Here is a 115,343-nt window from a genome sequence, read left to right on the forward strand (position 1 = left end):
GCCGGGAACATCCGTTCCCCATCTCACCGCCACGGCCCGCCCGGTCCGGCTCCGCCGGAACGACACTGCGACGCTCCGCGCCGCAATCACGAGATTCGCTTCACCACCGGGCTGAAGCCCGACGCACTGCGAATGAAACTCGGTAGCCGGGATTTTGGTCGGTGCCGAGTGGGAACCCCGGCGGGTCGAGCGGTGTACCAGAAGTGACACACGGCGTGCGGGCGGGCCGCACGTGGATCGACCGGCTGGTTGGGGGTTCGGATGCGCAGACTTCGTGAACTGCTCACGGTGACGGGGGCGTTGGCGGTGGCCTTCGCGGCGGTGCTGTTGGGGGCACCGTCCGCGATGGCCGGCGGACCGACGAGCGTGTTGGTGGTCTCGCCGGAGAGCGCGGAGACCACGGCGTTGTACTACTCGGACAAGGAGTACGGGCAGTTGATGAGCCTGCTGGGCGAGCCCGGCTCGGGCACGCGCGAGGAGCCGCCTGGGCAGGGAAGCGCCGGCGGACATCAGCTCAACGTCACATGGCTGGCCCATGACGTGTCGCCGTGGAGGGTCGACCGCGTTTATCCCGACTCGCCGCGGAGCAAGGACGTCTGGATACACACGACGACAGAACTGCCGAGCATGAACGGCTACTGGCACAAGGCCGAGGACCCGGCCCAGGTGCGGGCGCTGTTCAAGAAGCTCGGCGTAATGGGCAAGCCGTCGCCCGAGGGCGGCGGGGGAATCTTCCCGGCTCCCCGGCAGATGCCGGAGGACTCCGGCACCGCATCCGCACCCGCCGAAGAGGCCCGCACCACGACCGCCGCGGATGCCACGACCGGCGACGGCACCGACTGGTGGTGGGCGATACCGGGGGCGGCGGCCGGAGCCGTGCTGACCCTGGTGCTGCGGCCGCTGGTCGCCGGGGTGCCGGGAGCTCGGCCTCTGGGCAGGCGGGAGCGCGAGACGGAGCCTCGGCAGGAGCTCCGGGACGTATGAGAGGTGCGGATCGCGCGAGGGGATGCGGGACGCACGAGGGACGAAGGGCGAGGGGGACGAATGAGGGGGAGCAGGGGTGGAAGGGGCCGGATGAGGTTCCGGGTCGAAAGGGCGAGTGCGAGGTTATGGCTCCTGTCTCTGGCTTCCGTGGCGCTGGCCACGCTCGGTGGACCGGCGGCCCACGCCTCGACGGAAACCGCTCCGTACGCGAAGGCCGACACCCCGGATCTGGCCCTGGTCATCGCCGGCGACACGGGGCGGACGACCGCCCTGCGCGCCGGGGAGCGGGACTTCGTACGGCTCTGGCGGCTGCTGTCGCCCAGGTACACGGGGACGGAGCGGGTGCCCGAGGCCTGGGTGCAGGGCCGCTTCCCGAAGGTGCGGGCCACGGTGATCTGGGGGCTGACCGGGGTCGGGGGCTGGCCTCAGACCAGCAGGGCGCCCGGCGGCGATGTCGCCATCGAGCGCCAGGACCAGGTGTTCGTGGCGGCGGACGGGACGCCGTGGGTGCGGTCGGATCCCTCGCCCGATGTGGAGGACGACGACATCCGCTGGCATCGGGCACCGCGCTCGGTGTTCGAGCAGTTGGCGGAGCAAGGAATGCTGTTCGGCTCCGGAAGCGCATCGGTGGCGGTCTCGGACTCGCATGCGGTGGAGCATGCGGGGTGGGCGATACCCGGGCTGGCGGCCGGCCTGGCGATCGGAGTCGGCGGCACCCTTCTGATACGCCGCGCGGCGGCCGGGCATGAAATTGCCGGACCGCCGCGGGAACCACGACAGGAGCTGATCGACTTGTAGCCCCGGTGAAGTGCCGGGTGCGTCAGCCGAGGTCGATCTCCGGGTAGAGCGGGAAGCCGGCGAGCAGGTCGGTGGCGCGGTGGGCGATCTCGTCGGAGATCTTCGGGTCCAGGACGTGCTGGGCCTTGGACGGGCTGCCCTTGGCGGTGGTGCCGGGCTCTGCGGCTGCGAGGACGCGGTCGATCAGACCGGCGATCTCGTCCATCTCGGCCGTACCCAGACCACGGGTGGTCAGCGCGGGCGTGCCGATGCGGATGCCGGAGGTGTACCAGGCGCCGTTCGGGTCGGCGGGGATGGCGTTGCGGTTGGTGACGATGCCCGAGTCGAGCAGTGCGGACTCGGCCTGGCGGCCGGTGAGGCCGTAGGAGGAGGCGACATCGATCAGGTTGAGGTGGTTGTCCGTGCCGCCGGTGACCAGGGTGGCGCCGCGGCGCGTCAGGCCTTCGGCGAGGGCGCGGGAGTTGTCGACGACAGCCTGGGCGTAGTCGCGGAACTCGGGGCGCCGGGCCTCGGCGAGTGCGACGGCCTTGGCGGCCATGACATGGGGAAGGGGGCCACCGAGGACCATCGGGCAGCCGCGGTCGACCTGCTCGGCGAGCGTCTCGTCGCACAGCACCATGCCGCCGCGCGGGCCGCGCAGTGACTTGTGCGTGGTGGTGGTGACGATCTGGGCGTGCGGGATCGGGTCGAAGTCTCCGGTGAGGACCTTGCCCGCGACGAGACCGGCGAAGTGCGCCATGTCGACCATCAGGGTCGCGCCGACCTCGTCGGCGATCTCCCGCATGATGCGGAAGTTCACCAGGCGGGGGTAGGCGGAGTAGCCGGCGACGATGATCAGCGGCTTGAAGTCACGGGCGGAGGTGCGCAGGGCCTCGTAGTCGATGAGGCCGGTGGCGGGGTCGGTGCCGTAGGAACGCTGGTCGAACATCTTGCCGGAGATGTTCGGGCGGAAGCCGTGGGTGAGGTGGCCTCCGGCGTCCAGGGACATGCCGAGCATGCGCTGGTTGCCGAAGGCCTGGCGCAGCTCGGCCCAGTCGGCCTCGGAGAGGTCGTTGACGTTGCGGACGCCGGCCCGCTCCAGGGCGGGGGCCTCGACGCGGGCGGCGAGGACGGCCCAGAAGGCGACGAGGTTGGCGTCGATGCCGGAGTGCGGCTGGGCGTAGGCGTGCTCGGCGCCGAAGAGTTCGCGGGCGTGCTCGGCGGCGAGGGCCTCGACGGTGTCGACGTTGCGACAGCCGGCGTAGAAGCGGCGGCCGATGGTGCCCTCGGCGTACTTGTCGCTGAACCAGTTGCCCATGGCCAGGAGGGTGGCCGGGGACGCGTAGTTCTCGGACGCGATCAGCTTGAGCATGTCGCGCTGGTCGGCGACTTCCTGGCCGATGGCGTCGGCGACCCGGGGCTCCACGGCCCGGATCACGTCGAGAGCGCTGCGGAAGGCGGTCGACTCGGTGGAAAGGGGCTCTGGCATGACGGCCTCCGGACGTGGCGTTCAGCGTTCACGGGTCGGCCCAGGCGCACGGCACACAGTTGATGGGGTCGCTCCCCGATGGTCGGTCCCATCCCAGCGCGCCAGTCACGGCCCCGTTGGCCAGCCTACCGGGCGCGCCGGACGGCCGGGTTCCCGAGTCCACCATGCGAGCGACGATAGGAAATAGGCCACAAACCACCCGCCACTCGCGGGCACCACTCCCCCGTGCTCGGGGACGCGCCCCTCGTGCCGCACGTCAAGAAACGGAGATCCCGTGACCGCTACGGAGACGACGGAGGCGTTCATCGCCTCGGCCGACGCGCACAGCGCGCACAACTACCACCCGCTGCCGGTCGTCGTGGCGACGGCGGACGGGGCCTGGATGACGGATGTCGAGGGGCGCCGCTTCCTCGACCTGCTGGCCGGATACTCGGCGCTGAATTTCGGACATGGCAACCGACGGCTGCTCGACGCGGCGAAGGCGCAGCTGGAGCGGGTGACGCTGACGTCGCGGGCGTTCCATCACGACCGGTTCGCGGACTTCTGCCGGGAGCTGGCGGCACTGTGCGGCATGGAGATGGTGCTGCCGATGAACACGGGCGCGGAGGCGGTGGAGACCGCGGTGAAGACGGCCCGGAAGTGGGGGTACCGGGTCAAGGGCGTCCCGGACGGCAGGGCGAGGATCGTCGTGGCGAGCGACAACTTCCACGGCCGTACGACGACGATCATCAGCTTCTCCACGGACGCCGAGGCGCGGGCGGACTTCGGCCCGTTCACGCCGGGCTTCGACATCGTGCCGTACGGGGATCTGGCGGCGCTGCGCGAGGCGGTCACCGAGGACACGGTCGCCGTGCTCTTGGAGCCGATTCAGGGCGAGGCGGGGGTGCTGGTGCCGCCGTCCGGTTATCTCCAGGGGGTGCGGGAGGTGACGCGGGAGCGGAATGTCCTGTTCATCGCGGATGAGATCCAGTCGGGCCTCGGCAGGACCGGGCGTACGTTCGCCTGCGAGCACGAGGGTGTGGTGCCCGACATGTATGTGCTCGGCAAGGCGCTCGGCGGTGGGGTCGTCCCCGTCTCGGCCGTGGTGTCGTCGAGTGAGGTGCTCGGGGTGTTCAGGCCCGGGGAGCACGGGTCGACGTTCGGGGGGAATCCGCTGGCCTGTGCGGTGGCGCTGGAGGTGATCGCGATGCTGCGGTCGGGCGAGTTCCAGCGGCGGGCCGCCGAGCTCGGCGAGCATCTGCACCACGAGCTGGGCCTGCTGACGGACACCGGCCATGTCACACAGGTGCGCGGGCGCGGTCTGTGGGCGGGCATCGACATCGCCCCGGCCTACGGCACGGGGCGGGAGATCTCCGAGAAGCTGATGGACCGGGGCGTCCTCGTCAAGGACACCCACGGCGTCACGATCCGGATCGCCCCGCCCCTGGTCATCAGCAAGGAGGACCTGGACTGGGGGCTCGCCCAACTCCGCGGCGTACTGGGGGTGTAGAGCTTCGCGCTCTTAGCGCCCCTCGCACCGTCGCGCCCGCGCACCCGCGCACCCGCGCGCTAGAGGATGACGTGCGGCAGGAAGCGGGCGTACTCGTCGGTGATCAGGCCGGAGGACTCACGGATGCCGAGGCCCGCCGACTCGTCCTCGACGACCCAGGCGCCGAGGACGACACGATTGCCGTCGAAGTCGGGCAGGGGCGCCAGTTCCTGGTAGCAACAGGGCTCTTCGACGCGTAGGACGGGGGCGGCGCCCGGCTCGTGCACCGACACGCCCGCGCCCTCACGGCCGAGGAGGGGCTTGGCGACGTAGCCCTTGGTGCGCGCCAGTTCGCGTGGGCCGTCGAGGTAGGCCGGGAGCAGGTTCGGGTGGTCCGGGTAGAGCTCCCAGAGGATGGCGAGGAGGGCCTTGTTGGAGAGGAGCATCTTCCAGGCGGGCTCGATCCACAGGGTGCTGCCCGTGCCGCCGCCGTTGTCGAGGGTGTCCAGGACGTGCCCGGCGAAACGGTCGGCGGTGAGCCACTCCCAGGGGTAGAGCTTGAAGCAGCTGCGGATGAAGCGGAGTTGATTGTCGACGAAGCGGCCGGAGAGGGGGTCCCAGCCGATCTCCTCCATGGAGATCCAGTCGGTGTCGAGGCCGGCCTGCTCCGCGGTCTCCTTCAGATAGGCGACCGTCATCAGGTCCTCGCCGAGTTCGTCGGCGGCGGAGTGCGCGAAATAGAGGGGGCTGCCGGGTGGCAGGAGGGCGCCCTGTTTCTTCCAGGCGGCGACCAGACGCTCGTGGAGGGAGTTCCACTGGTCGGCGCCCGGGAAGCGGTCCTCCATCCAGAACCACTGGGGGCTCGCGGCCTCGACGAGGGAGGTCGGGGTGTCGGCGTTGTACTCCAGGAGCTTCGCGGGGCCCGTGCCGTCGTAGCAGAGGTCGAAACGGCCGTAGACGGACGGGAGTTCGGCGCGGCGATGCCAGGCCTCGGCGACGAGTTCGGCGACGCGCGGTTCGGTGATGCCGAGGTCGGCGAAGCGGTCCGCGGTGACGATGTGGTCGGCCGCCACCAGGCACATGCGGTGCAGTTCCTCGACGACCTCCTCCAGAGCCTCGACCTCGGGGAGCGAGAAGACGTAGTACGCGCTCTCGTCCCAGTAGGGGCGCAGGGAGTCGTCCGGGTAGCGGGTGAGCGGGTAGATGAGACCCTGCTCCTCGACGGTCTGCTGCCAGCCGGGGCGCGGGTCGATGGTGCGGCGTTCCATGGCGTGCGGGTCCGATCGGGTCCTTGAGCGCGTACGGGTACGAAGACGTCGTACGCGCTCAGCCGCCGGAGCTGCCCTTGCCGCTGCCGAAGCCGCCGCGGTGGACGCCGCTGCCACCGCTCGAACTGCCGGACCCCTTGCTGGGCTTGATGAAGGAGCCTCCGTCGACCCAGCCGCTCTTCTTCTTGCCGCCGTAGTACCAGGAGCCGTTGGCCGACGTCTTGGTGGACTTGCAGTTCTTGTCGGCGACGACCTTGTAGCCCTTGGTGAGGTTGTAGCTGTCTCGGTCGACACAGCGCTTGTCGGGGTCCGAGGAGCAGGCGGTGAGCGCCGCCGCGAGGAGTCCCATGCCGCCGAGCACGACCGTGCCCGAGCGCAGTTGCCGTCCACTGTCTGCCATGTTCGTTCCCCCGTTGTCACCGCTGTTGCTGAGCGGTACGTGTTCGCCGCCGCTTCTGAGCGGTGCGCGTGTTGTGTTCAGATCATTCGCATGCTGGAGGTGATCAGATTAGAGATCGCTTGCGGGAAGCATGCGATGACCCCCTGCGATTCACCGTCCCCTACAGTCACTTCGTGCTCTTTGGAATGATGTGCGCCCTCGGTGCGTCGGTCTGCTTCGGTACGGCGACGGTGTTGCAGGCGATGGCGGCGCGCGCGGCGGCCGAGAGCGGGCCGGGCGGCGACACGGCGCTGCTGCTGCGGGCGCTGCGGCAGTGGCGGTATCTCGCGGGGCTCGCGCTCGACGGGGTCGGGTTCCTGTTGCAGATCGCCGCGCTGCGGTCGATTCCGATCTACGCGGTGGGGGCGGCGCTCGCCGCGAGTCTCGCCGTGACGGCGGTGGTGGCCTCGTGGCTGCTGCGGGTGCGGTTGAGCCGGGTCGAGTGGGGCGCGGTGGGGGTGGTGTGCGCGGGGCTCGCGATGCTGGGGCTTGCGTCCGGAACGGAGGGGGAGGTCGCGGGGTCCACTGCGTTGAAGTACGCCATGTTGGGCACGGCCGTCGCCGTACTGCTGCTGGGCCTCGTGGGCGGGCGGTTGCCCGAGCGGGTACGGCCGCTCGCCCTCGGGTTGGGCGCCGGGTTCGGGTTCGGAGTGGTCGAGGTGGCGGTGCGGCTCATCGACGACCTCGATCCGGGGGCGTTGCTGAGCAATCCGGCGACGTATGCGCTGCTGATGGGCGGAGGGGCGGCGTTTCTGCTGCTCACCTCGGCCTTGCAGCGGGGTTCGGTGACGACAGCCACCGCCGGGCTGGTCATCGGGGAGACCATCGGGCCCGCGGTGGTGGGGGTGGTGTGGCTGGGGGACCGTACGCGGGAGGGGCTGTCGTGGCTGGCGGTGCTCGGGTTCGCGGTGGCTGTGGTGGGGGCGTTGGCGCTGGCGCGGTTCGGGGAGGCGCCGGGTGAGGAGGCGTAGGGGTCTCTCGCCCCCTCCGCCCCCGCCCTCCCCCAAGCTCTCGGCTTCGCTCGAGCAGGGGGACCCCATCGTCCCTGGGGACTGCGCCCCCAGCCCCCCGCTCAAAGAGTGCAAGCCTCAAGGCAGCGCCCGGCACAGCGCGTCCAGTGCGCCCGACCATGCGTGGTCCGGTGGTGTGCCGTAGCCCACGACCAGCGCGTCCAGGGGCTCGGGGGCCGCGTCGGGGTGACGGTAGCGCGACAGGCTGTGGACGGCGAGGCCCTGCCAGGCGGCGGCCTGGACCACTGACTGTTCGGTGCCCTGCGGGAGGCGGAGCACCGCATGGAGGCCGGCGGCGATGCCGGTGGCGTGGACGGCGGGGGCCCGGGTCGCGAGGGCGGCGACAAGGGCGTCCCGGCGGCGCCGATAGCGGAGCCGGGCGGCGCGGACGTGTCGGTCGTACGCGCCGGAGGTGATGAACTCGGCGAGGGTCAGCTGGTCCAGGGCTCCGGTGGACCAGCCCCCGCCGCCCTTCAGCGAGACGACCTCGTCCGCGAGCGACGCGGGCAGCACCAGCCAGCCCAGGCGCAGCGCGGGAGCCAGCGACTTGCTGGCGGTGCCCAGGTAGACCACGTGGTCGGGGTCGAGGCCCTGCAGCGCGCCGACCGGCCCCCGGTCGTAGCGGAACTCGCCGTCGTAGTCGTCCTCCAGGATCAGCCCGCCGATGCGGCGGGCCCAGTCCACCACCGCGGCCCGGCGGTCCGGATGGAGCGGCAGGCCCATGGGGAACTGGTGGGCGGGGGTGAGCAGGACGGCCCGTACGCCCGTCAAGTCGCTTGCAAGCGTGCCCAGTTCGTCGAAAGGGAGCGGCGTCGTGCGCAGGCCCGAGCGGTGCAGAAGGTTCCAGTGGACGTCCAGGCCGTACGACTCCACGGCGAGGGAGCGCAGGCCCCGCTGCCGCAGCACCGCTCCCAGCAGGGTCAGGCCGTCCGAGAAACCGGAACAGATCACGATGCGCTCCGGGTCTGCCCGTACCCCCCGGGCACGGGAGAGGTAGCCCGCGAGGGCGGTGCGCAGTTCGGGGCGGCCGCGCGGATCGCCGTAGCCGAGGGCGTCGTGCGGCGCGGCGGTCAGCGCGCGGCGGGCCGCCTTGAGCCATGCGGTGCGCGGGAAGGAGGCGAGGTCGGGGCTGCCGGGGACCAGGTCGTAGGTGGGGCGCCCCTGCTCTCGTCTGCGGGGCGCCGGCTCCGGCGCCGGTCGCACCACCGTCCGCTCGGCCACCCTCGTGCCCGAGCCCTGGCGTGCGGTGAGCCAGCCCTCCGCGACCAGATCGGCGTACGCGTCGGCGACCGTGTTGCGCGCGATGGCGAGATCGGCGGCGAGCGAGCGGGAGGACGGGAGGCGGGTTCCGGGGGCCAGACGGCCACTGCGGACCGCCTCGCGCAGCGCGTCCGTCAGGCCCTTGCGGACGCCGGATCCGGTCGGCTCGACATGGAGATCTACCCCGTCGGCCCCCAAAGTGGCCCGTGTTTTTGCCATGTAAATGGACCATACTCCTGGGCTACTCCACTCATAGGGTCGATCACATGATGACCCACACGGACGAGACCACGAAGAGCACGACGACCGAGACGACCGCCGCGACCGTGCGGTACGCCCCCGAGCACAGCCCGCGTCTGAACTGGGCCCAGCTCGCCCCCGACGTCTACAAGGCCATGATCAAGCTCGATGCGGCGGCCCGGCGGGGTGTGGACCCCGTACTCCTGGAACTGGTGAAGATCCGCGCCTCGCAGCTCAACCACTGCGCCTTCTGCCTCGACATGCACACCAAGGACGCGCTCGCGGCGGGCGAGAGCGTCGAGCGGATCGTGCAGCTGAGCGCGTGGGAGGAGTCGGAGCACTTCTACACGGAGCAGGAGCTCGCGGCGATCGCACTGACCGAGGCGGTCACGGTCCTGACGGACGGCTTTGTGCCGGACGAGGTGTACGAGCGCGCCGCCGCGCACTTCGACGAGGCCGAGCTGGCCCAGCTGATCGCCGCGATCACGGTGATCAACGCGTGGAACCGGTTCGGCGTGACCTGCCGCCTCGTTCCCGGGCACTACCAGGCCGGACAGTACAAGTGACGGCAGCCCCCGGGACGGCGCGCACGACCCGCCTCGACGTCGGCGTCCGTACCGCGATGCAGGCGCTCAGTGCGGCGGCGAAGAAGGGCACCTCCCGGACGAAGTCCGGGGGAGGCCTTGTGCCGGACGAGGTGTACGAGCGGGCGGCCAAGCATTTCGACGAGGGCCGACTGGCTCATCTCATCGGGTTGATCACTGCCATCAACGGGTGGAACCGGCTGATGGTCAGCCGTCGTATCCCGGCGGGCGGCACGGAATGGTGAGCGAGGTGGTGAGCAAGGCCGAGAGGTTCCGAGCGCTGCATCATGGCCGTGTCCCGGGCGAGCCGCTGGTCCTGCCCGGCCCCTGGGACGCCGCGAGCGCGCGGGTGTTCGTGGACGCCGGGTTCCCGGCGCTCGCCACGCCCAGCGCCGGGGTCGCCGCGTCGCTCGGGTACGAGGACGGGGCCACGCCCGCCGACGAGATGTTCGCGGCGGTCGCGCGGATCGTACGGGCCGTCGACGTGCCCGTGTCCGCGGATGTCGAGGGCGGGTACGGGATCGCGCCCAAGGAGTTGGTGGAGCGGTTGCTGGAAGCGGGTGCGGTCGGCTGCAATCTCGAGGACTCCGACGGGGGTGTTCTCAAGGATGCGGCGCGGCATGCCGATTGGCTCGCCGAGGTGCGGGGCGCCGCGGGTGGGCAGCTCTTCGTCAACGCTCGCGTCGATGTCTTCATCCATGGGGACTCGGATCCGGAGCGGGCGATCGAGCGGGCCGCGCTGTACGTGGCGGCCGGGGCCGACTGTGTGTATCCGATCGGGGCGCCCTCCGACGTACTTCCGCTGCTGCGGGCGGGGATTCAGGGGCCGGTGAACGTGCTCGCTCGGCTGGACGGGCCCTCGATGTCCGAGCTGGGGGAGCTCGGGGCTACGCGGGTCACGTTCGGGCCGGGGTTGCAGCGGCGCTCGGCCGAGGCAGTGCGGGAGACCGCGGTGGGCCTGCGATAGGTCCGTGCCGGGCGCCTCTTCGCGAGGCGCCCGGCACGGGACCACGCCCACGCCCACGCCCACGGCTACGGGGCTACGGGGCTACGGGGCTACGGGAGCCATGTCCTCCACGTCGACTCGTGTTCCCGCACCCACTTCTTCGCCGCCTCCTGAGCCGACAGCTTGTCGTTGGCGATCATCAGGGAGACCTCGTTCTGGTCCTCGGTCGTCCACGTGAAGTTCTTCAGGAACTGGGCCGCCTTGCCGCCGGTCTTCGCGAAGTCCGCGTTGAGGTACTTCTGGAGCGGGGTGTGCGGGTACGCGCAGGCGACCTTCTGCGGGTCAGCGTCGCAGCCCTCCTGGTAGGCCGGGAGCTTCACCTCGGTCATGGGGACCTTCTTGAAGAGCCACTGCGGGGAGTACCAGTAGGTGAGGAAGGGCTTCTTGTCCTTGGCGAACTGCTTGATCTGGGTGATCTGCGCGGCCTCCGAACCGGCGAACACCACCTGGTAGTTCAGCTTCAGGTTGTTGACCAGGGCCTTGTCATTGGTGACGTAGGACGGGGAGCCGTCGAGGAGCTGGCCCTTGCCGCCGCTCTCCGCGGTGCGGAGCTGGTCGGCGTACTTGTTGAGGTTCTTCCAGTCCGTCACGTCCGGGTGCTGCTGGGCGAAGTACGTGGGGACGTACCAGCCGATGTGGCCGGTGACACCCAGGTCGCCGCCGCGCGCGATGGTCTTCTTGTCCTCGACGTAGCGCTTCTCCTGGTCGGGGTGGCCCCAGTCCTCCAGGATCGCGTCGACCCGGCCCTGGCTGAGCGCGTCCCAGGCGGGGACCTCGTCGACCTGGACCGTGTCGACGCGGTAGCCGAGCTCGTGCTCCAGCAGGTACTGGGCCACGGCCTCGTTGGACTGGGCGCCGACCCACGACTGCACGGACAGGGTCACGGTCTTGGCGCCCTGGGCGTTCGCGAAGGGCGAGGCCTGCTTGGTCATGTCGGCGGCGCCGCAGCCGGTCAGCAGCATCAGGGCCGAGGCACCGGCCACCACATGAGTCGTACGCAGTCGCATGTCAGGCTCCCTTCTTCGCGCGGCGTTCGGTCGGCTGGGTCACCCGGTCGAGCATCAGGCCGAGACAGACGATGGCGGCGCCGGCGACCAGGCCGGTCGCCAGGTCGCCCTGGGCGAGGCCGAAGACGACGTCGTAGCCGAGCGCCCCGCCGCCGACGAGACCGCCGATGATGACGACGGCGAGGACGAGGACGACGCCCTGGTTGACGGCGAGGAGCAGTGCGGGGCGGGCCAGCGGCAGCTGGACCTGGCGCAGTTGCTGCCCGCTGGTCGCGCCGAGCGAGCGGGCCGACTCCAGCGCGGCCGGATCGACGGCACGCAGGCCCTGGGTGGTGATGCGGACGACGGCCGGCAGGGCGTAGACGACCGCAGCGGCCACGGCGGGCGCGCGGCCCACGCCGAACAGCGCCACCACCGGGATCAGATACACGAACTGCGGCATGGTCTGGAAGACGTCAAGCACCGGACGCAGCAGGCGCTCGACGCGCTCACTGCGCGCGGCGGCGATGCCGATCGCGAAGCCGAGCACGAGGGTCACGGCGACCGCCGCGAGCACCTGCGAGAGCGTGTCGAGCGACGGCTTCCAGACACCCAGCACACCGATCGCGGCCATCGCGAGGACGGCGGTGAGCGCGGTGCGCCAGGTGCCGATCAGCCAGGCGAGGGCGGCGACGATCAGGAGGACCGACCACCAGGGCAGCCACTGGAGGCCGTCCCGGAGCGGGTCCAGGATCCAGGTCGTGAAATGGCCCGCCCAGTCGGCGGTGCCGCCGATGTAGGGGACGCCGGAGTAGAGGTGGTCGGTCATCCAGTCGACGGCGCGGTTCACCGGCTCGGCGATGTGGACGGCCCAGGCGTCGGGCCAGTCGAGGAGGTCCGTGAGACGTCCGGCGAGCGCGACGGCGACGGCCACGACGGCGGCGTACGCCCATGCCCTCGGGTTCCCCCGCGAGTCGCCCCCGAGCCGCTCCCCCGCCGCTCCCGTCACCCGGTCCAGGACGACCGCGAGCAGCACGATCGGGATTCCCGCGGCCAGCGCGGCGCCGACGTCGACGGAGGCCAGCGCCTGGTAGACGCGGTCTCCCAGGCCGCCCGCGCCGATCACGGAGGCGATCACGGCCATGGACAGCGCCATCATGATCGTCTGGTTGAGGCCGAGCAGGAGTTCCTTGCGGGCCAGGGGCAGACGTGCGGTGAGCAGCCGCTGGCGGGCCGTGGCGCCGAGCGAGGCGACGGCCTCCATCACCCCGGTGTCCGCGCCGCGCAGACCCAGCGCGGTGAGGCGGGCCATGGGCGGGGCGGCGTACACGACGGTCGCGAGTACGGCCGCGGGGACGCCGATGCCGAAGACCAGCACGACGGGGAGGAGGTACGCGAACGCCGGGAGCACCTGCATGGTGTCCAGCACGGGCCGCAGTGCGCGGTACGTGCGGTCGGACAGGCCCGCGGCGAGGCCGAGCAGCGTGCCCAGTGCCACGGAGGCGAGCACGGCGACCACCATGAGCGCCAGCGTCTGCATGGTGGGGACCCACATGCCGAGCAGGCCGCAGGTGAGGAACGCGGCGGCGGTGCCGAGGGCCAGCCGTACGCCCGCCGTTCGCCAGGCGACGAGGGCCGCCACGGCTGTCACGCCTGCCCAGCCCGCTGCGAGCAGCACGAGGTAGACGGCGCGTACGGACAGGACGACGGCGTTGCTGATGTAGCCGAAGAAGTACAGGAACAGAGGGTGGCTGTCCCTGTTGTCGATGATCCAGGTGCTGACCTTGCCGAGCGGGTCGGTGAGGTCGACGGTGAGCGCGTGCGGCCAGGTTCCGCTGGCCCAACGGGCGTTGAGGAAGGGCACGATCACGGCTGCCGCCAGGGCCAGCAGGAGGAGCTTGCCTGCGGCACGGTGGCGGACCAGGGCTCTGGCTCGGTCCGCCAACCCGGTATGGCCGATGGGGGCGGTGGCTGTAGCCATCAGGCCACCTCCCCCTCGCCGGAGGCGACAGGGACACCCGCGTCGGGCGTGCCCGGGGCCCGGGTGTCGCGGGCCGGAGCTTGCCGGGTGCCGCTCTCTTCGGGACGGGGGCCGCTCTCTTCGGGACGGGTGCCGCCCCTGGCGGCACGATGGCCCGCAGCCGGAGCGACTGCCTCAGCGGCACGATGGCCCGCAGCCGGAGCGACTGCCTCAGCGGCACGGTCGTCCGTGGGCACACCAGTCCCTGCGACCACTCCGAGCAGGCGCTCGTGGTCGACCACCCCGACGCAGCGGCCCCCGTCCATGACCCGGGCCGGGGAGCCGGTGCGTGCCACCGCTTCGATCGCCTCCGACACCGTCGCCTCCGGCGACACGGCCGGTCCCCGGCCCGCCTCCTCCGCGGACGCGGCCCGCATCGCCGTACGCACCGTCATCACCTGCTCGCGCGGCACGTCGCGGACGAACTCGCGGACGTAGTCGTCGGCGGGTGAGCCGACGATCTCCTCAGGGGTGCCGAGCTGGACGATGCGGCCGTCGCGCATGAGGGCGATGCGGTCGCCCAGGCGCAGGGCCTCGTTCAGGTCGTGGGTGATGAAGACCATCGTGCGCCCCTCCTCGCGGTGGAGCCGGATGACCTCCTCCTGCATGTCGCGCCGGATCAGCGGGTCGAGCGCGCTGAACGGTTCGTCGAAGAGAAGGACCTCGGGGTCGACGGCGAGCGCCCGGGCCAGGCCCACGCGCTGCTGCTGACCGCCGGACAGCTGACCCGGCCTGCGCTGCTCCATGCCCTCGAGGCCGACCTTGGTGACGATGGCGGCCGCCTTCGCGCGGCGCTCCGCACGCGAGACGCCCTGGATCTCCAGGCCGTACGCGACGTTGTCGAGGACCGTGCGGTGCGGCAGCAGGCCGAAGTGCTGGAAGACCATCGCGGCGCGGTGGCGGCGCAGTTCGCGCAGCCGGGCCTTGTCCATGGCCAGAACGTCCTCGCCGTCGATCGCGAGGCCGCCGGAGGTGGGCTCGATCAGCCGGGTGAGGCAGCGCACGAGCGTGGACTTGCCCGAGCCGGACAGGCCCATCACCACAAACACCTCGCCCTTGCGCACGTCGAAGCTGACGTCGTGGACGGCGGCCGTGCAGCCGGTGCGGGAGCGCAGTTCGGCGGGGCTGAGCGCGGCGAGTTCGGGGTCGGCGGGGACGCGCTCGGCCTTGGGACCGAAGACCTTCCACAGGTTGTGCACGGAGAAGACGGGCTCGGTGCCCTTGTCCTGACGCGGGGTCGCGGTACTCATCACGCAGCACCCCCGATCAGGTCGGCGCACTTCTCCCCGACCATGAGCACCCCGATCATCGGGTTCACGGCCGGCATCGTCGGGAAGACGGACGCGTCGGCGATCCGGATGCCGTCGAGACCGAGGATTCGCAACTCGGGGTCGACGACCGCGAGTTCGTCCGACGGCGCGCCCATACGGCAGGTGCCCGCCGGGTGGTACACGGTGTGCGCCACGTGGCGCGCGTACGCGCTGAGCTCCTCGTCGTCCGTGACGGCGGGGCCGGGGCACACCTCGCGCTTGAGCCATCCCGCGAGCGGCTCGGCCTTGGCTATCTCGCGGGCGATCTTGATGCCGTCGACGAGGGTACGGCCGTCGTAGTCGTCCTCGTCCGTGAAGTAGCGGAAGTCGAGGGCGGGCTTCACGGCCGGGTCGGGGCTGGTCAGGTACAGGCGCCCGCGGCTGCGTGGCTTGGGGATGTTGGGGGTCATCGACACGCCGTGCGCCGGGCGCACGTAGCCGAGCCGCTCCGGATTGTCCGTGAAGGGGACCTGGTAGAAGTGGAACATCAGGTCTGGCCCCGGGTGCTCCGGATCGCGGCGCACGAACAGGCCCGCGTCGGAGTCCATGGCCGAGTTCTCGGGGATGGGCCCGTCGGTCTCCCAGACGATGACGGACTCGGGGTGGTCGAGCAGGTTCTCGCCGACACCGGGGAGGTCGAGCGCGACCGGGATGCCGAGCGCCTCCAGTTCGGCACGCGGCCCGATGCCGGAGTGCAGCAGCAGTCGCGGCGAGTCCACGGCGCCCGCGCACAGCAGGACCTCGGTGCGAGCCCGTACGAGGATCTCCTCGCCGTCCTTGGTGCGGACGTGCACGCCCGTCGCCCGCGTCCCGTCCAGCTCCAGCTTGTACGCCCAGGTCTCCAGCAGCAGCGTCAGGTTGGCGCGCTGGTCCATCACCGGATGCAGGTACGCCACCGACGCGCTCGACCGCTTGTTGTTCTCCGGGTGGTACGCCAGGTCGAAGAAGCCGACGCCCTCGGTGAACGGCTTCTTGTTGAAGCCTTCGACACGCGGTACGCCGAGCGCCTGCTGCGCCGCGTCGACGAAGTCGCGGGCGATGGCGTTCCGGTCCTTCTCGTCGACCGCGACGATGTTGTTGAGGAGCCGTGCGTAGTACGCCTCCATCGGCACCGCGCCCCAGCCCTTGGCGCCCGCCGCCTCCCACTCGTCCCAGTCGGACGGCAGCGGCTTGAACGCGATCAGCGTGTTGTGGGACGAGCAGCCACCGAGCACCCGGGCGCGGCTGTGCCGGATGTGCGAGTTGCCGCGCGGCTGCTCGGTCGTCGGGTAGTCGTAGTCCAACTCTCCGCCGAGCAGGCCCATCCAGCGGCGCAGGGTGAGGACGTCCTCGCGGTCGACGTCACTGGGGCCGCCCTCGATGACGGCGACGGTGACGTCCGGGTTCTCGGTGAGGCGGGATGCGATGACGGAGCCCGCCGTGCCGCCGCCGATGACGACGTAGTCGTACGTGTTCTCGTGCTGGGACATGAAGTGGTGCTCCTCCGGGGCGTGCAAGGTACGGCGCGTAGTGGTGATGAGGGGACGGGGCGCGGGGGGACGGGGCGGGGACGGCGGGCTTCAGCCGGCGAACCGGCGGCTCGGGATCAGCCGGCGAAAGAGCGGCTCGGGATCAGCCCGTGAACCAGCGGACCGGGATCAGCCCGTGAACCAGCGGACCGGCTTCGGCGCGAGGTTCTGGTACACGTGCTTCGTCTCGCGGTACTCGGCGAGACCGGCCGGGCCGAGCTCGCGCCCCACCCCGCTCTTGCCGAAGCCGCCCCACTCCGCCTGCGGAAGGTAGGGGTGGAAGTCGTTGATCCAGACGGTGCCGTGCCGCAGCCGTCCGGCCACGCGGCGGGCGCGGCCCGCGTCGGCGGTCCAGACGGCGCCGGCGAGCCCGTACTCGGTGTCGTTGGCGAGCGCGACGGCCTCGTCCTCGGTGCGGAAGGTCTCCACCGTGAGGACCGGCCCGAAGACCTCCTCACGGACGACCCTCATCTCGCGGTGACACTGGTCGAGAACGGTCGGCTCGTAGAAGTACCCGGTGGCGGGCCGGACGTCGGACGGCTCGGGCCGCTTGCCGCCCGCCCGCAGCACCGCGCCCTCGGCCAGCGCGGAGGCGACGTACGCCTCGGTCTTCTCGCGCTGCTGCTCGGAGACGAGCGGACCGCACTCCACACCCTTCTCGGTACCGCGCCCGAGCCTGATCCGCCCGGCCCTTCGGGCGAGTTCGGCGACGAAGCGCTCGCGCACGGACTCCTCGACGATGAGGCGCGACCCGGCGGAACACACCTGACCGCTGTGGATGAAGGCGGCGTTCAGGGCCTGGTCGACGGCGGTGTCGAAGCCTTCCTCGGTCGCGCAGGCATCGGCGAAGACGACGTTCGGGTTCTTGCCGCCGAGTTCGAGGGCGACCTTCTTGACGCTCACGGCGGCGGCCTGCGCGACCTTCGTCCCGCTGATGAGGCCGCCCGTGAACGAGACGAGGTCGACGTCGGGGTGTTCGGCGAGCCGTGCGCCGACCGTGTGCCCCGGCCCGGTCACGATGTTGGCGACCCCGGCGGGCAGCCCGGCCTCGACCAGCAGCTCGATCAGTGCGACGGTCGTCAGCGGAGTGATCTCGCTGGGCTTGACGACGAAGGTGTTCCCGGCAGCCAGCGCGGGTGCGATCTTCCAGCTTGCCTGCAGGAGCGGGTAGTTCCAGGGCGTGATCATCGCGCAGACGCCGACGGGCTCGTGCACCACGACGCTGTGGATGTCGTCGGAGCCCGCGTCCACGACCCGTCCGCCGCCCTCGCCCACGACGAGCTCGGCGAAGTACCGGAACGCGTCGGCGACACAGTCGATGTCGACGCGCCCCTCCTCAAGGGTCTTGCCCGCGTCGCGGCTCTCCAGGAGTCCGAGCCGCTCGCGATCGCGTACGAGGAGATCGGCGACGCGACGCAGGAGGGCGGCACGTTCGACCACCGGGGTGTGCGGCCACGGGCCCGCGTCGAAGGCGCGGCGGGCGGCCTCGACGGCCACGTCCGTGTCCTTCTCATCACCCTCCGCGACCAGGGCGAACGGCTCGGCATCGGCGGGATCGAGGATCTCGCGGGTGGCGCGGGAGAGGGCTTCGCGCCACTCGCCGCCCACATGAATGGTCTGTTGTGCCTGCTGTCCGGCCATGATCGGTGTTGCCTTCCGTTCCTGTTCAGTGCCCCTGCGCCACACGCGTGTCACCTCGGGGGCCGGGAGCACCTGCCCCCCGCCCCCGGATGCATGCACAACCCGTGACCAAAAGTGCGCCGGGTCACTGAAAAAGTGTGGGAAATGCCGCCAAATCGCCCGAACTGAATGCCGAGAGTGATCGCCCCGTCGACTTCATGGCCCTCGGCGCTCCCTCCGGCTCATGGACACCGGCACGCCCTCCCCCTATGGACGCCCATATTTTCTTTGACTAAAGTCAAAGAAATATGGAGCCAGTGTCAGCGAACCATGTGAAGGCGCTGCGGCGGTTCAACCGCTATTTCACGCGCCGCATCGGCGTGCTCGACGATCACTACCTCGGCCAGGACCGGCCTCTCGGCGAGGCACGGCTGCTCTTCGAGATCGGACCCGACGGAGCCTCGTTGCGAGAGCTCAGGGGCCGACTCGGCCTGGACGCCGGGTACTTGAGCCGGATGATCCGGGCGCTGGAGGCGCAGGGTCTCGTACGGGTGAGCGTGCATCCCACGGACAGCCGACTGCGGATGGCGGAACTCACGTCGGCCGGTCTCGTCGAAGTCAAGGAGCAGAACCGGCGGGCCAACGGGCTGGCCGAAGGACTGCTGAGCGGTCTCGACACACGGCAGCGCGACGAACTCACCACCGCCGTGGCCGTCGCCGAGCGGCTGCTGCGGCTGGCCGCGATCACCGTGGAGCTCGTCGACGGCGCCTCCCGCGACGCCCGGGACTGCCTCGCCGCGTACGCCGCCGACATCGACGAACGGTTCCCGGAGGGTTTCGACCCCGCCGCCCTCGTACAGCCCCATGAAGCGTCGGGGGACTCGGGCGCCTTCCTGATCGCGTACGAGGAAGGGCGGCCCGTGGGCTGCGGGGTGCTGCGTCGGATCGAACCCGGGGTGGGCGAGATCCGGCATGTCTGGGTGCACCCCGCGGCCCGGCGGCTCGGCCTCGCTCGCCGGATCCTCCTCGGCCTGGAGCGGCAGGCCGTCGAGCGCGGGTACGAGGCCGTACGGCTCGACACGCACGCGGCGCTCACGGAGGCGCAGGCCATGTACCGGGCGTGCGGGTACACGGAGATCCCGCGCTACGACGAGAACGTGTATGCCGCCCACTGGTTCGAGAAGCGCCTGCCCCACACCTCGGACTAGGAACTGCTCGCGGTCGTACGCCTGTACACCGGTGTCAACTGCTCGCGCAGTCGACACCGGTGGGGCAGAAGGAGTTCAGGGCCGTGGTGAGCGCGCCGGTCATGTCCTCGCCCTCGGGACCACTCGCGTTGATCGCGTACAGCGTGCCGTCGGCTGCCGCGAAGCGGTGGTCGAGGACCTGAGTGGCTCCGTTCTGCTCGCTGTCGTAGCGGTAGGTGACCTCGGTCCAGTCGGGGCCCGTCTGCCGGTTCAGGAGCCGGTAGCCCGAGAGCTGCTGCCAGATGGCCTCGGCCTGGTCCAACGACTCGGTCAGGGAGTTCTCCTTGACCTCGAACAGCATGAGCCTGCTGCTGCCACCGGGGGCCGTGTACGTGACGACCGGCGCCAGCTTGCCCTGGACCTCCTTGCGCGCCCACCCTTCCGGCACGTCCACGGTGTAACCGACCGGATCGACCGCCCTGCTGTACCCGGGCGACGGCCCCGGGGCAGTGGACTCCACCGGATCGGCGTAGGTGTCCTGGCTCCCGGACGCGTCACCGTTGTCCGGCGAGGGAGGGGTCTGCGTGGCCGTGACGGTCACCGCCGGACGTGTTACGCCGGAGTCGGCATGCCCCGCCGAGTCCTTCCTGGTCAGCGCCCACACCCCGCCTCCCACACCGCCCGCGAGGAGCGCCACGGCCACGATCACCACGAGGAGCCGGCGCGAGTCCGCGGTCCCCCGCCCGGACCCGGGCGGTCGCTGCGGCGGTGGCGGTACGGGTGCCGGAGCCGGATACCAGTCCGGTCGAACGAGCCCCGACTGGGTCGGCACGGACGCCCACCACTGCTGCTCCGGGCCGGGCGGCGTCCCGCCGACGTCGGCGGCATCCCGAGCCCCGCCGCTGTCGCCCCCACCGGCACCGTCGTCGACCCACCGCTGACGGTCCGCGTCCCACCGTTGCGCCATCTCGTCGCCCCCGTTCCCACTCCGGTCCCGCTAGCCCGCGAGCTGCGCGATCACCTGCACCACGGCCGCGAGTTCGCCGTCGAGCCCGGTCGTGGCGTCCGTCTCCGTGAGCAGCCGCAGATGCTCCCGCAGGGTGCGGACGGCGTCCAGTTGCGCCGCGCTCGTCTCGTCGGCGGCGGCCGCACGCGGTGCTTCGTGGCCGTCTCTCCGATCCCGCCATGGGGACCCACCCCCGCCGTGCTCCCCCGGCCACGCCCCCGTTCCCCTGGCGGACCGTACGTCCCGACGATAGCGAGGGTTACTCCCGCTGCACCCCGTTATATGGCGACAAAGCACGTACGTTCGATACGTACTTTCCGTACGCACGCGTCAGCCCCCACCCGGCTTCCCGGGCAGGGGCTGATGTGGTGCGAAGCGGCTCAGATCATCAGATCAGGCCGAGTGCGCGGACCGCCTCGCGCTCCTCCTCGAGCTCCTTCACCGACGTGTCGATGCGGGCGCGGGAGAACTCGTTGATGTCCAGGCCCTGGACGATCTCGTACCGGCCGTCCTTCGTGGTGACCGGGAAGGAGGAGATGAGACCCTCCGGGACGCCGTACGAACCGTCCGACGGGATACCCATGGAGGTCCAGTCGCCGTCGGCGGTGCCGTTGACCCAGGTGTAGACGTGGTCGATGGCGGCGTTGGCGGCGGAAGCGGCGGAGGACGCGCCCCGGGCCTCGATGATCGCCGCACCGCGCTTGGCGACGGTCGGGATGAAGTCCTCGGCCAGCCACTTCTCGTCGTTGACGACCTCGGCGGCGTTCTTGCCGGCGACCGAGGCGTGGAAGATGTCCGGGTACTGGGTGGCGGAGTGGTTGCCCCAGATGGTGAGGCGCTTGATGTCCGCGACCGTCGTGCCGGTCTTCTTCGCGAGCTGGGTCAGCGCGCGGTTGTGGTCCAGGCGGGTCATGGCCGTGAAGCGGTCGGCCGGTACGTCCGGGGCGGCGGCCTGGGCGATCAGCGCGTTGGTGTTCGCCGGGTTGCCGACGACCAGGATCTTGACGTCGTCCGCGGCGTGGTCGTTGATGGCCTTGCCCTGCGGCTTGAAGATGCCGCCGTTGGCCTCCAGGAGGTCGCCGCGCTCCATGCCCTTGGTACGGGGGCGGGCGCCCACGAGCAGACCGACGTTCGTGCCGTCGAAGGCGACGTTCGGGTCGTCCGTGATGTCGATGCCCTGAAGGAGCGGGAAGGCGCAGTCGTCGAGCTCCATGGCGGTGCCCTCGGCGGCCTTCAGCGCCGGCGTGATTTCCAGGAGGCGCAGCTTGACCGGCACGTCCGCGCCGAGCAGCTGGCCGGAGGCGATGCGGAAGAGCAGGGCGTAACCGATCTGGCCGGCCGCGCCGGTGACGGTGACGTTCACGGGAGTGCGGGTCATGGCGTTCTCCGTATGACAGCTGGCGGTGGGGCGTCCCTGCCCCGGGTGCAGGATCTTCCCTGCGTCCGCCGCGATGATCGATCAGGGGTACCGATGATCGATCTCTTGGCGTCAAGAGAGATCCGCCGTCAGGCTATCGCGCATCCGGGACCCCCGACGTCCGGGTCCGTGTGGCCCACCCCACAGAACCGCCCAAGAGGCGGCCGCCCGGCCCGGGAGAGTGGGCAGGGCGACCGCCATTGGGGTACCGGGGGGTCCGGCCCGGAAGGGGGTGACTCCTCCCGGACGGCTCCGGATCCCGTGGGGGTACGGTGCGCCTGCCCCGGAGGAGGGTGGGCAATCCTCGCCGGGAGATGGTTTTTTCGCCCCCTCCGCCCCTACCCGTCCCACACCTGGGGGCTGCCGCCCCCAGACCCCCGCATCGGCCTGAACGGCATCGTCCTCAAACGCCGGACGGGCTGAAAGGTCAAGCACCGGCACCCGCAGCCGCGACGCGCGCCCCTCACCCGCCCCCTGGCCGGAAGAGGCCGCAGTCCCCACGCACCCGCAGTCGCCAGACGACGGAAGGGGCCGTGCCGGTACATCACATGCCCCGTCGCTTACGTGGTTGCCAACAGGCAGGACCCTGCAGCCCAAGCGATCTGCCACCGGCGACGGGGCGGATGTACCGGCACGGCCCCGACCCACCCACCGGCGGCAGGCGCGGACGGCGCGACCCCGACCCGCCCACCAAACGCGGGCGCAGACGGCGCGACCCCGACCCGCCCACCAAGCGCGGGCGCAGACGGCGCGCCGCTACTTCGTGCAGCCCTTCTGCCCCGACTTCAGCGTCGCGCACGCCGTCGCATCGCCGGCGTCCTTGACCGCGACCATCGGGGTATACGCGTCGGTGTCCGCGATGACCGACCCGGTCTGCTTGGCGGCGCTTCCCGAGGACACCTCGACCCGGTCGCCGACCGCGGCCTGGGTGATCCGGGCCCAGGCGGCACCACAGGTCTCGCTGTAGCGCACCTCGACGAGGGTCGTACCGACGGTGACGCTGGTGGTGGTCTTGGCCAACTCACCGCCGCAGCCCATGTTCTCCGGGTCCTTGCCGGTGCAGCCCGCCCCGGTGCACTTCACCCCGGCCGGCAGGTCGGAATTGACGCTCGCCGAGGTCGAGGGCGTCTTGGGCGTGTCGCCCGCGTTCTTCTTGTCCCCGCCACTGGTGAGGTAGACGGCCACCGCGATCACCACGAGCGCGCCGACGATCCCCGCGAGGAACATCGTGAGCCGCCGCCCCCGGCGCGCCCCGCCCCCCGCCACCGCGGCGCCGGGCCGCGCGTCCTGCGGCGGCCCCCCGGCCGACCGGGCCGGTCCGGCCGGCGCCGAGGGACCGAACTGCCCGCCCCCGTCGGACGGCGAGGCGACAGCCCCCCAACTGCCGCCGCGCCCCGCACCACCGGACGAGGACCCCCCGGACGAGGACCCGCCGTACCCGGCACCGCCGCGCGAGCCGCCCCCGTACGCCGAATCCCCGTACGAAGACGACTCCCCCGCGTCCGGACCGGACGGTTGCGACGGCACCGACGGCGGCGCCGTCGGCGAGACCCCCGCGGGCCCGGCGATCCCGGGCGTCGCGGTCGCGCTGCCGCCCTTGCGCGCGGCCTGCCGGCCGTTGCTCCCCTTCGCCGGAGTCGGCCCGAACTCCCCGAGCGCGGCACGCGCCTGGGAGATCCGGATCGCCTCCATGGTCATGTCGTGGCGCATCTCCGAGCGGCTCCAGGCGCGCTCGGCCAGCTCCCACATGGTCGTCAGATGGATGGGACTGGTCCCCGTGACCTCGGCCAGCGCGACGATCGCGCCCTTGGGCGCGAGCAGCCGCCCGTTGAGGTAACGCTCCCAGGACGTCTTGCTGTAGCCCGTACGGTCGGCCACCGCGGCAATGCTCAGCCCGCTCCGGTCGACGAGCCGACGCAACTGGCTGGCGAACTCCCTGACCTGCGGATCGAGTTCATCCGGCAAGGCCCTCCAACGAGGCATTGCTTTCCCCCTCTTTCCCCCCGTACGTGCACGACTGTTCTCCCCGCGCGTGGCGCCCCTCCGCCGAGTCCCCGTTCTGGCTACCCACAGGGATGCGCTCGGTCAGGATCTCAGTTCCCGGGGTGGGGGCGCACGGGAGCATTCGGGCTCCGGGGCATGCACCGTTGCACGCCCGTTGGGCTGCGGTCCAGTGTCCCACCGGCATCATGTGCGGCCGGTCGAACCCCTGGCTTCCGCACGGGACGTCCCGGACCGTCCCGATTGCCCACGTTAACCCGGCTGTTGTCATGGATCAGTACAAATCCTTGAACTTGTCAAGACATCGACACAACGACAACACAGGCGTGACCTCAGGGACCCCGGGAGCCCTCAGCTCACCCGAGGGTGACGGCCCCGACGAGGGCGACGAGAAGGAGAACGAGGAGAAACAGGGCGGCGTAGAGCGGCAGGCGGCCCATGGCGGCCCCGGACGACGATGCGTCGGACGGCGGCGCGTCCCACCACGGAAGCGTGGGGTCGTCCTCGTACCCGCCGGAAACGGACCCACCCGCAGACGAACCGTCGAGCGCGATCCCACCCACAGCCGATCCACCGGACACCGAACCGCCAGACACCGAACCACCGGCAACCGGACCACCGGACACCGAACCGCCAGACACCGAACCACCGGACACCGAACCACCGGACACCGAACCACCGGACACCGAACCACCGGACACCGAACCACCGGCAGCCGAACCGTCAGACACCCAACCCCCGGCAACCGGACCTCCGGTCACCGAGCCGGCGTCCACCGGCACCCGGGGCCAGACCTCCACCGCCAGCTCCCAGCGCACGCCGAAGCGTTCCGCGTCCTCGGACACGAGGCCCGCGACCCGGCACAGCGCGACAACGGCCTGCCGGGGTGGCGGCTGACTCGCGTTGAGGTAGCGCTGCCAGGAGGACTTGCTGTACGCGGTGCGCGCGCCCAGGGCGACCAGGCTGAGGCCGGTGCGGTCCTTGAGCTGCCGCAGCTGCTCGACGAAGTGGCGCACCTCCGGCGGAAGTTGCTCCGGCAGCGGCTGCCAGGAACCCATCGCTGACCTCCCTCGGCGTTCCCTGAGCGAGGGACGACACCGGGGCGGCGGACGGTTCCCGCGAACGTCGTCGACGCCGCCCGGCGGACGGTTCCCGGCACTCGGCACGGACCCCGTAGCGGAATGGTCACTTCCGTGCCACAGCGAACTGCCAGGTGTTGAACAGCCTGTTCCTGTGCACAAGTGTTGACCCCGGGCGGAACACCCGCCCGATCGCGGCCCGTCCTTACTCGGGGGAGAGGATGGGCCGCAGTCATGTCCGGCGGCCTCGGCCACGCTCGGGGAAGAGCCTCGGCCATGTCGGGGAAGAGCCTCGGCCATGTCGGGGACGGGCCCCGGGGCATCTCCGGGCACCGGCACGACTACGCCGCCCCCTCGACCGCACCTCACCCGCGAGGCCTGACAAGCCCCGTCTCGTACGCGACCACCACCGCCTGCGCCCTGCTGTCCAGGTCGAGCTTGGTCATCGTGCGGTTGAGGTGGGTCTTGACGGTGGCCTCGCTGATGTAGAGGCGGTCGGCGATCTCCGGATTGGACAGGCCGGCGGCGATCAGCTTGAGGACCTCGACCTCGCGCGAGGTCAGCGCGCCCAGGTCGGGCGGCGGTTCGGCGCCGGACGCGGAGCCGGCCTGCCGGGCGAACGCCTCGACCAGGCGGCGGGTGACACTGGGCGCGAAGAGCGCGTCGCCACCGCCGACCGCGGCCACCGCGGCGAGCAGCCGCTCGGGCCCCGAGTCCTTGAGCAGAAACCCGGAGGCACCGGCCCGCAGCGCCCCGTACACGTACTCGTCGAGGTCGAAGGTGGTCAGCACGAGGATGTGCGGGGCGGGCTCGACCGCCTCGGCGAGGATGCGCTCGGTGGCCTGGATGCCGTTCGTGCCGGGCATCCGGATGTCCATCAGGATCACGTCGGGCCGGGTCTCCGCGGCGAGCCGCACCGCCTCGTCGCCGTCCCCCGCCTCCCCGACGACCTCGATACCGTGCGCCGCGTTCAACAGCCCCACGAGACCGGCCCGGATCAGGTACTGGTCGTCGACGACGAGCACTGTGGTCATGCCGTGGTCTCGTCCCCCCGCCCCGCGGTCCGCGCTGAGGTGGGGAGGGTCAGCCGCACGGCGAAACCCCCCTCGCTCCGCGGGCCGATGCTGATCGTCCCGCCGTAGAGCTTGGCCCGCTCGCGCATGCCAATCAAGCCGTGCCCGCCGCCCGCCGGGACTCTGTCCGGAATCACCCCCTCTCCGTCGTCCGTGACGCCGACGGTCACATGGTGCGCCCGGTAGTGGAGTTCGACGGTCGCACGGGCGTGCCGAGCGTGCTTCAGGATGTTGGTGAGGGCTTCCTGAACGACGCGGTAGGCACAGAGCTCGACGCCGGGGGCGAGGGGGCGCGGGGTGCCCTCGACGCGCAGTTCGACGGGCACGCCGCCGGCGCGTACGCGCTCGACGAGGTCGCCGAGGCGGGCGAGGCCCGGCATCGGAGCCGCGGGCGTGCCGTCCGTGTCCCTGAGGTCCTCCTCGCGCAGCACCTGGAGCATCCGGCGCAGTTCGTCGAGGGCCTCCGCGCTGGTGTCCGCGATGGTGCCCAGCGCGCCACGGGCGGTCGCCGGGTCGGAGTCGAAGACGAAGCGGGCGAGGCCCGCCTGCACCGAGATCACCGACATGTGATGGGCCACGACGTCGTGCAGCTCCCGCGCCATCCGCCCGCGCTCCTCGGCGACCTCGCGGCGCGCCCGCTCGGCCTGCTCGGCGCGCAGCTCGCGGGCAAGTTCGGCGGAGCGCCGGGCCAGATAACCGAAGCGCCACAGCACAGCGGAGAAGAGCAGCGCCTGTGCCACGACGGACGCCATGGCGTCGCTCTCGCTGACGAACCCGGCGTAGACCCACACCGCGACAAGCAGTCCCGCGCAGAGGGCGGTCGTACGGGCCTGCCGCACCGACGCCACCGTGTAGAGGGCGAGCATGGGACCGAATGTGCACACCACCGGCCAGTAGCCCGCGGTGATGTACACGACGCTCGCCGCCTGCACCGCGCCGAAGACGACGAGCGGTGCCCTGCCGCGAAAGGCGACGGGCAGATGCGCGCAGACCACCAACGCGTAGGCGGGGCCGTCGAGTTCGGGCCACCCCTGTGTCACCGACTCCTGCCCGAGCAGGACGGCCACGCACACCATGGCGAGCGCGATCAGCGTGTCAACGGCGAACGGGCGGGGCGGCCACAAGCGCATCGGCGCAGCGTAACGCCGCCTCGGCCGCCCCGCGTCAACCTTTGGCGGTACCACGGAAGTTGCAGGAGCGATGCGCCTACCGCGCTCGGTGGGGCGGGAGTTCAAACCGCCGCGGGACGCGGGGCCTGCGGGGCGGCCCGTACGTTCTGGGACCAGGACGGAGCCGGCCGACCACCGGCACCGCGTCCAGAAACGGGCCGGCCGACCACCGGCACCGCATCCGAAGAGGGGAATCGGACCCATGACCGCAAGCACCAGCACAAGTACGAGCACGAGCACCGGCACCCGCATCCGCACCCGCATGAGTGCGCGCAAGCGCATCGCGGTCGGCCTGGCCACCACCGCCCTCCTGGGCGGAGGCCTGGCCCTCGCCCCCGCGGCGACCGCCGCTGCCAAGGCTCCGACGGCCGACTCCTGCACCAACAACTGGTCGATCTCCAGCGGCGAGGGCTACGCCAACGGCAAGTGGTGCAACTACGACAGGAAGGTCACCGGGACGGTCCACGACACCAAGTCCGACGGCCGCTGCCCGTTCGTCCGCGGCCTGCTGCGCGGCGGCGGTTACGTCGACAGCGACTGGGCGGGCCCGAAGGGCGACTCCTCACCGGTACGGCTCTACGCCCCCAGCGGCAAGTCCTTCTACCAGCTCCAGATGAAGTACATCAACTGCTGAGCGACCGCCCGAAAAGCCCGGTGGCCCGCGTCCTCCGGGGGAGGCGCGGGCCATCGTCGAGCGCGAGAGACCGGAGCGCGGAGCCGAAGGCTCGGCGCTCAGCGAACCGTGAAGTGCAGGGTGTCGTCCAGGAACGGGATCTCCAGCAACGGGTTGGGCTGAGCCATCATCGCGAGCAGCACGATGGCCACGCCCAGCACGCCGTACGTGAGCATGTCGGTGAAGCGGGAGCGGACCGCCAGCATGCCCACGCTCGGCAGCGTCCAGCGCATCACCGCTCCCGCAAGGAGCGCGGCGCCGATGAGAATCGTCCCGAACCGGAACACGTCGAGCGCGACCAGTAGCAGGCCGAGCCCGACCGCCGACAGCACCGCGAGGATCGGCCACTGACGCGCGGGCGCCGGAGCGTCCCCGGGCGCCGCCCGGCCGCCGCCCTCGGGCCGCGCGGTGTCCCGGGTGATCCGCGGGAAGCGCCGCGTGGTGCGCCGCGGCTTCCCCTCGGCGTCGGGCGCGCTGACGGCGTCCGTGACGGTCGGCTCGTCACCGGCGTTCACTGCGTGCCGCACGGCCGCCTCCGCATCCCGTACCGCCGACTCGGCGCCGTCGTCGCACGCGCCCCGCGCCTCGCTGTTCTCGGACCGTCCCTCAGCCGACACTGCGCTCCGCCGCTTCCACCACATTGACGAGCAGCTGGGCTCGGGTCATCGGGCCCACACCGCCCGGGTTCGGGGAGATCCAGGCGGCGACCTCGGCGACGTCCGGGTGGACGTCACCGACGATCTTGCCCTCGGCGCTGCGCGAGACACCGACGTCGAGGACGGCGGCGCCCGGCTTCACGTCCTCGGCCCGGACGAGGTGCGCGGAGCCCGCCGCGGCGACGATGATGTCGGCGCGCTTCAGGTGCGCGGAGAGGTCACGGGTGCCGGTGTGACACTGGGTGACCGTGGCGTTCTCGCTGCGTCGCGTCAGCAGCAGCGGCATCGGGCGCCCGATGGTCACACCACGGCCGACGACGACCACCTCGGCGCCCTTGATCTCCACGCCGTAGCGTCGGAGCAGGGTGAGGACACCGTTGGGGGTGCAGGGCAGCGGGGCCGGCTCGTTCAGCACGAGTCGCCCGAGGTTCATCGGGTGCAGGCCGTCCGCGTCCTTGCCCGGGTCCATCAGCTCAAGGATGCGGTTCTCGTCGATGCCCTTGGGGAGCGGCAGCTGGACGATGTAGCCGGTGCAGGCGGGGTCCTCGTTCAGCTCGCGGACCACCGCCTCGATCTCCTCCTGCGTGGCGGTCGCGGGCAGTTCACGCTGGATGGAGGCGATGCCGACCTCGGCGCAGTCGCGGTGCTTGCCCGCGACGTACTTCTGGCTGCCGGGGTCGTCCCCGACCAGGATCGTCCCAAGGCCGGGCGTGACGCCCTTCTCCTTCAGGGCCGCCACGCGGACGGTCAGATCGGACTTGATCGCGGCTGCGGTGGCCTTGCCATCGAGAATCTGGGCGGTCATGACCCCATCCTCCCGGATGACCGGGTCCTGGTTCCAATCCGGGCTCCCGGCAGCCGTCCCGCGCCCCCTCGGGGGCCCCACCGCACCGCTTCGGCCGGCGTCAGGCGCCCGTTTCGACCGTATCCGGCCATGATCACCGTGTTGCACTTGCACAACACATAAGGAATGCGGCTGGACAAGTAAGAGTCGGCTAAAGAACGATGAGCAGACAGTGCCGCGGGCAGTACCGGGGGGACGAACCGCTCTGTAGAAATTCCTCCGAACCGTGCCGCGTCGTCCCCGTACCAGGCAACGGAGGAAAACCCGCCATGAGTTTCGGCGACCCGAACAACCCTTACGGGCAGCCGCCCCAGCAGCCCCCGGCCGCTCCGCCGACCCCTCCCGGCTACGGCTACCCCCAGGCCCCACCCGGCGTACCCCCGCAGGGCTACGGCTACCCGCAGCAGCCGGCGTACCCCGGCTACCCGGGCGGCAACCAGATGCTTCCGCAGACGATGCCGGGGCTTCTGGTCACGGCCCGCGTGTTCCTGTTCATCATCTCCGCGGTGCAGATCATCGCGGCTCTCGCCTGGTTCTACATCGCTGCCTTCGCGAACGACATCTCGAACGCGGCGGACAGCTACAGCTCGTCGTCGGACGATCCGTTCAGCGCGTTCAGTGACGGTGCCGACATCGCCACGGGCCTTCTGGTGGTCATCGGCCTGATCGCGGCGGCCCTCGCGACCCTCTCGATCACGCTCGGCGTGAAGTTCGGCAAGGGCGGCCAGGGCATCCGCATCACCACCGTCATCTACGGTGCGCTCGGCGGGATCGTCGGTCTGATCCTGCTCTTCGGCGGCCTCGACTCCGGCATGGCCTCCGCCGTGATCCTCCCGCTGATCTGGGTCGTCTTCGCCGCCATCATCACGGCGGCGCCGGTCGTACCCAGCGGCACCGCCTGGTTCGCACGCCCGCGCTACTGAACTGCCCGGCGTTACTGAACAGTTCACGCCATTCGCTCCAAGGGCCGTGTCTCACCCTGCACAAGGGGGGACACGGCCCTGGTGCGTCTGTCTACCCTGATTCCCGTAGCCGCGCGTGCACGGGGAGACGGACCTTGTACAGCATCATCGTGGTACCTCCGCCGACCACGGAGGCCGAGCGCAACGCCCCCCAGTTCCACCTCGCTCCCGGAGAGCGCCTCACCTTCGGCCGGTCCGCCGCGGACAACGACCTCGCGATCGCCCACGAGGGCGTCTCCCGCGCGGCCGGCGTGATCACCGCGCAGAGCGCCTTCTGGGTGCTGAGCAACCTCTCGTCGAGCCAGACCTACGTCGTGGAGAACCCGGAGGGCGCCGGCGAGCACATCAAGGTCGGCCCCGGGCGCCTCGACGCGCCCGTCCCCTTCGAGTTCTCCCGGATCGTGCTGCCCGCGGCGGGCGACCTGCTGCCCATCGAGGTGTGGGCGCCCCGCCACGACTATCTGCGCTCCCCCGGCTCCCTCGACGGCGCGACGACCGCGCCCGCCTTCTCCGTCGACCGCACCAAGCGGTACTTCGCGGTCCTCGCCGCCCTGTGCGAACCCCGCCTGCGGGGCGAACCGCACGCCCCGATCCCCACGGTCGACCAGGTCGTGGACCGGCTGCGCCCCCTCTGGCCGTCCGCCGGCCGCACCACCGTGCAGTGGAACATCGACTACCTGGCGGTGAAGCTGCGCCTCAAGCCCGGCCCCGACACGGCGGACGCGGGCCCACGCCTGAACGGCAAGAAGGAGTCCCTGGTCTCCCTGGCGCTCCGCTTCGACCTCGTACGCGAGGACGATCTGGTCATCCTGACAGCACCGCCGACCCGGTCCGGCCGGTGAGCGATCCGTACGCCGTGCAGGTGCCCAAGGGGTATCGGGTGGGCAGTTGGGAGGTACGCGAGCCGATCGCCACGGGGGCCTTCGGGAGCGTGTACGCGGCACGGCGGACCGGCCCGTCCGACAACCTCCCGTCCGACGACCTCCCGTCCGACGACCTCCCCTCCACCGCCGCCCTCAAGTTCCTGCCGACCGGCACCCACACGCCCCGCCAACTGACCCATCTGCGCGAACTGGCAGAGCGCGAGCTGGAGTTGCTCAGCAGGTTGCGCTCCGCGCCCCGTCTGATCCGGCTGTACGAGACCCTGACCGTCGACGATCCGGCGCACCCCGAACTCGACGGCGCCACCGTCCTCGTACTGGAGAAGGCGGACGGCTCCCTGGCCGCGCTGCTGTCCCGGGCCCCGCGCCCCGCCGCCGGTCCGGCGCTGCTCGCACAGATCTGCGAGGGGCTGGCCCAGCTGCACCGGGCGGGCTGGGTGCACGGAGACCTGAAACCGGCCAACGTGCTGCTGATGGAGGACGGTTCGGCCCGGCTCGCCGACTTCAACATGGCCGCCGAGCTGGACGGCACCCACGCCTACACGCCCGCCTTCTCGACGCCCGACTACACCCCGCCCGAGCTGCTGTGGGCCGAGATCGGCGAACGGGGCCGCCGCATCAGACCGTCGGCCGACATCTGGGCCTTCGGCGTCCTGGCCCATCTCGTGCTCACCGATTCCTATCCCCTGCCCGGCGGCACCCCGTCGGCCCGCAGGGACGCGGCGGTCGCCTATGCGCGTGGCACCGACGAGCTGCGTCTTTCTCCTCGGCTGCCGGACATCTGGCGGGAGATCGTGCGGGACTGTCTGGCCCGTACGCACCAGGAGCGGATCACCGGAGAGGCGCTGCTGCGACGGGTGGAGTCGGCGGCCGGAACGGCCCGTTCGGCGCGCGTGCCACGACGGCCGGTTCGCGGTGGCCGGGCGGTCCTGGGCGCTGCGGCAGGGGTGGTCGCGGTGGCCGCGCTCGCGTACGGGATCAGTGCGATCGCGAACGACGGAGGGGACGCGCAGGAGCCCGGCGCGAAGCGGACGGCCAAGGTGAGCGCGGCGCGCTACGGCGCCTCCGAACTCCGTACGGACAAGGGCGTTCCCGTCGCGTACCGCGCCCTGATCGTCGACTCGGCGCACGACTGCGTGCAGGCGCCGGTCACACCGGGGCTGATCGCCGCGATGCTGAAGTCCGAGAGCAACTTCGATGCCCAGCTCTCCGATCCCGCCATGGACGAGTACGGAATCGCCCGCTGGACTCCGCGCGTACTGCGCTACTACCTGCGCTCCGACGGAAAGCCGACGGCCAAGGTCCCCGAACCCCCCTTCACCCCCGCCCAGTCCATCCCGGCCATGAGCCGCTATCTGTGCGCGATCGTGCCGCGGCTCAGGTCGGGCCTGGACGGCGACGAGAAGGTGCTGGTCGCCGCCGCGTATCGGACCTCGTACCGGAAAGTGAACGACGCGGGCGGAGTTCCCCCGAAGGTCCGCGCCTACGCCGACCGCGTCGCTCACTACCTCAAGGAGTACACCCCGCCGGGCAAGAAGTGACCCTGAGAGTTCTGAGGTACCGCTCGGCGGCCTCCGTCGCCACCATGGCCGTGTCACCCATCGGCCGGGGACGCCCGATCGCCTGCCGACGCGCCGCGGCCTCCGGCTCCCGCGGGGGAGGGCCGGAGGCCGCGGCGTCGCTGGGCGGGCTCAGTGGAAGAAGTGGCGCGTCCCCGTGAAGTACATCGTGATACCGGCCTTCTTCGCGGCCTCCACGACCAGCTCGTCACGGACCGAACCGCCGGGCTGGACCACGGCCTTCACGCCCGCCTCGGCGAGGATCTCCAGGCCGTCGGGGAACGGGAAGAACGCGTCCGAGGCGGCGTACGAGTCGCGGGCACGCTCGGCGCCCGCCCGCTCCACGGCGAGCTTCGCCGAGTCGACGCGGTTGACCTGGCCCATGCCGACGCCGACCGAGGCGCCGTCCTTGGCGAGCAGGATCGCGTTGGACTTCACCGCGCGGCAGGCCCGCCAGGCGAAGGCCAGTTCGTCGAGCTCGCCCTCGTTCAGGGCTTCGCCGGTGGCGAGGGTCCAGCTCCGCGGGTTGTCGCCGTCGGCCTGGAGGCGGTCGGTGACCTGGAGCAGCGCGCCTCCGTCGATCTGCTTGACCTCGGTCGGGTTCGCGGGCGCCTTGTGGGCGCGCAGCACGCGGATGTTCTTCTTCTTGGTGAGGGCTTCGAGGGCGCCGTCCTCGTACTCGGGCGCCACGATCACCTCGGTGAAGATCTCCGCGACCTGCTCCGCCATCTCCTTCGTCACCGGCCGGTTGACCGCGATGACACCGCCGAACGCCGACAGCGGGTCACAGGCGTGCGCCTTGCGGTGCGCCTCGGCGACGTTGGAGGCGACCGCGATACCGCACGGGTTGGCGTGCTTGATGATCGCGACGCAGGGGTCCGCGTGGTCGTACGCGGCACGGCGCGCGGCGTCCGTGTCCGTGTAGTTGTTGTACGACATCTCCTTGCCGTGCAGCTGCTCGGCCTCGGCGAGACCGCCCGTGCCGTCGACATACAGCGCGGCGCCCTGGTGCGGGTTCTCGCCGTAGCGGAGGGTGTTCTTGCGCTCGTAGGTGTGACCGAGGAAGTCCGGGAAGCCGCTGGCGTCGGCCGCGGCGTAGTCGTCCGCGAACCAGCTCGCCACCGCCACGTCGTACGAGGCGGTGTGCTGGAAGGCCTCGGCGGCAAGCCGCTTGCGGGTACGGAGGTCGAAGCCACCGGACTTGACGGCGGAGAGTACGTCCCCGTACCGCGCCGGGCTGGTCACCACGGCAACGGAGGGATGGTTCTTGGCCGCGGCCCGGACCATCGAAGGACCGCCGATGTCGATCTGCTCGACACACTCGTCGGGCGTCGCGCCCGAGGCGACGGTCTCGCGGAACGGGTAGAGGTTGACGACGACGAGGTCGAACGGCTCGACACCGAGCTCTTCGAGCTGGCGACGGTGATCGGGGAGCCGCAGGTCGGCGAGGATGCCCGCGTGGACCTTCGGGTGCAGGGTCTTGACGCGGCCGTCCAGGCACTCGGGGAAGCCGGTCAGCTCCTCGACCTTGGTGACGGGGACGCCGGCGGAGGCGATACGGGCGGCGGTGGAGCCGGTGGAGACAAGCTCGACGCCGGCTTCGTGCAGCCCGCGAGCCAGCTCCTCGAGCCCGGTCTTGTCGTAGACGCTGACGAGCGCCCGGCGAAGGGGCCGCTTGTTGCTCTCGGCGGTCACTGGATAACTACCTTTCGTCCCTCAATGCGATAGCCGTTGCGGGCGAGCCGCCCCACGACATCGACGAGCAGCCTTCGCTCGACTTCCTTGATGCGCTCGTGCAGAGCGCTCTCGTCGTCCTCGTCCCGGACCTCCACCACGCCCTGAGCGATGATCGGTCCGGTGTCGACGCCGTCGTCGACGAAGTGGACGGTGCATCCGGCGACCTTCGCGCCGTATGCGAGCGCGTCGCGCACGCCGTGGGTCCCCGGGAAACTGGGCAGCAGTGCGGGATGCGTGTTGACGAAGCGCCCACCGAACCGAGCCAGGAATTCCTTCCCCACGATCTTCATGAACCCCGCGGAGATGACGAGGTCGGGCTCATGGGCGGAGACGGCCTCGGCGAGAGCCTCGTCCCACGCGTCCCGGCTGTCGTAGTCCTTGACCCGGCGGACGAAGGTGGGGATGCCGGCCCGCTCGGCACGCGCGAGCCCCTCGATACCGTCCCGATCGGCCCCGACGGCCACGATCTCGGCTCCATAGGCCTCGGCGCCGTGGGTCGCGATGGCATCGAGCAGTGCCTGCAGATTCGTACCTGATCCGGAGACCAGCACGACGAGGCGCTTGGCCTTGGCCACGACGGGGCCCTTTCTCGGGGGAGCGTTTGTACGGTCGTACGAATGCTTCGCGCCCCGGGATACGGGGAAGTCTACAAAGCGGCCGACCGTCAGCAACGATACCGGCACACCGGGCAGCCCCCCACGGGACGGGGGCGTGGCCGGAAGGTAGCGTCTGGGGAGGATCCACTCGGGAACACCGTCCACCACGGGGGAACGCCCTGCGCACGCGGGACGTTGACCTGGGAGGGGCACGAACGCTCGGGGCGCGGGCCCCGGGCACGATCGTCCGGGGGTACGAGCCTTGGACGGGAGTCATGCTGGGGGCGTGGACCGCGGGGTGAACACCTGCGGTGCGAGCCCTGAGGACGAACAGCCAGGGCACGGGCCGGGGGCGGAAGCTCCGGGCGCGAGCCCGGGGTCCGACGCTCTGGGCCTGCCCGGGGTGCGGCACTCTGGGAGTGAGCCCGGGGTCCTACGCTCGGCGCAAGTCCTGACGGACGAGCATCTTGGGTGCGAGCCCAGGCACAGAACACCCTGGGTGCGAGCCCAGGCACAGAACACCCTGGGCGCAAGCCCAGGCACAGAACACCCTGGGCGCGAGCCCAGGCGTAGAAAGCTCTGGGTGCGAGCCCAGGGGCAAGGAGCTCGGGGCGTCAGCCCGGGGCTCGACACCTGGGGCGTGAGTCCCGGGTGAAGAAGCTCGGGGCGCGCGTCGCGAGCACGATGCTGTGTGGACACGCCGCCCACCAGAACCACCAAGGGGAAGACGCACACCTGATGCCGGACCGCAGTCTCCGACTCCCTCCGCTCCTGCTGCGCGAGCAGCGTCCTTCGCCCACTCCGCCGCGGTCGAGCGGGGACGTGCCCGCGGACGGGAACGGCTCCTCGGACGGACGCGGCCCGGCGGGCGGGAACGGCTCCTCGGACGGACGGGGTCCCGACGCTCCTGCCACTCCCCCCTCGAACTCCGACGACAATCCGTTCGCTCCGCCCCCGGAGGGCACGCCCGACCGGCCGTGGCAGCCGAGGCGGCCCGCGAGCGGTCAGGGAGCGGACGGCAACGGCGGGGCCGACCAGAGCGGACACTCCCCGTGGGGCAGCCAGTGGAGCGACCGGCAGCCCGGGCCGTCGAACGGTGGCGGTTTCGGGGACCGGCCAGGGGCGCCGCAGGGGCAGGGCGGTCCGGAAGGACCCGGCGGTGGTCCGGGCGGCGGTATGCGCTGGGACCCGACGGATCCGGCTCAGCGCCGCGCGCGCTATGCCCTGCTCTCCGGGATGTGGGCGTTCTTCTTCGCCCTCTTCAGCTGGCCGTACGTAGCGCTGTTGCTCGGCGCGCTCGCCCTGTACTGGGGCGGCAGCGCGCTGCGCGCCAAGCCCCGTACTCCGGATCCGGACGCTTCGGCGCCCGATCCGAACGTCCGTCCGCAGACGACGGCCGCGGTGAGCGGGCTCGTCACCGCCTCACTCGCCATCCTCATGGTCGCGGCGACCTTCACCGCGCAGCTCGTCTACAGCGACTACTACTCCTGCACGAACGACGCCCTCACCAACGCGGCGAAGCAGTCCTGCAACGACCTGCTCCCGAAGGACCTCCGGGGTCTCCTGGGAACACACGGCTGACGGCCGTCACCGGGCGTGGTTCCCGGCACCGGGCGTGGTTTCGCCCTCCGACGCCCGTGCCCGTCCCGTACCCGTGCCCGTCCCGTACCTGGGGGCTGCGTCCCCAGCCCCTGCATCGGCCCGAACCTAGGCGGGGTCCGGGGCGGAGCCCCAGGGGTCGGAATGGGTAGGGGCGGAGGGGGCGAGAACCTACCCCCGAGTGGACCTCAGGCGGAGTCCGGTGGCTCCGGAGGTGTGGACGCCTCCTTGAGCGCCGCCCAGCGGTCCTCGCGCGACAAGCCCTCGTGCCAGGGGGAACCCGTGGCGTCGTCGTTCGGAAGGAAGTCGTACGGCTCGTAGGACTCGAGCGCGGAGTCCCGTACGCCCGGTCGGGGCTGAGCGGCAGCGGGCGGCACCGTCGCCGTCGACACATCGCCCGCCGAACGCCGAGCCCGCGACGACCACGACAACCACGACGGAAACGGCGGCAACGACGGCCACCAGGACCGCGGCACCCGAAGCACCCGTCCAGCAGACGCACCCACCCGGGCCACCCGAAGCCGCCACCCCCGCACCCCCACCGCCACAGGAACCCCCACCACCCCGGTCCACACCACCGCCACAGGCCCCACCTGCCACCACACCGGCCCGAAGTGGGCGAGCGCCGCCACCCCGAGCGGCCCCCCGGCCAGCCCGGCAAGCACCGCGAGCGCGACACCGCACAGCCCGGCGGCCAGCGCGACCGCGGCAACCGTCCGCCCCGGGGACCAGTCCGCATCCCCCGCCCCGGCCCCGGGCACGGCCGCCGCCACCACGAACCACGCCACCGTCACCCCCGCGGCCACCGGCACCACCCCACTCGCCCAGCTCAACGGGCCCCCCGCCCCCGGCACCGCCGCCAACAGCGGAAACGCGGGCAGCAGCGACCCCGGCGCAGCCTCCGACAGCGGCCCCGCCACATGCCCCGCGCCGAGGACGACCCCGGGCCCGAGCCCGTACGCCGCCCCCCACACCGCCGCGTTCGGCACGAGGGCGAGGCAGAGCAGCAGCACGGCGAACCGCCCCGACCACACCTCGGTGAGCTGCAGGAACGAGTCGCGAGCCGTCCCCCCGTGCCACACCAGCGACGCCGCCACCAGCAACGCCCCGCCCCCGACAAGCACCGCCACCCCGGCCCCGGCCGCCCGCACCACGCCCCCGAGGAAGCGGGAACCCCCCGGCGCCACGGAATCGGGCGTGCCGTCGGAACGGCGTACGCCGGAAAGACGTACGCCGACAAGCGGCAGCGCCGCCAGGGCGCGTCGCGCCCATGACGGCATCGGCCCCCGCGGACGCCCGTACGCCGTCCACACCCCCGCTCCAGCGGCCCCCAGCGCAAGCAGCGGCAGGCACGCCGCGGTCCACACCCAGGACGGTCGCAACGCACCGCCCGAGGCATACAGCGCGGCAGCCGCGCCGACGGACAGATAACCCATGACGACCCCGACCCACGCCGTACGCGGCCCCGCCTCGGACTCGCCGTCGGACGCGTCGCGCCCCGCCCGGTGCAGCAGCCACACCGGCAGCACGAGAAGCAGCAGCGGTGTCACCCCCACCGGCATGGGCAGACCCGACAAGGTGTCGGTGCGGATCAACTCCACACCGTGGGCGAGGAGCCAGAGCGCAGCGGCCACGTGCACCGCCCCGCCCGGCCCGCTGTCCGGGTACGGCGAGGTGATCCACAGCAGCATGGCGAGGACGGCGAACGAGCCGAGCCCGAGCCCCGCCGCCAGGGCGCCATCCACGAGGCTGGCGCCCAGTCCGGGGGACCGGTCACGCATCCGGGTGAGCAGGGGCGACAACGAGAGCCTGCGGTCGGTCATTTGGGTCACGACTCTCATGCTCCCAACGACACGCGCTTTCTCGTCGTAACAGGCGAACCCCGGATGTGTCGCTCAATATGCATCTATGTACTTTTTCGTACGAAGGGGCACCCTGTGGAGTCCGGCATGACACGGAGCCCTGCCACCCCGCTGCCGGCCCCCGAGGAGCGCCGCCGTCTGCGCGAGGCCAAGTCGCTGACCCAGGCCGAGGTCGCCTCCAGACTGGGTGTCACCCGTAAGACGGTGCGTTCTTGGGAGGCCGGCCGTACGACGCCGCGCGGCCGCGAAGGGGATGCGTACGCACAGCTGCTGACCGAGGCGGCGCCCGCGGAGTCCGAGGTGACCGTCCGTCATGAGCAGGCCGTTCCCGCATCGGTGGGCGCCGGCGCGCCACCCTCCGAGGAGGAGAAGGCCTCCGAGGACGCGGAATCCGTGCTGCCCGCTGCCGCGCTGACGCCCGCTCAGGCCTTCGACGCCCTCTACGCGTTCTGCGCCCCCGCCCTCGTACGGCAGACCTATCTGCTCACCGGGCGGCGCGAGCTGGCGCGCGAGTCCGTGGAGCGGGCCTTCCAACTGGCCTGGCACCGCTGGCCCGAGGTGGCCATGGACCGGGATCCGGCCGGGTGGGTACGGGCGGCCGCGTACGAGTACGGGCTCTCCCCCTGGCACCGGATGCGCCTGCGCCACCGGCAACCGGAGGCACCGCCCGCCGATGCCCGCGACCGCACGCTGCTCGACGTACTCCTGAAGCTGCCGCCGGTGTACCGGCGCACGCTCCTGCTGTACGACGGTGTGGGGCTCGACCTGCCGGAGACCGCCGCCGAGACGGAGGCGAGCACGCCCGCCGCGGCCAACCGGCTGCTGCACGCGCGCAAAGCCGTCGCGGCGCGCCTGCCGGAGCTGGCGGTGCCGGAGGAACTGCACCAGCGGCTCGCCGAACTCGCGAGCGCGGAGGGGCTGCGGGCGGCGAAGCCCCCCACCGTCCGCTGGTACGGCGAACGGCGCGCCCGTCGCTGGACCCGCGCGGCCATCGCCTTCACGGTCCTCCTCATCGGCACCACGACCCTGACCCTGCGCTCGGCCCCGGACCACTACGAGGCCCCCCTGTCCCCGGCCGAAGCGGTCCACGGACTACCGCCCCGCACCGCCCAGGGCCCCCTCTCCCCGATTCAGCTGCAGCTTCGAGCCAAGCTCAAGTCGGAATCGGCAAGTGGCCCGGAGAGGCTCGTGCCGGAAGACCGTTGACAGAGGTCCAGGAAACGCCGGTGGGCCCGCACCCCAGCAAGGGGTGCGGGCCCACCGGACATTCAGCCGAGCAGAGCGTCAGCCGGCAAGAAGCTCGCGCGCGAGCTTCGCCGTCTCGGTCGGCGTCTTGCCGACCTTGACGCCGGCGGCCTCGAGGGCCTCCTTCTTGGCGGCGGCCGTACCGGAGGACCCGGAGACGATGGCGCCGGCGTGGCCCATGGTCTTGCCCTCGGGCGCGGTGAAGCCGGCGACGTAGCCGACGACCGGCTTCGTCACGTTGGCCTTGATGAAGTCGGCCGCGCGCTCCTCGGCGTCGCCACCGATCTCACCGATCATCACGATCAGGTCGGTGTCGGGGTCGGCCTCGAACGCGGCGAGCGCGTCGATGTGCGTCGTACCGATGACCGGGTCGCCACCGATGCCGACGGCGGACGAGAAGCCGATGTCACGGAGCTCGTACATCATCTGGTACGTCAGCGTGCCGGACTTCGAGACCAGGCCGATGCGGCCCGGCTTCGTGATGTCGCCCGGGATGATGCCGGCGTTCGACTGGCCCGGGGTGATGAGACCGGGGCAGTTCGGACCGATGATGCGGGTCTTGTTGCCCTTCGCCTTCGCGTACGCCCAGAAGGCGGCGGAGTCGTGGACGGCGATGCCCTCGGTGATGACGACCGCGAGGGGGATCTCCGCGTCGATCGCCTCGACGACGGCGGCCTTGGCGAAGGCCGGCGGCACGAAGAGGACGGACACGTTGGCGCCGGTCTTCTCCATGGCCTCGGCGACCGTGCCGAAGACGGGGATCTCGGTGCCGTCGATGTCGACGGACGTGCCCGCCTTGCGCGGGTTCACGCCACCGACGATGTTCGTGCCGTCGGCCAGCATGAGCTTGGTGTGCTTCATGCCCGTGGCACCGGTCATGCCCTGGACGATGACCTTGCTGTCCTTGTTGAGGAAGATAGCCATGGCTGTGGTTTTCCCTCGTCCCTTACTTGGCCGCGGCCAGCTCGGCGGCCTTGTCGGCCGCGCCGTCCATGGTGTCCACGCGCTGCACGAGCGGGTGGTTGGCGTCCGACAGGATCCTGCGACCCAGCTCGGCGTTGTTGCCGTCCAGACGGACGACCAGCGGCTTGGTGACTTCCTCGCCCTTGTCGGCGAGCAGCTGCAGCGCCTGGACGATGCCGTTGGCGACCTCGTCACAGGCGGTGATGCCACCGAAGACGTTGACGAAGACGGACTTGACGTCCGGGTCGCCGAGGATGATCTCCAGGCCGTTCGCCATGACGGCCGCGGAGGCGCCGCCGCCGATGTCGAGGAAGTTGGCGGGCTTCACGCCGCCGTGGTTCTCACCGGCGTACGCGACGACGTCCAGGGTGCTCATGACGAGACCCGCGCCGTTGCCGATGATGCCGACCTCGCCGTCGAGCTTGACGTAGTTGAGGTTCTTGGCCTTGGCGGCGGCCTCGAGCGGGTTGGCCGCCGCGTGGTCGATCAGCGCCTCGTGCTCCGGCTGACGGAACTCGGCGTTCTCGTCCAGCGACACCTTGCCGTCGAGCGCGATCACGCGGCCGTCGGCAACCTTGGCGAGCGGGTTCACCTCGACGAGGAGGGCGTCCTCCTTGATGAAGGTGTCCCACAGCGTCACCAGGATCTCGGCGACCTGCTCGGCCACCTCGGCCGGGAACTTCGCCTGGGCGACGATCTCGCGGGCCTTCTCGATCGAGACGCCCTCGTTGGCGTCGACCGGCACCTTCGCGAGGGCGTCGGGGTTCTCCTCCGCGACGACCTCGATCTCCACGCCGCCCTGGACCGACGCCATGGCGAGGAAGGTGCGGTTGGTGCGGTCGAGGAGGTACGAGACGTAGTACTCCTCGGCGATCTCCGGAGCGGTCTCGGCGATCATCACCTTGTGGACCGTGTGGCCCTTGATGTCCATGCCGAGGATGTCCGTCGCGCGGGCGACGGCCTCGTCCGGGGTGGCGGCGAGCTTCACGCCACCGGCCTTGCCACGGCCACCGACCTTCACCTGGGCCTTGACGACGGACTTGCCGCCAAGACGCTCGGTCGCCTCGCGGGCTGCCTCAGGCGTGTCAATGACTTCACCGGCCAGCACCGGTACACCGTGCTTGGCGAAGAGGTCCCTCGCCTGGTACTCGAACAGGTCCACGCGCGTCCGTCCCTATCAGTGATCTCGCGGTTCGTTGGATGCGTGGGCGTGCCGCGAAGGGCAACGTGACGTCCGCTGTCACAAGGGTGGCGCACACGGTGTCCGAGCGCGCGGCATGTCCGTCTCGCAGGTTATCGCCGCTGGACGTGGGTCCCTAAATCGCAGATCACACCTGAGCGGTGATACCTGTCACAGGGCAGGGCCTCACCAGGCTGGGGTTTGCCTGGTGAGGCCCCTTGAACAGCCCCTGGTGGGGGGCTCAGGGCGGGTGATCCCCACCCCAATGGGGACCACCCGGCCCGACCGCAGGGTTCCGGTCGCACGGACCGACGGCTTTCGGCCGTACGGGGCCATCGCCCTGCGGAGTCGGTCGGATGCCGTACGCCGGCTTCGCCGGGATGTCGCCGTACGGCACATGGGTGAACCGTCAGATGCTGTACGTGCCGTACTGCGCGCCCTGCACATAGCTCGGCGCGACCGACTGGGCCACGCCCTGGACGCCAGTGACCGCGTTCCCGGCGAGGGGGCCGCCGGTCGCCCCGACGGTTCCCGTCAGGTCCTGTGCGAACGGGCCGACCTGGCCGACGACACCGCCCGCGAACGGGTCGACCTGGCCGACGGTGTGGTCGGCGAACGGCCGCACATCGCCCGCGACGCCGTACGCCAATCCGGTGGCGCTGCCCTCGACGCCCGCCACGACCGGCTGCACGAAGTCGACGACGGGCTGCACCGCGCCGACCACACCCCCGGCGAAGGGCTGCACGTCGTCGGTGACGACACCCTGCGCGAACGGGGCGACCTGGCCGGTGACGCCGTGGGCGAGCGTCCCCGCACCGCCCGCGACGCCGCCCGCGAAGGGCTGGACGTCGCCGCCCACGCCGTACGCCAGCGCGCCCGCGTCCCCGACGGCCTGCCCGGCGACCGGGACGACACCGTGCACGGCGGTCACCGCGACGGGCGGCAGGATGGAGGCGGCCGTGTCGCCCACGACCTGCCCGGCGAGGCCTCCGGCCAGCGGCTGTACGTCACCGACGGCGCCGTACGCCACGGTGCTCGCGTCCGCCGTGGCACCGTGCGCCAGGGCCATCGCGTCCGCCGTGGCACCGTGCGCCAAGGCCGCCGCGTGACCGGCGGCGTCGTACGCCAGCGCGGTCGCGTTGCCCACGGCGCCGTACGCCAGCGGGCTCACGTTGCCGACGGCGTGGTCCACGACCGGGGTGACGCCGTGGACGGCGGTACCGGCGACGGGCGGCAGCGCGGCGGCCGCGGTCTCGTCGACGACCGGGATCGTGATGCCCGTGGCGGTGCCGACGGCGCCCTGGACCGCGCCCTGGACCGCGCCCTGGACCCGTGCCGGCGCGCCGGTGACCGTCGTGCCCGCGGTCCGCTGCGCGGTGGCGACGGTCTGCTGGGCCTTCGTCTGCACGGCGGACGGCGCCCCGGCGGCGGTGCGCCGGACGGCGGCGAGCTTCGTCTGCGCGCCCGCGAGGGCCTGCTCCAGCTCCGGAGCGAAGGCGGAGAGCGGGCCGAAGAGGTAGTCGATCTCGTCCTGGGGAGCGCTGATGTCGGCGACCGTCTCCTCGGCCTTGCCCGTCGCACGGTCCGCGACGGCGGTCTTCGCCCGCGAGAGGTGGGTGACGGAGGGGACCTTGGCGTCGACGTAGCGGCGGGCGTGGTCGGCGGTCCTGGTCGTCGTAGCGGCGGCGGTCTTCTTGACGGTGGACGTGGCGGTCTCCTTGACGGTGGAGGGGGCGGCGTCGGCCGCGGACCGCGCCGTGGCGGCCGTACCCGTGACGGTCGAGGTCGCGCCGTCGACGGCAGTGCCGTCGGTGACGCCTTCGGTGACGCCGGAGACCGTGCTCTGCACGTCGCTCGTCACGTTCCCGACGACGCCGTCGACGGTTCCGGTGACCTCGCCGACGGTGTCCGAGACGTCGAGGCTGACATCGGGAGCGGCCACGGACGACGCGGGCAGCTCGTCCGCGCTGGCGACGGCGGAGCCGAGCGCCCACGCGCCGGTGACACCGGCGGCTATGACGATGGAACGGCGGATGTTCTTGTTCATGCGTACGTCAGATCCTTCGGATTCCGAGAGTTCGGGATATTCCGGTGAATTCCGGGGGCTTCCGTCCGGGGATCGGAGGGGTGTCCGGACGGCGGGCAGACCTGTTCCGCCCCCGCGCGGCAGGTCGTTCAGCGGGGGAAGGGCTGCCCTAGCCGGGGAAAACGGGAATGTCCCGGTACCTGTCCCGGGTCTCGGCCGCGGTGACGACCGCGGAGGCGCCGGGCGCGAGCCTCAGCGGCGCCCGGTGGTTCGAGGTGACGGCATGCGGATCGCCGTGCCGCGGCGCGCCGTTGTCCACCGCGGACTGGTTGCCGAGCGCACCGGACGGGTCGCCGGAGGGTGCCTGGCGAGCGGGTGTCTGTCCCGCTCGGACGCCGCCGTGGTCGCGGCGCACGGCGACCCCACCGGAGTCGGCGGCGCGACCGCTCGGTCCGTACGAGGCGTCGGCGGGTGCGTCCGGGCGATGCACCGTCTTGACGTGCCCGTCCGTGACGTCCGGCCGCTGGGCAACCCCGCTCGACGGCTGCGGGGCCGAACCGACCGGCGGAGTCTGCGCACCCGCACCGGGGAGCGCGGGCAGCCCCGGCAGGTCGGGGAGCCCCGGCACGGACGGCAGTACGTCCGGCGGGGTTGCGCGCAGTCCGCCGGTGACCGTCTTCACCACGTCACCGATCGGCCGCACGACGGTGTCGGCGGCCGGCTGTACAAGCTCGCCGACGGACTTGCCGACGTGGCGAACGGTGTCGGTGGCCGACTGGGCACCATCACGAACGGTGTCGGTGACCGGCTGGGCGCCATGGCGAACGGTGTCGGTGACGTGTGTGGCGGCGCTCGACCGGTTCGCGTCGGCCTCAGGGGCCGGCGTACCCGCTGTCACCACCCGATCCGCCGTACTCCTCGCCGACTGCACGACCCCCGCCGGAGTCGTCGGCACCGCCCCGTCGTCCGCGTGCGCCTGCTCCCCGCAGAGGAATCCGAGTACGAACAACCCACCCACCAGCAAGACCACTTGCAGCGCACGCCGTCCGGCCGCCGTACGCATCACGCGCACAGCGGCACCGGGCAGTGCGGCTGAGGGGGTCAAGAGAGGGAGGGTCCTCCCGTACGAAGGCAAGAGAAGGCTCTGAGGCCGCGTCGATCCTCGCACGGGACTCCCGAGGTTGCGCAAGCCCCCTGTTACCGATGGGTAGTCATGTCCGGATTTTCCATTCCGCTCACCTGGTTTCCGGTATCGGCAGCGGACGCTTCTCGATCGCCGCCGCCATCACCTCGGGAAACAGGTCGGGCGTGCAGGCGAACGCCGGTGCGTCGAGGGCCGCGAGCGCCGCCGCGTGCTCACGGTCGTACGCGGGCGCCCCCTCGTCGGACAGCGCGAGCAGCGTCACGAACTGCACCCCGGACGCCTTCATCGCCGCCACCCGCTTCAGCATCTCGTTGCGTATGCCTCCCTCGTAGAGGTCACTGATGAGCACGACCACCGTGTCGGCGGGCCGGGTGATCTGCGACTGGCAGTACGCGAGCGCCCTGTTGATGTCCGTACCGCCGCCGAGCTGGGTGCCGAAGAGGACGTCGACCGGGTCGTCGAGCTGGTCGGTGAGGTCGACGACGGCCGTGTCGAAGACGACGAGCCGGGTGGCGATGGACCGCATCGACGCGAGCACGGCGCCGAACACGGACGCGTAGACGACGGACGCCGCCATCGACCCCGACTGGTCGATGCAGAGGATGACCTCCTTCTTCACGGACTGCGAGGCCCGGCCGTAGCCGATCAACCGCTCGGGCACGATCGTGCGGTACTCGGGCAGGTAGTGCTTCAGGTTCGCCGCGATCGTGCGGTTCCAGTCGATGTCATGGTGGCGGGGGCGGGTGATGCGGGCGCTGCGGTCGAGGGCTCCGGTGAGCGTGGCCCGGGTGCGGGTGGCGAGCCGCTTCTCCAGGTCCTCGACGACCTTGCGCACCACGGCCCGCGCCGTCTCCTTCGTCGTCTCCGGCATGGCCTTGTTGAGGGAGAGGAGGGTGCCCACCAGGTGCACGTCGGCCTCCACCGCCTCCAGCATCTCGGGCTCCAGCAGAAGAGTGGACAGCCCGAGCCGGTCGATGGCGTCGCGCTGCATGACCTGGACGACGGAGGAGGGGAAGTACGTCCGTATGTCCCCGAGCCAGCGCGCGACCGACGGCGCCGACGCCCCGAGCCCCGCCGAACGGTCGCGCCCCGACTGCGCCTTGCCCCCCTTCCCGTAGAGCGCGCTGAGCGCCCCGTCCATCGCGGCGTCCTGCCCGGCAAGCACGCATCCGGTGCCGTCCGCCTCGTCCCCGCCGAGCACAAGCCGCCAGCGGCGGAGCCGCTCTCCCGTCGCGCCGGCCGCGTCGGTAGCGTGGAGCACGCCGCTTGCGCCCGTCGGGCCGGCCGCGCCGTTCACCTCGCTCGCGTTCGCCGGTGCGGTCATCGGGCCACCCCCACAAGGTCGTTGTCGTCGCCGACCTGATCGTCATCGATGTCGGATTCATGCAGCCCGAGCAGCAGACGCAGCACCGGCAGTACGGCGTCCGCGCGCTCGGGATCGAGGTCGGGGGCGAACCCGGGTATCCCGGAGGTGGCGACCGCCGTGCTCCCGCGTGCTCCCCGCCCACGCCGGACCAGCTCGCCCAGCGTCCTGCGCACCCCGGCCTCGTACGCCGAGAACGTCCGCCGCAGCAACGGCAGCACATCGGTGAACGCCTCCGCCGGCACTCCGGTCAGCCACGCGTCCACCAGCCCGAGCAGCCGCTCGTCGTGCACAAGCAGCATCCCGCCCCCGGAACCGCCCCCGACGAAGCCCTCGATCCACGCGGCCGCGTCTCCGGGTGCCGTCCCGGGCGACAGCACGAGCCCCATCAGCCGGGCTGCCTCGTCCTGCGCCAACTCCCCCTCGTCCAGCAGCAGTCGAACGGCCCGTCCGCGAATCACCCCCGGCACGGTGTCGCGCCCGGCCAGCACCCGGAGCACGGCGTGCCAACGGCCACGTATGCCGGTGGAGGACGGTGTGCGGTGGGCATCCGGCGCGGTACCGCTGAGTGATGAGGCGTCGGCGGCTGACGCCGCGGCCGTCTCCCCCAGGAGCGCCACGGCCCCGTGCACCGCGTCCACATGGCGCCGCATTTCCTCGGCGGCCTCGGTGTCGAGGGCCGCGCAGCCCGGTGGGAGGCCGACGAAGATCCGCTCGGCGAGGCCCGCCGCCACGTCGGTGAGGGCACGGGTGTCCGTGCCGCGCACATCGCCGTAGCGCAGGGAACGGACCAGGGCGGGCAGGGCCTGGGCGAGATGGCCGACGTCCGCGTCGAGGGCGGCCCGGTCGGCGAGCACCCGCATCACCACGGGCAGCGCGTCCGGGAGTTCGGCCAGCAGGCAGCGCTCGGCGAGTGCCGTGACATCGGCCAGCGCGTGCGCGGCGACGGCGTCCGCCTCGGCCCTGGCCGTCGCGGCGGCCAGTACCGTCGTGCCCCACACACCGGCCTCCGCGACCCGCACCGACAGCTCCGGCTCCCAGCGCAGCCGCCAGGTCTCCCGGAAGGTGCCCGTACTGCCCCGCGACACCGTGGGCTCGCCCCACTGGACGCCGAGGAGCCGCAACCGGTGCAGCAGCCTGCTGCGCTCGGCGTCGGTCTCCTTGCGCAGGTCGAGCTCCCATTCCCGTTCCAGTGCGTCCGGTTTGAGCCTCAGCCGCCGCTGGAGCCGCGCGAGGTCGCGCTGCAACGGCACCGCGGGGGCCGACTCCGGTACCTCCCCCATCACATCGCCGACCACGAGCCGGTCCCGCACGAGTGCCAGCGGCACGTCCGAGCCCTCGCACATCACGGCCCGTACGGCGTCGGTGGTCTCGGTCAGCCCCGGCAGCGGGCGGCCGCGCATCGCGGCGAGCGTGTCCGCCAGCCGTACCGCCTCGATGACGTGCGCGGACGAGATCATCCGGTCCTCATCGCGCAGCAGCCGGGCCACCTTGGTCATCCAGCGCTCGACCGGGCGGTCCTGAGCGCCGAACAGATGCCCGTACCAACCCGGCGAGTCGATGCCCGCGCCATACCCACTGACCCGGGACAGCCGTCGGTAGGTCCACGGCACCCACGTCAGGTCGGCCTTCGCCTTGGGGAGCCCCTTGAGCAGCGCCCGGTCCGCACCGACCGCGGTCCTCTGCCGCAGCGCGGGCACGTGCCAGGCCCCGCACACCACGGCCACGCCGTCCCCGAACTCCCGCTCCGCCGCCCGAACCTGGAGCCGCATGTACGCCTCGCGCACCAGGTCGCGGTCGTGTCCCCCGACCCCGTACGCCTCCCGCAGGGCCTCCATCGCCTCCTCGAGCACGGTGAACGGTGCGAACGGATCGCCCCCGGCCACGCTTCGGTGCTCGACCACGTCCTCCCACCAGCGCTCGGGATCGTCGTAACCGGCGGTTTCGGCGAGTACGGCGAGGGGGTCGATCCGCACGGCCGCTTCGACGGGCCGGCCGGGACCGGCGGGCGGCGCATCCCCAGGTTCGTCCTCCTGATCGAGCACGTCCTTGCCCCAGGCCAGCGTGTGGGTCGCCGGGAGATCGATGAAGCGGGCCGGGACCCCGCTCTCCAGGGCCCATCGGATCGCCACCCACTCCGGTGAGAACTCGGCCAGCGGCCAGAAGGCCGAACGGCCGGGCTCGTCCACGACGTGGGCGAGGAGGGCGACCGGGGGCCGCATCTCCTTGTCGGCGGCGAGCGGGATGAGCGCGTCCGCCTCCGGAGGGCCCTCGATCAGTACGACCCGGGGCGCCGCCGCCTGCAACGCGGCCCGCACGGCCCGCGCCGACCCGGGGCCGTGATGCCGCACCCCCAGCAGCAACGGCCCTCCGGTGAAGACCGTCATGCGCTCACCTCCCGGCAGGCCCGGTAGAAGTCCTTCCAGCCGTCCCGCTCGCGGACGACCGCCTCCAGGTACTCCTGCCAGATGACGCGGTCGGCCGCCGGATCACGGACGACGGCGCCGAGGATGCCTGCGGCGACGTCACTCGCCCGCAGCACGCCGTCGCCGAAGTGAGCGGCCAGAGCGAGGCCGCCCGTGACGACGGAGATCGCCTCGGCGGTGGACAGCGTGCCGCTGGGCGACTTCAGCTTCGTACGCCCGTCGGCCGTGACCCCGTCGCGCAGCTCGCGGAAGACGGTGACGACTCGGCGGATCTCGTCGATGCCCTCGGGCACGGCGGGCAGGTCGAGGGAGCGGCCGATCTGGTCGACGCGGCGCGAGACGATGTCGACCTCGGCGTCGGCGCTCTCCGGCAGCGGCAACACCACCGTGTTGAAACGGCGGCGCAACGCACTGGACAGCTCATTGACCCCGCGGTCGCGGTCGTTGGCCGTCGCGATCAGGTTGAAACCGCGGACAGCCTGCACCTCCTGGCCCAACTCCGGTATCGGCAGGGTCTTTTCCGACAGGATCGTGATCAGCGTGTCCTGTACGTCGGCCGGGATGCGGGTCAGCTCCTCGACACGGGCCGTCATGCCCTCGGCCATGGCGCGCATGACAGGGCTCGGCACGAGCGCGTCCCGGCTCGGCCCGTGCGCGAGCAGCTGCGCGTAGTTCCAGCCGTACCTGATCGCCTCCTCCGGGGTGCCGGCCGTGCCCTGCACGAGCAGGGTCGAGTCGCCGCTCACCGCCGCGGCCAGGTGCTCGGACACCCAGGTCTTCGCGGTGCCGGGCACGCCGAGCAGGAGCAGGGCGCGATCGGTGGCGAGCGTGGTGACGGCGACCTCGACGATGCGGCGCGGGCCCACGTACTTGGGTGTGATCACCGTGCCGTCCGGCAGGGTGCCGCCGAGCAGATACGTCGCCACGGCCCACGGCGACAGCCGCCAGCGGGCCGGACGGGGCCGGTCGTCCTGGGCGGCCAGCGCGGCGAGTTCTGCGGCGAAGGCGTCTTCGGCGTGCGGCTGCAGCGCGGCGCCCGGCTCGTCCGCGGTCGCTCCCGCGCGCCCTCCCGCGGGCGTGTGAACGGACGTCGGTTCAACGGACACGGACATGGCTCGGTCCCCCTCCAGCTCGGCCGGTTCGGATCTGGTTCCACCGTGCACCACGCCACTGACAATCGGCTCTGACCTGCGCAAATACGCTCGCGAGGGCCGATTGTCAGTGGCGGGATCTACCTTCGATGGCATGACTCAGCAGGCGGTGCGCTGGACGGCGGATCAGGTGCTGGCACTGGCGCCTGACGCCGCGTCACGCAAGGCGGGAAGCAAACTCGGCGCGGCCGGGCCGTGGTCGGAGGCGGGCAGTTCTGACGAGGGGACGGTATGGGGACTGTGCAGGGGAAGTGGCAGCAAGCCGTATCGGACGGTCATCGACATCGCGGACTCCACGGGGCCCGCTTACCAGTGCAGTTGTCCGAGCCGAAAGTTCCCGTGCAAGCACGCGCTGGGGCTGCTGCTGCTCTGGGCGGGCGCGGACGGCACGGTGCCGCGGGGGCAGGCACCGGACTGGGCGGAGCAGTGGATAGCGGGGAGAAGGGAGCGCGCGCAGGAGAAGAGGACGGCGGGCGGGGCATCTGGAGCCGCATCGTCGGGTGATCCGGAGGCGGCTCGGCGCAGGGCTGAGCGGCGGGCCGTGCGGATCACCGCGGGAGCGGCGGAGTTGGAGCAGCGGCTGGCCGACCTGCTGCGCGGCGGCCTCGCCTCCGCCGAGCAGACGGGGTACGGATTGTGGGAGGAGACGGCGGCCCGGATGGTCGACGCGCAGGCACCCGGGCTGGCCGCGCGGGTCAGGGAGTTGGGGACGATCCCGTCCTCCGGTCCGGGCTGGCCGGTGCGGCTTCTTGAGGAGTGCGCGCTGCTCCACCTTCTCGACCAGGGCTGGCTGCGGCGCGAGCGGCTGCCGGACGACCTTGCCGCGACGGTCCGTTCACGGGTGGGGATCTCCGGTTCGGCGGACGGTCCGCCGGTGCGCGACCGCTGGCTGGTCCTCGCCCAGTACGACACGGCGGACGCCCGTCTCACGACGCGCAGGATCTGGCTGTACGGCGCGGAGTCCGGCCGCACGGTCCTGCTCCTTTCCTACGGGGCGGCGGGTCGCGCACCGGAGCTGGCGCTGCCCGTGGGGCTGATATTCGAGGCGGAGGTGTCCGCGTACCCGGGCGCCGGGCAGCTACGCGCCGCGCTGGGCGAGCGGTTCACGCCTCCCGCGCCCACGGCGATACGGCCACCGGGGGTGACCACATCCCAGGCGACCGCCCGCTACGGAGAGGCGCTGCGGGCCGACCCCTGGCTGGACTCCTGCCCGGTCACCCTGGACCGCGTCGTCCCCACCCCGGACGGCGACTCCTGGCAACTCGCCGACGCCGACGGTGACTTGGCCCTGCCCCTCACCCCCTCCGCCCGGTCCCGTCCCGACCTGTGGCGTCTGGTCGCCCTCTCCGGCGGCGCCCCCGTCACGGTCTTCGGCGAATGCGGCCACCGCGGCTTCACTCCGCTGACGGCCTGGGCGGAGGAGGGCACGGGGGACGCGGTGCCGCTGTGCTGACGGCTCCGACCGCGGTGAGCCCCCGGCCGCATTGACCGCACCGACCAGCCCGACGATCTCCGTACGGAAAGGACGCTCATGAACACGATCTCGGCCTCCGCCGGCGCGCCCGCCGGTGGTTCCTGGGAGGAGCTCGTCACCGTGGCGTTGCTCGGGACCGAGCGGCGTACTCCTCCGGGATCGACGCCGGGGCGGGAGGCGCCGGTGGCGTTGTTGGGCGCGGCCGCCGTGGAGACTCTGCGGCGGCGGGCCGGAGTGCGGCCGGCGCGGGCGGCGGCCCGGCCGGAGCCCGCGGCGCGGGACCCCCGTCCGGCCCTGCCGCCCGCCGCGGCCCGCAGGCTGGCGATGCTGCTGGCGGACCGGCCCGGCACCGGAGGCGGCGGCCGCAGAGGGACAGCACCGGACCTCATGGAACTGCTGCCCCAGTGGCTCGCCCTGGCGAACGCGCGCGGATTCGCGGCGCCCCCACAGACCCTGCCCGCGCTTCTCGACGCGGCCCGCGGACGCACCGATCTGCGACCCGCCGCCCTGGCCTTCGCCGGGCCCCGGGCACTCTGGCTGGCGCGGCTGAACCAGGAGTGGCGGTTCGCGCTGCGCTCCTCGCCGGGCGGCGGTGCCGCGCTGCCCGGCCCGGAAGAGGCCGAGCGCGTAGAACAGCTGTGGCAGGAGGGGTTGTTCGCCGAGCGGGTCGCACTTCTTTCGGCGATACGGGCCAAGGACCCCGCCGCCGCACGCGACTTGCTGGCCACCACATGGGCGACGGAGCGGGCCGAGGACCGGCTGATGTTCCTCGACTCGCTGCGATCGGGGCTGTGCGCGGACGACGAGCCGTTCCTGGAGCGAGCGCTGGCCGACCGCAGCCGCAACGTACGGGCGACGGCGGCGGAGCTGCTGTCCGCGCTGCCGGGTTCCGCGCTCGCGGGACGGATGGCGGCACGGGCCGGTTCGTGCGTCTCACTCGACCGTACGGGGGGCACGCCCACGATCGTGGTCGAGGCGCCGCATGAGTGCGACGCGGGCATGGAGCGGGACGGCGTGGTGCCGAAGGCTCCGGCCGGACGGGGTGAACGATCGTGGTGGCTGGGCCAGTTGGTCGAGGCGGCGCCGCTCGGGACATGGCCGGAGCGGTTCGGTGGGCGGGCGCCGGAGGAGATCGTGGCGCTGCCCGTGGCCGACGACTGGCGGGCGGAGCTGCATGCCGCGTGGTGCCGGGCGGCCGTGCGCCAGCGTGATCCAGGGTGGTCCAGGGCGCTCCTCGGGGCACCTTCCGCTCCGGAGGCCGGGGGGCCGGGGGCGGTGTCACTGGCCGAGCGGTCCAAGCTGCTCGCCACGTTGGGGGCCGATGAGCGGGCCGAATGGGTCGCGGGGTTCATCGGGACGCACGGGTTGTCCGAGGCGTTTCAGCTGCTCGGGGTGTGTGCGGTGCCCTGGGCGGGGGCCTTGGGGCGGGCGGTGGTGGACGCGCTCAATATCGCGCGGGACGCCGGGAGTTATCCGTGGAGCTTCAGTGGGGTGATGGGCCTCGCCGAGCGGTGTCTCGACCCCGCGGAGGCCGTGCGGCTCGATGGGCTCACCTCGGTGCCCGACGAGTCGGAGAACGCGGCGCCGGGGGCCGGCGGCTACTGGGCCGAGGCGTTCCAGCGCCTCGTCACCACGCTGCGTCTGCGCGCGGCCATGGCATCGGAGCTTGCGGTGCCGTGAGGGGTTTTGCCCCCTCCGCCCCTACCCGATCCCGTACCTGAAGGGCTTCGCCCCCAGACCCCCGGGTTGTTCTTCGGGTGCGGTCCGGCGGGGGTTTGTCGCGCAGTTCCCCGCGCCCCTTGCGGGGCGCTTGGAACTGCGCGGCAGTCCCGCGCTATGCCTCGGCCGGCTGCCTCACGTTCGCCCGTACCCAGTCCACGATCGACACCGTCGTCGCCCCCGGTGTGAAGATCTCCGCGACACCCTTCTCCTTGAGGGGCGCGATGTCCGCCTCGGGGATGATGCCGCCGCCGAAGACCTTGATGTCCTCCGCGTCGCGCTCCTTGAGGAGCTCGATCACGGCCGCGAAGAGCGTGTTGTGAGCACCGGAGAGGATCGAGAGGCCGATCGCGTCGGCGTCCTCCTGGATCGCGGTGTCGACGATCTGCTCGGGGGTCTGATGGAGCCCGGTGTAGATGACCTCCATACCGGCGTCGCGCAGTGCCCGCGCGATCACCTTGGCCCCGCGATCGTGGCCGTCGAGCCCCGGCTTGGCCACCACCACGCGGATCGGACCGGCTGCCACACCCATCACTGCCTCCATGAACCGACTACATCAACCTGTACCGACTACCGAATACCGATACATGCCGCTTGACTACGACTACGACACATATCGCACATTCCGCTGCTCACCGCACCGGATGCGCCGTGCGGCACGGGCGCCCCGAGCCCTACCGGCCGGGGAAGTGAACGAACGTTATCGCCAGCATCCCGCAACCGGCAGTTTCGCGGTGGAGAGCGAGGGGGAAATCACACACTGGGACAAGTTAGCCGCGCACCGTTCCGCGTCCCGCGGCACACGCGCCGCATGGACCTGCGGCACACGGGCCACGGCCGGAGTCTGCGCAAGGAGAGCCGCGATCAGGTGGCCTCATCACCGCGACGTCAGCGGGACACCGTGGCGGTGGGGCACATCGGCGAGGCCACGACAGCGGGGAGCCAAGCCAGCACAAGGACGACGGGACGACGAAGACGATTCCGGGTCGCCGCCGGGCGCCACCGCCCACGGCCTGGAGCCGCGTCGCACCCCTCGGCAGGGCACCCCGTAGCGTAATCGGCGCCTCACGCGCCGCACACGCGCCGTCGGTTACCGCCGTCACCGTCACCGTGGCTGTCCACGAGGGCACACGGGGGACGGAGTGGTCCTGCCGCGTGCCGACTGGAGGTCGGCCATGAAGGTCACCAGGGCAGCACTGCCCTTTCTCCCCCTCTGCCAGCGCCTGTTTCCCAGCAGACTGGCAGGACTCTCAGTGGCTCTCCTGAAGGCGACGGCCCTGGAGATCGCGATCCTTGCCGGACACCTCCTCCTCTACCCCGCCGGCATCACCCCGGAGCGTCGCGCCACCGCCGCACTCCCCTCGCCCGACGCCGCCCGGCTGCCCACCGAGGCCAAACCCCCGGTCGTCCTGCTGCACGGCTTCATAGACAACCGGTCGGTCTTCCTCCTGCTGCGCCGCAACCTCGCCCAGCACGGCAGGCAGCACGTCGAGTCGCTCAATTACTCCCCACTCACGTGCGACATCCGCACCGCCGCCGAGCTGCTCGGTCGGCACATAGAGGAGATCTGCGAGCGCACGGGCCACGATCGGGTGGACATCGTCGGACACAGCCTGGGCGGACTGATCGCGCGTTATTACGCGCAGTGCCTGGGCGGCGACGCCCACGTACGCACCCTGGTCACACTCGGCACCCCGCACTCGGGCACCCGTGTGGCCCCCGTGATGAACGCGCACCCGATCGTCCGCCAGATGCGTCCGGGCTCCGAGGTGATCGAAGAGCTGCGCATGCCCGCACCGGGCTGCCGCACCCTCTTCGTCAGTTTCTGGAGCGATCTCGACCATCTGATGGACCCGCTGGAGACGGCTTGTGTCGACCACCCGGACCTGCTCGCGCAGAACGTACGCGTGAGCGGCGTCGGCCATCTCGCCCTGCCCGTGCACCCCGCCGTCGCGACGGGGATTCGGCAGGCGCTCGACATCGAGGAGACAGGAGTCGGCACCGCCGCCGAGACCGGCGGTCTGACAGTGGCGTAAACAGCCGCCGCGGAGCCGCCCGACACCTCCGCGACTTCGAACATTCATCGAACGCCAGGCCAAGGCCGTACCCACACTCCCCCGAAACACGGCCGAATGCCCGTTTCCTGCGAGGGGGAAACCTGCCGAAGATTGTCGCGCCCGCGTACCGCCGGGTACAGTCACCGCACTGCTCTGCCAGCCCCTGTTGTCGAGGCGAAAGAGAAGTTGGTGAACGACCGTCACCCGTCGGGGACCGTAACTCCCCCGGCTCCGGCTTCCGATGCCGCCTCGGCGCTCTACGCGTCGTACGGCGGGCAGGAAGCCCAGTACGGCGACTTCACCGCGTACGACGGCTACACCGCCACCGGTTATGACGCCGGCGCCACCGCCACGGGTACCGGCGCCTACGCCACCGCGAGCTTCGAGACCGATCCCCTCTTCGGCGACATGTCGGGCAACAGCACCGGTTCGTACGACGCCACGCAGTGGAACACCGGCGGTCACCAGACGCTGAACTACGACCCGTACGCCGCGCAGCACCAGGCCGCGTACGACACCGGCAGCTACGCAACGACCACGTGGGCGGCCGGTTACCAGCAGCTCGCCGAGATCCCCGCGCAGCATCCGGGCCCAGAAGCCTCGGGCCAATGGGACGCAACTGCCTGGCTCCAGCCCGAGCAGCCGCTCGACGGGACCCGGCAGTGGAGCATCCCGGCCCAGGACACGGGCGCGTACGACGCCACGCAGTGGAACGCCGGCGTCGGCCACGACGCGTACCAGGCGTACGAGCACCCACAGCCCGACGCGTACCAACAGCAGCACGCGCAGCCGGAGTCGTACGAGCAGCACGCACAGCCGGAGTCGTACGAGCAGCACCCGCAGCCCGAGTCGTACGAGCCGCAGCCCGAGCACTTCGACCAGCAGGCGACTGCCGGCTTCGAGCAGGTCTCGTACGAGCAACCCGCCGCCGCGGAGGACGAGTTCGAGTTCGAGACCGCGGACGACAGCCGTGAAGAGTACGAGACGCCGCTGCTCGACGACATGGAAGAGGTCATCCCGGCCCCCCGCGCCGCGTCGCGGAGCGGTTCCCGCTCCCGTCGCCGCAGCCCCGCGAAACGTTCCGCTCTGCTGACCGTCGCCGTGCCCTCCGCATGTGTGATGGGGGTCGCGGGGATCGCCGCCGCCTCCGTGGGCAACATCGTCGGGGACGACAGCAAGGACACGACGGCCAGCGCGACCGACGCGACCTCGGTGAAACCGTCCACCGCCAACAACAAGCTGGACACCCAGCTCCAGAGTCTCTCCGCGGGAGCCGACGACTTCGCCGACCGGGCCAGCCGGACGCAGGAACGTATCGACCTCAAGGCCGAGCAGGAAGCCCAGAAGAAGAAGGCGGCGGAGGAGGCGGCCCGCAAGGAGCGGCTGCGCCCGAAGTTCGCGATCCCGGTGACGCAGAAGGGGCTCAGCGCCTACTTCGGTCAGGCCGGCATCAACTGGATGTCCGTGCACACGGGCATCGACTTCCCGGTCTCGTACGGCACGACCGTGATGGCCGCGACCGACGGCACCGTCCGTACACAGTGGAACAGCGCGTACGGGAACATGGCGATCGTCACCGCGATGGACGGCACGGAGACGTGGTACTGCCACCTCTCCAGCTACAAGGTCGCCTCGGGCACCACCGTGAAGGCCGGTGACCCGATCGCCTTCTCCGGGAACTCCGGCAACTCCACGGGCCCGCACCTGCACTTCGAGGTCCGCCCGGCCGGCGGTTCGGCGATCGACCCGCTGCCGTGGCTGCGCAGCCACGGCCTGGACCCGACGTAAGCAGCCACGGCCCGGACCCGACGTAAGACGTAACCGTCCGCCGGGCCCCACCACGCCCGTACGGCTACAGCTTCTCCACCGGCGCGTACCGCAGCAGCAACCGCTTCGGCTTCGCCTCGCCGAAGTCGATCGTCGCCTCTGCCTTCGCACCTGTCCCCGTCACTCCGACGACGGTCCCGAGACCGAACTGATCGTGGGTGACCCGGTCCCCGACCGCCAGCGAGACGACCGGCTTCTCGGAGACCCCGCGGCTCGTCGCGAACCCGGAGGCACCCGAAGCCGCGGACCGCGAACGCGAGGACGACAGCGACGCCGCGACACCCGAGACCGGACCGGACGACACGGGAGCCGTCGCGCCCGTGCGCTTCCACTCCAGGTGCGCGTCCGGGATCTCCTCCAGGAAGCGGGACGGCGGGTTGTACGAGGGCTGCCCCCACGCGCTGCGCATGGACGACCGGGTGAGATACAGCCGCTCCCGCGCGCGCGTGATGCCTACGTACGCCAGGCGCCGCTCCTCCTCCAGCTCCTTCACCTGACCCAGCGCGCGCATGTGCGGGAAGACACCGTCCTCCATGCCGGTCAGGAAGACCACGGGGAATTCGAGGCCCTTGGCGGTGTGCAGCGTCATCAGCGTGATGACCCCGTTGCCGTCCTCCTCGTCGGGGATCTGGTCGGAGTCGGCGACGAGGGCGACCCGCTCCAGGAAGTCGGAGAGAGAGCCCGCGGCCTCGCCCTCACCCGCCTCCTGCTCGAACTCCAGGGCCACGGCGGCGAGTTCCTGGAGGTTTTCGATACGGGTCTCGTCCTGCGGGTCGGTGGAGGCCTGCAACTCGGCGAGATAGCCGGTGCGCTCGAGGACCGCCTCCAGGACCGTGGCCGGGCCGGCGCCCGACTCGACGATCGTGTGGAGGTCTTCCATGAGCGTGTTGAACCGCTTGACCGCGTTCGTCGAGCGGGCGGCCATCCCGTACGCCTCGTCGACGCGGCGCAGGGCCTGCGGGAAGCTGATCTTCTCGCGCTGCGAGAGCGCGTCGATCATCGCTTCCGCGCGCTCGCCGATACCGCGCTTGGGGACGTTGAGGATGCGGCGCAGCGGGACGGAGTCCTCGGGGTTGGACAGCACCCTGAGGTACGCCAGGACGTCCCGGACCTCCTTGCGCTCGTAGAAGCGGACGCCGCCGACGACCTTGTAGGGCAGGCCGACGCGGATGAAGACCTCTTCGAAGACACGGGACTGCGCGTTCGTACGGTAGAAGACCGCGACGTCGCCCGCCTTGGCCTCGCCCGCGTCGGTGAGACGGTCTATCTCGTCGGCGACGAACTGTGCCTCGTCGTGCTCGGTGTCGGCGACATAGCCCGTGATGTTCGAACCCGCGCCCGCGTTGGTCCACAGGTTCTTGGGGCGGCGGGATTCATTGCGCTCGATGACCGCGTTGGCGGCGGACAGGATCGTCTGGGTGGAGCGGTAGTTCTGTTCGAGCAGGATCGTCGTCGCGTCCGTGTAGTCCTCCTCGAACTGGAGGATGTTGCGGATGGTCGCGCCGCGGAAGGCGTAGATCGACTGGTCGGCGTCACCCACGACGCACAGCTCGGCGGGGCCGAGGTCGTCCTCACGAGACGGCTCGCCCTCGGCGCGGGTACCGCGCGCCGGGCCGACGAGCTCCCGTACCAGCGCGTACTGCGCGTGGTTGGTGTCCTGGTACTCGTCGACCATGACGTGGCGGAAGCGGCGGCGGTAGTGCTCGGCGACGTCCGGGAAGGCACGCAGCATGTTGACCGTCGTCATGATCAGGTCGTCGAAGTCGAGCGCGTTGGCCTCGCGCAGACGCGACTGATACATCGCGTACGCCTGAGCGAGGGTCTTCTCGAAGCCGTCCGTGGCCTGGGCCGCGAAGTCCTCCTCGTCGATCAGCTCGTTCTTCAGGTTCGAGATCTTGGCGCTGAACGACTTCGGCGGGAAACGCTTGGGGTCGAGGTCGAGATCACGGCAGACGAGCGCCATCAGACGCTTGGAGTCGGCGGCGTCGTAGATCGAGAAGGAGGAGGTGAAGCCGAGCCTCTTGCTCTCGCGGCGCAGAATCCGCACACACGCGCTGTGGAAGGTCATCACCCACATCGCGCCCGCGCGCGGGCCGACGAGGTGCTCGACGCGCTCCTTCATCTCGCCCGCGGCCTTGTTGGTGAAGGTGATCGCGAGGATCTGGCCGGGGTGGACATTCCGCTCGGCCAGCAGATGCGCGATCCGGTGCGTGAGCACGCGGGTCTTGCCGGAGCCCGCGCCGGCCACGATGAGCAGCGGGGTGCCGGAGTGCACCACGGCCGCGCGCTGGTTCTCGTTCAGTCCGTCCAGCAGCGCCGCGGAGTCCACGGCAGGCCGGTGCGCGCCGTCGCGGTAGTAAGCGTCCCGGTCCGGCGGCACGTCGAACTTCCCGCCGAACAGATCGTCCGGAACGGGCTCCGGTACGTGATCGTCCTCGGGCGGCGGCGGGGGCTCTTCCTCGTGGGCCCGGGAAGGCTTGAGGTCCGCCAGGAAGCTGTCATCAAAGAGGCTGCTCATCGCTCTCCGAGTCTAGGCGGCCTCACTGACACCCCGCGGCCACCCTGAAAACTCGACCGGATCTCGTGAGGCGGATCAGCGCTCGACCGGATCTCGTGAGGCGGATCAGCGCTCGACCGAGTCTCGTGACACGGATCAGAGCTCGACCGAGTCTCGTGACACGGGTCAGCGCTCGTCCGAATCTCGTGACACGGCTCAGAAGCCGAGGACCTTCCAGAGGTGGCCGCCCGAGCTCTTCTCACCCTCCAGAACCATGCCGTCACAGTCGGCGATCGACCCATCGGGCCGAGCCGTACACCTTCGCGTCGTGCGGGTACACGGCCACGCCCACCGGAAACGGCACTGAACGGGGCGGACGCCGCTACTCCGGACACCTCACCACAGACCCCTCCGGATTTGCCACGTGAGGTGATGCCCATGGTCAAGGTCACGAAAATGTATCGGGCATATCGCACATCAAACTTCACAGGAGCCACACGAGTTGGCTAGCGTGCCGGGCAGGCCGCTCGACACCCACCGGCGAACGACGCCGGGCCGTGCGGCCTCCGCTCAATCCGGTGCGCCCTCGCGGCAGCCGGAGCCGGGGACCCAACCGACCTTGGGGTGAATCGGTCCAACTGCCCTCTGGGCAAGGACCGTAGGGCAAACCTTCCGGATCCACCCGCCCGAACCCGACAGCTAACTCGGTAGGCGGATGACGGAAGGAGTCGCCTCTCTTGGCGTCGCACCGCAAATTGCGTCCCACCGGTACGCGCGTGGCAGGCATACGGACCCCCGTTCTCGCGACGGCGGCTCTCACCTCCGTCGCCCTGCTCTCCCAGACGGCGAACGCCGTGCCCTCGGCCGAACCCAAGCCGAGCCTCGAAGAGGTCGAGAAGAAGGTGAACGACCTCTACCACCAGGCCGAGACGGCCACCGACAAGTACAACGCGGCCAAGGAGAAGACCTCTAAGCAGCGCAAGCAGGTCGACACCCTCCTCGACGACGTCGCCAAGCGCACCGACAAGCTCAACACCGCGCGTGAGGAGCTCGGCACGTTCGCGGCGGCGCAATACCGCACCGGGGCCGCCGCCCCCGACACCGCGACCCTCCTGCTCGCCAACAACCCGCAGGACTACTTCGACCAGACCCAGCTGATGAACCGTCTGACCACCCGCCAGAAGGCGGCCGTCGACGACTACATCACCGAGCAGGCCACCACCACCAAGAAGCGTGCGGAGGCCGCCAAGAGCCTGGAGACGCTGACCAGCTCACAGCAGGCCCTCAAGACATCCAAGGCCGATGTCCAGGGCAAGCTCACCGAGGCTCGCGAGCTGCTCTCGAAGCTGACCGCCGAGGAGAAGGCGCGGCTCGCGGCGATCGAGAAGAAGAAGCAGGAGGAGGCGGCGCGCAAGGCGGCAGAGCTGGCGAAGCAGCAGGCCGCCGCCGAGGCCGCGAAGAAGGCGGCGGCCCAGCAGGAGTCGTCGTCGAGCACCACGACCGACTCGTCGAGCAGCACCACGGGCTCTTCGAGCACCACGACGGGATCGTCGAGCACCACGACGGGATCGTCGAGCTCGACGACCACCGACTCCTCGTACGCGACCAAGGCGGCGAAGGCCGTCGCGTTCGCCCGTGAGCAGATCGGCAAGCCGTACGTCTGGGGGGCGACCGGCCCGGACTCGTACGACTGCTCGGGCTTCACCCAGGCCGTGTGGAAGGCCGCCGGGGTCTCCCTGCCGCGCGTCACCTACGACCAGGTGAACGCCGGCACGACCGTCTCCCTCTCCGACGCTCAGCCCGGTGACCTGGTCTTCTTCTACGACGACATCAGCCACGTCGGCCTGTACATCGGCAACGGGATGATGATCCACGCGCCCAAGCCGGGGGCGTACGTCCGCGAGGAGTCGATCTACTACGACGGCACGTCGGCGATCCACAGTGTGGTGCGCCCGGCGTAAGCCGTTCCGCGAGCAACGCTTCGTGCGGGGCACTCGCTTGTGGGGCATATCGTGCTCCACACGCGCGTGCCCCGCATTTTTGTTCTCCACGCGCGCGTGCCCCGCGTTTTCGTGCTCCCCGCGCGCATGCCCGGCGTTTTCAGGCTCCACGCGCGCGTGCCCCGCGGGCAACTCGTCCGAAGATCCCTAGCATCAGGCGCATGCCAGCCATCTCCCAGCTCCGCGCCTGGTGGGCACAGCGGCCGCCCGCCGCCGGTGCCGCCGTCATGGCCACCGGCATCGTCTCGATCGGGCTGCATCTGACCGGCTACGAGAACCTCTCCCGTATCGCGCTGGCCCTGGCGTGCGCCGCCTGGCTCGCGCTCGCCGCGGACTTCGTCGTACGCCTCGTGTGGGAGCGCGCGCGGTGGATGGAGGAGGCGTGCACCCCTCCCGGGCTCACCGCCGTCGCGGCGACCACCGTGCTGGGGACCCGGATGTCCGCGCTGGGGTGGCAGGAGCCGGCCGAGGCCCTGCTCGCGCTGTCGGCCGTGCTGTGGCCGGTGCTGCTCCTCGTCGTCCTGCGGCACTGGCAGCGCCGTATGCCGGGAGGGGTGTTCCTGGTGAGTGTGGCCACGCAGGGGCTCTCGGTGCTGTGCGCCACGCTCGCCGCGGCCGTGGGTCCGGAGTGGCTCGCGCACACCGGGCTGGTGCTGTTCTGGCTGGGGATCGTGCTCTACGGAGTGGCGTTCACGCACTTCGACGTCCGGGAGGTGGTCCGGGGCCTCGGGGACCACTGGGTCGCGGGCGGCGCGCTCGCCATCTGCGCGCTGGCCGGGGCCAAGCTCATCGCCGCGCACCACGTGAACCCGTACCTGTGGAACGACGACGACAGCAGCGCCCTGCGCGTCGTGACCGTCGGGCTCCTCGTGCTCGCCTTCGCCTCCTACTGCGTCCTCGCCGTCGCGGAGCTGGGGTGGCCGCGGCCCCGCTATGACGTGCGGCGCTGGGCGACCGTCTTCCCGATGGGGATGACGGCGGTGGCGACTCTGTCGGTCGCGACTGCCGTCGGCGTCTCGTGGCTCGAAGGGCCCGGGCAGGTGCTGCTGTGGATCTCGGTGGCGGCGTGGCTGGCCGTCGCGGCGGGAGCGGTTCGCGTGGTGATCATGGCCGGAACACACCGCTCCTCCGGGTCGAACAGGCCGACCGGCCCGCTCAGGTCCAGAGCACCGCGATGAAGATGTTCGCGGTGGTCAGCAGGCCGACGAGCCCGAAGAGGCCCTTGTCCACCTTCTCGTCGTCCCGCTTCACGTAGACGAGCCCCAGGATCACGATCAGCAGGGCCAGCTTCACGCCGATCTTGATGTTGTTGACCGGGTGGTCGTCGGCCTGGTTGAGGCCGACGAGGACGACGCCCGTGACCAGCATGGTCAGCGCGCCGTGCAGCATCGCCGGGACGAAGCGAGCCGTGCCCTGGCCCATCGCCTTCATCTGGGTGAAGAAGCCGCCGAGGAGCGCGGCGATGCCGATGATGTGCAGGCCGACGAAGAGATGGATGAGTACGTCCATGAGGCCGGAGCCTAATCGGACACCCGAGTCCCTCTTGTCACCGGGCCACCCCTTGTAACCCATAGCACCGGGGCAACCCCGGTTGTCCCGGATTCGCCGCATCGGTCATCGCACTGCGTGAAGTCGGCGGCGCAGGGCGGGGATCACGGTCACATACGGTCACTGGGCGGTCCAGTGCCGCCAGTTCCGTACATGGCGTTACCGACCCCTCACTCCCAGGTTTAGCGTCCTCCACCAGGTGACCGGCTCCCCACCGCCGCCCGGGCCAGGGGCGGCCGTCGGCCACCACCGCCGAGAAGGTCCGGCGGCGGCCCGCTCCCCCTGTGTGGGCCGCCGCCGGACGTGTCACCGCTTGACCGCGCTCCCCTCGCGGTCGTAGGGAAGGATGTGGGCCCTCGTGGCAGCGCACCGCAAGCCCAGTCGGCGCTCGCTCGGCGGAAACACGGCCCGCACAGCTGCCACGATCGCCCTCGCGGGCGCGGCGTCGGCGACCGGCTTCGACGGGACCGGGCACGCTGAGCCGCAGCTGTCCCCGGCGCAGGTGAAGGCCAAGGTCGACAAGTTGTACGAGGAGGCGGAGGTCGCCACCGAGAAGTACAACGGCGCCAAGGAGAAGGCCGACAAGGCGGAGGGGCGGCTCAACGCGCTGCGCGACGAGGCGGCGCGCAAGGAGGACCGGCTCAACTCGGCGCGGGACGCGCTGGGGTCGATAGCCGCGGCGCAGTACCGCAGCGGCGGCCTCGATCCCGCGCTGCAACTGGCGCTCTCCGACGATCCCGACCAGTACCTGGACGGGGCCGCGTTCGCCGAGCGGGCGGGCAGCCGACAGGCGACGGCCGTGGCGAACGTACGCAAACAGCTGCGAGAGATCGAGCAGCTGCGCGGCGCCGCGCACGTCGAGCTCGCCTCGCTCAAGTCGCGGCAGGCCGAGCTGAAGCGGCACAAGAAGACGATCAACGGGAAACTCGACGCGGCACGACGGCTGATGTCCGAGCTCAGCCCGGATCAGCGCGCGCAGCTCGGAGAGACCGGTGGCGCCGGCCGGCACGCCTCACGCTCCTCGGCCCGCGACCTCGGCCCGGTGTCGTCGTCCGGCACCGTCGCCGCCCCCAACTCCCGTGCGGCGGGGGCCGTCTCGTACGCCTACCAGAAGCTCGGCAGTCCCTACGTCTGGGGGGCCACAGGCCCCGACGCCTTCGACTGCTCCGGCCTCGCCCAGGCCGCGTACCGCTCCGCGGGCGTCTCCCTGCCCCGGACGACCTACGCGCAGATCAACGCCGGCCGGCGCGTCTCTCGCTCCGAACTCCTCCCCGGCGACCTGGTGTTCTTCTACTCGGGCATCAGCCATGTGGGCATCTACGTGGGCAACGGCATGATGATCCACGCGCCGAACCCGACGGCTCCGGTGCGGGTGGCTCCGATCGACGAGATGCCGTTCGCGGGAGCCACTCGAGTGGTGTGACCCGGGGGTTCTCAGTGGAGGTCTCGCAGCGCGTCGCCGATCGCGGTCACTCCCTCGGCGATGGCCGTGGCGGGGGACGCGGCATAGCCGAGGAGCAGACCGGGCGGGCCCGGGCGGTGGCGGTGCCACGAGAGCGGGTGGGCCTTGACGCCGCGGGCGAGGGAGGCGGCGGCGAGGTCGGTGTCCGTCCATGTGGGCGGTCGGCCTCCCGCGAAGGTGATCAGCAGGTGGAGTCCCGCCGCGGCGCCGTGCACGACGGCGCCCGGCAGGTGGTCGCGGATCGCCGTGATCATGGCGTCGCGGCGGCGCCGGTGGCGTCTCCGCGGGCCTGATGACCCCGTCGGACTGGGCGCGGGGCATCGCGGACCTGCACCGCACGGCCACCGCCGACGGCACCTTCCACTACACGTTCTTCAAGGCCCTCGCGGTGAACCCCAGTGCCGTCGGCTAGACCAGCCGCCGTGCCGTCGCCCAGCGCGTCAGCTCGTGGCGGTTGGAGAGCTGGAGCTTCCTCAGTACCGCCGAGACATGGGACTCGACCGTCTTGACGGAGATGAACAGCTGCTTGGCGATCTCCTTGTACGCGTAGCCACGGGCGATGAGGCGGAGGACCTCGCGCTCGCGCTGGGTGAGGCGGTCGAGGTCCTCGTCGACGGGCGGGGCGTCGGTGGAGGCGAAGGCGTCGAGGACGAAGCCCGCCAGGCGCGGGGAGAAGACGGCGTCGCCTTCCTGGACGCGGAAGATGGAGTTGACGAGGTCCGTGCCGGTGATCGTCTTGGTGACGTAGCCGCGCGCACCGCCTCGGATCACGCCGATCACGTCCTCCGCCGCGTCCGAAACGGACAGCGCGAGGAAGCGGACGGGCTGCTCGGCGTCGGCCATCAACGGGGCGCAGCGGCGCAGGACTTCGACCCCGCCGCCGCCCGGGAGGTGCACGTCGAGCAGGACGACCTCGGGGCGGGTCGCGGTGATGACCGTGACCGCCTGGTCGACGTCCGCGGCCTCGCCGACGACCTCCACGCCGGTCTGCGCGGTCTGCCCGATCTCGGCCTGCACGCCTGTACGGAACATCCGGTGGTCGTCGACGAGCACGACCCGCACACGACGCCCGGCACCCGCACCGGCGGCGGCCGCACCGGCCGCACCGGCCGTCTCCGCGGCCTCTCCGGATGCGGCGGCCGAAGGGGTCTCCTCAGCAGAACTGCCGGACTCCACAGGCCCGTTCGCGTCGCTCATGACGTCTTCTCCGCCCTCTCCATCTCCAGCTCGACCTCCGTGCCGCCGTCCGGCACCGCGCGCAGTCGCGCCGTACCGCCGTTGCGCTCCATGCGGCCGATGATCGATTCTCTAACGCCCATGCGGTCGGCGGGTATCGCGTCGAGGTCGAAGCCGGGGCCGCGGTCACGGACGGACACGAAGACCGTCCTGCCCTCGACTTCGGCGTAGACCTGCACCGCGCCGCCCTCGCCACCGTACTTGGCCGCGTTCACCATCGCTTCCCGCGCGGCCTGCATCTGTGCGGTCAGGCCCTCGTCGAGCGGGCAGTCGCCGACGACCACGACCTCGATCGGGACGCCGTGCTTGTCCTCGACCTCGGCGGCATGGCGTCGGACCGCCTCGGCGAGGGTGTCGGGCTCGTCGGCCTCGTCCTTCCCGGTCCCCTCCGGCTTGTAGAGCCAGGCGCGCAGGTCTCGCTCCTGGGCACGGGCGAGCCGTCGTACCTCGTTGCCATTGTCCGCGTTGCGCTGGATCAGCGTCAGGGTGTGCAGCACGGAGTCGTGGACATGGGCGGCGACCTCGGCCCGCTCCTGGGCGCGGATGCGCATCAGGCGCTCCTCGGAGAGGTCCTGGGTCATACGGACGAGATAGGGGCCGGAGAGCAGCGCTATACCGACGAGGACCGCAAGGGCGGCCTGGAGGACCGAGCCGAGGTGGGCGGCCGAGCCCTGGAGGACGAATATTCCGGAGACTCCGGCCGTGACCAGCAGGACGCCCGCCGCGGAACGCAGCAGCGTGAGCGTACGGCGGCGGCGGCCCACCTCCACCCAGCGGGCCCGCCGCGCGTTGTCCGCCTGGCGCCAGACCAGGGCGACGCCCGCGCCGACGAGGACCGTCGGCCACAGATATGCCTTGGCTCCTCCGCCGAGATTCACATTGCCGACGAAGACCATGGCCACGACGACCATGAGGAGCAGGGCCACGATCTGGCCCCTGTCCGGCTTGCGGGCCACCAGTCTGCGGCGGCCGTCCGGGGCGGTCTCGGTGCTGAAGGCCGGCGTACGCCCGGAACCGACGCCACCGACGCCGAGCGGCACGAAGAACCAGAACGCGGCATACAGCAGCGCCCCCAGCCCGTCCGCCATGAACAGTCCGACGAACACCAGCCGCACCCAGATCACGGGCAGCCCGAGATGCCCGGCGAGCCCTCGCGCCACGCCCCCGAGCCAGCGTCCGTCGCTGCTGCGGTAGAGCTTGCGCGTGGGCCGCGGGTCGTCGAGGGGCAGGGCTGCGGCTTCCGGCATGCCATCGATGTTCACACGCCTGGCCGACGCGGGCATCAGGGTCGACCCCCTAGACGCCCCTGATCTTCGGAAAACCGTCGCTCGATGCTCGGAGAACCATCGACCGACGTCTCGGGGGACCCTTGATCGACGTCTCGGGAAACCCTTGATCGATCCTCGGAAGCCGGTGATCGGTCCTCGGGAAACCGGTGATCGGTCCTCGGGAAACCGGTGATCGAAGTCCCCTCGGCCCCTGTCAGGGCCGATATCAGGGTTCGGCCAGGGTCATCCCGACTGCCGTCTCGCCTCCTCGCCCGTCACCATGGACGCATGACAGATCAGCAGCACGCGGCCGCGGAGCCGGACCCCGGCCACGGCCCGGGCGCCCCGCCGCCGGGCACCGGGCCGCCCGTGCCGGTCCCCGCCAAGGGTGAGGAGCCGCGCGCGCACGAGGATCCGGCCGCGCCCGAGGTCCCGCGCAAGTTCCGGCGCGACCACCGGCAGAAGATGCTGGGCGGGGTGTGCGCCGGTCTCGGCCGGCACTGCGACATGGACCCGGTGATCTTCCGGATCGTGCTCGCGGTGCTCTCCGCGACCGGCGGCATCGGCCTCATCTTCTACGGCTTCGTGTGGCTGTTCGTCCCGTACGACGACGAGGAGGAGAACGAGGTACGCAAGCTGCTCACCGGCCGCGTGGACGGCCAGGCACTGGCAGCCGTGCTCTTCGCGCTGGTCGGCTGCGGAGTGTTCCTCTCCATGCTCAAGAACGGCGGGGTGCTGACCTTCGCCGTCGTCCTCTCCCTCCTCCTGGCCGGCGCGGGGTACTGGTCGCAGCAGCGCGGGGCCCCCGACCCCGACCCGCTCGCCGCCCAGGCCGTCGCCGACGCCCCGCCCGAGGCGCAGGCACCGCCCGTGCCCGCCTCCTACCCCTCCTGGTGGCGCGACCCGATCGTCAAGGACGGATCGCACGTGGGCGGCACCGGCTATCTGTGGGGACCCGAGGACGCTCGGGACCGGGACGTCGCGGCGGCGATCGACATCGCCCGCGGCACGACGCGACAGGACATACGCGACCTGCGCGCGCCGCGGCAGCCAAAGCCGCGCGGTCCCCGCTGGATCGGCGGCTGGGTCTTCCTGCTCGCGCTCCTGGCGGGAGGCCTCGGCACCGGCCTCACCTGGCACGACCACGCGCTCGGCACCAGTCTGCAGACGGGCCTGGCCTGCGCGCTGATCGTGCTCGGCCTCGGCATAGCCATCAGCGCCTTCCTCGGACGTACGGGCGCGGGATCGATCTTCCTCGCGGTGCTCACGGCGGCCCTGCTGGCCGCCTCCGCGGCGCTCCCCAAGGACATCAGCACGCACTGGATACGAAAGGACTGGACACCCACTGCCACCGCCCAGCTCCAGAAGAAATACGACCTCGGCACGGGCGTCGGCACTCTGGACCTCACCCATATCGACCTGGCCAAGGGCCAGACGGTGACGACGAGCGCCGAAGTGGGCGTGGGCCGGCTCAAGGTCGTCATCCCCAAGGACGCGACCGTGAAGTTGAACGTGGACGTCGGCGTCGGAGACATCCAGCTGCCGGGCGACGACAAGAAGGACGTGGACGTGGAGCCGGGCAAGTCCAAGCAGGTGACGCTGTCACCCACGACCGACGAGAAGAACGGCGGCACGCTCGATCTCGACCTGCATGTGGGCGTGGGGCAGGCGGAGGTGGCCCGTGCTACGTCATGAGTTCCAGCCGGGAAAGCTGGTCGCGGGGTTCTTCCTCACCGTCGCGGGCGTCGTCTACGCCGGTGACGCGGGGGGCGCCTGGGAGACCCCTTGGTTCGCGGTGATCCCCGTCGTCACGGGCGGCCTCTGCCTGGCCGGCGCGGTCGCCGTTCTGACCCACGGCGTGCGCAGACGCCGCGCCGAACCCAGGCAGCCGGACAGGCTCTAGGGCCTGTCGTCACATTCCCGTCTGCCCCGCGACGCCTGGCACGCACTCTCGCCGCACCGGGCGAAAGCCCAAGTACGTCCAGTACGAGGACTTCCGCCCGGCACGCCGAGAGCACGCACCAGACGCCGCGGGGCCGCCCTTCGGGCGACGACGGGAATGTGACGACAGGCCCTAGCGATACGCCCCGGCGCGTTGCCTGCGCCGGGCTCGCAGGGCCGCGTCCACGGAGAAGACGGAAGCACCCGCGAGAACGAGAGGAATCCAGGCCATCAGGTAGGCGAGATCGTTGCCGTAGTAGTACGGGTCGGACGCCCAGCTCACCGTCAGCCACAGGCTGAGGGAGATGAGGGCTCCGCCCAACGCGGCGAGGCGGGCCAGCAGGCCGATCAAAGTGCCGATGCCGACGGCCAGTTCACCGAAGGCGATGGCGTAGCCGAAGCCGACGGGGTTCTTGAGGGACAGGTCGACCAGGGCCGGGATGGCCGAGGAGCCACGCACGGTGCGCATCATCTCCCCGATCGAGCCCGCGCCGGAGCCCTTCATGAAGGCGCTGTCGGTGAGTTTGTCGAGGCCGGCGTAGATGAAGGTGACACCGAGGAAGACCCGTAGAGGCAACAGGGCGTAACGGCTGGCGGTGTCCCGCCAGTCACGCCTCTCGTCGAGATAGGGGGTTTGGGTGTCCGTCCGCATACCGTGAGTCATCGCTCTCCGCCGCCTCTCGCCCACGTGCCGTTGACCCCTCAAACAGACCATACGTACGAGAGCAGGTTCCGGCTCAATCCCCGGGAGCCCATTTTCTTGCCTTCACCCACACGACCCCACCTTGACCACTACCCCGCACCGGCACCACCAACCACAGCGTTCCTCGCCCCCGCCCCTACCTTTCCCGTACCCGGGGGCTGCACCGGCACCCGCTCAGGTGGGACGCACCCGCGGACGCCTATGCGCGTCCCGGATCCGCAGTCGCGGACGCACGTTTCCGGCCGGAAGGAGGCCGCAATTCCCACGCACCCGCAGTCGCCGACGCACGGAAGGGGCCGTGCCGGTACATCACATGCCCCGTCGCTTACGCGGTTGCCAACAGGCAGAGCTGTGAAAGCCAACCGATCTGCCACCGGCGACGGGGCGGATGTACCGGCACGGCCCCGCCCCACCCACCGGCGGACACGCGATGGGCGGCGACGCCGGCGACGTCAGCGGCGGCAGGCGCAGACGGCGCGACCCCGACCCGCCCACCAGGCACGGGCGCAGACGGCGCACCGCCCCTCAGTCCGTCACATCGACCGCGTCAGTCCGTCACATCGATCGCGCACCGATTCGTCTCGACCCCGGCCGCAGTAACCACCTGCACCTCCACCCGCCCCGGCTCCACATCCACCGGCACAGGCACAGTAAGCACCGCATCCGTGGGGTTGCTGAACCCCCCAGCCACCGGCACCAACGGCACATGCACATGCACCGCCCCGATCCGGACCACCATCCGCGACAACCGGTCGGCCGTCTGCGCACCCGGCGGCACGAACCCGGCCCCTCGGATCTCGATGTCGTCACCGGTGCGGATCGGCGCGTCCAAGTCGCCCGCCTCGCGGGCGCGGACGACGGAGAGGATCACGGGACGCCCGCCCTCGGCGTACTTCCCGGCGAGGTACGTCGCGGCCGACACCAGCACCAACAGCGCCAGCCCCCAGGGCAGATCCGGCAACTGCGAGGGCCGCCGAGCCAGCCGCACCGCCGCGAAGGCGAGAGCCACCCCGCTGATCACGACGTACTGGATGTCGGCGAAGCTGCCCCGCCCGGAGTCGTCGGTCAGCAGATCGGCGGCGCGCGGCCGGTCCGCACGCACCTTCTGCAGACGCTGCCCCAGCACCCGCAACCCCACCACCCGCCGCACCAGCACCGCGATCCCGCACACCACGGCGACGACGGTCACCACACCGGCGCCCCGGGCGAGTTCGAGGCCGTTGATCAGTTCGTCCCGCGAGCGGTGCGCGGAGGCGGCCGCGAGCTGCCCCACCAGCACGAGCACCGCGAACGCCACGAAGAGCACCCACCCGGCCGCCACCGCACGCGAGGTCGAGAGACGATTGTCCTCGCCGATGACGGGCGCGAGGGCACCGCCACGGGCCCGGTGCAGCCAGGCCGCACCCGTCAGCAGTCCGGCCAGGACGAGTGCCGCGAGCAACCCGGCCGTCCGCGCGGCCGTCCACCCCGCGCCGATCGCGGTGAGCGCCTGCACCAGGAGCAGCGCCACAGCGGCACCCCAGACCGCGTACGCGGTGTACCGCCACAACCGCCCCAGCCACGCCTCGCCCTCGACGCGCCCGCGCTCGGCGACGAGGTCGGCGGACTGGGTCAGCTCGTCGGAGACCCACTGCCGGGACGCGGAGGCCGAGTGCGCGACGGCGGCGGGCAGCCCGTGTCCGGACGCCAACTCGTCACGCTTCGCGAGGAATTCGGCGACAGCGCGCCGGTGCCCCGCGCGCGCCCCGTGCGGGCAGTCCCCACAGGTGCAGCCACCCTCGTGCGCACCCGGGTCCGCCCCCTGCCCGGAACCGCTCCCGGAACCACGCCCAGGACCGCCCCCGGCACCACGCCCCGCACCGTGTCTCGCCTCCTGCACCGCCACGCCCGCTGCCGCCTTCCCCGCGCCGAGAACTCCCGTGCGGCCAGACCTTCCGTACGCCTGACTGCCGTACAACTGCCTTGCCGTACAACTGCCTTACAACTGCCCCGCGATGACAGCGCATTGTGCCGTACGGAACACCGCCCGCATCCGGCAGGTCTGGTCAGCGCGGGGGAAGCGCAGGACCCCGTGTTGACCCGGCTGCGAGAATTTCTCCATGGCCGAGATCATCCAGCGCGACGGGACCTGGGCCTTCGACGGCAACACGGTCAGGATCACGCCGGGACTCCACCGCTCCGTGCCGCTGTTCCGGCAGACGTACGGAGAGATCGCCGTTCCCCTGGAGGCGGTATCAGGCATCGTCTACGAACCCGAACGCAAGCGCGGCCGCCTGCGCCTGAGGCTTCGCGAGGGTGCCGACCCGCTTCTGCAGGCGACCGGCGGACGGCTGCCCGAGGCGGCGGACCCCTACAAGCTCACGGTCGACATCGACCGTTCCGGGGTCGCCGAGTACGTCGCCGAGGAGATCCGCCGGGCGCTGCTCCTGGACCAGATCCCCAAGGAACCGGCGAAGACCTATCTCCTGTCCGGCCCGCCCGTCCCGGTGTCCGTCCGTTCCAGCGACGGCACGGTCTCCTTCGACGGCACGCACGTGCGGATCGACTGGGCGGACACCTCCGACCGGGTCAAACGGGCGACGGGCCCGCGGATCATCGCCGTGGGCGACCTGGTGCAGGTGGAGTGGCTGCCCAACTCCGGTTACGAGGACGGCTTTCTGCGCTTCGTGACGCGCGAGACGGTCTTCTCCAAACTGCCGCCCGAGAAGGACCCCTACGCCCTCGACCTGTGGGGCAGCGCCCGCCGCGATCTCCTCACGGCGCTCGTCGCCACCGCGGTCACCGCACGTCTGCCGCATCCGTCGACCCGCACCGGCGAGTACGTGGACCACCCCCAGCTCGCCTCCGCCGTACCGCCGCAGTCCGACCATCACGACGTACTCCTGCGCCGTCTGCGGGAGTTGGGCGAGCTGCACCGCGACGGTGTGCTGACGGACGAGGAGTTCGCGACGACGAAGGCGGCGGTGCTGCGCGGCTTCTAGGACCTGGCGTCACATTCCCGCCTGCCCCGCGACGCCTGGCCCTAGGACCTGGCGTCTCAGGACAGCAGATCCGGTTCGCTGCGGCTGATGTCCTGCCACAGCGGCTGGTAGTTGATCCACGCCACGAGGTCGCCGCCGAGCTGTTCGCGTGTGGCCACCGCCTGCTTGTGGTCGATGAGGATCGGCCGCCCGGCGGCCTTCGCGGTGAGCTGGACCTGGCTCGACCGCTCCATGGACAGGAACCACCAGGCGGCGGCGTCGACGGAGTCGCCGACGGTGAGCAGCCCGTGGTTGCGCATTACGAGCGCCTTGCGGGTGTCGAGCGCGCCGGCGATCCGGCGCCCTTCCTCGGCATCCACGGCGACACCCGTGTACGCGTCGTACAGGGCGTGGTCCTGGTAGAAGGCGCAGCTCTCCTGGGTGATCGCGTCGAGCAGGTCGCCGAGCGCGGACAGGGCGCGCCCGTGCACGGAGTGACAGTGGGCGACGGCGACGACGTCGGGCCGGGCGGCGTGCACCTGGGCGTGCACGGTGAACGCCGCCTGGTTCACGTGGTAGCGGCCCTCGATCACCTGCCCGTCCTGGTTGGCCATGACCAGGTCGCTCACGGTGACGTGCTTGAACGGCATCCCGAAGGGGTTCACCCAGAAGCAGTCGCTGTACTCCGGGTCGCGGGCCGTGATGTGCCCGGAGACCCCGTCCTCGAATCCGAGCCGCCCGAAGATCCGCAGCGCCCCGGCCAGCCGTTCCTTGCGGTGCCGCCGTTCGTCGTCCGCCGACTCGTGCATCGGCGGCATGGCGAACCGCAGCTGGTCGGTGGGCAGCGGCAGCGGCGGGGTGGGCCCGTGCATTTGTCCTCCAGCACTGGCGTGTTCGGTACGGACCGGAAGTTACCCCCGGTCAGCGCAGGAGAACAGAGAACTTCGGTGAAGAAAGGGGCACAACCGTGGCCCTGGGCCACTGGTCTGTCTGGATGAGTGCAGGCCTGGCACCCAGGAACCCAGGAGGCGCGCATGACCCGCGCAGAACGGCGGATCCTCGTCCTGCTCCGGCAGCTCGCCGGGCGGGACTTCGCCGTGCTCAGTGATCTCGGCGGTTCCCCGCGCCGGCTCGCGGTGCTCACCTACGTCGCCGAGCAGCACGGTTTCCGCTACGCGGAGACGCACCGGGTGGGCCGGGCCCTGCAGGTCCACGTCGTACGGGAGGAGCGGGCGGACCCGCGGCCGCCGGACTCGGCCGCGGTCCCGGGGCTGCGTTCGGGCACCCTGAGACCGCTGCCGGAGGCGGCGCAGGCGGTCCGTCAGCTGCGGGACCGGATCGAGCTCGACGCCCTGGCCGAGAACATGAGCGTGCGAACCCGGTCGGTGATCATGACCGCCTGCGCCCTCCTCGTGGGTCTCTGTCTTCTCGTCTCCGGTTGGCGGGCGGCGCTCGCGGGTTTCGCCGCCATGGAAGCCGTGTTCACCGGCTTCCTGTATCTGGAGGTCGTCCGCCGTCGGAAGCTCGCACGGCGGGTCCACGCCGCAGCCTGAACCTCGGTGTCTGCGGCCCGGGAACCAGACAGCTGGAAGGCAGGCAGCTGGAAAGCAGACAAAAGATGTCGGGTATCCGCGCGACACTCACCGTATGAGCCGTATGAACCGTATGAATCCTGCGCATCCCGCGAACTGGGCAGCCTTCGCCACCGACGAACCCGATCTCGCCCAGAAGGTCGAGGACCGCTTCGGAGGCTTTACGCACCACACCCTCGCGACCCTCCGCAAGGACGGCTCGCCCCGCACCACCGGCCTGGAGGTGCGCTTCCTGCACGGCGAGCTCTGGCTCGGCATGATGCCGAACTCGCTCAAGGCGCTCGACCTGCGCCGCGACCCGCGCTTCGCACTCCAGGCGAACCCGGGGCCGGGCACGGAGATGGCGGGCGGCGACGTCCGGATCAGCGGGCGCGCGATCGAGGTCGACGATCCGACGACGAAGGCCGCGTACGTGAAAGAGGTGGAACCGCCGCAGCCGTTCCACCTCTTCCGCACCGAGCTGACGGAGGTCGTACGGACCTACGTCGAGGACGACACGTTTCTGGTCGTCGAGATCTGGAAGCCAGGAGAGCCGGTGCGCGCTCTCAGGCGGAAGTGAGCCGGGGCGTCACTCCCACTCGATGGTGCCCGGGGGCTTGGAGGTCACGTCGAGGACGACGCGGTTCACGTCCGCGACCTCGTTCGTGATCCGCGTCGAGATCTTGGCGAGGACGTCGTACGGCAGACGCGACCAGTCGGCCGTCATGGCGTCCTCACTCGACACCGGACGGAGCACGATCGGGTGGCCGTACGTCCGGCCGTCGCCCTGGACGCCGACGGAGCGGACGTCCGCGAGCAGGACCACCGGGCACTGCCAGATGTCGCGGTCGAGACCGGCGGCGGTCAGCTCCTCGCGGGCGATGGCGTCGGCCTCGCGGAGCAGGTCGAGCCGGTCCTTGGTGACCTCGCCGACGATACGGATGCCGAGGCCGGGACCGGGGAACGGCTGGCGCTGGACGATCTCGTCCGGCAGGCCGAGCTCCTGGCCGACCATCCGGACCTCGTCCTTGAACAGCTTGCGCAGCGGCTCGACGAGCTCGAACTCGAGGTCCTCGGGGAGGCCGCCCACGTTGTGGTGGGACTTGATGTTGGCCGTGCCGGTGCCGCCACCGGACTCGACCACGTCCGGGTAGAGCGTGCCCTGGACGAGGAAGGCGACGTCCTCGCCCTCGGCGGCCTCGGCGATGATCTCCACCTGTGCCTGCTCGAAGACCCGGATGAACTCGCGGCCGATGATCTTCCGCTTCTCCTCGGGGTCGGAGACCCCGGCCAGCGCGGCGAGGAAGCGCTCCTCCGCGTCCACGACCTTCAGCTGTACGCCGGTGGCCGCGACGAAGTCCTTCTCGACCTGCTCGGTCTCGTCCTTGCGCATCAGACCGTGGTCGACGTACACGCAGGTCAGCTGGGAGCCGATGGCCTTCTGCACGAGAGCGGCGGCGACGGCGGAGTCCACGCCGCCGGACAGACCGCAGATGGCGCGCTTGGTGCCGACCTGCTCGCGGATGAGGGCGACCTGCTCGTCGATGACGTTGCCGGTGGTCCAGGAGGGGGTGAGCCCCGCGCCGCGGTACAGGAAGTGCTCCAGCACCTGCTGGCCGTACGTGGAGTGCATGACCTCCGGGTGGTGCTGGACGCCGTACAGCTTCTGCTCGTCGTTCTCGAAGGCCGCGACCGGGACGACGTCCGTGGAGGCCGTGACGGTGAAGCCCTCGGGAGCGGCGGAGCAGGCGTCGCCGTGCGACATCCACACCGACTGCTCGTCCGGGGTGCCCTCGAAGAGGGTGGAGCCGGACTTCGAGACGTGCAGCGGCGTGCGGCCGTACTCGCGGGCGCCGGTGTTGTCGACCGTGCCGCCGAGGGTCGTCGCCATCAGCTGGAAGCCGTAGCACATGCCGAAGACGGGGACCCCGGACTCGAAGATCTCGCGGTCCAGGCGCGGGGCGCCCTCCGCGTACACCGACGAGGGGCCGCCGGAGAGGATGATCGCCGCCGGGTTCTTGGCGAGCATCTCCTGGACCGGCATGGTGCTCGGCACGATCTCGCTGTAGACCCGGGCCTCGCGGACGCGGCGGGCGATGAGCTGGGCGTACTGCGCACCGAAGTCGACGACCAGGACGGTGTCGGGGGCGGCGGCAGCGGGGGTCGCTGATGACACAGGTTGCCTTCCGGCGGTGAGCATGGGGTGTGTGGTGCCGATTCTACCGGGGGCTGGAGTGGGGGTGCCGCCGCCGGGCTTTTTCGCCCCCTCCGCCCCTGCCCGACCCGCATCTGGGGGCTCTGCCCCCAGACCCCCCTGCGATGTCTTTGGGTGCGGGCCGGTGGGGGCTTGTCGCGCAGTTCCCCGCGCCCCTGACGGGGCGCGGAGTCCGCACCCGAGTCTCAGCATCCGAACCTCGGTCGCTCCCTTCGGGCCCACCCATGCATACTGCTCCCATGCTCACGCACCAGACCTTCGCGTTTACCTATGGCAACCGGCCCACCGGCTGCCATGGTCGTGCTGCTTGAGCAACTGACAAGCGACTTCCCAGGCGCCCCGGGCCGACAAGGCCCGGGGCGTCTGCCGTTTCCGGGCCCTGCCGCTCCGGGGCACCCCTTCCACCAAGGAGCCCCACCATGGCCGACGTACTCGACAAGACCGGCGCCCGCACCGACGAGGCGGCCGACGTGATCACCGGCGCCCGTGAGCGCATCGACGCCCTCGACGACCGGATCATCGGTCTCGTCCAGGAACGGATGGCGGTCTCGGCGGTGATCCAGGAGGCCCGGATCGCCTCCGGCGGCCGCCGGGTGAACCTCTCGCGCGAGATGGAGATCCTCGGCCACTTCAGGGAGGCGCTGGGCAAGCCGGGCACCACGCTGGCCATGACGCTGCTGGAGCTGTGCCGGGGCCGCATCTGAACCCGGCACACGACCCATGAACCCGTGCACGGCGCACGCACGTACGCATTCCGTCTCACCCGTACGGCGCGTGACCGCCGCGCCGCGGGCTTCGTTGGTCCCGGTGTCCGTGTCAGCCAGGGGCGGGCCCGAAAGAACCACGCGTGGCTTCGCTGGAGCGATGAGGCGTACGGATCGTGCCGTGCGCCGTGGGACCTCGCTCCAGGGATGTGACCGGACGGCAGGGGACAGCAGCCCGGTCACTCAAGAGAACGGTCGGCTCCGGGGACGCCCGGGGCCGACCGGCGGAATCTGTTCCGAGATGGTCCAGACGGTTGCGGAGGCCGTTGCCCATCCAGCACGATGCGAGACAGCCCAAGAGAACAGCCCCACGTCCCGACTGCCAATGGTCGACACCACGTACGCGCCCCTCGCGCGCCGGGGCGCACGACCCGGTGGTCGCCCCCGAACCAGCGGCGCAACCCCCCGGCGCCGCTTCCAGGCACCGGCGCTGCCCTGACGTCGGTGCTGACGAAGAGGGGCCCCGCGGCTCCTCCCCCAAGCTCTCGGCTTCTCCCCCAGTGCCTCAAGCGCCTGGGAGGTACCCCCGGAGCAGGGGGACCCCACCGCGGGGCCCTTCGCCATGCCTGTCACTCCCCGCCTTCGGCGTTCAGGTGCGGGACAGCGTCCCGCAGGTGTCGGTGGCGGAGCGCTCGATGTCGCGGCTGCGGTCGTACGGGTCGGTGGTGGGCCCGGTCGGGGGCGCGCCCGTGGGAGCGGACGAGTCGAACTGCGGGTGCAGGAAGCCGTCGTAGACGTCACACGCGGAGTTGGCCAGATTCTGGTCGTACCGGAGGATCCACAACGTGCCCGGGGTGGCCTGGTACTTGCTCGGGTCGGCGACCTCCACGTCGAGGACGCGGCGCACGATGGTGCGGGTCACCTCGGTCGAGCCCTTGTCGGCGGGGGCCACCGGATAGACGAAGGTGTAGTCGGCGTGGACGGCGACGGACGCATGCTCGCCCGCCTTGAAGGTCATACGGCCGCGCGTCTTGGCCACGTCCCCGACCAGTCGCGTCTCGTCGGGATCGAAGCGGCTGAAGAGCGTGAGCGGATCGTGCTTCTTGCCCGGCTCGCGCAGCCAACTCTCCATGTCGTCGCGCAGTTTGGGCTGCTTGGGGTCGAGGGTGGCGAGCGCGGCCTCGGGGCGATCGCCGCGCAGGGTGGCCGGGTTGAGGTTCGCGTCGACGAGCAGATTCTTCGTCAGCCGCAGGGCGGTGGCCACCTGAGCCCGGGTCCGTGAGCCGACCGGCGCGGCCTTCGGTACGACGATGCCGGCCGCGCCGTCGGCCCAGCCCTCGGCGGGCGATCCGGCGAACGGCCTGTCCAGGGTGGGGGTGTCGGGCGCCGCGGAGGAGGGGGGCGCGGTCGGGGGCGCCGTTTCCGGCGGCAGCGAGGCGGCGGCCGAGGGGTCGCCGGACGAGGTGTCGAACGGATCACCGGGCAGCAGCGACGGCTTCATCGCCACCACCGCCACCGCGATCGCGAGCGGCACGCCGATGATCGCCCACAGACGACGGCGTCGGGTCGCGCGAGCGTTCCTGTCCTGCCATGCGGGGCTCGTTCGCCAGCCTTCCGGCTGACCGCCCCGCGCCTCCTGCTGTCGCAGCCGCTCCGTCACCATGCGGGCCCGCGCGGACGGCTCCTTCGGGGCCGATTGCCGGATGTCGCGTTCGCTGTCGCGGGCGAACCGCTCCCACACATCGTCAGGCACGGCGGGTTTCCCGGATTCCCCGGTTTCCTCAGGCTGCTTGTCAGACACGAGGATCAGTTCTAAGCGGTTCGAAAGGCTGTCCACAAGCCGCACTTGGATGTGACTCAGGCCACATAAGATTTCTGTGAAACGGGGCGCAACCATTTACACGTTTCGCCGGTCACACCTGCAGAACCAACGGCCACACCCGCGCCCCACACGCGGAGGCCTCACCTATACGAGCGCCGCGGAGCCGCGGTGCAACCGGACTTTCCGAGGTCTTCATGAAGCTTCGCCGTGCCATGGCCGTTGCGGCCGCGACGGCTGTCATAGCCCCGCTGGCGCTGCTGTCGGCGCCGGCCGCGTTCGCGACGGACGACCCGAGCTCCAGCCCGTCCACGAGCGCGTCCGCGCCGGAGTCTCCGAGCGAGTCGGCATCGCCGTCCGCGACCGAGACGGCTCCCGAGCCGACCGCCTCCACCTCTGCCTCTGCCTCTGCCTCCGAGTCCGCGAGCGAGTCCGCTCCGGCCCCGAGCACGTCCGCCTCCGAGTCCACCCCGGCGCCGAGCACCTCCGCGCCCGAGGAGTCGGAGTCGCCGGACCCGGAGCCGTCCGAGTGCGAGGACTCCAAGGTCGACGTGTCCATCACCGGCCTGCCCGGCAAGATCGCGGTGGGCAGTGGCTGGCACAAGTTCTCCCTGAACGTGGCCAACAACTCCGAGTCCACCCTGAGCGACCTCGGCTTCTTCGCCGGCGCGTCCTCCGACAAGGCGGGTGAGGACCTCTTCCAGAGCAAGAAGGTCCAGCTCCAGGCCTACAACCCGGACGAGAAGGTCTGGGAGGACGTCGACTCCGAGGGTTACGCGGTCGGCTTCGTCGGCTACACCGACGAGCTCAAGCCCGACTACGAGGTCAACATCCCGCTCCGTATCAACGTCAAGTCCAGCGCCCCGGTCGGCGCCGGCTTCTCCCTCGGCGCCAGCATCTACGGCGACGCCGACGCCGAGTGCACGGGCTTCGGCGAGGTCGCCTACAAGTTCCAGATCGTCGCCGCCGGCACGGACACCGGCGGCACCAAGCCGCAGGAAGGCGGCAAGGTCCCGGTCTCGGACAAGCCGGCCGACAAGAGCAACACGCCGGAGGTCGACGGCAGCCTCGCCGAGACCGGCTCCAGCTCCGCCCTGCCGATGATCGGCCTCGTCGGCGGTCTCGCCGTCGTCGCCGGTGGCGGTGCGGTGTTCGTGGTCCGTCGCCGCAAGTCGGGTGACGCGACCGCGTAAGGCGGCCGGACACAGCACACGTAGGCATCACGCCTCGTACAAGAAGAAGGACCTGCGCTCGGAGGGGGGCGCAGGTCCTTCTTTCTTTGCTTGCCGGGGATTACGACTTCGGCGGTACCGCGGGCATCCCCAGGAACGGCAGCTTCAGCGCGCCGAACGCGTCCGCGGGGACGGCGGGCTGCTGCGGCTCCACCGGCTTGAGGCGCTCGTACGCCGCGCCAGGCGCCGGACGCGGGTCGGCCTCGCCCTTGTTGGGCCAGTACGACATCGCGCGCTCGGCCTGGGCGGTGATGGTGAGCGACGGGTTGACGCCGAGGTTCGCGGAGACCGCGGCGCCGTCGACGACGGAGATGCCCGGGTGGCCGTACAGCCGGTGGTACGGGTCGATGACGCCCTCCTCGGCACTGGCGCCGATCGGGCAGCCGCCCAGGAAGTGCGCGGTCAGCGGCGTCCCCATCAGCTCGCCGACGTTGCTGCCCGCGAAGCCGTTGATCTCGGCGGCGATCGCGGAGGCTCCTTCCGAAGCCGCCTTGATCTGCTTGGGGTTGGGCGCCCCGTGCCCTTGGCGGGCGGTCAACAGCCCCTTACCCGCGCCCTTGGGCTTCAGATAGGTCGTGAGTGAGTTGTCGAGCGATTGCATCACCAGACCGATGATCGTCCGCTCGGACCAGCGGCGGTTGGAGAGCGAGCGCATCACCAGCAGGGGGTGTCTGGTGGCGTTGGCCAGCCAGCCCAGGGCCCTCGACGAGCCCTCCGCGTAAGGGACTTGGAGTATGGATAGCCCGCCCATCGAGTTGGATCCCTTGCCGTAGCGGACCGGCTCGATGTGGGTGTTCTCGTCGGGGTGGATGGACGACGTGATGGCGACTCCGCGCGTGAAGTCGACCTTCGGCTCACCGGTGACCTTGCGATAGCGGCGGTTGTCGGTCTGCGCGCCCACCAGAGCCTCGGAGTTGGTGCGGGTCAGCTCGCCCAGCTTCTGCGAGATGTACGGCAGTTGGCCGCCCGCCTTCATACGGTGCAGCAGGGTCTGCGTGCCGTAGGTGCCGGCCGCGAGAACGACCCGGCGCGCCTTGAACGTTCGCCCCTGCCCCTTGCGCTTCTCGTCCGTGGGGAGGGTCTGGACGGCGTACCCGCCCTGTGAGTCGTCCGTGACCGACACGACGGTCGTCATCGGGTGCACGACGGCGCCCGCCTTCTCGGCCAGGTACAGATAGTTCTCGTTGAGGGTGTTCTTCGCGCCGTGGCGGCAGCCGGTCATGCACTCGCCGCACTCGGTGCAGGCCTTGCGGGTGGGGCCGGCGCCGCCGAAGTACGGGTCGGCGACCTCCTCGCCGGCCTTGGCCTTCCTCGCCCCGTCGGCGTCCTCGCCGTCCCCGAAGAAGACACCCACCGGCGCCATGTGGAAGGTGTCGCCGACGCCCATCCGTTCCGCGGCCGCCTTGAGATGCACGTCCGACGGCGTCATGGTCGGGTTGAGCCGCACGCCCAGCATGCGCCGGGCCTGGTCGTAGTACGGCTTCAGCTCCCCTTCCCAGTCGGTGATGTCCTTCCACTGCGGGTCCTCGAAGAAGGGCTTCGGGGGCACGTAGAGGGTGTTGGCGTAGTTCAGGGACCCACCGCCGACACCGGCACCCGCGAGGACCATCACATTGCCCAGCAGATGGATGCGCTGGATGCCGTACATGCCGAGCTTCGGGGCCCAGAGGTAGTTCTTGATGTCCCAGGAGTTCTTCGGCAGCGCGTCGCGGGTGAAGCGACGGCCCGCCTCCAGCACACCTACGCGGTAGCCCTTTTCGGTGAGCCGGAGGGCGGTCACCGATCCGCCGAAGCCGGAGCCGACGACGATGACGTCGTAGTCGTACGCGCCGTCATCCGGGTTGTGGACAGAGTTCTCCTGTGACACGTGCTGCTCTCCTCGTTGAGAACGGTTCGCGGGCTAGCGCAGACGGAATGCCTTCATGACCTTGAGGCTCCGGCTCATGAACGCGGCATACTTCTCGTCGTCCATCCCCAGCGACGGCGCCATCGGCAGCAGTCGCTGCTGGGCGACGGTCTGCGCCTCGGTGTACTTGAGGATGCCCTCGGAGCCGTGGCGGCGGCCGAGGCCCGAGTCCTTCATGCCGCCCATGGGCGACTGGACGCTGCCGTAGGCGGGGGCGTAGCCCTCGTTGACGTTGACAGTGCCGGTGCGCAGCCGCGCCGCGACCGCCCGCCCCCTGCGTCCGTCCTTGGTCCAGACGGACGAATTCAGGCCGTACGGCGTGGAGTTGGCGAGCTCGACGACCTCGTCCTCGGTCTTGAACCGGTAGAGGGAGACGACGGGCCCGAAGGTCTCCTCGGCGCAGACGGCCATGGGAGCTTCCACCCCGTCGAGGATGGTGGGCTCGAAGAAGTAGGGGCCGATGTCGGGCCGGGCCGCACCACCCGCGACGACCTTGGCGCCCTTCGCGACAGCTTCCTCCACATGCCGCGTCACGGTCTCCAGCTGCCGTTCCCCGACCAGCGACCCCATGTCGGCCCCGTACGCGAGGGACGTGCCGAGCCGCATGGCCTTGGTCCGCGCGGCGAAGCGCTCGGTGAACGCGTCGGCGACGGACTCGTGGACGTACAACCGCTCGATGGAGATGCAGAGCTGACCGGCGGAGGAGAAGCAGGCGCGGACGGCGCCCGCGGCGGCCTTGTCGATGTCGGCGTCCTCCAGGACCACCATGGCGTTCTTGCCGCCGAGTTCGAGGGAGACCCCGACGAGGCGGGCGGCGGCGCCCTGCGCGACTTCGCGCCCGGTGCGCGTGGACCCGGTGAACGAGACGTAGTCGGCATGCTTGACGACCTCGGGCCCGACAACAGGCCCGTCGCCGATGACGACTTGGAAGACCTCGGCGGGCAGCCCGGCCTCGATGAGCAGGTCCCGCGCCCACAGGGCGGTCAGGCAGGTCTCGGTGTCGGGCTTCATCACGACGGCGTTGCCCGCGACGAAGGCGGGGAGCGCGTCGCCGACGGACAGCTCCAAGGGGTAGTTCCAGGGCGCGATCTGACCGACGACGCCGCGCGGGTGGCGGAGCTCGGTGACCTTGGTGAGGGTGGGGACGGCGCCGGTGTGCCGCTTGGGACGCAGATACGAGGGCGCCTTGCGTCCGTAGTGCCGGGCGGCCACCACGACGGCCTGCACCTCTTCGTGCGCGTGGAGGCGGGCCTTGCCCGTCTCCAGCTGGATGAGGTCGAGGACCTCGGCCTGGCGGGCGAGCACCAGGTCGTGGAAACGGAGGAGGACGGCGGCGCGCTGCCGTACCGGGGTCGCCCCCCAGGCGACCTGCGCCTTGCGGGCCCGCTCAAAGGCGGTCGCGACGTCCTCGGGGGTGGACTCGGGCAGGTCGGCCAGCTTCTCGCCGGTGAACGGCGTGTGGTTGGCGGTCCGACCGGACCCGACGACGCCCTTGGTGAGCTGGGCGACCAGCTCGGGGGTGACGACGTCGACGGCGGTGCGGGCCCCTGCCGGCGCGGGCGCGAGGGGGTTGGTGCCGACCGACGCGGCGGCGCCGGCGCTGTCGTCCGTAACGGGGGCCTCCGCAACGGGGGCCTCCGCAACAGGGGCCTCCGCAACGGGCGCTTCCGTAACGGGGGCCTCCGCAACAGGGGCTTCCGCAACGCGGGCCTCCGCACCGGCGCTGCCCGAGGCTTCCGTACCGGCGTCTTCCTTGGCCTGCTCCGCGGCCTGCGAGTCCGTCATGAGCCGCAGGGTATGCCCGAGCGGGCGCTTTGGGTACCCGTCGGTAATCGCCTTTCACGGACTACTCACATGGCGCCAGTGATCGCTGGCAACAAACCCGCTGATCAGGGCGTTGTGGCTCTGACGATCACGGCTTTCCGACTCGGAGGGATCTTCACCGGAGCCCTCGTCGGCCCAGCTGTCCGGCGGACGGACAGCGCGCCCCGAGATGTCGAGCGGATCCCGGGGCGCGACCTGCCGGCGTTCCCGCCGGGTGAGAGTCCACCTCCCGACATCGCGGCCTCCTTCGCGGTTCATAGTGCCCCCGGCATAGCGTTCACCTTCAATCTATTGCAACGAGCAAGGTAAGGGATATTGCATTAGCCTCCAGACCGTTGCAACGATTTTCCGGCATCTACCTGCACTGATAAAGATTTAGCGCAACGAGCTCGTTGCCTGATCGATGAATGCAACGTAGCGTTTCCCGCATCAGAAACACGGAATCGAAGGAGCGCACGATGCAGAAGTTCGACACCCCCGCCCCGGTCTCCGCCGTCCTCGACATCCCCGCGGGACGCATCCAGTTCATCGCCGCCGACCGGGCCGACACCACGGTCGAGGTCCGGCCCACGGACGCCTCCAAGAGCCGCGACGTGAAGGCGGCGGAACAGATCGAGGTCGAATACCGCGACGGCGTCCTGCGGATCGAGGCCCCGGCGGCGAAGAATCAGTTCCTCGGCGCCTCCGGATCCGCCGAGGTGACCATCCAACTGCCCGCCGGCTCCCGCATCGAGGCGAAGGCGGCCGGCGCCGAACTCCGGGGCGTCGGACAGCTCGGCGACGTCGCCTTCGAAGGCGCGTACCGCCAGATCAAGATCGACGAGGCCGCGAGCCTCCGCCTCACCGCGATCGACGGCGACGTCGAGGTCGGCCGGCTCGGCGGCCCCGCAGAGATCAGCACCCAAAGGGGCGACATCCGCATCACCGAGGCCGTGCGCGGCACGGTCACCCTGCGCACCCAGTCCGGCGACATTTCGGTCGGCGCCGCCGCCGGCGTCTCGGCCGTCCTGGACGCCGGCACCGGCTACGGCCGCATCAGCAACGCCCTCAAGAACGACGGCACCGCCCAACTCGACATCCGCGCCACCACCTCCCACGGCGACATCACCGCCCGCAGCCTCTGAAACCGCCCGCAGCCTTGAAAAGGGGAACACCTCTCATGACCGACCTGGCCATCGCGGCGAACGGGCTGCGCAAGTCCTACGGCGACAAGACCGTCCTCGACGGCATCGACCTGGCCGTCCCGGAAGGAACAATCTTCGCGCTGCTCGGCCCGAACGGCGCCGGCAAGACCACCGCCGTGAAGATCCTCTCCACCCTCATCACCGCGGACGCCGGCGAGACCCGCGTCGGCGGCCACGACCTGGCCGCCGACCCGCAAGCGGTGCGCGCCGCAATCGGCGTCACCGGGCAGTTCTCCGCCGTCGACGGCCTGATCACCGGCGAGGAGAACATGCTCCTCATGGCGGACCTGCACCACCTCTCCAAGCGCGAGGGACGCCGCGTGGCCGCCGAACTGCTGGAGCGCTTCGACCTCACCGAGGCCGCGAAGAAGCCCGCCTCCACCTACTCCGGCGGCATGAAGCGCCGCCTCGACATCGCCATGACCCTGGTCGGCAGCCCGCGGATCATCTTCCTCGACGAGCCGACCACCGGCCTCGACCCGCGCTCCCGGCACACCATGTGGCAGATCATCCGCGAACTCGTCACCGACGGCGTCACCGTCCTCCTCACCACCCAGTACCTGGAGGAGGCCGACGAACTAGCCGACCGCATCGCCGTCCTCAACGACGGCAAGATCGCCGCCCAGGGCAGTGCCGAGGAGCTCAAGCGGCTCATCCCCGGCGGCCACGTCCGGCTCCGCTTCACCGACCCGGCCGCCTACCAGAACGCCACCTCCGCCCTGCCCGAGGCCTCCCGCGACGACGAATCCCTCACCCTGCAGATCCCCAGCGACGGCAGCCAGCGCGAGCTGCGCTCCCTCCTCGACCGGCTGGACTCGGCCGGCATCGAGGCCGACGAGCTGACCGTGCACACGCCCGACCTCGACGACGTCTTCTTCGCCCTGACCGGCGGCACCGGCATCCCCAACCAGCCCAAGGAGGCTGTCCGATGAGCTCCCTGACCCTCGCCATCCGCGACTCGACCACGATGCTGCGCCGCAACCTCCTGCACGCCCGGCGCTACCCCTCCCTCACCCTGAACCTGCTGCTCACCCCGATCATGCTGCTGCTGCTCTTCGTCTACATCTTCGGCGGCACCTTCAGCGCCGGCCTCAACGGCGGCCACGCGGATCGCTCGGTCTACATCGCCTACATCGTCCCGGGCCTGCTGCTGATGACCATCGGCTCCACCGTGATCGGCACCGCGGTCTCCGTCTCCAACGACATGACCGAGGGCATCATCGCCCGCTTCCGCACCATGGCGATCCACCGCGGCTCCGTGATCATCGGCCATGTCATCGGCAGCGTGCTGCAGTGCGTGCTGAGCGTGGTCCTCGTCGGCGCCGTCGCCGTGGCCATCGGCTTCCGTTCCACCGACGCCACCGTCCTGGAATGGCTCGCGGCGTTCGCACTGCTCGTACTCTTCGCCCTGGCACTCACCTGGATCGCGGTCGGCATGGGCCTGGTCAGCCCCAACGCCGAGGCCGCCAGCAACAACGCGATGCCCCTGATCCTGCTGCCGCTCCTGTCCAGCGCCTTCGTCCCGCTCCACGCGATGCCCGGCTGGTTCCAGCCGATCGCCGAATACCAGCCGTTCACACCCGCCATCGAAACCCTGCGCGGCCTGCTGCTCGGCACCGGGATCGGCCACAACGGATGGCTCGCCGTCGCCTGGTGCCTGGGCCTGACGGTGCTCGGCTACCTCTGGTCGACCTCGAAGTTCAACCACGACCCGAAATAACCGCCATGACAACGCGGGTCGCCTCCCGCAACTCGTCCCACCCCAGGGCGGCGTACACCGACACCCCGTCGGCGCACGCCGCCCCGCTCGTGTGCAAGAAGGACACCATCCCGGCCGAGATCATCAAGGCCCAGGCCGCCAAGCTCGCCTGAGCCCAGCCTTGGGACAGGCCGCTCAGAGCTTGTCGATGTCCAGGTTCGCGACCGCCGCCTTGGCGACTTCACGGCCCCGGGCCGTGAAGTCGCCCCTGCCCGGGTAGCTGATCGTGAGCTTGTACATGTCCCCCGCCGCGGACTTGTAGTAGAAGATCTTCAGTTCGCGGGGGCGGGGGTTCTGGCTGTCGGTGGTCTTGTAGAACACCGTGTTCTCGGCGGACTCCTTGCCGTGGTACGTCGTGTTCCCCTCGGGGGTCGTCTTCTTCGGGCCCTCGGGCATGCTCAGTTCGTACGCGCCGCTGTCCTTGAACTCACCGTCGTCGGCGTACATTTCCGCCCGCGCGGAGTCCTTGATCTGCTTGCTCGTGTCCTCGGACTTCTTGGCGAGGGTCAGACCGATCCAGATGCTCCCGCTCCAGTCGGTGTACGTGACCCAGTGCCCCTTGTCCGAACTGCGGTCCGGCGTGGATCTCTGGTAGTCCGCGGGCACCGCCAGCGTCGCGGCGACGTCCGCCTCGTGCCGCTTCTTCCAGCCGTCCGGCAGCGGTCCCGCGAACGGGTTCGCGATCACCAGGTACGCCGCCACCGCCGCCGCGACGACGGCCGCGCCGAGGCCGAAGAGGGTTTTGCGGCCGATGCGCAGACCCTTGCCGCCAGGCCCGGCGATCTGCACGACCTGCGTCGGCGCCGGTGCGGGCGGGTTCGCCGCCTCCTCCAGGAGCCGGCGGACCTGAGCCGCGCCAGGGCGGCGCGACGGGTCCTTGTCCAGAAGGCCGGTGATGACCTCGGTGAGCGGCCCGCCCGCCGAAGCGGGCGGCGCGGGCGTCGCGTTGAGGACCGACTGGAGCGTGGCGGGCGTGTTGCTGCGGCGGAAGGGCGAGACACCCTCCGTGGCCGTGTAGAGGACCACGCCGAGCGACCAGAGGTCGGAAGCCGGGCCGGGCCGCTGGCCCAACACCCGCTCCGGGGCGATGTATTCGGGCGACCCGACGAAGCCACCCGTATCCGTCAGGTTCGTCTCGCCCTCGATCTGGGCGATGCCGAAGTCGGTGAGGACGACACGGTCGTGGCGACCGAGCAGGACGTTGTCGGGCTTGACGTCGCGGTGCAGGATGCCCGCCGCGTGCGCGGCCTCCAGGGCGCCGAGGACCTCCAGGCCGATGCGCGCGGCCTCGCGGACGCCGAGCGTGCCCTCCTGGAGGGCGTCGCCCAGTGAGCGGCCCTGCACCAGCTCCATGACGATCCAGGGCTGTCCGTCCACGACCGCGACGTCGTGGACGTTCACGACCGCGGGGTGGTCGAGCCGCGCCGCCGCGCGCGCCTCACGACGCATGCGCTCGAAGGCGTTGGCACGTTCACGCTCGGGAAGATGGTCCGGAACGCGTGGCTCCTTGACGGCGACCTCACGGTCCACCGTCTCGTCCTTGGCCCGCCAGACGGTGCCCATGCCGCCGTGGCCGAGCTTGGAGAGGAGCCGGTAGCGGCCGACGATGAGCCGCCCGGCGCCCGGGTCCTGCGGAGGTTGCGCCTGCTGCTCCGGAGCGATCCGGGTGGGCGCGGCATACGGATTGCCCGGGTAGGGGACGCCTGACTGCTGTCCCGACGCGGGCGCCGACTGCTGTCCCGACGCGGGCGCCGACTGCTGCCCCGACGCGGGCGCCGACTGCTGCCCCGACGCGGGCGCCGACTGCTGTCCCGGCACCTGCGCCGACTGCTGCCCCGGTACCGCCGGACGCGGTGGTTGCAGACCGAAACTGGTTGGCTCGTCGGGCCCGTACGGAACTCCCCCGTTGTCGCTCATGAGTCCATCTCTATCGCGGCGAGCGCTTCGGCATCCAGCCCCGCCGCATTCCGGTCACAGACCCGTGACGCACCGCGCCGCTTATGAACCTTTTACGAACGTGCGAAGGTGTCCACCGCCACGTCGAAGTACTCCTTCGCCTCCGTCACCTTCCCGACCGGCGCCGAGACCCACACGTCGTACATCCGTCCGCCCTCCTCCCAGCACAGGTCGTATGTGTGCCGTGCGCCCTCCGCCGTGGTGAAGCCGTTCCAGGTGAACTCCCAGAGCGCGGCGGGCTGTCCGTCGTGCGTGGTCCGCGTGACCTTGCCGTCGCGATAACCAGGGTTCGTGGAGGGACCCTTCGCGTCCGCGCGCTGCATCACCGCCAAGGGGCCGCCCGCCTCGGGGTCGGCCACCTTGATGCCCAGGCGGAAGACCTGCCCCGGCGACACGTAGAAGACCCGCTCTCCCTGCGGTTGCCGCGTGAAGTCGTCGGGCACGGCCAGCGAGAACCCGTTCGGGTCCGGCGCGAGGCGATACCCCGAGGGTGCCTTGCGCGCGGAGGAGGTCGGCGTCTGCTGCCGGGTCACGGTGACGGTGGGCGTGGGGCTCCCGGACGCCGTGGCCGACTCCGACGCGCTCGCCGACGTACCCGCCGTGGACCCGGACGCGGACGTACCCGAGGGGGACGGCGTGCCGCCCCCGCCGTCGTTCATCAGCAGCGCCGCCGCCGACACCCCCGCCCCGGCCATCGCCGCGACCAGCGCGGCGGCGACGAGGACGCCCCGCGTGGAGTACTTCGGCGGTCGCTCCGGCGCGGTGACAGGAGGCGATGGCGGCGAGGGCACGGGCTTCGGCCTCGGTACGTCGCGCTGCGTGGGCGTGTAGGGGGTGTGCAGCCGCGGCGTACGGCCCGTGTCCCGGAAGGCGCGCAGCATCCGCTCCGCCTCCGCCGCGTCGAGCCGCCGTTCGGGATCGCGCTCGAGCAGCCCTCGTACGACGGGCAGCAGCGGCGCGGCCTGGGCGGGCGGACGGATCTCGTCGACGACGACCGCGTGCAGGATGCCGCCCAACGAGTCGCGCCGGAAGGGCGATTCGCCGCTCAGGACCGTGCACAGCAGCGCGCCGAGCGACCACAGGTCGGACTCCGGGCCCGTCCTGACCCCGGACATCCGCTCGGGCGCGGTGTACTCGGGCGAGCCGACGAACGCCCCGCTCTCGGTGAGCGTCGTCGCGCCCGCGACCTGGGCGATGCCGAAGTCGGTGAGGACGACACGGTCGGTGCCTGCCTCCATCAGGACGTTGGCGGGCTTGAGGTCCCGGTGCAGAACACCCGCCTCGTGCGCACGGCGCAACGCGCCCAGCAGGTCGATGGCGATGCGGGCGGCCTCGCGCGCGTCGACGGGGCCCCTTCCGGAGATCCGCTCGGCGAGCGAGCCGCCGTCGATCAACTCCATGACGATGTACGGCCGCTCGTCATCCACGACCACGTCATGCACGACGATGATGTGCGGGTGGTGCAGCTGCGCGACGGCGCGGGCCTCGCGCAGCGTGCGATCGCGCTGCAGCCGGGCCTCGTCCTCCGAGAGCGAGTCGTCGACCGCGAGTTCCTTCACCGCGACCCGGCGGCCGAGCAGTTGGTCGGTGGCGCGCCATACGACGCCCATACCACCCCGCCCGATCCTGGCTTCCAGCCGGTAACGGCCTGCGATCACACGGACGTTCTCCCCCTCGGTCCCCATGGGCCCCATCATGCCGCACCGGGCGCAGACCCTCCGGGACCCGGCTCCGCGGTGGCCGTTATCCGGCCTTACCCGGCCTTGGGACGCCAGCCGCGCAGGATCGCGTCGAACTGCTGACGTGCGGTGTCCCAGTCCGCCGCGGGCGACGACACGTAGATCGCGTACTCGACGCCGTCACGGGCGAGATACGTCTGCTCGATCGCCCGGCGCTGCCCCGGGAACGGCGTCTGCTTCGGCAGCGCGGTCCAGGTGAAGTCCCACAGCGAACCGTGGCAGTCCCGGAAGGTGTTGGACTGCAGGCTCACCCGCTTGTAGTCGGCCAGCTTCGTCAACTGCTGCTCCAGGTCCAGCTGGTGCATGTACGGGTTGTCGAAGTCGGGCGAGTCGTCCACCGCGATGCGTACGAAGTGCTTGCCGCCGTCGGGCGTGTAGTCGACCTGGGTGCCATTGGCCTGACGCTTCCAGCCCTTGCTGGGCAGGGCGAGACTGAAACCCTCGACGTCGTCCACGCGCACCCAGCCGCCGGCACCTTCGGCCGTCGACTGCGCGCTCTTCGTCCCGTCCTGGGCGTCCTTCCGCCAGTCGTCCGCGTACCTCATGGCCACGGCGCCGCCACCGCCGACGAGCGCGGCCATGACCACGATGAGGGCGATCGTGCGACCGCGGCGACGCTTCTTCGGGGCGGAACCCTCCACGGGCAGGGGCTGATGCATGGTCGCGCCCGGGCCACCAGGGGCCGTCGGCACATGTGCGGTCGCCCCCTGGCCTTGGCCAGGTCCGCCGTGCCCCGGGCCCCCCGTCATGGCCGTGTCCACATGTTGCGTCGGCACATACGCCTGTGCCGTCCTGGGCCGCCGCCCTTCCGCGGCCTCCGCGAGCATCTGCTCCGCCTCCGCCGCGTCGGGCCGGCCGGCGGGGTCCTTGCGCAGCAGCGCGGTGATGACGGGTTCCAGCGGACCGGCGTGCTGCGGCGCCGCCGGCTCCTCGTCGACCACGGCCTGCATGGTGTTCAGCGGCGAGGTGCGCCGGAACGGCGAGCGTCCCTCCACCGCCGTGTACAGCGTGGCGCCGAGGGCCCACAGGTCGGACGAGGGCCCCGGATCGTGGCCACGCACCCGCTCGGGCGCGAGGTAGTCGACCGAGCCGACGATCTCGCCGGTGCGCGTGATGGTCGTATCGCCCTCGACCTGCGCGATCCCGAAGTCGGTGAGCAGCACGCGCCGGTCGGCGGAGAGGAGTACGTTCCCGGGCTTCACATCACGGTGCAGCACACCGGCGGCGTGCGCGGCCCGCAGCGCGCGCAGCACCCACAGCCCGATCCGGGCCGCCTCGGCCGGTTCGACGCGCCCCTGCTCCTTGACCTCGTCGGCCAGCGAGTTGCCCTCGACCAGCTCCATGACGATCCACGGGCGGTTGTCGTGCTCCAGGACGTCGTGCACGGTGACGACGGCCGAGTGGTTGATCCGGGCGGCGGCCCGCGCCTCGGCATGGGTACGGGCGAGCAGCCGGGCCAGGTCGCTCTCGGCGACATAGAGCGCGGCGGTCAGCTCCTTGACCGCGACCGCGCGGTGCAGCACCTCGTCGTGAGCGCGCCACACCCGACCCATGCCACCGCTGCCGATGGTGTCGACAAGCCGGTAGCGGCCCGCGAGGAGCAGGCCCTGCATCTGATTCACGTTTCCCCGCAATGGTCTTGACAGGGTCAGACTAAGGAGCGGCCCCCGCGCTGGGAACCGGCGGGGTCGTACGGAGACCGCACTGTGACGGTTCTCCCTTCCTGGTACGGGAGGGAACCATTTGGTGTTCAGGGCCACATGACACGGTGAACGGCTCAGCCGGTGACCTGGTACGTCGCCGACGCCTGCTCGTACAGCCGTGTCACCTCGTCCCGTTCGGCCTCCGGACCGCGCAGTTGCACCACGTGGTAGCGCCCGCCGACGAGGATCGCGAGGTTGCGCACATACAGCGAGCGTCCCGCGGAGTCCTGCCAGGTGAACTGCCCCTCGGCCATGGTCCGCCCGCCCACGTCGATCCGCCGCATCCCGCTGGACGTGGCCCAGGTCGAGTCCCGGAACGGCTGCAACTCCTTCTCGCTCTCCCGCTGATACGTCATCGGGTCGCTGCCGTACGTCGCCGTGCTGTCCCGGCCGGGTACGACGATGAGCTCGAAGTCCCCGTGGGAGTACACGACCTGGCCACTGCCGTTCTTCGGCGTACGGTCCCAGCCGTCGGCGACCGCGAGGCTGAATCCGGCGGAATCCTTGCGCAGCTTGAACCCCTGGGCGACATCGGGGTCCCCGGTCTGAGACTTCGTGGAACTGGACGACCCCGTAGGGCTCTTGTCCTCACCGGGAGAGGTCTGGTCGGGCCGCGGCTCGCTGCTCGCCTTGCCGTCCCCGCCGGTGTCGGGAGCGGGGCTGACGTCTCCGGCCGCACCGGTCCGATCGCCGTCCGTACCGCTGCCGCGGCCGCCACTCGGCTCGGCCTTCGGCATGAAGACCATGGCGTACGCGATCGCCGCGGCCAGCAGCAGCAGGACCAGCAGGACCAGATTGCGGCCCAGACGGCGGGGCTTGGCCGGCTTCTCCTGCTTGGCGCGCTTGTGGCGGGCGTGCGGGCTGGGCGCGGGCAGCCCGGCGCGGCGCCTGCGGACGAGCTCGCCCCGGCGCCGTACGATCGGCAGCCGGCTCGGGTCGACGGGGGGCGCCGCGACGACATGGGCCCCGGCCTCGGGCTCCGGCGCGGAGCGCACGAGGGAGCGCAGCCAGCCGCGCAGTTCCTCGAAGTCGAGCCGCTCGGTGGGGTCCTGGCGCAGCAGCGACTCCACGACCGGCCGGAGCGGCCCGCACTCCTCGGCGAACGCGGGCGGCTCCGCGCACACCAACTGCACCAGCTCGGCGGTGCTCTCCTCCGGGTAGGGCGCGTGTCCCTGCACCGCACGGAAGAGCAGCGCGCCCAGCGCCCACAGGTCGGTCGCGGGTCCGATCGGCGCCGCCAACTGCCAGTTCTCCTGCACCGGATAGGCCTGCTCCGGCGCCCACCGTTCGGTGACGGGCCCGACCACGGCCATCCGCGCCTGCCGGGCTCGCTCCGCGGCGAGCGCGGTGCTCGGCCCCCGGCGCGGCGGCGCCCCGGCGACGAGCTCGTCCCAACGGCCGCCCTGCCCCTGGGCGCTGTCCGGACCGGCGACGGCCGCCGAGGTTCCGGGACCGCCGTGCCCGGCGGCGGGCTGCTGCCCGAGCGCGAGCGCCGGGGTGCCGTTCCCGCCGGCCGAAGCGCCGTTCAGGCCTCCGGGGAGCGCGGGACGCCCTTGGCCTTGGCCACCACCAGGGGCTCCGGTACGCGGCTGGGCGCCATGCCAGCTGGTGCCGCCCCCGACCCCGTACGGGTCGGCTATCTGGCCCGGGGGCGCGGCGTGGGGGCGCTGCTCGACGCCGTGGCCCGGGAGCTGGGGCGGGCCGCTGTCACCGGTGACTTGGGGGGCGCCGCCGTGCCCGGGGACCTGGGGCGAACCGGCCTGCCCGGGCAGCAGGGGCGAACCACCGTGTCCGGGAGCCTGCGCCGTGGGTGCCGAGGCGTCGGTGGCATGCTCGGCCTGTGTCGAGGGCCGGGGCGCGGGCAGCGCGACCTGGTCGCTCCGTTGTTCTTCCTGTACGCGGGCGGCGGCGCGCGCTCCGGCGCGGTACGCGGCGATGGCCCCGGCGCGTGCCGCGCGGATGTCACCCCCGGCTCCCGCCGTGCCGCCCGCCTCGCCTGCTTCAAGCACACGTCTGCCTACACCCGCCGCGCCTCCCGCGGGCGTCCCCGGAACGGGCGTCCCCCGCTCCGCCCGGGCCTCGATCGCGGCCCGTCGCGCGGCTTCCGGATCCGTGCCCGGCACCGCGCCCGCCACGGCCACGCCATGCGAACCTCCGCCGCCGAATCCGGTCCCACCCTGGCCCCGGGGTCCGGCACCGCTCGGCCCACCGGGCGCACCCGGACCACTACCGCGCGGGGCACTCCCCCTCACGACGGGCGAACCGCCGTTGCCCGCCTGTCCGGTGCCACCGCGGGAGCCGGAACCGGATCCGGCCGCGCCCCCGGGCTCGGTCTCGAAGTCCTCCCGGGCCGGTACCGGGTCGTACCCGCACAGCGCCTCCTCCGCGGCCCCGGCCGCCAGGCCGGTGAGCATCACGCGGCCGTCGTCGCAGACGAGCACGGTGCGCACGGTGATGTTCCGGTGCACCCACCCGTGCGCGTGCAGCACTCGCAGCGCGGTGAGGACGTCGGAGGCGACCTCGGCGGCCCGATAGGGGCTCAGCGGCTTCTCGGCGAGCAGCGCGGCCAACGGCCTCGCGGGCACCAACTCGCTCACTATCCACAGCGACCCGCCCTCGGCGAACACGTCGAAGACCTGGTCCAGCCGGGGATGGTCGGGGATCTGCGCGGCGGCCTGGGCGGCCTCGATCGCCCGCCGCACGGCCGGTTCGGTGGGACGGCGCGTGGTCCGCGCGGATGGCCGCCGCACCCCGCCGTCGCGCGCCACGAAGCCCTCGGGCAACCCGTCCGCGTCGAGCACCTCGGCCTCGACGACCTCCGGCAACGGCACCTGCCGTACCAGGACTTCCTGCCCGCTGTAGGTGTCGAAGGCGCGGGTCTCGGCGAGTTCGTACTCGTCGGACGGCGGTAGCGGCAGGCGGTAGCGGTCGGCCAGTACCCGTCCCGCATAGTCGTCCACGATGCCTCCCCCAGCCGACCGGTTGGTCAATTCCGTTCGCCTTGCGTCCCGTTATGGCTTCGTACGGTCCGCAACCACTCACGATACGTGCCGGAGGCAACCCGCAAAGCGGGGATGCGAGATCTCAGGGCCCCCATCCGTGGCGGAACGTCACACCGACGAGCGGTACGTCACGACTTCGGCCGGAACGTCTTGGTCAGCGTCTGCCACGTGTCCTTGCGCAGCTCACTGTCCCAGTTGGACGCTTTCGCCGTGTACATCAGCGCGTATCCCTGATGCGAATTGACGACGAATCCACGGTCGATCGACCGGTACTTCGTGCCACCGTCCGTGTAGGTGAACTCCCAGTCGGCCGTGTTCCAGTCGCGATAGTCCACCTTCTCTATGCGCACCCGCGTGTACTGCGAGCGCGTCATATAGCGCTCCTGGTTCCTCCAGTCCGCGACCGGGTCGTCCTTGGGCGTGGTGGTCCAGCCGACCAGGAGCTTCTGCCCGTCGGGACCGGTGAACCGGGCCCCTGCGGCGTCCGTGGACTGGTACTTCCACCCCTTCGGCAGGCCGATCGAGAACCCCTGACCGCCCTTGTACGTGGACACGGCGGTGGAGTCCGACTCCTTGCCGCCGCTGTCCGCACCGCTCGACGCGCTCGCACTGGCAGTCGCGCCCGACGTGGCGTTCGCCGTCTCCTTCTGGCCGGAACCCGAGGTGGCGCCCGTCTTGTCGTCACTGTCCGTGTGGGCGCTGCCGCCGCTGTCCTTGCCGCCGCTTCCGGCGCTCGCCCCGCTGGACGCGGCCGCCTTGGTGTCGCCGGTCTTGTTGTCCTTCGACCCGGCGTCGTCCCCGCCGCCGAGCGTGAGCGCCAGCACGGTGCCGAGCACCGCCAGCGCCACCACCACCGCGATGATCATCAACGTCCGCCGCGGCACCACATCCGTGAGCGGCGCCCGAGGCGCCGGCCGCGGCGGCCGCTCCGGAGCCACCGGCCACCCCGACCCCGAGGCCCGCTCCGCCGCCCCGGCAGCACTCGCGGCACCCGCGGAGCCCGTGGCACCCGCCGAACCGGAGTTCACCGACGCGCTGTCACGAACCCCCGCGTTTGCGGAGGAAGCCGCACCAGCCCCTGAAGCCTTCCTCGACGAACGCGAAGAAGGCGCCGAGGACGACGGCGTCGAAGGGGCCGAGGGAGACGCCTTCGATGACGACGCGGTCGTGGCAGCGCCCGCACCCGCGGACCCCGCCCCCTCACCGCCCGCCGACCCCGCGGTCTCCGAGCCGACGGCCTTCGCGCGCGCCGTCGCGGCCGCGGTGGCCGCCCCGGCCGCCGAGGCGGCCTTCCGCACGGAACGCAACGCCCCGCGCAGCCGATCCGCCGCCTCCTCGCCCCGCTTGGCCCCGGAACCGCCCGAACTCCCCTTGCCCGGAGCCTCGTCCGGCACCGGCGGCAACGCCACGACTTTCGTCGCGTCCGCCGGCTCCGGCACGGTCTCCTTGGGCTCGGGCGCGTGCAGCACCTCGTTGAGCATCGCCCGCGCGCCCGCGTCGTCGAGCCGCTGCTCGGGGTCCTTGGCGAGCAGCCCGTAAATCACGTTCTCCAGCGGTCCCGCGTTCTTCGGCTGCTCCACCGGCTCGGTCATCACCGCGGTGAGCGTCGCGATCGCGGAACCCTTGTCGTAGGGAGGAACGCCCTCCACCGACGCGTACAACAGACCGCCCAGCGACCACAGGTCGGCCGCCGGGCCGGGCTTGTGACCGCGCGCCCGCTCCGGCGAGATGTACGAGGGCGCGCCGACGAGCATGCCGGTCGAGGTGATGGACGGGTCGCCCTCGACCTGCGCGATGCCGAAGTCGGTCAGCACGACCCGGCCGTCGTTGGAGATCAGCACGTTCGACGGCTTCACATCGCGGTGCAGGATGCCCTCGCGGTGCGCCGAACGCAGCACGTCGAGAATCGCCAGCCCCACCTCGGCCGCGCGCTTCGGCGTGAGCAGGCCGTCCTCGCGGATGACCTCGGCGAGCGACTTGCCCTCGACGAGCTCCATCACGATCCACGGCCTGTTGTCCTCGTCGACCACGTCGAAGACCGTCACCGCGGCGTTGTTGCGAATCCGCGCGATCGCCTTGGCCTCACGCAGGGTGCGCGTGATCAGCCGCCGCTTCTCGTCCTCGTCGATGCTCGACGGGAACCGCAGCTCCTTGACCGCGACCGTACGGCCCAGGGTCTCGTCCTGGGCCCGCCACACCGTGCCCATGCCGCCGCGGCCGAGAACATCCCCCAACCGGTAGCGCCCGGCGAGGAGACGTTCGCTCTTGTCCTGACGGGATGCTCCCGCCCGCTCCGCCTCCGACATGCGTCCCCTCATGCAACCCGCCCTGACAGAACCTCCATTGTCCCTCACCCGACAAGCGCTCAGCGCCCAGGGGGCCCTTCACACGCCAACCGGCCGGCCCGCGAGCCGCCCATCGCACGGCGACCGCCCGGCGTTCGCACAGCACCGTCCCGCATGATGGGCCAGGACAAGGAAGGACCGCCGATGCCTGCACCCCGGACACCTCGGACACTTCTGCCCATACCCCTGTCCCTGGCGCTGCTCGGCCTGGCTCAGACCGGTTTGCTCGGCCTGGCCCCGGCCGCCTCCCAAGGCCCCGCAGCCCCGGCCTCGGATGCCGCCCTCGCCCTTCTCGTCACTCGTGGCAAGGCCCCGGCCGCCGCCCTGCTGGCCCGCGAGGAGACCGGCTCACGCTTCGCCCGTGACGGCGACGGGATATCCCGCTCCGACCACTTTCGCGCGGGCAGCATCACCAAGACGTTCATCGCGACGATCGTCCTGCAACTCGCCGCCGAGCACCGGCTCTCCCTGTCCGACTCCGTGGACGATCACCTCCCCGGCCTGGTGCGCGGCGCGGGCAACGACGGGCGCCGTCTGACCCTGCGCGCCCTGCTCACCCACACCAGCGGCCTGTACAACTTCACCGCGGACACCAAGGGCGCCGTCCCCGTCACCCCGCTTCAGGCCATACGCATCGCGCTCACCCACCCCCCGGCCGACCGCGGCCGCTTCGCCTACTCGAACACCAACTACGTACTGCTCGGCATGGTCGTCGAGCAGGTCACCGGCCACTCGTACGCCGTCGAGGCCGAGCACCGCATCATCGCTCCGCTCCGTCTGACCGGTACCTCATTCCCCGGTGCCCGCGCCTCGCTGCCCTCGCCGCACGGCCGTGCGTACGCCGCCGACGGATCCGACGTCACCGAACTCGACCCGCGCGTGGCCGGCGCGGCGGGTGAGCTCATCAGCACGCTCGCCGACCTGGACCGCTTCTACGCGGCCCTGCTCGGCGGCGATCTGCTGCCCTCGCCCTGGCTGCGCGAGATGCTCGACACCCGTGCCGCACATGGCTCGTACGGCATGGGCCTGTTTCCCGTGAAGCTGCCGTGCGGGACCACGGTGTGGGGGCACAACGGCCGTATCTCCGGCAGCTACGTGCGCACCGCGGCCACCCTCGACGGTCGTCGTGTCCTCACCTTCCGGGTGAACACGGACGCGGTGGCAGATCCGGACCTCGAACCCGCGCTGCTCGCCGCCGAGTTCTGCCCCCGCACCCCGTAGAACGGACGAGTTCCGAGCAAAGATCCCAGCTCACCACACCCGTTCGAGTGACATACGGGAAGGTGACGACAGGCCCTAGAGCGGCACGATGTCGGGGGCTCCCAGCCGCGCCGCGTCCGCCGTCAGGTCGTCCGGCTGGCGCTGGGACTCCCGCTCGGCCTCGACCCGCTTCTCGTAGTGCTCGACCTCGCGCTCGATCTGGTCCTTGTCCCAGCCGAGGACCGGCGCCATGAGCTCGGCGGCCTCGCGGGCGCTGCGCGTGCCGCGGTCGAAGGTCTCGATCGAGATGCGGGTGCGCCGGGTCAGCACGTCGTCCAGATGCCGGGCGCCCTCGTGGGAGGCGGCGTAGACGATCTCGGCCCTGAGGTAGTCCTCGGCGGCCGGCAGAGGCTCGCCCAGGGACGGGTTCTCGGCGATGAGGTCGAGGATCTCCTCGGCGAGCGATCCGTACCGGTTCAACAGGTGCTCCACGCGCACCACATGAAGTCCTGTGCGCTGCGCGATCCGCGCTCGCGCGTTCCACAGCGCCCGGTATCCCTCGGCGCCGAGCAGCGGAACGTCCTCGGTGACGCACTCGGCGACCCGCTGGTCGAGGCCGTGCACCGCCTCGTCCACCGCGTCCTTGGCCATGACGCGGTACGTCGTGTACTTGCCGCCCGCCACGACCACGAGCCCCGGCACCGGATGGGCCACGGTGTGCTCGCGCGACAGCTTGCTCGTCGCCTCGGACTCTCCGGCCAGCAGCGGACGCAGCCCCGCGTAGACGCCCTGGACGTCGTCGCGGGTGAGCGGCACCGAGAGCACCGAGTTCACGTGCTCCAGCAGATAGTCGATGTCCGCACTGGACGCCGCCGGGTGGGCCTTGTCGAGGTCCCAGTCGGTGTCGGTGGTGCCGATGATCCAGTGACGCCCCCAGGGAATCACGAACAGCACGGATTTCTCGGTGCGCAGGATCAGGCCCGTGGAGGAGTTGATCCGGTCCTTCGGGACGACCAGGTGGATGCCCTTGGACGCCCGTACGTGGAACTGGCCCCGCTCGCCCACCATCGCCTGTGTGTCGTCGGTCCACACACCCGTGGCGTTGACGATCTGCTTGGCGCGGATCTCGTACTCCCCACCGCCTTCGACATCCTGCACCTTGGCACCGACGACGCGTTCGCCCTCGCGCAGGAAGCCGGTCACCCGCGCGCGGTTGGCGACCTTCGCGCCGTACGCGGCCGCCGTGCGCACCAAAGTGGCCACATAGCGGGCGTCGTCCATCTGCGCGTCGTAGTACTGCAGGGCGCCGACCAGGGCGTCCTTCTTCAAGGCGGGGGCGACGCGCAGGGCGTGACCGCGGGTCAGATGACGGTGTGCGGGCAGTCCGCGTCCGTGGCCGCTCGATATCGACATGGCGTCGTAGAGGGCGACGCCCGAGCCCGCGTACAACCGCTCCCAGCCCTTGTGCTGGAGCGGGTAGAGGAACGGGACGGGCTTCACGAGATGCGGTGCGAGCCGTTCGAGAAGCAGCCCGCGCTCCTTCAATGCCTCGCGCACCAGCGCGAAGTCGAGCATCTCCAGATAGCGCAAGCCGCCGTGGATCAGTTTGCTGGACCTGCTCGACGTGCCCGATGCCCAGTCACGCGCCTCGACCAGGCCCGTGGACAGGCCGCGTGTCACGGCGTCGAGCGCCGTACCCGCACCGACCACACCCGCGCCGACGACCAGCACATCCAGCTCGCGCTCGGCCATTCCCGCCAGTGACTCGGCGCGCTCCGCCGGCCCCAGTGTCGCTGTCCTCACCGCTGCCTCCCGCTGTCTGTCGCGCCGGCCGCACCTGTCCGGCTGGGCCCGGCTCGCATCCCCCTCCTCAAAGTCTGACCGTGTTGCCCGACTTCGGCCACCGTCCCGCCCTCAGCCTGTGGACAACTCTCGGCGACTCGCAAGGAATCAAGGTCGAACAATCCAGCAAATCGGTCATATTTACTCCTAGTCTGACATTGCGCTCGCCCATCCTGTCCACAGGGCTTGCGCACTTGTCCCGCTTCGGTTACTGGGAAGGACGGCCCACGCCATGCCCGCAGATCTCGCCGTCATCGGACTCGGTCATCACGGCCTGCCCCTGGCCCAGGCCGCCGTCGCCGCCGGCATCCCCACACTCGGCTACAAAACGGGGCCGGAAGGCGGCTCCCTCACCCCCGCCGAACTGCGCCGGATGCACTCGGCGGGTTTCCGGCCGACCACCAACCCGGCCGAGCTCGGCCGCGTACGCACGGCGGTCATCTGCGCGCCGACCCCACGGGGCGCGGACGGCGGCCTCGATCTGAGCCAGGTGGAGGCGGCCGCCCGCACCCTGGCCGCACGGCTGCGCCCGCACACCACGGTGATTCTGGAATCGCCCGTGCACCCCGGCACCACGGAGGAATTCCTCCGCCCGCTCCTCGAAGCGGGCTCCGGGCTGCGCGCGGGGCGCGACTTCCATCTCGCGTACTCACCCAGCCGGGTCGATCCCGGCAACCGCGACTTCGGTCCCGTCAACACACCGAAAGTCATCGGGGGTCTGACCCCCGCGTGCACCGAGTCGGCCGCCGCCTTCTACGGTCGCCTCACCGACAAGGTGGTACGCGCGCGTGGACCACGCGAAGCGGAAACGGTGCAGCTCCTGGAGACCAACTACCGGCACGTCAACATCGCCCTCGTCAACGAGATGGCCGTGCTCTGCCACGACCTGGGCGTCGATCTGTGGGACGTCATCCGCTGCGCCGAGACCAAGCCGTTCGGCTTCCAGGCGTTCCGGCCGGGCCCCGGCGTCGGCGGCCACGGCATCCCCCAGGACCTGACCGGCCACTCGGGGCGCACTCTGCGGATGGTCGAACTGGCTCAGCAGGTCAACAACCACATGCCCCAGTACGTCATCCAGCGCGCCGCCACGCTCCTCAACGAGCACGGGAAATCGGCCCGCGCCGCGCGCGTGCTCCTCCTCGGCGTCACCTACAAGCCCGACCTCGCCGACCAGCAGGGCTCCCCCGCCCACGAGATCGCGCTGCGCCTGATGGAACTCGGCGCATCCGTCAGCTATCACGACCCGCATGTCCCGGCCTGGCGCGTCCTCGGACGTCCCGTCCCGCGCGCGGACTCCCTCTACGAGGCCGCGGCGGACGCCGACCTCACGATCCTGCTCCAGCAGCACCGCACATACGACCTGCAAGGACTGTCCGTGAAGGCCCAACTGCTGCTCGACACACGGGGGGCGACCCCGACCGGGGCGGCGCACCGACTCTGACCTCCCTGAAATCTCCCCACAGGTTGTCACTCCGGACTGCTAATGTGCGGCAGCTCTCGCACACAAGTGCGCCCGCGTCCCGGGCGCCTCGGATGTGCGCGTGCATCCGCTTACATCCCTGGCGTACACACGTGCGCTTACGTCCCTGGGGGGATCCCTATGAGTCAGTCGACTCCGCCGCCGTCCGGTCCGCCGGTCGACAACCCGTACGCCGGCCAGCCCGGCCAGCCGCCCGTCCAGCAGGACGCCCCGCAGGGCGCGCCCCAGCCGGGCTTCCCCGTGGCCCCCGTCGCCCCGGCCGCTCCGGTGCGCGACAACCTCGGGCTCGGCCTCGTCGCCGCCGTCGTCGCCGCCGTGGTCTCGGCGGGTGTTTACGGCGGCATCATCGGCCTCACCAAGCACGAGATCGGCTGGGCCGCCGTCGGCGTCGGCTTCCTGGTCGGTCTCGCCGCGGGCCGCTTCGGCGGCCGCAACCAGATCCTGCCGATCGTCAGCGTCATCCTGTCGGTGGGCTCGGTCTACATCGGCCAGTTGGTCGGCGAGGCCATGATCGGCGCCAAGGAAGTCGGCATCGGCTTCAGCGAGCTGTTCTTCGACCACTTCGACGTGGTCCAGGAGGCCTGGAAGGCCGAGGCCGACCCGCTGACCTTCGTCTTCTTCGCGATCGCCGCGTACGTGGCGTTCCAGAGCACGCGAAAGGCCGGTCAGTAACCGGAAGCGGTACGCGAAAGGGCCCGTCCACCACTCGGTGGACGGGCCCTTTCGCCGTGTGCGGGACGCGGGGCTAGCGCTTGTGCTGCGAGTCCGCGACCGTCACCTCGACGCGCTGGAACTCCTTGAGCTCGCTGTAGCCGGTGGTGGCCATGGCGCGGCGGAGGGCGCCGAAGAAGTTCATGGAGCCGTCGGGGGTGTGCGAGGGGCCGGTGAGGACCTCCTCGATGGTGCCGACGGTGCCGAGGTCGACCTTCTTGCCGCGCGGCAGCTCTTCGTTGACCGCTTCCATGCCCCAGTGGTGCCCCTTGCCGGGCGCGTCGGTGGCGCGGGCCAGCGGGGAGCCCATCATCACGGAGTCGGCGCCGCAGGCGATCGCCTTGGGGAGGTCGCCGGACCAGCCGACACCGCCGTCGGCGATGACATGCACATACCGGCCGCCGGACTCGTCCATGTAGTCGCGGCGGGCCGCGGCGACATCCGCGACGGCGGTGGCCATCGGGACCTGGATGCCCAGTACGTTGCGCGTGGTGTGGGCGGCGCCGCCGCCGAAGCCGACGAGGACACCGGCCGCGCCGGTGCGCATCAGGTGCAGGGCCGCGGTGTACGTGGCGCAGCCGCCGACGATCACCGGGACGTCCAGCTCGTAGATGAACTGCTTCAGGTTCAGCGGCTCGGAGGCGCCCGAGACGTGCTCCGCCGACACCGTCGTACCGCGGATGACGAAGATGTCCACGCCCGCGTCCACGACGGCCTTGGAGAACTGCGCCGTGCGCTGCGGGGACAGGGCCGCGGCGGTGACGACGCCGGAGTCGCGGACCTCCTTGATGCGCTGCCCGATCAGCTCCTCCTTGATGGGAGCCGCGTAGATCTCCTGGAGGCGGCGGGTCGCGGTGTCCACGTCCAGCCCGGCGATCTCGTCGAGCAGCGGCTGCGGGTCCTCGTACCTCGTCCACAGGCCTTCGAGGTTCAGGACGCCCAGGCCGCCCAGCTCGCCGATGCGGATCGCGGTGGCCGGCGAGACGACCGAGTCCATCGGGGCGGCCAGGAAGGGCAGCTCGAAGCGGTAGGCGTCGATCTGCCAGGCGATCGAGACCTCCTTCGGGTCTCGCGTACGGCGGCTCGGGACGACGGCGATGTCGTCGAAGGCGTACGCCCGGCGGCCGCGCTTGCCGCGCCCGATCTCGATCTCAGTCACGTGTGTGGCCTTTCCCTCTTCGCTTCTGCGCCTCCCAGTATCCCCGACGCCCACGACAAGGGCGGCCCCGGAACCTCCGGGACCGCCCTTCACGCGCGCGGGGATGCCCTTTACGGCACCGTACGACTACTTGTTGCGGCTGTAGTTCGGCGCCTCGACCGTCATCTGGATGTCGTGCGGGTGGCTCTCCTTGAGACCCGCCGAGGTGATGCGTACGAACCGGCCGCGCTCCTGCAGCTCCGGAACGGTGCGGCCGCCGACGTAGAACATCGACTGACGCAGACCGCCGACCAGCTGGTGGACGACCGCGGACAGCGGGCCGCGGTAGGGCACCTGGCCCTCGATGCCCTCGGGCACGAGCTTCTCGTCGGAGGCGACGCCCTCCTGGAAGTAGCGGTCCTTGGAGAAGGAGCGCTGCTCGCCACGGGACTGCATGGCGCCCAGGGAGCCCATGCCGCGGTACGACTTGAACTGCTTGCCATTGATGAACAGCAGCTCGCCCGGGGACTCCTCGCAGCCCGCGAGGAGCGAGCCCAGCATCACCGTGTCGGCCCCCGCGACCAGGGCCTTCGCGATGTCACCGGAGTACTGCAGGCCACCGTCGCCGATGACCGGGACACCGGCCTCCTTGGCGGCGAGCGACGCTTCGTAGATGGCCGTCACCTGCGGTACGCCGATGCCGGCGACCACGCGGGTCGTACAGATGGAGCCGGGGCCCACGCCGACCTTGATGCCGTCGACGCCCGCGTCGATGAGCGCCTGGGCGCCGTCGCGGGTGGCGATGTTGCCACCGATGACGTCGACGCCGGAGGAGTTCGACTTGATCTTGGCGACCATGTCGCCGACCAGGCGGGAGTGGCCGTGCGCGGTGTCGACGACGATGAAGTCGACGCCCGCCTCGATGAGGGCCTGGGCGCGCTCGAAGGCGTCACCGGCCACACCGACGGCCGCGCCGACGAGAAGACGGCCTTCGCCGTCCTTGGCGGCGTTCGGGTACTTCTCGGCCTTCACGAAGTCCTTGACCGTGATGAGGCCCTTGAGGACGCCCGCGTCGTCGACCAGCGGAAGCTTCTCGATCTTGTGGCGGCGCAGCAGCTCCATCGCGTCATTGCCGGAGATGCCGACCTTGCCGGTGACCAGGGGCATCGGCGTCATGACCTCGCGCACCTGGCGCGAGCGGTCGGTCTCGAAGGCCATGTCACGGTTGGTGACGATGCCGAGCAGCTTGCCGCCGCCGTCGGTCACCGGCACGCCGGAGATGCGGAACTTGGCGCAGATCGCGTCGGCCTCGGCGAGCGTCGCGTCCGGGTGCACCGTGATCGGGTCGGTGACCATGCCGGACTCGGAACGCTTCACCAGGTCGACCTGGTTGGCCTGGTCCTCGATGGACAGGTTGCGGTGCAGGACGCCGACGCCGCCCTGGCGCGCCATCGCGATCGCCATGCGCGACTCGGTGACCTTGTCCATGGCGGCGGACAGCAGCGGGATGTTGACCCGTACGTTCTTCGAGATGTACGAGGCGGTGTCGATCTGGTCGGGCGCCATGTCCGACGCGCCCGGCAGCAGCAGCACGTCGTCGTAGGTCAGCCCGAGTGTCGCGAATTTGGCGGGCACTCCGTCGACGTTGGCAGTCATGACACCTTCCCCAAATGGCCTTGATCGGTGCGGATGTCCATGCTAACGGGAAGCATGGCTCTCTCATTCCACGGTTGAGGGTGGGCTTCGGCTTCGTATGTTCGTACGGGGTCGGTGTCATCCCCGTTCAGACCGTGTACGCCGGGTGCCGGCCCCCTGCCGGGGCCGCTTCGCGTGGGAGGTCTTCGTCGACCGGCTCCCCGCCGTCGCGGCGGAGGAACCCAGCCGTTCCGGCTGAGCCGGGCTCGGTACCGCTGGGCTCCGCTGTCTCCGTCCCCGCCCGTTGCGGCGGGAACGGACGTGCCGTTCCGGCTGAGGCGGACTCGGCACCGCCGGGCTGCGTCGTCTCGTTGCTCGCCGTCGCAGCGGGAAGGTCTGCCGTTCCGCCGGAAAGCGGGGCGCCGTCCGGGGGCGCGCTCCGCTACTGCTCCGCCAGCGCCCGCAACCGGCTCAGCGCCCGGTGCTGAGCCACCCGGACCGCCCCGGGTGACATTCCCAACATCTGGCCGGTCTCCTCGGCCGTGAGGCCCACCGCGATGCGCAGCAGAAGCAGCTCGCGCTGGTTCTCGGGGAGGTTGGCCAGGAGTTTCTTGGCCCACTCGGCGTCGCTGCTGAGCAGGGCGCGCTCCTCGGGGCCCAACGAGTCGTCCGGGCGCTCGGGCATCTCGTCCGAGGGGACGGCCGTCGAGCCGGGGTGACGCATCGCTGCGCGCTGCAGGTCGGCGACCTTGTGCGCGGCGATGGCGAAGACGAACGCTTCGAAGGGGCGCCCGGTGTCCTTGTAGCGCGGCAGCGCGAGGAGCACCGCGACGCAGACCTCCTGCGCCAGGTCCTCCACGAAGTGCCGCGCGTCACCCGGAAGTCGGGAAAGACGGGTGCGGCAGTAGCGCAGCGCGAGGGGGTGTACATGGGCGAGCAGGTCATGTGTGGCCTGCTCGTCGCCTTCGACCGCGCGATGGACGAGCGCACCGATCACCGTCGTCTCGTCGTCACGCATCGGTCCATGGTGCCTTGGCGTCGTCCGATCCGTGGCACCGCGTCCATAGTTGTGCACCGAAGCGTTATGAGCAGGTGCGCCGGAACTCATCTCCTGCGCCCTCCCCTTCCGCTCGCCCGACTCGTCCCCGAGGAACTCCACACCTCAAGGATGCGTCATCCGCCGGGAAACGGGGATCGGGCACCGAAGAGGCTCTCTCCGAGAGCCCGGCCCCACCCGCCGGACGGCGGGCAGGGGCTACTACCGTCATACCCTCAACGCGGCTCACCTAGCGGACCAGGCCCCACCGGAATCCGAGCGCGACAGCATGCGCTCGGTCCGAGGCGCCGAGCTTCTTGAACAGCCGCCGGGCGTGCGTCTTGACGGTGTCCTCGGAGAGGAACAGCTCACGGCCGATCTCCGCGTTCGAGCGGCCGTGGCTCATGCCCTCCAGGACCTGGATCTCACGCGCGGTGAGCGTGGGCGCGGCGCCCATCTCGGCCGAGCGCAGTCTGCGCGGGGCGAGCCGCCAGGTGGGGTCGGCGAGCGCCTGCGTCACGGTCGCCCGCAGCTCCGCGCGGGAGGCGTCCTTGTGCAGATAGCCGCGGGCGCCGGCGGCGACGGCGAGCGCCACGCCGTCCAGGTCCTCGGCGACGGTGAGCATGATGATGCGCGCACCGGGGTCGGCGGACAGCAGCCGCCTGACCGTCTCCACGCCGCCCAATCCGGGCATACGTACGTCCATCAGAATCAGGTCCGAACGGTCGGCACCCCAGCGGCGGAGGACTTCCTCGCCGTTGGCCGCCGTCGTCACACGCTCGACGCCGGGCACGGTCGCGACCGCGCGGCGGAGCGCCTCTCGGGCAAGCGGGGAGTCGTCGCAGACGAGGACGGATGTCATGGCCGCCCTCCGCAGCTGATGCGCGTCACCTTGAGCCTCCAGGCTGGTACGAATCGTCACCTGTGCGGTTGACACTCGCCGACGGATACTGCCGCCTGCCCGAGCGCTTGTTCCTTCAACCGCCTTCGCCCTCTCAACGATGGTCACTCGAAAGAGTTACGGGGCAGTCAGTCGTCATCGGCACTGTACGTGAGGGCGCGGACACGGTGGAGACATGCACGACGGACCCTCAATGTTTCATCACAAGCTATGCCCCATTTAGCCTGTTTTCTTCCCATTTGTTGGTGTCTGCGGCTAGATTCGCAATGAGTCATATTTTCATCTCCTTAGATCGTAGATGTACGGTCGGTGGGCATAGAGCAGCCCAGAACGGCAACAAGGGGACACGCAATGGCAGATTTCTCTCGCCTTCCCGGTCCGAACGCGGATCTCTGGGACTGGCAGCTCCTCGCGGCCTGCCGCGGGGTCGACAGCTCGCTCTTCTTCCACCCGGAGGGCGAGCGCGGTGCGGCACGGAGCGCTCGTGAGAACTCGGCCAAGGAGGTCTGCATGAGGTGCCCGGTACGCGCCGAGTGCGCGGCGCACGCGCTGGCGGTGAGAGAGCCGTACGGCGTGTGGGGCGGGCTGACCGAGGACGAGCGCGAAGAGCTCATGGGGCGCGCGCGCAACCGGCTGGTCTCGGCGTCGACCACCGGAAGCGGTCACGCTTCGAACAACTGAAGGAACGTTTCTGCGCTTCGGGCGCACACGGGCACGCACGCGCGTGCCCCTACTTTTCGCCGCCAACGGGGGCGCTTCCCGAGCCACAGCCGCTCCTGGGACACTTCGCGGGCCACAGGGAACACCGAGTCCTCGCCGTCGCGACTATCGCGCCGCGGCCCGCGCCAGCCGGTCCAGCGTCGCCGCGACCGCCGGCACCTGGGCCAGATCCGGCAACGTGAGCGCGACGATCTCCCGTCGCACCGAGGGCTCCACCGTCACCGTGCGCGCCCCCTTGGGTCGTACGGACTCGATGGCGAGCTCCGGAAGGACGGCCACCCCCAGACCCGCCCCGACGAGGCCGACCACGGCCGGGTAGTCATCGGTGGCGAAGTCGATGCGGGGCTCGAAGCCGGCACCGCGGCAGACCTCGACCAGTTGTCCGCGGCAGCGCGGGCAGCCCGCGATCCACGACTCCCCGGCGAACTCACCGATCGCGACCGATTCCGCGCGGGCGAGGCGATGTCGCTCGGGCACCAGCCCGACGAGCCGGTCCGTCAGCAGCGGCCGTACGACCAGGTCGTCCCACTCCTCGACGCCCGCCGCGCCCTCGTACCGGAACGCCAGCGCGATGTCGCAGTCGCCGCCGCGGAGTTTTTCGACGGATTCCGGCGGCTCGGCCTCCTCCAGGGAGACGCGGGTGCCGGGGTGGGCGGCCCGCAGCGCGGCGAGGGCCGTCGGGACGAGCGTGGAGCTGCCGCTGGGAAAGGAGACGAGCCGGACCCGGCCGGCGCGCAGGCCCGCGATCGCGGCGACCTCCTCCTCGGCGGCCGTGAGTCCGGAGAGGATGCCCGCCGCGTGCCGGACCAGGGCCTCGCCCGCCTGGGTCAGGCGCATCTCGCGCCCTGTGCGGATCAGCAGGGGCGTGCCGACGGACGACTCCAACGCCTTCATCTGCTGGCTGACGGCGGGCTGGGTGCAGCCCAGCTCGCGCCCCGCCGCCGAGAAGGAGCCGGTGGCGGCGACCGCGCGCAGCACACGGAGATGACGGGCCTCGATCATCATCCGAGCATAAGCGAGTCTTGGGGGCGGCGGCGAATATTGCGTCGCCGCTTTGGATGTTGTCGCCTAGCGTGGTGGTATGAAGCTTCTTTCCCTGAACCTGGGTCGTGCGCGGGCCGTCGAGTACACGGACCAGCCGGAGGGCGTGACCGGCATCGACAAAAGGCCGGTCGAGGGGCCCGTTCGGGTGACCGCGCCGGGACCGAAGGGAGTCGGCGCGAGCGGTCTCGCCGGGGACGCGGTGTGCGACGTGCGTCATCACGGCGGGGAGGACCAGGCCGTGTACGCGGTCGCGCGCGAGGATCTCGACGACTGGGAGCGCGACCTGGGCCGGCCGCTGCCGAACGGCGTGTTCGGCGAGAACCTCACGACGGAGGGGCTCGATGTGTCCGGCGCGCGGATCGGCGAACGCTGGCGGATCGGCTCGGAGGTCGTCCTGGAGGTCACCTCTGGGCGCATCCCCTGCCGCACCTTCCAGGGACACCTCGGCGAGAAGGGCTGGGTCAGGCGCTTCACCGAGAAGGGCGCGCCCGGCGCGTATCTGCGGGTGATCGAGTCCGGCGAGATCCGCTCCGGCGACCCGATCGAGATCGTGCACCGACCGGACCACGACATCACGGTCGCTCTCCAGTTCCGCGCCGTCACGACCGAACAGGCGCTGCTGCCACGGCTGTTGGCGGCGGGCGAGGCACTGCATCCGGTCGCGTGGGAGAAGGCACGGAAGTACGTCGCGAAATACGGCGGGTAGGACCCGCCCGACCGCGGTGCGCAGAACTCGTGGAGCAAGGCCGGGCGTTGGGTGGCGGGGGCGCCGGGCGCCTGGTCAGGTCACTAATCTTGCGCCATGACAACGGCTCTGATTACGGGATCGACCGCGGGCATCGGCGCCGCCTTCGCACGGCGCCTGGCGGCCGACGGGCACAACCTCGTGCTGGTGGCACGCGATACGAAGCGGCTGGCCGAGCAGGCCACCGAACTGCACGACCGGCACGGCATCGAGGCGGAGGTGCTGTCGGCGGACCTGGCGACCGACGACGGCATCGAGGCGGTGGCCACTCGCCTCGGCGACCGCAAGAACCCGGTCGACCTGCTGATCAACAACGCGGGCTTCGGCAACAAGGGCCGCTATCTCGACGTACCGATGGCCGACGAGCTGAAGATGCTCAAGGTGCACTGCGAGGCGGTGCTCCGGCTGACGTCGGCGGCCACCGAGGCGATGCGGGAGCGCGGCCGGGGCGGGGTCGTCAATGTCGCGTCGGTGGCCGCGTTCGTGCCACGGGGTACGTACGGCGCGTCCAAGGCGTGGGTCGTGCAGTTCACGCAGGGCGCGGCGAAGGACCTGGCGGGCAGTGGCGTACGCCTGATGGCGCTGGCCCCCGGGTTCGTGCGCACCGAGTTCCACGAGCGCGCCGGCATGGGCACGGACAACATCCCGAACTGGATGTGGCTCGACGCCGACAAGCTGGTCACGGCGGCCCTCGCGGACCTGGCCCGCGGCAAGTCGCTGTCCATCCCGGACCCGCGCTACAAGGCGCTGATGGGCCTGGTGAAGGTGACGCCGCGGGCGCTGCTCGGCGGGATCACGTCGAAGACGGGGCGGAAGTACGGACCGCAGTGACAGCGGAAGTTGAAGGCAGAAGTACGACCCCGGCGAGAGCCGGTGTGAAGTACACATGAGGTAGGTGGTGTCGCCCCTCCGGTGGGAAGATGAGGGTGTTCAACCGGACCCAGGGGGCCGGAGGCGGCGCCATGACATTCGTACAGCTCATCGACTGCAAGACCAGCCGGTTCGACGAGATGAACCGGCTGATGGACACATGGGTCGAACAGACCAGGGGCAAGCGGACCGCGACGCACAACTTGATCGGCAAGGACCGGTCCGACGCCACCCACTTCATAGAAATCGTGGAGTTCCCGTCGTACGAAGAGGCGATGCGGAACTCGAACCTTCCGGAGACGGACAAAATCTTCCAGGAGATGGTGGCGCTCTGCGACGAGATGCCGACCTTCACGGACCTGGACGTGGTCCGCGACGAGCAGCTCTACGCGGCCAACATCCGCAGGTTCTTCGAGACGCTGGCCGTCAAGGGTGAGTTGCCACCGCTCAACGGCCTGATGGTGGAGGACTACCACGACCACGATCCCGCCAACGAGCAGGACACCATCGGACTCGACGCGATGCGGCGCGAGATCGGCATGTGGCGCGGCGCGTTCGACTTCACCTTCACCATCGACGACCAGATCGCCCAGGGCGATCGCGTCAGCACGCGATGGACCTGGAACGGTGTCCACAACGGCGACTTCATGGGGATACCCGCGACCGGGCAGCAGGTCACCATGACCGGCACGACCGTCTTCCGCTGCGAGGAGGGCGGGAAGATCGTCGAGGGCTGGTGGCAGTACGACCGGCTCGGTCTGATGGCCCAACTCGGCGCGCTCGACGCGCTGGAGGGCTAGGGCCTGTCCGGCGGATCAGGTCGGAGGAGAGCTGCGGCGCCTCATCAGCACAGGTGAGCGGGGCCTGGTACTCGACCGGAGGCCCGGTACTCAAGGGAGAAGCCCCCGTTCCCTGACCGGGAACGGGGGCTTCTTCAGGCTGTCGGGCCTCAGTGGGCGTGCCCGTGGCCGTGGCCGTGACCGGCGTCGGCCTCCTCCTCGGCCGGCTTCTCGACGACCAGGGTCTCGGTCGTGAGGAGCAGGGAGGCGATGGAGGCGGCGTTCTCCAGGGCGGAGCGGGTGACCTTGACCGGGTCGATGACGCCGGCCTTGACCAGGTCGCCGTACTCGCCGGTGGCGGCGTTGAAGCCCTGGCCCTTGTCGAGCTCGGCGACCTTGGAGGTGATGACGTAACCCTCGAGGCCGGCGTTCTCGGCGATCCAGCGCAGCGGCTCGACGGCGGCGCGGCGGACGACCGCGACACCCGTGGCCTCGTCGCCGGTCTTGTCGAGGTTGCCCTCGAGGACCTTCACGGCGTGGACGAGCGCGGAGCCACCACCGGAGACGATGCCCTCCTCGACCGCGGCGCGGGTCGCGGAGATGGCGTCCTCCAGACGGTGCTTCTTCTCCTTCAGCTCCACCTCGGTGGCGGCGCCGACCTTGATCACGCACACGCCGCCGGCCAGCTTCGCGAGGCGCTCCTGGAGCTTCTCGCGGTCCCAGTCGGAGTCGGTGTTCTCGATCTCGGCCTTGATCTGGTTGACGCGGCCGAGGACCTCGTCGGAGCTGCCGCCACCGTCGACGATGGTGGTGTCGTCCTTGGTGACGGTCACGCGGCGGGCGCCGCCGAGCACGTCCAGGCCGACCTGGTCGAGCTTGAGGCCGACCTCCTCGGCGATGACCTGACCACCGGTGAGGGTGGCGATGTCGCCGAGCATGGCCTTGCGGCGGTCACCGAAGCCGGGGGCCTTCACGGCAACGGCGTTGAAGGTGCCACGGATCTTGTTCACGACCAGGGTCGACAGGGCCTCGCCCTCGACGTCCTCGGCGATGATCAGCAGCGGCTTGGAGGCGTTGGACTGGATGACCTTCTCAAGGAGCGGCAGCAGGTCCTGGATGGAGGAGATCTTGCCCTGGTGGATGAGGATGTACGGGTCCTCGAGGACGGCCTCCATGCGCTCCTGGTCCGTCACGAAGTACGGCGACAGGTAGCCCTTGTCGAAGGCCATGCCCTCGGTGAAGTCCAGCTCCAGACCGAAGGTGTTGGACTCCTCGACGGTGATGACACCGTCCTTGCCGACCTTGTCCATCGCCTCCGCGATGAGCTCGCCGACCTGCGGGTCCTGGGCGGACAGCGCGGCGACGGCGGCGATGTCGGACTTCTCGTCGATCGGGCGCGCGCCGGCGAGGAGCTCGTCGGAGACGGCCTTGACCGCCGCGTCGATGCCCTTCTTCAGAAGCGCCGGGGAGGCACCCGCGGCGACGTTCTTCAGGCCCTCGCGCACGAGCGCCTGGGCGAGCACGGTGGCGGTGGTCGTACCGTCACCCGCCACGTCGTTGGTCTTGGTCGCCACCTCCTTCACCAGCTGGGCACCGAGGTTCTCGTACGGGTCCTCGACCTCGACCTCGCGGGCGATGGTGACACCGTCGTTGGTGATGGTGGGAGCGCCGAACTTCTTGTCGATGACGACGTTGCGGCCCTTGGGGCCGATCGTCACCTTCACCGTGTCGGCAAGCTTGTTGACGCCGCGCTCAAGGGCGCGACGGGCGTCCTCGTCGAACTTCAGGATCTTCGCCATGGGAGCGATTCAGCCCTCTCGGAAACTTTGGGAGAAACGAACTGCGCCCCCAGCGCCCGGCTTTTGAAGGTCGCGGGGGCCAGGAGCGCAGTTCACTGCAAAACTGGGTGAATTACTTCTCGATGATCGCGAGCACGTCGCGAGCCGAGAGGACGAGGTACTCCTCGCCGTTGTACTTCACCTCGGTGCCGCCGTACTTGCTGTAGAGCACGACGTCGCCGACAGTGACGTCGAGCGGAAGACGGTTACCGTCCTCGAAGCGGCCCGGGCCCACGGCGAGGACGACGCCCTCCTGGGGCTTCTCCTTCGCGGTGTCCGGGATGACCAGGCCAGAGGCCGTGGTCTGCTCGGCGTCCAGCGGCTGGACCACAATGCGGTCCTCGAGCGGCTTGATGGCAACCTTGGAGCTGGCGGTCGTCACGATCCGACCTCCCCCTTCGGAGATCTCACGGGGTTAACTGTCTGAGGTGGCGACCAGGTCGATCCGTCGTCGCGGGTGCCGGACCTGCCCGTCGCTATTGGCACTCTCCAGGGGGGAGTGCCAGACCCGAGACTATGACCGCGATTAGCACTCGGTCAAGCGGAGTGCCAGAAGCCTCCGGCGCGCCGCGAAGTTTCTGCTCGTACCGGGTGGATGCGGGAGCCGTCAGAGGTAGTCCTCGAGTCGGGCCACCGTGAATCCCTGCCGCTGGACGCGGCGCAGCAGCCGGACCGTCGACTCGACGAGCGCGACGCCACCCATGTCCTCCGGACGGGCGAGGACGATGTCGCCGGGCCGCAGCCGGTCTCCCTCTGCATACCGCAGCCCTTCCGCCCTCATCGACGCCCGCCACAGTACGACCGCCGCGACCCCGCAGTCCTCCGCCGCGCGCAACGTCGTGCTGTCGTACCTGCCGTACGGGGGCCGCAGCAGCCGGGGCCGGATACCGAAGCGCTGTTTGAGTTTGTCCTGCTGGCCGCAGATCTCGGCGCGCTGACCGGCATACGGCAGGCCGCGCAGGGAGACGTGGTCGAGGGTGTGGTTCTGCACGCCGGCACCGACGGCGCGGAGCTGCGCGAAGTGCCCGTACCCCGGCCCGACGACGCTGTCCGTGAGGAACATGCTGACCGGCAGCCGCAGTTCACGGACCATGTCGACGAACCGCGGATCGCGCTCGGCGCCGTCGTCGTACGTCAGGAAGACCACCTTGTCGCGGGTGGGGACGTGGTCCACGACGGGCGGCAGCCCAGGATCCGCGGCGCGGGCGGTGGTCCGGGCGGGCGGCTTCGGCGCCCGGGCGAGCGGGGCGGCGAGCCCCCAGCGGCGGTACGCGGACTCGTGCGGCCGCACCCTCTGCGCCGCTTTCTTGCCCAGCCGTTCGATCGGGTCCACGGACTGTGCGCAGCCGCTCAGGAGAGCGGCGGCGAGGAGCCCGGCGACCAGTCCCCGCACCCTCACAGGTAGTCCTCCAGGCGGGCCACCGCGTACCCCTCGTCCGTCACCTTCTTCATGAAGCGGCGGACCATGTCGGGCATCGCGCCCTTCCAGTCGTTCCGGCCGCGGAAGTGGGTGAGGACGATGTCGCCGGGGTGCAGGTCTTGGTCGTCCTCGCGGTACTCCCAGTGGTCGACGAAGACCTCCTCGTCCCAGATGGGCGCGTACTTGATGCCGCAGGACTTGGCGGCGCGCAGGGTGTCCTGGTTGTAGTTGCCGTACGGGGGCCGGAAGACCGTGGGGCGCTTGCCGAACTGCTTCTTCATCACGGACTGCATGCCGCAGATCTCGTGCCTCTGCTCCGCGTAGGAGAGTCCGGGCAGATAGAGGTGGTGGAGCGTGTGGTTGTTCAGCGTCACGCCCCGGTCGCGCATCTTCCGGAAGTACGGGTAGTCGTCCTTGACCAGGTAGTTGCTGAGGAAGGCGGTGTACGGGATCTTCAGATCGCTCATCATCCGCAGGAACTTCGGGTCCTTCTCCTCGCCGTCGTCGATGGTGAGGAAGACGACCTTGTTCTTGGTGGGGATGGTGGTGAAGACCGGGGGCAGAT

Annotated in this window: 93 protein-coding genes, 2 pseudogenes and 2 riboswitches (1 of these 97 running past the window's edge); of the genes and pseudogenes, 39 read left to right on the forward strand and 56 right to left on the reverse strand. The window is 70.9% G+C overall.

Features of this window, described 5'->3' with window-relative positions; genetic code table 11:
• Window positions 1-261 precede the first annotated feature (261 nt).
• Together IEY95_RS34870 and IEY95_RS34875 are read left to right on the forward strand one after the other, a co-directional pair.
• Window positions 262-984 carry a hypothetical protein gene (locus tag IEY95_RS34870; RefSeq protein ID WP_229703573.1) on the forward strand — a complete coding sequence of 241 codons (723 nt, stop codon included), beginning with the start codon at window positions 262-264 and terminating at the stop codon, window positions 982-984.
• 90 nt (window positions 985-1,074) lie between these two features.
• Window positions 1,075-1,782 (forward strand): hypothetical protein, encoded by a 708-nt coding sequence (locus tag IEY95_RS34875; RefSeq protein ID WP_373294610.1) that lies wholly within the window; start codon window positions 1,075-1,077, stop codon window positions 1,780-1,782.
• Between the two features lie 22 nt (window positions 1,783-1,804).
• Here the strand turns inward: IEY95_RS34875 and IEY95_RS34880 are convergent, their stop codons facing one another.
• Entirely contained in the window at window positions 1,805-3,250 is a 1,446-nt protein-coding gene (locus tag IEY95_RS34880; protein WP_189190205.1) for a glycine hydroxymethyltransferase, read from the reverse strand.
• Between the two features lie 31 nt (window positions 3,251-3,281).
• A riboswitch (ZMP/ZTP riboswitch) is annotated at window positions 3,282-3,369 on the reverse strand.
• 155 nt (window positions 3,370-3,524) lie between these two features.
• Between IEY95_RS34880 and rocD the strand changes: the two genes are divergently transcribed.
• The gene (gene rocD, locus IEY95_RS34885) at window positions 3,525-4,739 is read left to right on the forward strand and encodes an ornithine--oxo-acid transaminase (RefSeq protein ID WP_189190206.1); all 1,215 of its coding nucleotides are present in this window, start codon (window positions 3,525-3,527) and stop codon (window positions 4,737-4,739) included.
• 59 nt (window positions 4,740-4,798) lie between these two features.
• Here the strand turns inward: rocD and IEY95_RS34890 are convergent, their stop codons facing one another.
• Both IEY95_RS34890 and IEY95_RS34895 read right to left on the reverse strand, forming a co-directional pair.
• Window positions 4,799-5,986, reverse strand: a complete 1,188-nt coding sequence (locus IEY95_RS34890) for a glutathionylspermidine synthase family protein (protein ID WP_189190207.1) — start codon at window positions 5,984-5,986, stop codon at window positions 4,799-4,801.
• Between the two features lie 58 nt (window positions 5,987-6,044).
• The gene (locus tag IEY95_RS34895) at window positions 6,045-6,386 is read right to left on the reverse strand and encodes a hypothetical protein (protein WP_189190208.1); all 342 of its coding nucleotides are present in this window, start codon (window positions 6,384-6,386) and stop codon (window positions 6,045-6,047) included.
• 185 nt (window positions 6,387-6,571) lie between these two features.
• Here IEY95_RS34895 and IEY95_RS34900 point away from each other — a divergent pair, with 185 nt between their 5' ends.
• Window positions 6,572-7,396: a DMT family protein gene (locus tag IEY95_RS34900; protein ID WP_189190397.1), complete on the forward strand. Its 825-nt coding sequence runs from the start codon at window positions 6,572-6,574 to the stop codon at window positions 7,394-7,396.
• Between the two features lie 117 nt (window positions 7,397-7,513).
• On the opposite strand, the gene pdxR is transcribed toward IEY95_RS34900, so the two are convergent.
• Entirely contained in the window at window positions 7,514-8,914 is a 1,401-nt protein-coding gene (gene pdxR / locus IEY95_RS34905) for a MocR-like pyridoxine biosynthesis transcription factor PdxR (protein WP_189190209.1), read from the reverse strand.
• Between the two features lie 47 nt (window positions 8,915-8,961).
• On the opposite strand from pdxR, the gene IEY95_RS34910 reads away from it, so the two are divergent.
• Genes IEY95_RS34910 through IEY95_RS34920 form a run of 3 tightly spaced genes read left to right on the forward strand, consistent with a single transcriptional unit; the run spans window position 8,962 to window position 10,486 of the window.
• Entirely contained in the window at window positions 8,962-9,501 is a 540-nt protein-coding gene (locus IEY95_RS34910) for a carboxymuconolactone decarboxylase family protein (RefSeq protein WP_373294611.1), read from the forward strand.
• Window positions 9,498-9,764, forward strand: coding sequence for a carboxymuconolactone decarboxylase family protein (locus IEY95_RS50860; protein WP_373294612.1), 267 nt, complete (start codon window positions 9,498-9,500; stop codon window positions 9,762-9,764). Before IEY95_RS34910 ends, IEY95_RS50860 begins: the two co-directional genes overlap by 4 nt.
• A gap of 8 nt (window positions 9,765-9,772) precedes the next feature.
• Entirely contained in the window at window positions 9,773-10,486 is a 714-nt protein-coding gene (locus IEY95_RS34920; protein WP_189190210.1) for an isocitrate lyase/PEP mutase family protein, read from the forward strand.
• A gap of 89 nt (window positions 10,487-10,575) precedes the next feature.
• On the opposite strand, the gene IEY95_RS34925 is transcribed toward IEY95_RS34920, so the two are convergent.
• From IEY95_RS34925 to IEY95_RS34945, 5 genes are all read right to left on the reverse strand, one after another.
• Window positions 10,576-11,532, reverse strand: coding sequence for an ABC transporter substrate-binding protein (locus IEY95_RS34925; protein ID WP_189190211.1), 957 nt, complete (start codon window positions 11,530-11,532; stop codon window positions 10,576-10,578).
• Window position 11,533: 1 nt separating this feature from the next.
• Window positions 11,534-13,492 (reverse strand): ABC transporter permease, encoded by a 1,959-nt coding sequence (locus tag IEY95_RS34930; protein WP_189190212.1) that lies wholly within the window; start codon window positions 13,490-13,492, stop codon window positions 11,534-11,536.
• On the reverse strand, window positions 13,492-14,781 hold the full coding sequence (locus IEY95_RS34935) for a quaternary amine ABC transporter ATP-binding protein (protein ID WP_189190213.1): 1,290 nt from the start codon (window positions 14,779-14,781) through the stop codon (window positions 13,492-13,494). The genes IEY95_RS34930 and IEY95_RS34935 overlap by 1 nt, the downstream gene beginning before the upstream one ends.
• Window positions 14,781-16,310 (reverse strand): GMC family oxidoreductase, encoded by a 1,530-nt coding sequence (locus IEY95_RS34940; RefSeq protein WP_189190214.1) that lies wholly within the window; start codon window positions 16,308-16,310, stop codon window positions 14,781-14,783. The genes IEY95_RS34935 and IEY95_RS34940 overlap by 1 nt, the downstream gene beginning before the upstream one ends.
• A 168-nt stretch (window positions 16,311-16,478) precedes the next feature.
• Complete coding sequence (locus IEY95_RS34945) at window positions 16,479-17,990, reverse strand: aldehyde dehydrogenase family protein (RefSeq protein WP_189190215.1); 1,512 nt, start codon at window positions 17,988-17,990, stop codon at window positions 16,479-16,481.
• A 287-nt stretch (window positions 17,991-18,277) separates the two neighbouring features.
• Between IEY95_RS34945 and IEY95_RS34950 the strand changes: the two genes are divergently transcribed.
• Window positions 18,278-19,177, forward strand: a complete 900-nt coding sequence (locus tag IEY95_RS34950; RefSeq protein WP_189190216.1) for a bifunctional helix-turn-helix transcriptional regulator/GNAT family N-acetyltransferase — start codon at window positions 18,278-18,280, stop codon at window positions 19,175-19,177.
• A 34-nt stretch (window positions 19,178-19,211) separates the two neighbouring features.
• Here the strand turns inward: IEY95_RS34950 and IEY95_RS34955 are convergent, their stop codons facing one another.
• The 7 genes and pseudogenes from IEY95_RS34955 to IEY95_RS34985 form a co-directional block, all read right to left on the reverse strand.
• Window positions 19,212-20,123: a serine/threonine kinase C-terminal domain-containing protein gene (locus IEY95_RS34955; RefSeq protein ID WP_189190217.1), complete on the reverse strand. Its 912-nt coding sequence runs from the start codon at window positions 20,121-20,123 to the stop codon at window positions 19,212-19,214.
• 30 nt (window positions 20,124-20,153) lie between these two features.
• Window positions 20,154-20,489, reverse strand: a complete 336-nt coding sequence (locus IEY95_RS34960; protein WP_189190218.1) for a hypothetical protein — start codon at window positions 20,487-20,489, stop codon at window positions 20,154-20,156.
• Between the two features lie 61 nt (window positions 20,490-20,550).
• Window positions 20,551-21,540 (reverse strand): malate dehydrogenase, encoded by a 990-nt coding sequence (locus IEY95_RS34965; protein WP_189190219.1) that lies wholly within the window; start codon window positions 21,538-21,540, stop codon window positions 20,551-20,553.
• Between the two features lie 795 nt (window positions 21,541-22,335).
• Window positions 22,336-23,562 carry a helix-turn-helix domain-containing protein gene (locus IEY95_RS34970; protein ID WP_189190220.1) on the reverse strand — a complete coding sequence of 409 codons (1,227 nt, stop codon included), beginning with the start codon at window positions 23,560-23,562 and terminating at the stop codon, window positions 22,336-22,338.
• A gap of 782 nt (window positions 23,563-24,344) precedes the next feature.
• A pseudogene (locus IEY95_RS34975) lies at window positions 24,345-24,638 on the reverse strand (helix-turn-helix domain-containing protein); the annotation flags it as partial.
• A gap of 386 nt (window positions 24,639-25,024) precedes the next feature.
• Entirely contained in the window at window positions 25,025-25,693 is a 669-nt protein-coding gene (locus IEY95_RS34980; protein WP_189190221.1) for a response regulator, read from the reverse strand.
• Window positions 25,690-26,862 carry a sensor histidine kinase gene (locus IEY95_RS34985; protein ID WP_189190222.1) on the reverse strand — a complete coding sequence of 391 codons (1,173 nt, stop codon included), beginning with the start codon at window positions 26,860-26,862 and terminating at the stop codon, window positions 25,690-25,692. Before IEY95_RS34985 ends, IEY95_RS34980 begins: the two co-directional genes overlap by 4 nt.
• Before the next feature lie 241 nt (window positions 26,863-27,103).
• On the opposite strand from IEY95_RS34985, the gene IEY95_RS34990 reads away from it, so the two are divergent.
• Window positions 27,104-27,535, forward strand: coding sequence for a hypothetical protein (locus IEY95_RS34990; RefSeq protein ID WP_189190223.1), 432 nt, complete (start codon window positions 27,104-27,106; stop codon window positions 27,533-27,535).
• Between the two features lie 98 nt (window positions 27,536-27,633).
• On the opposite strand, the gene IEY95_RS34995 is transcribed toward IEY95_RS34990, so the two are convergent.
• Together IEY95_RS34995 and IEY95_RS35000 are read right to left on the reverse strand one after the other, a co-directional pair.
• Window positions 27,634-28,101 (reverse strand): DUF3017 domain-containing protein, encoded by a 468-nt coding sequence (locus tag IEY95_RS34995; RefSeq protein WP_229703590.1) that lies wholly within the window; start codon window positions 28,099-28,101, stop codon window positions 27,634-27,636.
• 79 nt (window positions 28,102-28,180) lie between these two features.
• Window positions 28,181-29,035 (reverse strand): bifunctional methylenetetrahydrofolate dehydrogenase/methenyltetrahydrofolate cyclohydrolase, encoded by an 855-nt coding sequence (locus tag IEY95_RS35000; protein WP_189190225.1) that lies wholly within the window; start codon window positions 29,033-29,035, stop codon window positions 28,181-28,183.
• A gap of 308 nt (window positions 29,036-29,343) precedes the next feature.
• Here IEY95_RS35000 and IEY95_RS35005 point away from each other — a divergent pair, with 308 nt between their 5' ends.
• The 3 genes from IEY95_RS35005 (at window position 29,344) to IEY95_RS35015 (ending at window position 32,458) form a co-directional block, all read left to right on the forward strand.
• Window positions 29,344-29,997, forward strand: a complete 654-nt coding sequence (locus IEY95_RS35005) for a hypothetical protein (RefSeq protein ID WP_189190226.1) — start codon at window positions 29,344-29,346, stop codon at window positions 29,995-29,997.
• A gap of 134 nt (window positions 29,998-30,131) precedes the next feature.
• The gene (locus tag IEY95_RS35010) at window positions 30,132-30,878 is read left to right on the forward strand and encodes an FHA domain-containing protein (protein WP_189190227.1); all 747 of its coding nucleotides are present in this window, start codon (window positions 30,132-30,134) and stop codon (window positions 30,876-30,878) included.
• A complete protein-coding gene (locus IEY95_RS35015) occupies window positions 30,875-32,458 on the forward strand; it encodes a serine/threonine protein kinase (RefSeq protein ID WP_189190228.1) in 1,584 nt (527 codons plus the stop codon). The genes IEY95_RS35010 and IEY95_RS35015 overlap by 4 nt, the downstream gene beginning before the upstream one ends.
• A 150-nt stretch (window positions 32,459-32,608) precedes the next feature.
• Here IEY95_RS35015 and purH read toward each other — a convergent pair whose 3' ends face one another.
• Window positions 32,609-34,171, reverse strand: coding sequence for a bifunctional phosphoribosylaminoimidazolecarboxamide formyltransferase/IMP cyclohydrolase (purH, locus tag IEY95_RS35020; protein WP_189190229.1), 1,563 nt, complete (start codon window positions 34,169-34,171; stop codon window positions 32,609-32,611).
• Window positions 34,168-34,788, reverse strand: coding sequence for a phosphoribosylglycinamide formyltransferase (gene purN, locus IEY95_RS35025; RefSeq protein WP_189190230.1), 621 nt, complete (start codon window positions 34,786-34,788; stop codon window positions 34,168-34,170). Before purN ends, purH begins: the two co-directional genes overlap by 4 nt.
• Window positions 34,789-35,547: 759 nt before the next feature.
• Here purN and IEY95_RS35030 point away from each other — a divergent pair.
• Window positions 35,548-36,390, forward strand: coding sequence for a hypothetical protein (locus tag IEY95_RS35030; RefSeq protein WP_189190231.1), 843 nt, complete (start codon window positions 35,548-35,550; stop codon window positions 36,388-36,390).
• Window positions 36,391-36,596: 206 nt separating this feature from the next.
• Here IEY95_RS35030 and IEY95_RS35035 read toward each other — a convergent pair whose 3' ends face one another.
• Complete coding sequence (locus tag IEY95_RS35035) at window positions 36,597-38,249, reverse strand: cell division protein PerM (protein WP_189190232.1); 1,653 nt, start codon at window positions 38,247-38,249, stop codon at window positions 36,597-36,599.
• Window positions 38,250-38,357: 108 nt separating this feature from the next.
• Between IEY95_RS35035 and IEY95_RS35040 the strand changes: the two genes are divergently transcribed.
• Window positions 38,358-39,476, forward strand: a complete 1,119-nt coding sequence (locus tag IEY95_RS35040; protein ID WP_189190233.1) for a helix-turn-helix domain-containing protein — start codon at window positions 38,358-38,360, stop codon at window positions 39,474-39,476.
• A gap of 78 nt (window positions 39,477-39,554) precedes the next feature.
• On the opposite strand, the gene sucD is transcribed toward IEY95_RS35040, so the two are convergent.
• From sucD to IEY95_RS35075, 7 genes are all read right to left on the reverse strand, one after another.
• Complete coding sequence (gene sucD, locus IEY95_RS35045; RefSeq protein ID WP_189190234.1) at window positions 39,555-40,439, reverse strand: succinate--CoA ligase subunit alpha; 885 nt, start codon at window positions 40,437-40,439, stop codon at window positions 39,555-39,557.
• Between the two features lie 22 nt (window positions 40,440-40,461).
• Complete coding sequence (gene sucC, locus IEY95_RS35050) at window positions 40,462-41,640, reverse strand: ADP-forming succinate--CoA ligase subunit beta (RefSeq protein ID WP_189190235.1); 1,179 nt, start codon at window positions 41,638-41,640, stop codon at window positions 40,462-40,464.
• Window positions 41,641-42,067: 427 nt separating this feature from the next.
• The gene (locus IEY95_RS35055) at window positions 42,068-43,705 is read right to left on the reverse strand and encodes a hypothetical protein (protein ID WP_189190236.1); all 1,638 of its coding nucleotides are present in this window, start codon (window positions 43,703-43,705) and stop codon (window positions 42,068-42,070) included.
• Window positions 43,706-43,853: 148 nt separating this feature from the next.
• A complete protein-coding gene (locus tag IEY95_RS35060; protein WP_189190237.1) occupies window positions 43,854-44,789 on the reverse strand; it encodes a hypothetical protein in 936 nt (311 codons plus the stop codon).
• A 130-nt stretch (window positions 44,790-44,919) separates the two neighbouring features.
• Window positions 44,920-46,152 (reverse strand): VWA domain-containing protein, encoded by a 1,233-nt coding sequence (locus IEY95_RS35065; protein ID WP_229703575.1) that lies wholly within the window; start codon window positions 46,150-46,152, stop codon window positions 44,920-44,922.
• On the reverse strand, window positions 46,149-48,578 hold the full coding sequence (locus IEY95_RS35070; protein WP_189190238.1) for a DUF5682 family protein: 2,430 nt from the start codon (window positions 48,576-48,578) through the stop codon (window positions 46,149-46,151). The genes IEY95_RS35065 and IEY95_RS35070 overlap by 4 nt, the downstream gene beginning before the upstream one ends.
• Complete coding sequence (locus IEY95_RS35075; protein WP_189190239.1) at window positions 48,575-49,729, reverse strand: ATP-binding protein; 1,155 nt, start codon at window positions 49,727-49,729, stop codon at window positions 48,575-48,577. Before IEY95_RS35075 ends, IEY95_RS35070 begins: the two co-directional genes overlap by 4 nt.
• Window positions 49,730-49,862: 133 nt before the next feature.
• Here IEY95_RS35075 and IEY95_RS35080 point away from each other — a divergent pair, with 133 nt between their 5' ends.
• Complete coding sequence (locus IEY95_RS35080; protein WP_189190240.1) at window positions 49,863-51,221, forward strand: SWIM zinc finger family protein; 1,359 nt, start codon at window positions 49,863-49,865, stop codon at window positions 51,219-51,221.
• Window positions 51,222-51,299: 78 nt separating this feature from the next.
• Window positions 51,300-52,922, forward strand: coding sequence for a DUF5691 domain-containing protein (locus IEY95_RS35085; protein WP_189190241.1), 1,623 nt, complete (start codon window positions 51,300-51,302; stop codon window positions 52,920-52,922).
• Between the two features lie 154 nt (window positions 52,923-53,076).
• Here the strand turns inward: IEY95_RS35085 and icmB are convergent, their stop codons facing one another.
• Window positions 53,077-53,493, reverse strand: coding sequence for a coenzyme B12-dependent isobutyryl CoA mutase small subunit (icmB, locus tag IEY95_RS35090; RefSeq protein WP_189190242.1), 417 nt, complete (start codon window positions 53,491-53,493; stop codon window positions 53,077-53,079).
• Between the two features lie 643 nt (window positions 53,494-54,136).
• Here icmB and IEY95_RS35095 point away from each other — a divergent pair.
• Window positions 54,137-54,997, forward strand: coding sequence for an esterase/lipase family protein (locus tag IEY95_RS35095; RefSeq protein ID WP_189190243.1), 861 nt, complete (start codon window positions 54,137-54,139; stop codon window positions 54,995-54,997).
• Window positions 54,998-55,207: 210 nt separating this feature from the next.
• A complete protein-coding gene (locus IEY95_RS35100) occupies window positions 55,208-56,806 on the forward strand; it encodes a M23 family metallopeptidase (protein ID WP_229703576.1) in 1,599 nt (532 codons plus the stop codon).
• A 64-nt stretch (window positions 56,807-56,870) separates the two neighbouring features.
• Here the strand turns inward: IEY95_RS35100 and pcrA are convergent, their stop codons facing one another.
• Entirely contained in the window at window positions 56,871-59,363 is a 2,493-nt protein-coding gene (pcrA, locus tag IEY95_RS35105) for a DNA helicase PcrA (protein ID WP_189190245.1), read from the reverse strand.
• A gap of 536 nt (window positions 59,364-59,899) precedes the next feature.
• Window positions 59,900-60,071: riboswitch (cyclic di-AMP (ydaO/yuaA leader) on the forward strand.
• Between the two features lie 8 nt (window positions 60,072-60,079).
• On the opposite strand from pcrA, the gene IEY95_RS35110 reads away from it, so the two are divergent.
• A complete protein-coding gene (locus IEY95_RS35110; RefSeq protein ID WP_189190246.1) occupies window positions 60,080-61,303 on the forward strand; it encodes a C40 family peptidase in 1,224 nt (407 codons plus the stop codon).
• A gap of 200 nt (window positions 61,304-61,503) precedes the next feature.
• The gene (locus IEY95_RS35115) at window positions 61,504-62,520 is read left to right on the forward strand and encodes a tellurite resistance/C4-dicarboxylate transporter family protein (RefSeq protein ID WP_189190247.1); all 1,017 of its coding nucleotides are present in this window, start codon (window positions 61,504-61,506) and stop codon (window positions 62,518-62,520) included.
• Here IEY95_RS35115 and IEY95_RS35120 read toward each other — a convergent pair.
• Window positions 62,498-62,851, reverse strand: a complete 354-nt coding sequence (locus tag IEY95_RS35120; RefSeq protein WP_189190248.1) for a hypothetical protein — start codon at window positions 62,849-62,851, stop codon at window positions 62,498-62,500. The genes IEY95_RS35115 and IEY95_RS35120 overlap by 23 nt on opposite strands.
• A gap of 397 nt (window positions 62,852-63,248) precedes the next feature.
• Here IEY95_RS35120 and IEY95_RS35125 point away from each other — a divergent pair, with 397 nt between their 5' ends.
• Window positions 63,249-64,313 carry a C40 family peptidase gene (locus IEY95_RS35125; protein ID WP_189190249.1) on the forward strand — a complete coding sequence of 355 codons (1,065 nt, stop codon included), beginning with the start codon at window positions 63,249-63,251 and terminating at the stop codon, window positions 64,311-64,313.
• An 11-nt stretch (window positions 64,314-64,324) separates the two neighbouring features.
• Here the strand turns inward: IEY95_RS35125 and IEY95_RS35130 are convergent.
• From IEY95_RS35130 to IEY95_RS35145, 3 genes and pseudogenes are all read right to left on the reverse strand, one after another.
• Window positions 64,325-64,636: pseudogene (locus tag IEY95_RS35130) on the reverse strand (MocR-like pyridoxine biosynthesis transcription factor PdxR); the annotation flags it as partial.
• A 124-nt stretch (window positions 64,637-64,760) separates the two neighbouring features.
• Window positions 64,761-65,549, reverse strand: a complete 789-nt coding sequence (locus tag IEY95_RS35140) for a LuxR C-terminal-related transcriptional regulator (RefSeq protein ID WP_189190250.1) — start codon at window positions 65,547-65,549, stop codon at window positions 64,761-64,763.
• A complete protein-coding gene (locus IEY95_RS35145; protein ID WP_189190251.1) occupies window positions 65,546-66,871 on the reverse strand; it encodes an ATP-binding protein in 1,326 nt (441 codons plus the stop codon). Before IEY95_RS35145 ends, IEY95_RS35140 begins: the two co-directional genes overlap by 4 nt.
• A 273-nt stretch (window positions 66,872-67,144) precedes the next feature.
• On the opposite strand from IEY95_RS35145, the gene IEY95_RS35150 reads away from it, so the two are divergent.
• Window positions 67,145-68,551, forward strand: a complete 1,407-nt coding sequence (locus tag IEY95_RS35150) for a PspC domain-containing protein (RefSeq protein WP_189190252.1) — start codon at window positions 67,145-67,147, stop codon at window positions 68,549-68,551.
• Window positions 68,538-68,759: a hypothetical protein gene (locus IEY95_RS35155; protein WP_189190253.1), complete on the forward strand. Its 222-nt coding sequence runs from the start codon at window positions 68,538-68,540 to the stop codon at window positions 68,757-68,759. Before IEY95_RS35150 ends, IEY95_RS35155 begins: the two co-directional genes overlap by 14 nt.
• Window positions 68,760-68,930: 171 nt before the next feature.
• Here IEY95_RS35155 and IEY95_RS35160 read toward each other — a convergent pair whose 3' ends face one another.
• Window positions 68,931-69,461 carry a DoxX family protein gene (locus IEY95_RS35160; protein WP_189190254.1) on the reverse strand — a complete coding sequence of 177 codons (531 nt, stop codon included), beginning with the start codon at window positions 69,459-69,461 and terminating at the stop codon, window positions 68,931-68,933.
• Between the two features lie 586 nt (window positions 69,462-70,047).
• Complete coding sequence (locus tag IEY95_RS35165; protein WP_373294613.1) at window positions 70,048-71,385, reverse strand: hypothetical protein; 1,338 nt, start codon at window positions 71,383-71,385, stop codon at window positions 70,048-70,050.
• A gap of 214 nt (window positions 71,386-71,599) precedes the next feature.
• Here IEY95_RS35165 and IEY95_RS35170 point away from each other — a divergent pair, with 214 nt between their 5' ends.
• The gene (locus IEY95_RS35170) at window positions 71,600-72,481 is read left to right on the forward strand and encodes a DUF4429 domain-containing protein (RefSeq protein ID WP_189190255.1); all 882 of its coding nucleotides are present in this window, start codon (window positions 71,600-71,602) and stop codon (window positions 72,479-72,481) included.
• A 56-nt stretch (window positions 72,482-72,537) separates the two neighbouring features.
• Here IEY95_RS35170 and IEY95_RS35175 read toward each other — a convergent pair whose 3' ends face one another.
• Window positions 72,538-73,332: a class II aldolase/adducin family protein gene (locus IEY95_RS35175; RefSeq protein ID WP_189190256.1), complete on the reverse strand. Its 795-nt coding sequence runs from the start codon at window positions 73,330-73,332 to the stop codon at window positions 72,538-72,540.
• A gap of 162 nt (window positions 73,333-73,494) precedes the next feature.
• On the opposite strand from IEY95_RS35175, the gene IEY95_RS35180 reads away from it, so the two are divergent.
• Window positions 73,495-74,013, forward strand: a complete 519-nt coding sequence (locus IEY95_RS35180) for a hypothetical protein (protein ID WP_189190257.1) — start codon at window positions 73,495-73,497, stop codon at window positions 74,011-74,013.
• Window positions 74,014-74,107: 94 nt separating this feature from the next.
• Window positions 74,108-74,611, forward strand: a complete 504-nt coding sequence (locus IEY95_RS35185; protein ID WP_373294614.1) for a pyridoxamine 5'-phosphate oxidase family protein — start codon at window positions 74,108-74,110, stop codon at window positions 74,609-74,611.
• A 9-nt stretch (window positions 74,612-74,620) separates the two neighbouring features.
• On the opposite strand, the gene guaA is transcribed toward IEY95_RS35185, so the two are convergent.
• Window positions 74,621-76,207, reverse strand: a complete 1,587-nt coding sequence (guaA, locus tag IEY95_RS35190) for a glutamine-hydrolyzing GMP synthase (protein ID WP_189190258.1) — start codon at window positions 76,205-76,207, stop codon at window positions 74,621-74,623.
• A gap of 458 nt (window positions 76,208-76,665) precedes the next feature.
• Here guaA and IEY95_RS35195 point away from each other — a divergent pair, with 458 nt between their 5' ends.
• On the forward strand, window positions 76,666-76,950 hold the full coding sequence (locus IEY95_RS35195; RefSeq protein WP_189190259.1) for a chorismate mutase: 285 nt from the start codon (window positions 76,666-76,668) through the stop codon (window positions 76,948-76,950).
• A 649-nt stretch (window positions 76,951-77,599) separates the two neighbouring features.
• On the opposite strand, the gene IEY95_RS35200 is transcribed toward IEY95_RS35195, so the two are convergent.
• Window positions 77,600-78,751, reverse strand: a complete 1,152-nt coding sequence (locus tag IEY95_RS35200; RefSeq protein WP_229703577.1) for a hypothetical protein — start codon at window positions 78,749-78,751, stop codon at window positions 77,600-77,602.
• 215 nt (window positions 78,752-78,966) lie between these two features.
• Here IEY95_RS35200 and IEY95_RS35205 point away from each other — a divergent pair, with 215 nt between their 5' ends.
• The gene (locus tag IEY95_RS35205) at window positions 78,967-79,962 is read left to right on the forward strand and encodes an LAETG motif-containing sortase-dependent surface protein (protein WP_189190261.1); all 996 of its coding nucleotides are present in this window, start codon (window positions 78,967-78,969) and stop codon (window positions 79,960-79,962) included.
• A gap of 100 nt (window positions 79,963-80,062) precedes the next feature.
• On the opposite strand, the gene IEY95_RS35210 is transcribed toward IEY95_RS35205, so the two are convergent.
• Both IEY95_RS35210 and IEY95_RS35215 read right to left on the reverse strand, forming a co-directional pair.
• Window positions 80,063-81,868 (reverse strand): GMC oxidoreductase, encoded by a 1,806-nt coding sequence (locus IEY95_RS35210; RefSeq protein WP_189190262.1) that lies wholly within the window; start codon window positions 81,866-81,868, stop codon window positions 80,063-80,065.
• A 33-nt stretch (window positions 81,869-81,901) separates the two neighbouring features.
• Window positions 81,902-83,692: a succinic semialdehyde dehydrogenase gene (locus IEY95_RS35215; protein WP_189190263.1), complete on the reverse strand. Its 1,791-nt coding sequence runs from the start codon at window positions 83,690-83,692 to the stop codon at window positions 81,902-81,904.
• Window positions 83,693-84,189: 497 nt separating this feature from the next.
• On the opposite strand from IEY95_RS35215, the gene IEY95_RS35220 reads away from it, so the two are divergent.
• The 4 genes from IEY95_RS35220 to IEY95_RS35235 are packed head-to-tail and all read left to right on the forward strand — an operon-like array spanning window position 84,190 to window position 86,787.
• Window positions 84,190-84,855, forward strand: coding sequence for a DUF4097 family beta strand repeat-containing protein (locus tag IEY95_RS35220; protein ID WP_189190264.1), 666 nt, complete (start codon window positions 84,190-84,192; stop codon window positions 84,853-84,855).
• A gap of 35 nt (window positions 84,856-84,890) precedes the next feature.
• Entirely contained in the window at window positions 84,891-85,847 is a 957-nt protein-coding gene (locus IEY95_RS35225) for an ATP-binding cassette domain-containing protein (RefSeq protein ID WP_189190265.1), read from the forward strand.
• Complete coding sequence (locus IEY95_RS35230) at window positions 85,844-86,635, forward strand: ABC transporter permease (protein ID WP_189190266.1); 792 nt, start codon at window positions 85,844-85,846, stop codon at window positions 86,633-86,635. The genes IEY95_RS35225 and IEY95_RS35230 overlap by 4 nt, the downstream gene beginning before the upstream one ends.
• Window positions 86,636-86,640: 5 nt before the next feature.
• The gene (locus tag IEY95_RS35235; protein WP_189190267.1) at window positions 86,641-86,787 is read left to right on the forward strand and encodes a hypothetical protein; all 147 of its coding nucleotides are present in this window, start codon (window positions 86,641-86,643) and stop codon (window positions 86,785-86,787) included.
• A gap of 22 nt (window positions 86,788-86,809) precedes the next feature.
• Here the strand turns inward: IEY95_RS35235 and IEY95_RS35240 are convergent, their stop codons facing one another.
• The 5 genes from IEY95_RS35240 to IEY95_RS35260 all read right to left on the reverse strand — a co-directional run bounded on the left by IEY95_RS35240 (window position 86,810) and on the right by IEY95_RS35260 (window position 97,380).
• Window positions 86,810-88,591, reverse strand: coding sequence for a protein kinase domain-containing protein (locus IEY95_RS35240; protein ID WP_189190268.1), 1,782 nt, complete (start codon window positions 88,589-88,591; stop codon window positions 86,810-86,812).
• A 92-nt stretch (window positions 88,592-88,683) separates the two neighbouring features.
• Window positions 88,684-90,315, reverse strand: a complete 1,632-nt coding sequence (locus IEY95_RS35245; protein ID WP_189190269.1) for a serine/threonine-protein kinase — start codon at window positions 90,313-90,315, stop codon at window positions 88,684-88,686.
• A 68-nt stretch (window positions 90,316-90,383) separates the two neighbouring features.
• Window positions 90,384-91,982, reverse strand: a complete 1,599-nt coding sequence (locus IEY95_RS35250) for a serine/threonine-protein kinase (RefSeq protein WP_189190403.1) — start codon at window positions 91,980-91,982, stop codon at window positions 90,384-90,386.
• Between the two features lie 164 nt (window positions 91,983-92,146).
• Window positions 92,147-95,032, reverse strand: coding sequence for a serine/threonine kinase C-terminal domain-containing protein (locus tag IEY95_RS35255; RefSeq protein WP_229703578.1), 2,886 nt, complete (start codon window positions 95,030-95,032; stop codon window positions 92,147-92,149).
• A gap of 170 nt (window positions 95,033-95,202) precedes the next feature.
• Window positions 95,203-97,380 carry a serine/threonine-protein kinase gene (locus tag IEY95_RS35260; RefSeq protein WP_189190404.1) on the reverse strand — a complete coding sequence of 726 codons (2,178 nt, stop codon included), beginning with the start codon at window positions 97,378-97,380 and terminating at the stop codon, window positions 95,203-95,205.
• A 183-nt stretch (window positions 97,381-97,563) separates the two neighbouring features.
• On the opposite strand from IEY95_RS35260, the gene IEY95_RS35265 reads away from it, so the two are divergent.
• Window positions 97,564-98,640, forward strand: coding sequence for a serine hydrolase domain-containing protein (locus IEY95_RS35265; RefSeq protein WP_189190271.1), 1,077 nt, complete (start codon window positions 97,564-97,566; stop codon window positions 98,638-98,640).
• 75 nt (window positions 98,641-98,715) lie between these two features.
• Here the strand turns inward: IEY95_RS35265 and IEY95_RS35270 are convergent, their stop codons facing one another.
• Window positions 98,716-100,422: a glycerol-3-phosphate dehydrogenase/oxidase gene (locus IEY95_RS35270; protein ID WP_189190272.1), complete on the reverse strand. Its 1,707-nt coding sequence runs from the start codon at window positions 100,420-100,422 to the stop codon at window positions 98,716-98,718.
• Between the two features lie 271 nt (window positions 100,423-100,693).
• On the opposite strand from IEY95_RS35270, the gene IEY95_RS35275 reads away from it, so the two are divergent.
• On the forward strand, window positions 100,694-101,902 hold the full coding sequence (locus tag IEY95_RS35275) for a nucleotide sugar dehydrogenase (RefSeq protein WP_189190273.1): 1,209 nt from the start codon (window positions 100,694-100,696) through the stop codon (window positions 101,900-101,902).
• Between the two features lie 159 nt (window positions 101,903-102,061).
• On the forward strand, window positions 102,062-102,613 hold the full coding sequence (locus IEY95_RS35280) for a hypothetical protein (protein ID WP_189190274.1): 552 nt from the start codon (window positions 102,062-102,064) through the stop codon (window positions 102,611-102,613).
• Between the two features lie 73 nt (window positions 102,614-102,686).
• Here IEY95_RS35280 and IEY95_RS35285 read toward each other — a convergent pair whose 3' ends face one another.
• From IEY95_RS35285 to IEY95_RS35300, 4 genes are all read right to left on the reverse strand, one after another.
• Window positions 102,687-103,811 (reverse strand): GuaB3 family IMP dehydrogenase-related protein, encoded by a 1,125-nt coding sequence (locus tag IEY95_RS35285; RefSeq protein ID WP_189190275.1) that lies wholly within the window; start codon window positions 103,809-103,811, stop codon window positions 102,687-102,689.
• Window positions 103,812-103,937: 126 nt separating this feature from the next.
• Window positions 103,938-105,446, reverse strand: a complete 1,509-nt coding sequence (guaB, locus tag IEY95_RS35290; RefSeq protein WP_189190276.1) for an IMP dehydrogenase — start codon at window positions 105,444-105,446, stop codon at window positions 103,938-103,940.
• A 421-nt stretch (window positions 105,447-105,867) separates the two neighbouring features.
• Complete coding sequence (locus IEY95_RS35295; RefSeq protein WP_189190277.1) at window positions 105,868-106,443, reverse strand: sigma-70 family RNA polymerase sigma factor; 576 nt, start codon at window positions 106,441-106,443, stop codon at window positions 105,868-105,870.
• A 268-nt stretch (window positions 106,444-106,711) separates the two neighbouring features.
• Window positions 106,712-107,323 (reverse strand): response regulator transcription factor, encoded by a 612-nt coding sequence (locus tag IEY95_RS35300; RefSeq protein WP_003948568.1) that lies wholly within the window; start codon window positions 107,321-107,323, stop codon window positions 106,712-106,714.
• 390 nt (window positions 107,324-107,713) lie between these two features.
• On the opposite strand from IEY95_RS35300, the gene IEY95_RS35305 reads away from it, so the two are divergent.
• A complete protein-coding gene (locus tag IEY95_RS35305; protein ID WP_189190278.1) occupies window positions 107,714-108,043 on the forward strand; it encodes a WhiB family transcriptional regulator in 330 nt (109 codons plus the stop codon).
• Between the two features lie 144 nt (window positions 108,044-108,187).
• On the opposite strand, the gene IEY95_RS35310 is transcribed toward IEY95_RS35305, so the two are convergent.
• Window positions 108,188-109,084 carry a LysR family transcriptional regulator gene (locus IEY95_RS35310; RefSeq protein ID WP_189190279.1) on the reverse strand — a complete coding sequence of 299 codons (897 nt, stop codon included), beginning with the start codon at window positions 109,082-109,084 and terminating at the stop codon, window positions 108,188-108,190.
• 79 nt (window positions 109,085-109,163) lie between these two features.
• On the opposite strand from IEY95_RS35310, the gene IEY95_RS35315 reads away from it, so the two are divergent.
• The 3 genes from IEY95_RS35315 (at window position 109,164) to IEY95_RS35325 (ending at window position 111,541) form a co-directional block, all read left to right on the forward strand.
• Window positions 109,164-109,832, forward strand: a complete 669-nt coding sequence (locus IEY95_RS35315; RefSeq protein ID WP_189190280.1) for an MOSC domain-containing protein — start codon at window positions 109,164-109,166, stop codon at window positions 109,830-109,832.
• Window positions 109,833-109,928: 96 nt separating this feature from the next.
• Entirely contained in the window at window positions 109,929-110,702 is a 774-nt protein-coding gene (locus tag IEY95_RS35320) for an SDR family NAD(P)-dependent oxidoreductase (RefSeq protein WP_189190281.1), read from the forward strand.
• A 131-nt stretch (window positions 110,703-110,833) separates the two neighbouring features.
• On the forward strand, window positions 110,834-111,541 hold the full coding sequence (locus IEY95_RS35325) for an ester cyclase (RefSeq protein ID WP_189190282.1): 708 nt from the start codon (window positions 110,834-110,836) through the stop codon (window positions 111,539-111,541).
• A 149-nt stretch (window positions 111,542-111,690) separates the two neighbouring features.
• Here the strand turns inward: IEY95_RS35325 and groL are convergent, their stop codons facing one another.
• The 4 genes from groL to IEY95_RS35345 form a co-directional block, all read right to left on the reverse strand.
• A complete protein-coding gene (groL, locus tag IEY95_RS35330) occupies window positions 111,691-113,319 on the reverse strand; it encodes a chaperonin GroEL (RefSeq protein WP_189190283.1) in 1,629 nt (542 codons plus the stop codon).
• Between the two features lie 112 nt (window positions 113,320-113,431).
• Window positions 113,432-113,740 carry a co-chaperone GroES gene (gene groES / locus IEY95_RS35335; RefSeq protein ID WP_077796719.1) on the reverse strand — a complete coding sequence of 103 codons (309 nt, stop codon included), beginning with the start codon at window positions 113,738-113,740 and terminating at the stop codon, window positions 113,432-113,434.
• 225 nt (window positions 113,741-113,965) lie between these two features.
• On the reverse strand, window positions 113,966-114,757 hold the full coding sequence (locus IEY95_RS35340) for a polysaccharide deacetylase family protein (protein WP_189190284.1): 792 nt from the start codon (window positions 114,755-114,757) through the stop codon (window positions 113,966-113,968).
• Window positions 114,754-115,343 carry the 3' portion of a polysaccharide deacetylase family protein gene (locus tag IEY95_RS35345; protein ID WP_189190285.1) on the reverse strand. Its footprint extends 370 nt past the window's final position, so the window shows 590 of its 960 coding nt (coding positions 371-960); the start codon falls outside the window, past its right edge; the stop codon is at window positions 114,754-114,756. Before IEY95_RS35345 ends, IEY95_RS35340 begins: the two co-directional genes overlap by 4 nt.

This window comes from Streptomyces albiflavescens (assembly GCF_014645835.1).
Lineage (GTDB): Bacteria > Actinomycetota > Actinomycetes > Streptomycetales > Streptomycetaceae > Streptomyces > Streptomyces albiflavescens.

What these genes read in the sequence shown, in the direction of transcription:
- IEY95_RS34945 (WP_189190215.1), bottom strand. Translation starts at nt 17,990, where the DNA reads ATGGCCGGACAGCAGGCACAACAGACCATTCATGTGGGCGGCGAGTGG.
- IEY95_RS35000 (WP_189190225.1), bottom strand. Translation starts at nt 29,035, where the DNA reads ATGACCGCCCAGATTCTCGATGGCAAGGCCACCGCAGCCGCGATCAAG.
- IEY95_RS35070 (WP_189190238.1), bottom strand. Translation starts at nt 48,578, where the DNA reads ATGACGGTCTTCACCGGAGGGCCGTTGCTGCTGGGGGTGCGGCATCAC.
- IEY95_RS35120 (WP_189190248.1), bottom strand. Translation starts at nt 62,851, where the DNA reads ATGGACGTACTCATCCATCTCTTCGTCGGCCTGCACATCATCGGCATC.
- IEY95_RS35080 (WP_189190240.1), top strand. Translation starts at nt 49,863, where the DNA reads ATGACTCAGCAGGCGGTGCGCTGGACGGCGGATCAGGTGCTGGCACTG.
- IEY95_RS35225 (WP_189190265.1), top strand. Translation starts at nt 84,891, where the DNA reads ATGACCGACCTGGCCATCGCGGCGAACGGGCTGCGCAAGTCCTACGGC.
- IEY95_RS35115 (WP_189190247.1), top strand. Translation starts at nt 61,504, where the DNA reads ATGCCAGCCATCTCCCAGCTCCGCGCCTGGTGGGCACAGCGGCCGCCC.
- IEY95_RS34970 (WP_189190220.1), bottom strand. Translation starts at nt 23,562, where the DNA reads ATGCCTCGTTGGAGGGCCTTGCCGGATGAACTCGATCCGCAGGTCAGG.
- IEY95_RS35160 (WP_189190254.1), bottom strand. Translation starts at nt 69,461, where the DNA reads ATGACTCACGGTATGCGGACGGACACCCAAACCCCCTATCTCGACGAG.
- IEY95_RS34875 (WP_373294610.1), top strand. Translation starts at nt 1,075, where the DNA reads ATGAGGTTCCGGGTCGAAAGGGCGAGTGCGAGGTTATGGCTCCTGTCT.
- sucD (WP_189190234.1), bottom strand. Translation starts at nt 40,439, where the DNA reads ATGGCTATCTTCCTCAACAAGGACAGCAAGGTCATCGTCCAGGGCATG.
- IEY95_RS34910 (WP_373294611.1), top strand. Translation starts at nt 8,962, where the DNA reads ATGATGACCCACACGGACGAGACCACGAAGAGCACGACGACCGAGACG.
- IEY95_RS35260 (WP_189190404.1), bottom strand. Translation starts at nt 97,380, where the DNA reads ATGTCGGAGGCGGAGCGGGCGGGAGCATCCCGTCAGGACAAGAGCGAA.
- IEY95_RS34940 (WP_189190214.1), bottom strand. Translation starts at nt 16,310, where the DNA reads ATGTCCCAGCACGAGAACACGTACGACTACGTCGTCATCGGCGGCGGC.
- IEY95_RS35325 (WP_189190282.1), top strand. Translation starts at nt 110,834, where the DNA reads ATGACATTCGTACAGCTCATCGACTGCAAGACCAGCCGGTTCGACGAG.
- IEY95_RS35275 (WP_189190273.1), top strand. Translation starts at nt 100,694, where the DNA reads ATGCCCGCAGATCTCGCCGTCATCGGACTCGGTCATCACGGCCTGCCC.
- IEY95_RS35300 (WP_003948568.1), bottom strand. Translation starts at nt 107,323, where the DNA reads ATGACATCCGTCCTCGTCTGCGACGACTCCCCGCTTGCCCGAGAGGCG.
- pcrA (WP_189190245.1), bottom strand. Translation starts at nt 59,363, where the DNA reads ATGAGCAGCCTCTTTGATGACAGCTTCCTGGCGGACCTCAAGCCTTCC.
- IEY95_RS35245 (WP_189190269.1), bottom strand. Translation starts at nt 90,315, where the DNA reads ATGGGGACCGAGGGGGAGAACGTCCGTGTGATCGCAGGCCGTTACCGG.
- IEY95_RS34870 (WP_229703573.1), top strand. Translation starts at nt 262, where the DNA reads ATGCGCAGACTTCGTGAACTGCTCACGGTGACGGGGGCGTTGGCGGTG.
- pdxR (WP_189190209.1), bottom strand. Translation starts at nt 8,914, where the DNA reads ATGGCAAAAACACGGGCCACTTTGGGGGCCGACGGGGTAGATCTCCAT.
- IEY95_RS34930 (WP_189190212.1), bottom strand. Translation starts at nt 13,492, where the DNA reads ATGGCTACAGCCACCGCCCCCATCGGCCATACCGGGTTGGCGGACCGA.
- IEY95_RS34980 (WP_189190221.1), bottom strand. Translation starts at nt 25,693, where the DNA reads ATGACCACAGTGCTCGTCGTCGACGACCAGTACCTGATCCGGGCCGGT.
- IEY95_RS35215 (WP_189190263.1), bottom strand. Translation starts at nt 83,692, where the DNA reads ATGACGGACTCGCAGGCCGCGGAGCAGGCCAAGGAAGACGCCGGTACG.
- IEY95_RS34955 (WP_189190217.1), bottom strand. Translation starts at nt 20,123, where the DNA reads ATGGCGCAACGGTGGGACGCGGACCGTCAGCGGTGGGTCGACGACGGT.
- IEY95_RS35055 (WP_189190236.1), bottom strand. Translation starts at nt 43,705, where the DNA reads ATGAACAAGAACATCCGCCGTTCCATCGTCATAGCCGCCGGTGTCACC.
- IEY95_RS35095 (WP_189190243.1), top strand. Translation starts at nt 54,137, where the DNA reads ATGAAGGTCACCAGGGCAGCACTGCCCTTTCTCCCCCTCTGCCAGCGC.
- IEY95_RS35205 (WP_189190261.1), top strand. Translation starts at nt 78,967, where the DNA reads ATGAAGCTTCGCCGTGCCATGGCCGTTGCGGCCGCGACGGCTGTCATA.
- IEY95_RS34880 (WP_189190205.1), bottom strand. Translation starts at nt 3,250, where the DNA reads ATGCCAGAGCCCCTTTCCACCGAGTCGACCGCCTTCCGCAGCGCTCTC.
- IEY95_RS35030 (WP_189190231.1), top strand. Translation starts at nt 35,548, where the DNA reads ATGCCGGACCGCAGTCTCCGACTCCCTCCGCTCCTGCTGCGCGAGCAG.
- guaB (WP_189190276.1), bottom strand. Translation starts at nt 105,446, where the DNA reads ATGACTGCCAACGTCGACGGAGTGCCCGCCAAATTCGCGACACTCGGG.
- IEY95_RS34985 (WP_189190222.1), bottom strand. Translation starts at nt 26,862, where the DNA reads ATGCGCTTGTGGCCGCCCCGCCCGTTCGCCGTTGACACGCTGATCGCG.
- IEY95_RS34950 (WP_189190216.1), top strand. Translation starts at nt 18,278, where the DNA reads ATGGAGCCAGTGTCAGCGAACCATGTGAAGGCGCTGCGGCGGTTCAAC.
- IEY95_RS35305 (WP_189190278.1), top strand. Translation starts at nt 107,714, where the DNA reads ATGGCAGATTTCTCTCGCCTTCCCGGTCCGAACGCGGATCTCTGGGAC.
- IEY95_RS35005 (WP_189190226.1), top strand. Translation starts at nt 29,344, where the DNA reads ATGAGTTTCGGCGACCCGAACAACCCTTACGGGCAGCCGCCCCAGCAG.
- IEY95_RS35150 (WP_189190252.1), top strand. Translation starts at nt 67,145, where the DNA reads ATGACAGATCAGCAGCACGCGGCCGCGGAGCCGGACCCCGGCCACGGC.
- IEY95_RS35250 (WP_189190403.1), bottom strand. Translation starts at nt 91,982, where the DNA reads ATGCAGGGCCTGCTCCTCGCGGGCCGCTACCGGCTTGTCGACACCATC.
- IEY95_RS35240 (WP_189190268.1), bottom strand. Translation starts at nt 88,591, where the DNA reads ATGAGCGACAACGGGGGAGTTCCGTACGGGCCCGACGAGCCAACCAGT.
- IEY95_RS35280 (WP_189190274.1), top strand. Translation starts at nt 102,062, where the DNA reads ATGAGTCAGTCGACTCCGCCGCCGTCCGGTCCGCCGGTCGACAACCCG.
- IEY95_RS35175 (WP_189190256.1), bottom strand. Translation starts at nt 73,332, where the DNA reads ATGCACGGGCCCACCCCGCCGCTGCCGCTGCCCACCGACCAGCTGCGG.
- IEY95_RS35140 (WP_189190250.1), bottom strand. Translation starts at nt 65,549, where the DNA reads ATGAGCGACGCGAACGGGCCTGTGGAGTCCGGCAGTTCTGCTGAGGAG.
- IEY95_RS35310 (WP_189190279.1), bottom strand. Translation starts at nt 109,084, where the DNA reads ATGATCGAGGCCCGTCATCTCCGTGTGCTGCGCGCGGTCGCCGCCACC.
- IEY95_RS34925 (WP_189190211.1), bottom strand. Translation starts at nt 11,532, where the DNA reads ATGCGACTGCGTACGACTCATGTGGTGGCCGGTGCCTCGGCCCTGATG.
- IEY95_RS34890 (WP_189190207.1), bottom strand. Translation starts at nt 5,986, where the DNA reads ATGGAACGCCGCACCATCGACCCGCGCCCCGGCTGGCAGCAGACCGTC.
- IEY95_RS35320 (WP_189190281.1), top strand. Translation starts at nt 109,929, where the DNA reads ATGACAACGGCTCTGATTACGGGATCGACCGCGGGCATCGGCGCCGCC.
- IEY95_RS35235 (WP_189190267.1), top strand. Translation starts at nt 86,641, where the DNA reads ATGACAACGCGGGTCGCCTCCCGCAACTCGTCCCACCCCAGGGCGGCG.
- IEY95_RS35295 (WP_189190277.1), bottom strand. Translation starts at nt 106,443, where the DNA reads ATGCGTGACGACGAGACGACGGTGATCGGTGCGCTCGTCCATCGCGCG.
- groL (WP_189190283.1), bottom strand. Translation starts at nt 113,319, where the DNA reads ATGGCGAAGATCCTGAAGTTCGACGAGGACGCCCGTCGCGCCCTTGAG.
- IEY95_RS35195 (WP_189190259.1), top strand. Translation starts at nt 76,666, where the DNA reads ATGGCCGACGTACTCGACAAGACCGGCGCCCGCACCGACGAGGCGGCC.
- IEY95_RS35170 (WP_189190255.1), top strand. Translation starts at nt 71,600, where the DNA reads ATGGCCGAGATCATCCAGCGCGACGGGACCTGGGCCTTCGACGGCAAC.
- IEY95_RS34965 (WP_189190219.1), bottom strand. Translation starts at nt 21,540, where the DNA reads ATGACCCGCACTCCCGTGAACGTCACCGTCACCGGCGCGGCCGGCCAG.
- IEY95_RS34900 (WP_189190397.1), top strand. Translation starts at nt 6,572, where the DNA reads ATGATGTGCGCCCTCGGTGCGTCGGTCTGCTTCGGTACGGCGACGGTG.
- IEY95_RS35040 (WP_189190233.1), top strand. Translation starts at nt 38,358, where the DNA reads ATGACACGGAGCCCTGCCACCCCGCTGCCGGCCCCCGAGGAGCGCCGC.
- icmB (WP_189190242.1), bottom strand. Translation starts at nt 53,493, where the DNA reads ATGGGTGTGGCAGCCGGTCCGATCCGCGTGGTGGTGGCCAAGCCGGGG.
- IEY95_RS35265 (WP_189190271.1), top strand. Translation starts at nt 97,564, where the DNA reads ATGCCTGCACCCCGGACACCTCGGACACTTCTGCCCATACCCCTGTCC.
- IEY95_RS35185 (WP_373294614.1), top strand. Translation starts at nt 74,108, where the DNA reads ATGAGCCGTATGAACCGTATGAATCCTGCGCATCCCGCGAACTGGGCA.
- IEY95_RS35065 (WP_229703575.1), bottom strand. Translation starts at nt 46,152, where the DNA reads ATGACCGCACCGGCGAACGCGAGCGAGGTGAACGGCGCGGCCGGCCCG.
- IEY95_RS35085 (WP_189190241.1), top strand. Translation starts at nt 51,300, where the DNA reads ATGAACACGATCTCGGCCTCCGCCGGCGCGCCCGCCGGTGGTTCCTGG.
- IEY95_RS35145 (WP_189190251.1), bottom strand. Translation starts at nt 66,871, where the DNA reads ATGCCCGCGTCGGCCAGGCGTGTGAACATCGATGGCATGCCGGAAGCC.
- IEY95_RS34935 (WP_189190213.1), bottom strand. Translation starts at nt 14,781, where the DNA reads ATGAGTACCGCGACCCCGCGTCAGGACAAGGGCACCGAGCCCGTCTTC.
- IEY95_RS35315 (WP_189190280.1), top strand. Translation starts at nt 109,164, where the DNA reads ATGAAGCTTCTTTCCCTGAACCTGGGTCGTGCGCGGGCCGTCGAGTAC.
- IEY95_RS34990 (WP_189190223.1), top strand. Translation starts at nt 27,104, where the DNA reads ATGACCGCAAGCACCAGCACAAGTACGAGCACGAGCACCGGCACCCGC.
- IEY95_RS34895 (WP_189190208.1), bottom strand. Translation starts at nt 6,386, where the DNA reads ATGGCAGACAGTGGACGGCAACTGCGCTCGGGCACGGTCGTGCTCGGC.
- IEY95_RS35075 (WP_189190239.1), bottom strand. Translation starts at nt 49,729, where the DNA reads ATGTCCGTGTCCGTTGAACCGACGTCCGTTCACACGCCCGCGGGAGGG.
- IEY95_RS35180 (WP_189190257.1), top strand. Translation starts at nt 73,495, where the DNA reads ATGACCCGCGCAGAACGGCGGATCCTCGTCCTGCTCCGGCAGCTCGCC.
- IEY95_RS35230 (WP_189190266.1), top strand. Translation starts at nt 85,844, where the DNA reads ATGAGCTCCCTGACCCTCGCCATCCGCGACTCGACCACGATGCTGCGC.
- IEY95_RS35220 (WP_189190264.1), top strand. Translation starts at nt 84,190, where the DNA reads ATGCAGAAGTTCGACACCCCCGCCCCGGTCTCCGCCGTCCTCGACATC.
- IEY95_RS35035 (WP_189190232.1), bottom strand. Translation starts at nt 38,249, where the DNA reads ATGAGAGTCGTGACCCAAATGACCGACCGCAGGCTCTCGTTGTCGCCC.